This is a genomic window from Pseudomonas sp. ANT_H12B (assembly GCF_008369325.1).
In the GTDB taxonomy this organism is placed as follows: Bacteria; Pseudomonadota; Gammaproteobacteria; order Pseudomonadales; family Pseudomonadaceae; genus Aquipseudomonas.
In genome coordinates this window covers 168,175-275,198 of sequence record NZ_VOBI01000007.1, presented here as the reverse complement: position 1 = coordinate 275,198, position 107,024 = coordinate 168,175, and the positions used below count along the sequence as shown (strand labels likewise).

The 107,024-nt window shown below is 58.4% G+C and carries 95 protein-coding genes, 1 tRNA gene, 7 pseudogenes and 1 riboswitch (1 of these 104 running past the window's edge); of the genes and pseudogenes, 53 read left to right on the top strand and 50 right to left on the bottom strand.

The genetic code is table 11. The annotated features are described in order from the left end of the window. Nucleotides 1–155 precede the first annotated feature (155 nt). Together FQ185_RS13845 and nhaA are read right to left on the bottom strand one after the other, a co-directional pair. Nucleotides 156–513: pseudogene (locus FQ185_RS13845) on the bottom strand (S-type pyocin domain-containing protein); the annotation flags it as partial. Nucleotides 514–679: 166 nt separating this feature from the next. Next, nucleotides 680–1,870 (bottom strand): Na+/H+ antiporter NhaA, encoded by a 1,191-nt coding sequence (gene nhaA, locus FQ185_RS13840; RefSeq protein ID WP_149417888.1) that lies wholly within the window; start codon nucleotides 1,868–1,870, stop codon nucleotides 680–682. Nucleotides 1,871–2,117: 247 nt separating this feature from the next. Here nhaA and FQ185_RS13835 point away from each other — a divergent pair, with 247 nt between their 5' ends. Then, nucleotides 2,118–3,215, top strand: coding sequence for a PLP-dependent cysteine synthase family protein (locus FQ185_RS13835; protein WP_178113537.1), 1,098 nt, complete (start codon nucleotides 2,118–2,120; stop codon nucleotides 3,213–3,215). 48 nt (nucleotides 3,216–3,263) lie between these two features. Here the strand turns inward: FQ185_RS13835 and FQ185_RS13830 are convergent, their stop codons facing one another. The 3 genes from FQ185_RS13830 to FQ185_RS13820 all read right to left on the bottom strand — a co-directional run bounded on the left by FQ185_RS13830 (nucleotide 3,264) and on the right by FQ185_RS13820 (nucleotide 6,297). Continuing rightward, nucleotides 3,264–4,877: an NAD(P)/FAD-dependent oxidoreductase gene (locus tag FQ185_RS13830; protein WP_149417886.1), complete on the bottom strand. Its 1,614-nt coding sequence runs from the start codon at nucleotides 4,875–4,877 to the stop codon at nucleotides 3,264–3,266. A gap of 95 nt (nucleotides 4,878–4,972) precedes the next feature. Beyond that, nucleotides 4,973–5,638, bottom strand: a complete 666-nt coding sequence (locus FQ185_RS13825; RefSeq protein WP_149417885.1) for a COG3650 family protein — start codon at nucleotides 5,636–5,638, stop codon at nucleotides 4,973–4,975. Between the two features lie 59 nt (nucleotides 5,639–5,697). Continuing rightward, complete coding sequence (locus FQ185_RS13820) at nucleotides 5,698–6,297, bottom strand: short chain dehydrogenase (protein WP_149417884.1); 600 nt, start codon at nucleotides 6,295–6,297, stop codon at nucleotides 5,698–5,700. Between the two features lie 105 nt (nucleotides 6,298–6,402). On the opposite strand from FQ185_RS13820, the gene FQ185_RS13815 reads away from it, so the two are divergent. After that, a complete protein-coding gene (locus tag FQ185_RS13815; RefSeq protein ID WP_149417883.1) occupies nucleotides 6,403–7,311 on the top strand; it encodes a LysR family transcriptional regulator in 909 nt (302 codons plus the stop codon). A gap of 92 nt (nucleotides 7,312–7,403) precedes the next feature. Here FQ185_RS13815 and FQ185_RS13810 read toward each other — a convergent pair whose 3' ends face one another. The 10 genes from FQ185_RS13810 to FQ185_RS13765 form a co-directional block, all read right to left on the bottom strand. Next, nucleotides 7,404–9,623: a hypothetical protein gene (locus FQ185_RS13810; protein WP_149417882.1), complete on the bottom strand. Its 2,220-nt coding sequence runs from the start codon at nucleotides 9,621–9,623 to the stop codon at nucleotides 7,404–7,406. A gap of 109 nt (nucleotides 9,624–9,732) precedes the next feature. Beyond that, nucleotides 9,733–10,227, bottom strand: coding sequence for a DoxX family protein (locus FQ185_RS13805; protein WP_149417881.1), 495 nt, complete (start codon nucleotides 10,225–10,227; stop codon nucleotides 9,733–9,735). Further along, nucleotides 10,224–10,985, bottom strand: coding sequence for a DUF2063 domain-containing protein (locus tag FQ185_RS13800; RefSeq protein ID WP_149417880.1), 762 nt, complete (start codon nucleotides 10,983–10,985; stop codon nucleotides 10,224–10,226). Before FQ185_RS13800 ends, FQ185_RS13805 begins: the two co-directional genes overlap by 4 nt. Continuing rightward, on the bottom strand, nucleotides 10,982–11,836 hold the full coding sequence (locus FQ185_RS13795; protein WP_149417879.1) for a DUF692 domain-containing protein: 855 nt from the start codon (nucleotides 11,834–11,836) through the stop codon (nucleotides 10,982–10,984). Before FQ185_RS13795 ends, FQ185_RS13800 begins: the two co-directional genes overlap by 4 nt. Before the next feature lie 30 nt (nucleotides 11,837–11,866). Beyond that, complete coding sequence (locus FQ185_RS13790; protein ID WP_149417878.1) at nucleotides 11,867–12,172, bottom strand: DUF2282 domain-containing protein; 306 nt, start codon at nucleotides 12,170–12,172, stop codon at nucleotides 11,867–11,869. 216 nt (nucleotides 12,173–12,388) lie between these two features. Next, nucleotides 12,389–13,090: an ABC transporter ATP-binding protein gene (locus FQ185_RS13785; RefSeq protein WP_059407957.1), complete on the bottom strand. Its 702-nt coding sequence runs from the start codon at nucleotides 13,088–13,090 to the stop codon at nucleotides 12,389–12,391. Continuing rightward, nucleotides 13,091–13,858 (bottom strand): high-affinity branched-chain amino acid ABC transporter ATP-binding protein LivG, encoded by a 768-nt coding sequence (gene livG, locus FQ185_RS13780; protein WP_149417877.1) that lies wholly within the window; start codon nucleotides 13,856–13,858, stop codon nucleotides 13,091–13,093. Continuing rightward, the gene (locus tag FQ185_RS13775; RefSeq protein ID WP_149417876.1) at nucleotides 13,855–15,111 is read right to left on the bottom strand and encodes a high-affinity branched-chain amino acid ABC transporter permease LivM; all 1,257 of its coding nucleotides are present in this window, start codon (nucleotides 15,109–15,111) and stop codon (nucleotides 13,855–13,857) included. The genes livG and FQ185_RS13775 overlap by 4 nt, the downstream gene beginning before the upstream one ends. Further along, complete coding sequence (gene livH, locus FQ185_RS13770; RefSeq protein WP_149417875.1) at nucleotides 15,108–16,031, bottom strand: high-affinity branched-chain amino acid ABC transporter permease LivH; 924 nt, start codon at nucleotides 16,029–16,031, stop codon at nucleotides 15,108–15,110. The genes FQ185_RS13775 and livH overlap by 4 nt, the downstream gene beginning before the upstream one ends. A 232-nt stretch (nucleotides 16,032–16,263) precedes the next feature. Continuing rightward, on the bottom strand, nucleotides 16,264–17,391 hold the full coding sequence (locus tag FQ185_RS13765; RefSeq protein WP_149417874.1) for a branched-chain amino acid ABC transporter substrate-binding protein: 1,128 nt from the start codon (nucleotides 17,389–17,391) through the stop codon (nucleotides 16,264–16,266). Nucleotides 17,392–17,729: 338 nt separating this feature from the next. Between FQ185_RS13765 and FQ185_RS13760 the strand changes: the two genes are divergently transcribed. Continuing rightward, the gene (locus FQ185_RS13760; RefSeq protein WP_149417873.1) at nucleotides 17,730–18,035 is read left to right on the top strand and encodes a DUF2288 domain-containing protein; all 306 of its coding nucleotides are present in this window, start codon (nucleotides 17,730–17,732) and stop codon (nucleotides 18,033–18,035) included. Nucleotides 18,036–18,344: 309 nt separating this feature from the next. Here FQ185_RS13760 and FQ185_RS13755 read toward each other — a convergent pair whose 3' ends face one another. Continuing rightward, nucleotides 18,345–20,540, bottom strand: a complete 2,196-nt coding sequence (locus FQ185_RS13755; RefSeq protein ID WP_149417872.1) for a hypothetical protein — start codon at nucleotides 20,538–20,540, stop codon at nucleotides 18,345–18,347. A gap of 199 nt (nucleotides 20,541–20,739) precedes the next feature. Between FQ185_RS13755 and FQ185_RS13750 the strand changes: the two genes are divergently transcribed. Beyond that, nucleotides 20,740–21,597, top strand: coding sequence for an NAD(P)-dependent oxidoreductase (locus FQ185_RS13750; RefSeq protein ID WP_178113533.1), 858 nt, complete (start codon nucleotides 20,740–20,742; stop codon nucleotides 21,595–21,597). Here FQ185_RS13750 and FQ185_RS13745 read toward each other — a convergent pair. Beyond that, a complete protein-coding gene (locus tag FQ185_RS13745) occupies nucleotides 21,514–23,778 on the bottom strand; it encodes a bifunctional diguanylate cyclase/phosphodiesterase (RefSeq protein ID WP_149417870.1) in 2,265 nt (754 codons plus the stop codon). The two genes, FQ185_RS13750 and FQ185_RS13745, sit on opposite strands and share 84 nt — an antisense overlap. Before the next feature lie 151 nt (nucleotides 23,779–23,929). After that, nucleotides 23,930–24,206 (bottom strand): annotated as a pseudogene (locus FQ185_RS13740) (YkgJ family cysteine cluster protein). A 374-nt stretch (nucleotides 24,207–24,580) separates the two neighbouring features. On the opposite strand from FQ185_RS13740, the gene FQ185_RS13735 reads away from it, so the two are divergent. Continuing rightward, a complete protein-coding gene (locus tag FQ185_RS13735; RefSeq protein ID WP_149417869.1) occupies nucleotides 24,581–25,930 on the top strand; it encodes an MFS transporter in 1,350 nt (449 codons plus the stop codon). Between the two features lie 191 nt (nucleotides 25,931–26,121). On the opposite strand, the gene rapA is transcribed toward FQ185_RS13735, so the two are convergent. Continuing rightward, a complete protein-coding gene (gene rapA / locus FQ185_RS13730) occupies nucleotides 26,122–28,968 on the bottom strand; it encodes an RNA polymerase-associated protein RapA (RefSeq protein ID WP_149417868.1) in 2,847 nt (948 codons plus the stop codon). A gap of 251 nt (nucleotides 28,969–29,219) precedes the next feature. On the opposite strand from rapA, the gene FQ185_RS13725 reads away from it, so the two are divergent. The 3 genes from FQ185_RS13725 (at nucleotide 29,220) to ccoM (ending at nucleotide 30,053) form a co-directional block, all read left to right on the top strand. Continuing rightward, nucleotides 29,220–29,561: an aspartate-semialdehyde dehydrogenase gene (locus FQ185_RS13725; protein ID WP_149417867.1), complete on the top strand. Its 342-nt coding sequence runs from the start codon at nucleotides 29,220–29,222 to the stop codon at nucleotides 29,559–29,561. Between the two features lie 72 nt (nucleotides 29,562–29,633). Next, nucleotides 29,634–29,795, top strand: coding sequence for a hypothetical protein (locus tag FQ185_RS30190; protein ID WP_007935839.1), 162 nt, complete (start codon nucleotides 29,634–29,636; stop codon nucleotides 29,793–29,795). Between the two features lie 144 nt (nucleotides 29,796–29,939). After that, on the top strand, nucleotides 29,940–30,053 hold the full coding sequence (ccoM, locus tag FQ185_RS30860; protein WP_010462558.1) for a cytochrome c oxidase subunit CcoM: 114 nt from the start codon (nucleotides 29,940–29,942) through the stop codon (nucleotides 30,051–30,053). Between the two features lie 181 nt (nucleotides 30,054–30,234). Here the strand turns inward: ccoM and FQ185_RS13720 are convergent, their stop codons facing one another. Then, nucleotides 30,235–31,710, bottom strand: coding sequence for an inorganic phosphate transporter (locus FQ185_RS13720; RefSeq protein WP_149417866.1), 1,476 nt, complete (start codon nucleotides 31,708–31,710; stop codon nucleotides 30,235–30,237). Between the two features lie 377 nt (nucleotides 31,711–32,087). Further along, the gene (locus tag FQ185_RS13715; RefSeq protein WP_007935837.1) at nucleotides 32,088–32,288 is read right to left on the bottom strand and encodes a hypothetical protein; all 201 of its coding nucleotides are present in this window, start codon (nucleotides 32,286–32,288) and stop codon (nucleotides 32,088–32,090) included. Nucleotides 32,289–32,951: 663 nt separating this feature from the next. Between FQ185_RS13715 and pcaR the strand changes: the two genes are divergently transcribed. The 11 genes from pcaR to pcaC all read left to right on the top strand — a co-directional run bounded on the left by pcaR (nucleotide 32,952) and on the right by pcaC (nucleotide 43,703). Further along, a complete protein-coding gene (gene pcaR, locus FQ185_RS13710; protein ID WP_149417865.1) occupies nucleotides 32,952–33,794 on the top strand; it encodes a pca regulon transcriptional regulator PcaR in 843 nt (280 codons plus the stop codon). Between the two features lie 139 nt (nucleotides 33,795–33,933). After that, the gene (locus tag FQ185_RS13705) at nucleotides 33,934–35,280 is read left to right on the top strand and encodes an MFS transporter (RefSeq protein ID WP_149417864.1); all 1,347 of its coding nucleotides are present in this window, start codon (nucleotides 33,934–33,936) and stop codon (nucleotides 35,278–35,280) included. Nucleotides 35,281–35,495: 215 nt separating this feature from the next. Next, nucleotides 35,496–36,353, top strand: a complete 858-nt coding sequence (locus FQ185_RS13695; RefSeq protein WP_149417863.1) for a CoA transferase subunit A — start codon at nucleotides 35,496–35,498, stop codon at nucleotides 36,351–36,353. Further along, nucleotides 36,353–37,132: a CoA-transferase subunit beta gene (locus tag FQ185_RS13690; RefSeq protein WP_149417862.1), complete on the top strand. Its 780-nt coding sequence runs from the start codon at nucleotides 36,353–36,355 to the stop codon at nucleotides 37,130–37,132. The genes FQ185_RS13695 and FQ185_RS13690 overlap by 1 nt, the downstream gene beginning before the upstream one ends. After that, nucleotides 37,129–38,334, top strand: coding sequence for a 3-oxoadipyl-CoA thiolase (gene pcaF / locus FQ185_RS13685; RefSeq protein ID WP_178113536.1), 1,206 nt, complete (start codon nucleotides 37,129–37,131; stop codon nucleotides 38,332–38,334). The genes FQ185_RS13690 and pcaF overlap by 4 nt, the downstream gene beginning before the upstream one ends. A 53-nt stretch (nucleotides 38,335–38,387) precedes the next feature. Next, nucleotides 38,388–39,092 (top strand): protocatechuate 3,4-dioxygenase subunit beta, encoded by a 705-nt coding sequence (gene pcaH, locus FQ185_RS13680; RefSeq protein WP_149417860.1) that lies wholly within the window; start codon nucleotides 38,388–38,390, stop codon nucleotides 39,090–39,092. Nucleotide 39,093: 1 nt separating this feature from the next. Beyond that, nucleotides 39,094–39,660: a protocatechuate 3,4-dioxygenase subunit alpha gene (gene pcaG / locus FQ185_RS13675; RefSeq protein ID WP_149417859.1), complete on the top strand. Its 567-nt coding sequence runs from the start codon at nucleotides 39,094–39,096 to the stop codon at nucleotides 39,658–39,660. Between the two features lie 119 nt (nucleotides 39,661–39,779). Further along, complete coding sequence (locus tag FQ185_RS13670) at nucleotides 39,780–41,087, top strand: MFS family transporter (protein ID WP_149417858.1); 1,308 nt, start codon at nucleotides 39,780–39,782, stop codon at nucleotides 41,085–41,087. Nucleotides 41,088–41,132: 45 nt separating this feature from the next. Then, complete coding sequence (locus FQ185_RS13665) at nucleotides 41,133–42,497, top strand: 3-carboxy-cis,cis-muconate cycloisomerase (protein ID WP_149417857.1); 1,365 nt, start codon at nucleotides 41,133–41,135, stop codon at nucleotides 42,495–42,497. Nucleotides 42,498–42,508: 11 nt separating this feature from the next. Next, nucleotides 42,509–43,300, top strand: a complete 792-nt coding sequence (gene pcaD / locus FQ185_RS13660; RefSeq protein WP_149417856.1) for a 3-oxoadipate enol-lactonase — start codon at nucleotides 42,509–42,511, stop codon at nucleotides 43,298–43,300. A gap of 10 nt (nucleotides 43,301–43,310) precedes the next feature. After that, the gene (gene pcaC / locus FQ185_RS13655) at nucleotides 43,311–43,703 is read left to right on the top strand and encodes a 4-carboxymuconolactone decarboxylase (protein ID WP_149417855.1); all 393 of its coding nucleotides are present in this window, start codon (nucleotides 43,311–43,313) and stop codon (nucleotides 43,701–43,703) included. Here the strand turns inward: pcaC and FQ185_RS13650 are convergent. Both FQ185_RS13650 and FQ185_RS13645 read right to left on the bottom strand, forming a co-directional pair. Beyond that, on the bottom strand, nucleotides 43,619–44,377 hold the full coding sequence (locus FQ185_RS13650) for a methyltransferase domain-containing protein (RefSeq protein ID WP_149417854.1): 759 nt from the start codon (nucleotides 44,375–44,377) through the stop codon (nucleotides 43,619–43,621). The two genes, pcaC and FQ185_RS13650, sit on opposite strands and share 85 nt — an antisense overlap. Nucleotides 44,378–44,573: 196 nt before the next feature. Beyond that, nucleotides 44,574–45,833, bottom strand: a complete 1,260-nt coding sequence (locus FQ185_RS13645; protein WP_149417853.1) for an OprD family porin — start codon at nucleotides 45,831–45,833, stop codon at nucleotides 44,574–44,576. Nucleotides 45,834–46,219: 386 nt separating this feature from the next. On the opposite strand from FQ185_RS13645, the gene FQ185_RS13640 reads away from it, so the two are divergent. Beyond that, complete coding sequence (locus tag FQ185_RS13640) at nucleotides 46,220–46,714, top strand: hypothetical protein (RefSeq protein WP_149417852.1); 495 nt, start codon at nucleotides 46,220–46,222, stop codon at nucleotides 46,712–46,714. A gap of 125 nt (nucleotides 46,715–46,839) precedes the next feature. Here FQ185_RS13640 and emhC read toward each other — a convergent pair whose 3' ends face one another. Genes emhC through emhA form a run of 3 tightly spaced genes read right to left on the bottom strand, consistent with a single transcriptional unit; the run spans nucleotide 46,840 to nucleotide 52,622 of the window. Continuing rightward, a complete protein-coding gene (emhC, locus tag FQ185_RS13635) occupies nucleotides 46,840–48,300 on the bottom strand; it encodes an efflux RND transporter outer membrane subunit EmhC (RefSeq protein ID WP_149417851.1) in 1,461 nt (486 codons plus the stop codon). Next, nucleotides 48,300–51,461 (bottom strand): efflux RND transporter permease subunit EmhB, encoded by a 3,162-nt coding sequence (emhB, locus tag FQ185_RS13630; protein WP_149417850.1) that lies wholly within the window; start codon nucleotides 51,459–51,461, stop codon nucleotides 48,300–48,302. Before emhB ends, emhC begins: the two co-directional genes overlap by 1 nt. 3 nt (nucleotides 51,462–51,464) lie before the next feature. Continuing rightward, on the bottom strand, nucleotides 51,465–52,622 hold the full coding sequence (gene emhA, locus FQ185_RS13625) for an efflux RND transporter periplasmic adaptor subunit EmhA (RefSeq protein WP_149417849.1): 1,158 nt from the start codon (nucleotides 52,620–52,622) through the stop codon (nucleotides 51,465–51,467). 266 nt (nucleotides 52,623–52,888) lie between these two features. Here emhA and emhR point away from each other — a divergent pair, with 266 nt between their 5' ends. Then, nucleotides 52,889–53,521 (top strand): efflux system transcriptional repressor EmhR, encoded by a 633-nt coding sequence (gene emhR / locus FQ185_RS13620; RefSeq protein ID WP_149417848.1) that lies wholly within the window; start codon nucleotides 52,889–52,891, stop codon nucleotides 53,519–53,521. Nucleotides 53,522–53,756: 235 nt separating this feature from the next. Here emhR and FQ185_RS13615 read toward each other — a convergent pair whose 3' ends face one another. The 3 genes and pseudogenes from FQ185_RS13615 to FQ185_RS13605 all read right to left on the bottom strand — a co-directional run bounded on the left by FQ185_RS13615 (nucleotide 53,757) and on the right by FQ185_RS13605 (nucleotide 56,324). Beyond that, nucleotides 53,757–54,806 (bottom strand): alkene reductase, encoded by a 1,050-nt coding sequence (locus tag FQ185_RS13615; protein ID WP_149417847.1) that lies wholly within the window; start codon nucleotides 54,804–54,806, stop codon nucleotides 53,757–53,759. A gap of 28 nt (nucleotides 54,807–54,834) precedes the next feature. Continuing rightward, nucleotides 54,835–56,000 (bottom strand): annotated as a pseudogene (locus FQ185_RS13610) (MFS transporter). A 3-nt stretch (nucleotides 56,001–56,003) separates the two neighbouring features. Next, entirely contained in the window at nucleotides 56,004–56,324 is a 321-nt protein-coding gene (locus FQ185_RS13605) for a helix-turn-helix transcriptional regulator (protein WP_123507456.1), read from the bottom strand. A 156-nt stretch (nucleotides 56,325–56,480) separates the two neighbouring features. Here FQ185_RS13605 and FQ185_RS13600 point away from each other — a divergent pair, with 156 nt between their 5' ends. Continuing rightward, on the top strand, nucleotides 56,481–57,059 hold the full coding sequence (locus FQ185_RS13600) for an ACP phosphodiesterase (protein ID WP_149417846.1): 579 nt from the start codon (nucleotides 56,481–56,483) through the stop codon (nucleotides 57,057–57,059). 44 nt (nucleotides 57,060–57,103) lie between these two features. Here the strand turns inward: FQ185_RS13600 and FQ185_RS13595 are convergent, their stop codons facing one another. Both FQ185_RS13595 and olsB read right to left on the bottom strand, forming a co-directional pair. Continuing rightward, nucleotides 57,104–57,895: a lysophospholipid acyltransferase family protein gene (locus FQ185_RS13595; protein ID WP_149417845.1), complete on the bottom strand. Its 792-nt coding sequence runs from the start codon at nucleotides 57,893–57,895 to the stop codon at nucleotides 57,104–57,106. Beyond that, nucleotides 57,895–58,650, bottom strand: coding sequence for an L-ornithine N(alpha)-acyltransferase (gene olsB, locus FQ185_RS13590; protein WP_149417844.1), 756 nt, complete (start codon nucleotides 58,648–58,650; stop codon nucleotides 57,895–57,897). Before olsB ends, FQ185_RS13595 begins: the two co-directional genes overlap by 1 nt. 154 nt (nucleotides 58,651–58,804) lie before the next feature. Between olsB and FQ185_RS13585 the strand changes: the two genes are divergently transcribed. From FQ185_RS13585 to FQ185_RS13560, 6 genes are all read left to right on the top strand, one after another. Further along, nucleotides 58,805–59,692, top strand: a complete 888-nt coding sequence (locus tag FQ185_RS13585) for an acyl-CoA dehydrogenase family protein (RefSeq protein WP_149417843.1) — start codon at nucleotides 58,805–58,807, stop codon at nucleotides 59,690–59,692. 158 nt (nucleotides 59,693–59,850) lie between these two features. Next, the gene (locus FQ185_RS13580; RefSeq protein ID WP_149417842.1) at nucleotides 59,851–60,945 is read left to right on the top strand and encodes a serine hydrolase; all 1,095 of its coding nucleotides are present in this window, start codon (nucleotides 59,851–59,853) and stop codon (nucleotides 60,943–60,945) included. Then, the gene (locus tag FQ185_RS13575; protein ID WP_149417841.1) at nucleotides 60,942–61,271 is read left to right on the top strand and encodes an amidase; all 330 of its coding nucleotides are present in this window, start codon (nucleotides 60,942–60,944) and stop codon (nucleotides 61,269–61,271) included. The genes FQ185_RS13580 and FQ185_RS13575 overlap by 4 nt, the downstream gene beginning before the upstream one ends. A 121-nt stretch (nucleotides 61,272–61,392) precedes the next feature. Continuing rightward, on the top strand, nucleotides 61,393–62,841 hold the full coding sequence (locus tag FQ185_RS13570; RefSeq protein WP_371926616.1) for an amidase: 1,449 nt from the start codon (nucleotides 61,393–61,395) through the stop codon (nucleotides 62,839–62,841). Nucleotides 62,842–62,962: 121 nt separating this feature from the next. After that, the gene (locus FQ185_RS13565) at nucleotides 62,963–63,553 is read left to right on the top strand and encodes a YceI family protein (protein WP_149417840.1); all 591 of its coding nucleotides are present in this window, start codon (nucleotides 62,963–62,965) and stop codon (nucleotides 63,551–63,553) included. 1 nt (nucleotide 63,554) lies between these two features. After that, entirely contained in the window at nucleotides 63,555–64,712 is a 1,158-nt protein-coding gene (locus FQ185_RS13560) for a phosphatidylserine/phosphatidylglycerophosphate/cardiolipin synthase family protein (RefSeq protein WP_149417839.1), read from the top strand. Nucleotides 64,713–64,838: 126 nt separating this feature from the next. Here the strand turns inward: FQ185_RS13560 and bglX are convergent, their stop codons facing one another. Continuing rightward, a complete protein-coding gene (gene bglX / locus FQ185_RS13555) occupies nucleotides 64,839–67,130 on the bottom strand; it encodes a beta-glucosidase BglX (RefSeq protein ID WP_149417838.1) in 2,292 nt (763 codons plus the stop codon). Between the two features lie 238 nt (nucleotides 67,131–67,368). Between bglX and FQ185_RS13550 the strand changes: the two genes are divergently transcribed. The 4 genes from FQ185_RS13550 (at nucleotide 67,369) to FQ185_RS13535 (ending at nucleotide 70,815) form a co-directional block, all read left to right on the top strand. Continuing rightward, on the top strand, nucleotides 67,369–67,980 hold the full coding sequence (locus FQ185_RS13550; protein ID WP_149417837.1) for a LemA family protein: 612 nt from the start codon (nucleotides 67,369–67,371) through the stop codon (nucleotides 67,978–67,980). A gap of 43 nt (nucleotides 67,981–68,023) precedes the next feature. Beyond that, a complete protein-coding gene (locus FQ185_RS13545; protein WP_149417836.1) occupies nucleotides 68,024–68,782 on the top strand; it encodes a YgcG family protein in 759 nt (252 codons plus the stop codon). A 43-nt stretch (nucleotides 68,783–68,825) separates the two neighbouring features. After that, on the top strand, nucleotides 68,826–69,443 hold the full coding sequence (locus tag FQ185_RS13540) for a TPM domain-containing protein (RefSeq protein WP_149417835.1): 618 nt from the start codon (nucleotides 68,826–68,828) through the stop codon (nucleotides 69,441–69,443). Between the two features lie 154 nt (nucleotides 69,444–69,597). Next, the gene (locus FQ185_RS13535) at nucleotides 69,598–70,815 is read left to right on the top strand and encodes an SAM-dependent methyltransferase (protein ID WP_149417834.1); all 1,218 of its coding nucleotides are present in this window, start codon (nucleotides 69,598–69,600) and stop codon (nucleotides 70,813–70,815) included. On the opposite strand, the gene FQ185_RS13530 is transcribed toward FQ185_RS13535, so the two are convergent. Further along, a complete protein-coding gene (locus FQ185_RS13530) occupies nucleotides 70,803–71,714 on the bottom strand; it encodes a DMT family transporter (RefSeq protein ID WP_149417833.1) in 912 nt (303 codons plus the stop codon). The genes FQ185_RS13535 and FQ185_RS13530 overlap by 13 nt on opposite strands. A gap of 212 nt (nucleotides 71,715–71,926) precedes the next feature. On the opposite strand from FQ185_RS13530, the gene FQ185_RS13525 reads away from it, so the two are divergent. From FQ185_RS13525 to FQ185_RS13515, 3 genes are read left to right on the top strand one after another with little or no spacing between them, the layout of a single operon-like run. After that, entirely contained in the window at nucleotides 71,927–72,508 is a 582-nt protein-coding gene (locus FQ185_RS13525; protein WP_149417832.1) for a DJ-1/PfpI family protein, read from the top strand. A gap of 14 nt (nucleotides 72,509–72,522) precedes the next feature. Continuing rightward, on the top strand, nucleotides 72,523–72,828 hold the full coding sequence (locus tag FQ185_RS13520; RefSeq protein ID WP_007935755.1) for a ribbon-helix-helix domain-containing protein: 306 nt from the start codon (nucleotides 72,523–72,525) through the stop codon (nucleotides 72,826–72,828). 57 nt (nucleotides 72,829–72,885) lie between these two features. After that, a complete protein-coding gene (locus FQ185_RS13515) occupies nucleotides 72,886–73,230 on the top strand; it encodes a YegP family protein (protein WP_149417831.1) in 345 nt (114 codons plus the stop codon). A gap of 131 nt (nucleotides 73,231–73,361) precedes the next feature. On the opposite strand, the gene FQ185_RS13510 is transcribed toward FQ185_RS13515, so the two are convergent. Both FQ185_RS13510 and FQ185_RS13505 read right to left on the bottom strand, forming a co-directional pair. Further along, on the bottom strand, nucleotides 73,362–74,249 hold the full coding sequence (locus tag FQ185_RS13510) for a dihydrodipicolinate synthase family protein (RefSeq protein WP_149417830.1): 888 nt from the start codon (nucleotides 74,247–74,249) through the stop codon (nucleotides 73,362–73,364). A 29-nt stretch (nucleotides 74,250–74,278) separates the two neighbouring features. After that, entirely contained in the window at nucleotides 74,279–75,061 is a 783-nt protein-coding gene (locus FQ185_RS13505) for an aldolase (protein WP_149417829.1), read from the bottom strand. 159 nt (nucleotides 75,062–75,220) lie between these two features. Here FQ185_RS13505 and FQ185_RS13500 point away from each other — a divergent pair, with 159 nt between their 5' ends. After that, nucleotides 75,221–75,763 carry a helix-turn-helix domain-containing protein gene (locus tag FQ185_RS13500; RefSeq protein WP_149417828.1) on the top strand — a complete coding sequence of 181 codons (543 nt, stop codon included), beginning with the start codon at nucleotides 75,221–75,223 and terminating at the stop codon, nucleotides 75,761–75,763. Nucleotides 75,764–75,814: 51 nt separating this feature from the next. On the opposite strand, the gene FQ185_RS13495 is transcribed toward FQ185_RS13500, so the two are convergent. Beyond that, nucleotides 75,815–76,834 carry a DUF4917 family protein gene (locus FQ185_RS13495; protein WP_149417827.1) on the bottom strand — a complete coding sequence of 340 codons (1,020 nt, stop codon included), beginning with the start codon at nucleotides 76,832–76,834 and terminating at the stop codon, nucleotides 75,815–75,817. A 156-nt stretch (nucleotides 76,835–76,990) separates the two neighbouring features. On the opposite strand from FQ185_RS13495, the gene yiaY reads away from it, so the two are divergent. Next, the gene (yiaY, locus tag FQ185_RS13490; protein ID WP_149417826.1) at nucleotides 76,991–78,139 is read left to right on the top strand and encodes an L-threonine dehydrogenase; all 1,149 of its coding nucleotides are present in this window, start codon (nucleotides 76,991–76,993) and stop codon (nucleotides 78,137–78,139) included. On the opposite strand, the gene FQ185_RS13485 is transcribed toward yiaY, so the two are convergent. Together FQ185_RS13485 and FQ185_RS13480 are read right to left on the bottom strand one after the other, a co-directional pair. Beyond that, entirely contained in the window at nucleotides 78,136–79,302 is a 1,167-nt protein-coding gene (locus tag FQ185_RS13485; protein WP_149417825.1) for a multidrug effflux MFS transporter, read from the bottom strand. The genes yiaY and FQ185_RS13485 overlap by 4 nt on opposite strands. A gap of 15 nt (nucleotides 79,303–79,317) precedes the next feature. Further along, the gene (locus FQ185_RS13480; protein WP_149417824.1) at nucleotides 79,318–80,553 is read right to left on the bottom strand and encodes an aminotransferase class I/II-fold pyridoxal phosphate-dependent enzyme; all 1,236 of its coding nucleotides are present in this window, start codon (nucleotides 80,551–80,553) and stop codon (nucleotides 79,318–79,320) included. A 240-nt stretch (nucleotides 80,554–80,793) separates the two neighbouring features. Between FQ185_RS13480 and FQ185_RS13475 the strand changes: the two genes are divergently transcribed. The 4 genes from FQ185_RS13475 to FQ185_RS13460 all read left to right on the top strand — a co-directional run bounded on the left by FQ185_RS13475 (nucleotide 80,794) and on the right by FQ185_RS13460 (nucleotide 85,572). After that, on the top strand, nucleotides 80,794–81,702 hold the full coding sequence (locus tag FQ185_RS13475) for a LysR family transcriptional regulator (protein WP_149417823.1): 909 nt from the start codon (nucleotides 80,794–80,796) through the stop codon (nucleotides 81,700–81,702). A 237-nt stretch (nucleotides 81,703–81,939) separates the two neighbouring features. Beyond that, complete coding sequence (locus tag FQ185_RS13470; protein WP_149417822.1) at nucleotides 81,940–83,133, top strand: CaiB/BaiF CoA-transferase family protein; 1,194 nt, start codon at nucleotides 81,940–81,942, stop codon at nucleotides 83,131–83,133. Beyond that, the gene (locus FQ185_RS13465; RefSeq protein ID WP_149417821.1) at nucleotides 83,130–84,056 is read left to right on the top strand and encodes a hydroxymethylglutaryl-CoA lyase; all 927 of its coding nucleotides are present in this window, start codon (nucleotides 83,130–83,132) and stop codon (nucleotides 84,054–84,056) included. The genes FQ185_RS13470 and FQ185_RS13465 overlap by 4 nt, the downstream gene beginning before the upstream one ends. 184 nt (nucleotides 84,057–84,240) lie before the next feature. Next, nucleotides 84,241–85,572, top strand: coding sequence for an MFS transporter (locus FQ185_RS13460; RefSeq protein WP_149417820.1), 1,332 nt, complete (start codon nucleotides 84,241–84,243; stop codon nucleotides 85,570–85,572). A gap of 125 nt (nucleotides 85,573–85,697) precedes the next feature. Here FQ185_RS13460 and FQ185_RS13455 read toward each other — a convergent pair whose 3' ends face one another. Continuing rightward, the gene (locus FQ185_RS13455) at nucleotides 85,698–86,186 is read right to left on the bottom strand and encodes a DMT family transporter (RefSeq protein WP_149417819.1); all 489 of its coding nucleotides are present in this window, start codon (nucleotides 86,184–86,186) and stop codon (nucleotides 85,698–85,700) included. A 77-nt stretch (nucleotides 86,187–86,263) separates the two neighbouring features. On the opposite strand from FQ185_RS13455, the gene FQ185_RS13450 reads away from it, so the two are divergent. From FQ185_RS13450 to FQ185_RS13425, 6 genes and pseudogenes are all read left to right on the top strand, one after another. Next, entirely contained in the window at nucleotides 86,264–87,169 is a 906-nt protein-coding gene (locus FQ185_RS13450) for a LysR substrate-binding domain-containing protein (RefSeq protein WP_149417818.1), read from the top strand. Further along, a pseudogene (locus FQ185_RS13445) lies at nucleotides 87,162–87,254 on the top strand (glutathione transferase); the annotation flags it as partial. The gene FQ185_RS13450 and the pseudogene FQ185_RS13445, both read left to right, overlap by 8 nt. Before the next feature lie 65 nt (nucleotides 87,255–87,319). After that, nucleotides 87,320–87,958, top strand: a complete 639-nt coding sequence (locus FQ185_RS13440) for a LysE family translocator (protein ID WP_149417817.1) — start codon at nucleotides 87,320–87,322, stop codon at nucleotides 87,956–87,958. An 85-nt stretch (nucleotides 87,959–88,043) separates the two neighbouring features. Further along, nucleotides 88,044–89,393, top strand: a complete 1,350-nt coding sequence (locus tag FQ185_RS13435) for a bifunctional diguanylate cyclase/phosphodiesterase (protein WP_149417816.1) — start codon at nucleotides 88,044–88,046, stop codon at nucleotides 89,391–89,393. A gap of 116 nt (nucleotides 89,394–89,509) precedes the next feature. Further along, nucleotides 89,510–89,668: a KGG domain-containing protein gene (locus FQ185_RS13430; protein WP_149417815.1), complete on the top strand. Its 159-nt coding sequence runs from the start codon at nucleotides 89,510–89,512 to the stop codon at nucleotides 89,666–89,668. A 75-nt stretch (nucleotides 89,669–89,743) separates the two neighbouring features. Then, nucleotides 89,744–90,247, top strand: coding sequence for a DUF4142 domain-containing protein (locus tag FQ185_RS13425; protein WP_149417814.1), 504 nt, complete (start codon nucleotides 89,744–89,746; stop codon nucleotides 90,245–90,247). 44 nt (nucleotides 90,248–90,291) lie between these two features. On the opposite strand, the gene FQ185_RS13420 is transcribed toward FQ185_RS13425, so the two are convergent. Together FQ185_RS13420 and FQ185_RS13415 are read right to left on the bottom strand one after the other, a co-directional pair. Continuing rightward, nucleotides 90,292–90,702, bottom strand: a complete 411-nt coding sequence (locus tag FQ185_RS13420) for a low affinity iron permease family protein (RefSeq protein ID WP_149417813.1) — start codon at nucleotides 90,700–90,702, stop codon at nucleotides 90,292–90,294. Between the two features lie 243 nt (nucleotides 90,703–90,945). Next, nucleotides 90,946–91,246 (bottom strand): annotated as a pseudogene (locus FQ185_RS13415) (AidA/PixA family protein); the annotation flags it as partial. A 207-nt stretch (nucleotides 91,247–91,453) separates the two neighbouring features. On the opposite strand from FQ185_RS13415, the gene tam reads away from it, so the two are divergent. Both tam and FQ185_RS30185 read left to right on the top strand, forming a co-directional pair. Continuing rightward, nucleotides 91,454–92,224, top strand: coding sequence for a trans-aconitate 2-methyltransferase (gene tam, locus FQ185_RS13410; RefSeq protein ID WP_149417812.1), 771 nt, complete (start codon nucleotides 91,454–91,456; stop codon nucleotides 92,222–92,224). Between the two features lie 16 nt (nucleotides 92,225–92,240). Then, nucleotides 92,241–92,441, top strand: coding sequence for a hypothetical protein (locus FQ185_RS30185; RefSeq protein WP_178113532.1), 201 nt, complete (start codon nucleotides 92,241–92,243; stop codon nucleotides 92,439–92,441). Between the two features lie 166 nt (nucleotides 92,442–92,607). On the opposite strand, the gene FQ185_RS13405 is transcribed toward FQ185_RS30185, so the two are convergent. The 9 genes and pseudogenes from FQ185_RS13405 to FQ185_RS30595 all read right to left on the bottom strand — a co-directional run. Continuing rightward, nucleotides 92,608–92,877, bottom strand: coding sequence for a short-chain dehydrogenase (locus FQ185_RS13405; protein WP_149417811.1), 270 nt, complete (start codon nucleotides 92,875–92,877; stop codon nucleotides 92,608–92,610). Between the two features lie 436 nt (nucleotides 92,878–93,313). Further along, nucleotides 93,314–93,721 carry a type II toxin-antitoxin system HicB family antitoxin gene (locus FQ185_RS13400; RefSeq protein ID WP_149417810.1) on the bottom strand — a complete coding sequence of 136 codons (408 nt, stop codon included), beginning with the start codon at nucleotides 93,719–93,721 and terminating at the stop codon, nucleotides 93,314–93,316. A 37-nt stretch (nucleotides 93,722–93,758) separates the two neighbouring features. Continuing rightward, nucleotides 93,759–93,938, bottom strand: a complete 180-nt coding sequence (locus FQ185_RS13395; RefSeq protein WP_149417809.1) for a type II toxin-antitoxin system HicA family toxin — start codon at nucleotides 93,936–93,938, stop codon at nucleotides 93,759–93,761. A gap of 399 nt (nucleotides 93,939–94,337) precedes the next feature. Continuing rightward, a tRNA-Gly gene (locus tag FQ185_RS13390) sits at nucleotides 94,338–94,411 on the bottom strand. 181 nt (nucleotides 94,412–94,592) lie between these two features. Then, complete coding sequence (locus FQ185_RS13385) at nucleotides 94,593–95,477, bottom strand: alpha/beta fold hydrolase (RefSeq protein ID WP_149417808.1); 885 nt, start codon at nucleotides 95,475–95,477, stop codon at nucleotides 94,593–94,595. A gap of 312 nt (nucleotides 95,478–95,789) precedes the next feature. Beyond that, complete coding sequence (locus FQ185_RS13380; protein ID WP_149417807.1) at nucleotides 95,790–96,482, bottom strand: pseudouridine synthase; 693 nt, start codon at nucleotides 96,480–96,482, stop codon at nucleotides 95,790–95,792. A 57-nt stretch (nucleotides 96,483–96,539) separates the two neighbouring features. Continuing rightward, a complete protein-coding gene (locus tag FQ185_RS13375; protein WP_149417806.1) occupies nucleotides 96,540–96,734 on the bottom strand; it encodes a cysteine-rich CWC family protein in 195 nt (64 codons plus the stop codon). Nucleotides 96,735–96,740: 6 nt separating this feature from the next. Then, a pseudogene (locus FQ185_RS13370) lies at nucleotides 96,741–97,168 on the bottom strand (GGDEF domain-containing protein); the annotation flags it as partial. After that, a pseudogene (locus tag FQ185_RS30595) lies at nucleotides 97,160–98,735 on the bottom strand (amidase family protein); the annotation flags it as partial. The pseudogenes FQ185_RS13370 and FQ185_RS30595, both read right to left, overlap by 9 nt. A gap of 23 nt (nucleotides 98,736–98,758) precedes the next feature. Further along, nucleotides 98,759–98,859: riboswitch (guanidine-I (ykkC/yxkD leader) on the bottom strand. Nucleotides 98,860–99,107: 248 nt separating this feature from the next. Between FQ185_RS30595 and FQ185_RS13360 the strand changes: the two are divergent. The 4 genes from FQ185_RS13360 to FQ185_RS13345 all read left to right on the top strand — a co-directional run. Continuing rightward, the gene (locus FQ185_RS13360; RefSeq protein WP_149417805.1) at nucleotides 99,108–99,563 is read left to right on the top strand and encodes a hypothetical protein; all 456 of its coding nucleotides are present in this window, start codon (nucleotides 99,108–99,110) and stop codon (nucleotides 99,561–99,563) included. A 313-nt stretch (nucleotides 99,564–99,876) separates the two neighbouring features. Further along, nucleotides 99,877–101,097 (top strand): glycosyltransferase family 4 protein, encoded by a 1,221-nt coding sequence (locus FQ185_RS13355; RefSeq protein ID WP_149417804.1) that lies wholly within the window; start codon nucleotides 99,877–99,879, stop codon nucleotides 101,095–101,097. A gap of 31 nt (nucleotides 101,098–101,128) precedes the next feature. Further along, nucleotides 101,129–101,986 (top strand): hypothetical protein, encoded by an 858-nt coding sequence (locus FQ185_RS13350; RefSeq protein WP_149417803.1) that lies wholly within the window; start codon nucleotides 101,129–101,131, stop codon nucleotides 101,984–101,986. A gap of 2 nt (nucleotides 101,987–101,988) precedes the next feature. Then, nucleotides 101,989–107,024: the 5' portion of a calcium-binding protein gene (locus tag FQ185_RS13345; protein ID WP_149417802.1), read on the top strand. Its footprint extends 562 nt past the window's final position; 5,036 of the gene's 5,598 nt are visible here — the first part of the coding sequence; it begins with the start codon at nucleotides 101,989–101,991; the stop codon falls past the right edge of the window.

Below are 107,024 nucleotides of genomic sequence, written 5' to 3'. Positions count from 1 at the left end.
AAAAGGAAGGAAAGTATTAATATCGCGCATAAGAACGCCGGTTTGTTAGATGTGTTTGCTCGCACGAACATCATCAATCAAATCGGCGTTCTTGTTTCTGTGTTTCCCGGGATTCCGTGAAGAACCAAAAAAAACCCCGATCAGGTGACGTCGGGGTTTACCATTTCCCAATCACGGTGCTTTCCGGTGTAGAAACCGTAGCCCTTGAGACTGCCATCAGCCTGTTGCTCTACCTGTAGACGAACACGTTCTGGCCTGTTTCAAACTGCGCAATTGATCTTCGGTGTAGAGGGCGTTGTCGCCCAGGCTTGACGTCCAGAACAGCGCGACCACGCCGGCCAATGCTGCAGCTCCAGAGGCGCCAATTGCTGCGGCGGGAACGGCGAGCTCCGGCGCGCTGAGTGCAAGGCGGCCGATGCCAAGCGAGAGGGTGCTGCCACTGATGGTTTCGAGACTTAGCAGACCTGCATCGTCTACCTTGCGAGCGCTGAGCCAGGCGACTTCGCCGTAATCGCCTGACGGAGGGTTCTGAACCCGGGGGATGTCCTTATTGCCAGCCACTGATCTTCCTTGCGTTCGTACATCGACAGCCCCCAACAAAGGGGCTGTGCGACGTTAACGAACGAGGCTGATCGTGGCTGTAGGACGAGTCTTGAATGACTCTGGGAGCTGTCTCTGTTTAGCAGGATTGCAGCACGGCGCTCTTGCGACTCGCCGCCGCAGTCACCGCATAACCGATCAACGCCGCCAGAATCGAACCGGTCAAAATCCCCATGCGATCCATCCCGGCGTATTCGCTGGCGCCGGGCACGAAGGCCAGGGAGCCGACAAACAGACTCATGGTGAAGCCAATCCCGCAAAGGATTGCCACGCCCAACACCTGGCCCCAACTGGCGCCTTGGGGCAGGGCGGCGATGCCGGTTTTTACTGCCAGCCAGGTCAGGCCGAAGACGCCGAGAGTTTTGCCGAGCAGCAGGCCTACTGCGATGCCCATTGGTACGTGATGGGTGAAGCTTTCCACGGTCACGCCGCTCAAGGACAGGCCGGCGTTGGCAAAGGCGAACAGCGGCAGGATGCCGTAGGCCACCCATGGATGCAGGGCGTGTTCGAGCGTCAGCAGCGGCGAAGTCTCGGCGTTTTTGGTGCGTAGTGGAATGCAGAACGCCAGGGTTACACCGGCCAGTGTCGCGTGGACACCGCTCTTGAGCACGCAAACCCAAAGGATCAGGCCGATGATCATGTACGGCCCGAGCTTGACCACCCCGAGCCGGTTCATCGCGATCAGTGCCACGATGCACGTTGCGGCCAGAGACAGTGAAAGGGTCGAGAGCGTACCCGAGTAGAAGATCGCAATGACGATGATTGCGCCGAGGTCGTCAATAATCGCCAAAGTCATCAGGAAAAGCTTCAGCGATACCGGTACCCGCTTGCCCAACAGGGCGAGGACTCCGAGGGCGAAGGCGATGTCGGTGGCCATCGGGATGGCCCAGCCGCCCAGGGCTGCCGGGTCATCGCGGTTCAAAAACCAGTAGAGCAACGCCGGCACCACCATGCCGCCAATCGCTGCCGCGCCGGGCAGGACAATCTGCGAAGGCTTGGACAGTTGTCCGTCAAGGACTTCGCGCTTCACTTCCAGGCCGATCAGCAGGAAGAATAGGGCCATCAGGCCGTCGTTGATCCACAACAGCGCCGGTTTGGCGATTTGCAGCGCACCGATCTGCGCCACCACCGGAGTGTCCAGAAAACTGCTGTAAAGCCACGACAGCGGGGAATTGTTGATGATCAAAGCCAGGGCCGCAGCGGCGATCAGTAACAGACCGCTGGCAGCTTCCAACTGAAAGAAACGCGTGAAAGTGCTACGCAGAGGCAAGGTCGCTCTCCATCGATGAATTCAAAAGGTGGCACACCCTAACCCGTACCGTTAGTTGTTAAAACAAAAGATATATTCTTTTTTGTTATATGCCGTAACAGCGCTAATTAGCAACACGGACCTGAGCCTAGCAGTTGCCGGACGTATTGGGCCTCAGCTGTATCTGTGCGTTACGTAGGATTTTTCCTAAGCTTGTTGACTGAGCCTTGCAACAAGGCCGCCTCTTGCCCGATTCAACGAGAAAACCATCATGAGCGACAACCGACAGTGGGCCCGCGAAGCCATCCGGATCATCGAAGCCGACTTCCAGCGCAGCGCCGACACCCACCTGATCCCCTTGCCGCTGCCGGGTTTGCCGGGCATCGAGTTGTATTTCAAGGATGAGTCCAGTCACCCCACCGGCAGCTTGAAGCATCGGTTGGCCCGCTCGTTGTTTCTCTATGCACTGTGTAACGGCTGGCTCAAACCCGGAGCTCCGGTCATCGAAGCTTCCAGCGGTTCGACGGCGATTTCCGAGGCGTACTTCGCTCGTTTGCTGGGCTTGCCGTTCATTGCGGTGATGCCGGCAACGACGTCCAAAGAGAAGATTGCGCAGATCGCTTTCTACGGCGGCAAGAGTCATTTGGTTGACGATCCGACGCAGATCTACGCCGAATCCGAACGCTTGGCTCGTGAACATGACGGGCATTTCATCGACCAGTTCACCTACGCCGAACGCGCCACCGACTGGCGCGCGAACAACAACATCGCCGAATCGATCTTCCAGCAAATGCGCTTCGAACAGCACCCCGAGCCGAGCTGGCTGATTTCCAGCCCCGGCACCGGCGGCACCACCGCGACGCTGGGTCGCTACGTGCGTTATCGCCAGCATTGCACCCGCGTGCTGTGTGCCGATGCCGAGCGCTCGGTGTTCTTTGATTACTACCAGACGGGTGATGCCAGCCTGCGACTGGATCATGGTTCGCGGATTGAAGGGATTGGGCGGCCGCGGGTTGAGGCATCGTTCCTGCCCAAGGTGATTGATGCGATGGTCAAGGTGCCGGACGCGTTGTCTCTGGCGGCCATGCATTACCTGGCGCAGCGCTTGGGTCGACGTGTGGGCGGGTCGAGCGGGACCAACCTGATCGGCGCCTTGATGGCGGCCCGGCAGATGGTTGCGGCGGGGGAGTCGGGGTCGATCGTGGCGATTTTGTGCGACGGCGGCGAGCGTTATGAGACCAGCTATTACGATCAGGCCTGGCTCAAGACTCAGGGGTATGAGTTGAGTGGTTTGATCGATGCCGTGGCGGCGAGCGTCGAGCGCGGCGAGCCGTTACCGGCCACCGTACTGCGCGCCAATATCTGACACGACGATCGTTCCCACGCAGAGCGTAGGAACGATCATCATCTCGCGTCAGGCTTCCAGGCCGAGGATGTCTCGCGCTACGGCTTCAGCAATTCGAACCCCGTCCACACCCGCCGACAGAATCCCACCCGCATAGCCCGCACCTTCACCTGCGGGGAACAAGCCTTTCACGTTCAAGCTCTGCATCGACTCGTTACGGGTAATGCGCAACGGCGACGACGTGCGCGTCTCGATCCCGGTCAACACCGCGTCGTGCAGCGAATAGCCACGAATCTGTTTCTCGAACGCCGGCAAGGCTTCGCGAATGGCTTCGATGGCGAACGCCGGCAAGGCCAACGCCAAATCACCCAAGGCAACGCCCGGTTTGTAGGACGGCTCAACGCTGCCCAACTCGGTAGACGGTTTGCCCGCGATGAAGTCGCCAACCAGTTGCGCTGGCGCTTCGTAGTTGCTGCCGCCCAGCACGTAGGCGTGGGACTCCAGACGTTCCTGCAGCTCGATGCCGGCGAGCGGACCGCCCGGATAATCGACTTCCGGGGTGATCCCGACGACGATCCCGGAGTTGGCGTTGCGTTCGTTGCGCGAGTACTGGCTCATGCCGTTGGTGACCACGCGGCCCGGCTCGGACGTCGCCGCCACCACGGTGCCGCCCGGGCACATGCAGAAGCTGTAGACCGAACGGCCGTTGCTGGCGTGGTGCACCAGTTTGTAGTCGGCAGCGCCGAGTTTCGGGTGGCCGGCGTATTTGCCCAGGCGTGCGCGGTCGATCAGCGATTGTGGGTGCTCGATGCGGAAACCCACCGAGAACGGCTTGGCTTCCATGAACACGCCACGGCTGTGAAGCATTCGGAAGGTGTCCCGGGCGCTGTGACCGAGGGCCAGAATCACGTGTTTCGAATGGATCTGTTCGCCGCCATTGAGTTCAACGCCAACCAATTGGCCGTCTTCGATCAACACGTCGGTGACCCGCTGCTGAAAGCGCACTTCGCCACCCAACGCACGGATCTGCTCACGCATGTTTTCCACAACGCCGGTCAGTCGGAACGTACCGATATGCGGTTTGCTGACGTAGAGGATTTCTTCCGGCGCGCCGGCCTTGACGAACTCATGCAGGACTTTGCGCCCGATGAACTTCGGATCCTTGATCTGGCTGTAGAGCTTGCCGTCGGAGAACGTCCCCGCGCCGCCTTCACCAAACTGCACGTTGGACTCGGGGTTGAGCACGCTTTTACGCCACAGGCCCCAGGTGTCCTTGGTGCGCTGACGCACTTCGGTGCCGCGCTCGAGGATGATTGGCTTGAAGCCCATTTGCGCCAGCAGCAGCCCGGCGAAAATCCCGCACGGGCCGAAGCCGACGACGACTGGGCGTTGCTGCAGATCGGCCGGCGCCTGGCCGACCGCTTTGTAGCTGACATCCGGTGCCACGTTGACGTTACGGTCATCGGCGAACGTGTGCAGCACCGCCGCCTCATCGCGAACGTTAAGGTCGATGGTGTAGATGAAGCACAGTTCGGAGGATTTTTTACGCGCATCGTAGCTGCGCTTGAACAAGGTGAAATCGAGCAGGTCATCACTGGCGATGCCCAGACGCTGCACGATGGCAGGGCGCAGGTCCTCTTCGGGATGGTCGATCGGCAACTTGAGTTCGGTGATTCGTAACATGACAGGATCCGGTTCGCGGGGCGCACAACTGCGCCAAGGCGTTTGAAGCCGGCGATTATAAGCCTCAAAGAATGATTCCCGTGAGGCTAAAACGATCAGTCGTCGCGCGATCCGCCGAAATACCCGCAACCGCGCTGAACCTGGCCATCGATGCGCAGTTCGGCGCTCATGTGCTGAACGCTACCGGTGCTGCTGTCGACGCAACGTTGCGGCGCGACCCAGAGTTCGATGTGCTGGTTGTTGGCTTCGGTGCTGAGATTAAAGCGGCCATCGCCCAGTTGCTCTTCGACGTAGGGCAGGGCCAATGGTGGCTGACCGGCGCGGTCGATGACCATGCCTTTGCCGCTGACTTTGACGTTCCACTCAGGCCCATGGCCGGCGGCGCGCAGGATCAGCGCTTTGAAATTGGGATCGTTGCACGCAGTGCCCGAGCGTTCGACGCGGTACAACTGCGCAAGATCAAGGCGGCTATCGGCACCGCTGGCAACGATTCGGCCACGCACGTCGGCGAACAATTTGCCCTGCGCATCGGCCAGCGTCGCGGCCTCTTGCAGGACGCTGGTGCCGCCGGTGTCGTTGACCACATAACTGCGCTGTTCGTTGCACGGCTGGAACAGCAGCTTGCCGTCGGCCGCCGTCAACTGGCCTTGCATGCGGGTCTGGCCCACGTGGGAGGCACTTTCGCGAGGGCCATCGAGCAATTGGCAGGCAGCAAACAGCGGAAGCAGGGCGACAAGGACTAGGGAACGGGCAACACGCATCTTTGGGTCTCCAGACAAGTGCTGCCACGTTACGCAGCCTGACCGTTCATCACAAGGGCTTAGCCCACGTGAAAGGTCTGACCTGTTTGCAAGCCTTCGACACTTTTGGCGTAGGCCAATGCCACATCCGCTGCCGGAACCGGTTTGTAGCCACGGAAGTACGGCGCGTAGCTGCCCATGGCTTCGAGCAGAACGGTAGGGCTCACCGAGTTCACCCGCAGGCCGCGAGGCAGTTCGATGGCGGCGGCGCGGACGAAGCTGTCAAGTGCGCCATTCACCAGCGCTGCCGAGGCACCACTGCGAATCGGGTCGTGGCTGAGCACGCCGGTGGTGAAGGTGAACGAGGCGCCGTCATTGGCGAATTCGCGGCCGATCAGCAACAGGTTGACCTGGCCCATCAGCTTGTCTTTCAGGCCCAGGGCAAAGCTGTCTTCATTCATTTCGTCCAGCGGCGCGAAGGTGACGTTGCCGGCGGCGCAAACCAGCGCATCGAACTTGCCGGTTTGTTCGAACAGTTTGCGAATCGAGGCGCTGTCGCTGATATCCACATGAAAATCGCCACTGTTACGGCCAATGCGGATGATCTCGTGACGCTCGGACAGCTCCTTGTCGACCGCCGAACCGATGGTGCCGCCTGCGCCTATCAAAAGAATTTTCATCGTGCTGTTCCTCGAAATGCTTGAACGAGGTTGCAGTCTAGAGTGGTTTTTTCTATTGATAAGCGCGCTAATAGGCAACCTTTGGTTTTCAAATGGAAACAATCCATGAGCGAGATGGATGATCTGGCGGCGTTCGCGGTGTTGATCGAGGCCGGCAGTTTTACCTTGGCGGCGCAGCAACTGGGTTGCAGCAAGGGCCAGTTGTCCAAGCGCATCAGTCTGTTGGAAGCGCGATTTTCCGTGGTCCTGCTGCAACGCACCACCCGTCGTTTGAGCCTGACCGCTGCTGGCGCGGCGTTGCTGCCTCAGGCCCAGGCACTGGTGATTCAAGTGGAGAGGGCACGTCAGGCATTGGCGCGGTTGAAAGACGATATGGCCGGGCCGGTGCGTATGACGGTTCCGGTTTCCTTGGGCGAAACTTTCTTCGATGGCTTGCTGCTGGAGTTTTCCCACCAGTATCCACAGGTGCAGATCGAGCTGGACCTCAACAACAGCTTTCACGACTTGTCCCGCGACGGTTTTGACCTGGCGATTCGCTCCGAGGTGGCCAATGACCAACGACTGGTTGCGCGCCCGCTGTTGGCCTGGCACGAAATGACCTGTGCCAGCCCGGCCTATCTCGAACAGTACGGCGAGCCGCTGACGCCTCAAGCATTGGCGGTGCATCGCTGCCTGCTTAACAGCCACTACAGCGGTCGCGAAGAATGGCTTTATCACCAACAACACGAATTGTTGCGGGTGCGGGTCTCGGGGCCGTTCGCCAGCAACCATTACAACCTGCTGAAAAAAGCCGCATTGGCCGGCGCCGGTATTGCGCGTTTGCCGTCGTACTTGCTGCAAGCGGAATTGGCTGACGGGCGATTGCGATGGCTCCTGCGCGACTATCAGACTCGCAGCATGCCCATGTACCTGGTGCATCCGTATCAGGGCGGTTTGCCGAAACGTACCCAAGTGCTGGCCGACTACCTGATCGGCTGGTTCAAACGCAGCGGCGAGGCGCTGGATCGGCTGTAGCCGCTGCCAACGCCTTTTTCAGTTGCGCTGCTGTCCCGGTTGATGATCGCCTGCCACTCAACTTCCAGACTGGCAGGCGATGGGCATCAGGTTTACTCCGCCCCGGACTCGGCCACCGTATTGCCTGCCATACCTTGCGATACGGCGGGTGCCAGGTAGGACACCTGTCTGAATAGCTCGTCCCGAACGGCATCGCTGTTTCCGCCGGATCCAGCCAGCCCCCACGTGACGACACGACCGTCGCTGGCCAATGCGACGAAGGCTTCGGCATTGCTGTAGATGGCCACCACGTTGACCAGTTGGTTGGCTACCCGACTGCTGTCCCCGCCCCACACCGGATTGCCCCAGGTCACCACTGTGCCGTCCGCGCACAGGGCTGCAAACGCGCCATTGGTGGTGGCGAGTTGAACGATGTTGCGAAGCGCCGCAATCGATGCCGGAACCACACCGCCCTGAGCAGAATCGCCCCACGCCACAACCCGGTAGTCAGTCAATATCGCTGCAAACGCATAGCCCGCTCCAACGACATCAATGATGTTGTCGAGGGCGAGAATCGAGGCCGGCGCACTACCGCCCCAGTCCGGTCTTCCCCATGCCACCACATGGCCGCTGTCCAGATGGGCGACAAACGCATAGCCGGCGCTGATGATTCTGACGACATTACTGATGCTGACCGGTAGTTTTGCGCCTGCAGCTTCGGAGCCCCAGGCAACGACGGAGCCATCCGTACACAGCGCTGCAAAGGCATCATGGTTATTGACTACCTCAGCGATGTTGGTGAGCCTGGCAATGTCGGCGGGCACCAACCCCCCACGCAGCGCCTCACCCCATGCTCTCACCGATCCATCGGCAAGCTGCACGGCGAAGGCCGCGCCACTGGTAGAAACCTGGCGGATGTTTTTGAGCTGGCTGATGGCGGCGGGGACCAGGCCTCCGCAAGCGGGATTGCCCCAGGCGACCACCGAGCTATCGGCACGTAACGCAGCAATTGCCTGCCCGCCACTGCAAATCCGGCGAATGTCGCTGAGGACGGCAATCGCTTGGGGCACTTCGCCGCCCGTGATGGGATTTCCCCATGCCATTACGGAACCATTCGCGCGCAGTACGGCGAATGCCATGGAGGACCAAACCACTTCAATGACATCGCGAATCGGGATAATGGACGCGGGAAGGCTGCCGCCACTGGCCGACAGCCCCCAGGCCGTCAGCTTCCCATTGTCTTGCAGTGCCACAAACGCGGAATGAGCCAGGCTGAAGTTGTTGAGATCACACAGGCCATTCCCATAGAAGTTGGCTGGTTTGATTGCAACACTGCGCGCGCCATAGCGTACGTGCAGCAGACGTTCGGGCTGGGTGTCATCGAAGTGCGCAGTGGCCACCTCCTCGGTGGCACCCTCGTATCGCCAGCGCGCCCTGAGCGGTCGCCCGGTTCGCACGTCCAGTGCCGTTATGTAGCGCGAGCCACCTTTGTTCGCCCAATACTGCACCGACGCGACCCGTGCCCCCATGACGGACAACTCGCCGTCCACGGGATCAACCTCGGCCGTGATTTTCTTCGACCAGCGTCGCAGGTGTGTGGGGTTCCCCAACTGATCGGTGACGGTGTAGTTAATTGAAAGTGTCGAGGGTTTTTGAAGCGTGTTGTACATCTCCAACGTCAGGGTGATGACGTAAGGTTTGCCTTCTTCACCAGGCTGTACCGTGAAAAAAAACGGCACATTGTTGATCTCCAGTTTGATTCTGTCGTGGGGCCTTTTGAACGGATAGTCGAGTATCAGTTTGACCAAGCCATTAGTAAGCTCCTCGATACCGATCAGAGGCGGGTTGCCCAATTGCGATGCAAAAGCGATGTCCAGTGCCGGGTGGTCGCCGGTACCTGGCACCTCATTACCCCCCGGCAAGTTACGGTGGTATTGCACCCCCAGCTCTTTTGAATCAGTGAAGTTTCCACTGCCCCGCTGGTACCGAAGCTTTACGTCATTCAGTCCCTCGTTGAGCACTGACTGAGGAAGATTGAAATAGAACGGCTCGTTCCGATCAGCCGGTGCAACAAATTGGGTGGAAATCGGTTCGTCGTTCACCATCACGATAATGCTTTCGTAATCCGCATTCAGAGGCGGATCGCCTATGCCTTTTGTCGCGTTTTGTCGAGTGGGGTCTCGCGCAAGAGGGATGTCGAACGCAGCCTGCCGGAGACCGACGTAGTGGATTCCTGGTGACGGGGCAGGGTAGGGGGTGATCGGGTCTGTGGCGTTTGGAAATCGCGGAGGATCAATAGCCAAAACGCCTGGATTGGATTCATCGGTAGTCACGGGCGGCACCCTCGTCAATGAGCGGTTGGATGTCCCAGTCAATACTCAGTGAGCAATTCTGGCTACTGTCAGAATTAACAGGTTTAGGCGGGAATTCGACAAGCGGTTATCAGTCCGCGTAACGCTTGGCGACCAAGTGATCGATCGATAATTTGCCCGGCCCGATCGCCATCAAGTACAGCAGCACCGCCGCCCAGGTTCCGTGGGTGGGATACGCATTCGGATAAACGAAAAACTGAATCGCCAGGGTCATCCCCAGCAATGCCAATGCCGAAAAACGCGTGGCAAAGCCAATCAAAATCAGGGTCGGAAAAAAGTGCTCGGCGAACGCCGCCAGGTGCGCGGCGATCTCTGGCGACAGCAACGGCAGTTGATACTCGCTCTGGAACAACGCAATGGTCGAATCCGCCAGTCGCGGCACACCGAGCTCAAAGGTGCCTTCGAACAGGTCAATGGCCAGGCCTTCGACCTTGGTCTGCCCCGACTTCCAGAACACTGCTGCAATGGAGAAACGCGCAATGAAAGCGATCAGGCTGTGGGGGATTATTTGCAGCAGCACGATGGCACGATTGATGGGGTTCTGCGATCCAGTCCGGGTATTCATGGCGATACCTTGTTGTGACGTAAAAGGGTAATGGCGTTGTGGCTGATCAGCAGCGCCAGGGTTTGGCTGAGGTCGAACATGGGTGCGCACGCCAACGCTTGCGCCAGCGGCTGGCCGTTTCGCAAGTTCTGAATGAAAGCGCTGGCGCCGTGATCGATGGCAAAGACTTCAACCTCCAGACCGTTGCGCAACACCAGCGCGCTTTGCCCGTGGTTCAGATCAATGCCTGCCAGCGTTGCGTCTCGCTGATGGGCCGCCCAGATCGCGACCACGGCGAAGCTTGAATTCAACAGACTCAAGGATGGGTGAAGTTCGATGCTCAGCTGGCTCAGGGCTTGCGGGTCGGCCAGCGCTGCGCCGATCTGTTCATGGCTCAGGGCCTGCGCATCGGCGGCGTGACAGGCGGTTGTGCGCAACCGTTCCAATCGCGCGACATCTGCCAGATACGGCACGCTGGCTGCGGGCGCGAAGCCTTCGATGAACTCCGCCAGATCATTTGCGTAGTCGCTCATCAATGGGCTCTGAGGCGGATTGCTCTGCACGTAAACCGCTGCCATCGCACGGAAAAACTCATCGCCAACCAACTGCAAGATCACCGGGTAGCTGTCTGCCAATGCGTCAATCAAAGAGCTCTGCACATTGTTGCGATACACCGCGAAACGGCTGGCCGGATCCGCCCCGTTTGCACTGAACAAACCCTCGGGGCAAACCCGTTGCGGATCGAGCAGGGCAGCGGCGAAAGTCGCTTGTGTGCTCATGGCCGGGCCTCGGCGCATAGCAGCAACTCATCGGCCTGACGCGCCTCGGCGTGTAGCACGCTGAATGCCGGCAACTGGTTGTCGCGCTCGATCAGCGTCGCGATCGGGCCAATCCGCTCCAGCACGCGCAAGTACAGCGCCCACACAGCGTTGTCGATGGGCGCACCGTGATCGTCAATCAGCAGACGGTCACCGAGGCTGTCGGTGTCTTCTGCGGACCCTGCCAGATGTATCTCGTCTACAGCATGAAGGGGCAGGGCCTCGATGTAGGCCAACGGGTCGCGTCGGTGATTGATGCTCGACACGTAGACGTTGTTCACATCCAGCAATAACCCACAGCCGGTACGGCGAATGACTTCGGTGATGAAGTCTGCCTCGTCCAGCGTCGAGCGCTGGAATTCAAGATAGGTTGCGGGGTTCTCCAGCAGCATCGGGCGTTTGAGGGTGTTCTGCACTTGGTCGATGTGCTCGCAGACGCGGTTTAGCGTCGGCGTGTCATAGGCCAGGGGCAGCAGGTCATTGAGAAACACCGGGCCATGGCTGGACCAGGCCAGGTGTTCGGAAAAGGAGTGGGGCTGATAACGCTCGATCAGCTCGGCGAGCCGTTGCAGATGCCGCACATCCAGCGGACCTTCAGCACCGATCGATAGGCCGACGCCATGCAGCGACAACGGATACTGCTCGCGGATCAACCCCAGGTAATGATGAAACGGACCGCCGGCCACCATGTAGTTTTCGGCGTGGACTTCAAAGAAACCGATGTCCGGTTGTGTGCCGAGCACTTCATGAAAGTGCTCGGTCTTGAGCCCCAGCCCGGCGCGGGGCGGGAGCCCGAACGATAAATTGTTCATGGTCGACACTCAGGCGGGGGGGGGGGGCGATCAGGCTTTGGCTTTGAAGGCTTCCATCTGACCGAAACCGGTCGGCGAGGTCTTGCTTTCGGAGGTGGCGCAGGTGCCTTTAGGGACGAGTTTCCAGGCGTCGGCCTGGAAGTCGGTTTTCGATGTGCCGGCGCAGGTAGTGCCAGCACCCGCAGCGCAATCGTTTTTACCTTTGAGGGACACACCGAAGCATTTTTCCATGTCTGCGGAGGCGGCTTGGGCAGTGGAGACAGCGGCCATGCTCAGTGCAGAACCGAGGGCCAGAACCAGGGCGGTGGCGGACAGGGTGCGGGTGGTAGCAGTCATGATGTTTCTCCGAAAGTGAGCTTGGGTTCGCAAGCGTTTTTGCTTGCTTACGGCTCTAGAGGAACGTCATGGCGATGCGTTACAGCCCCAACAAAAAAACTTCAAAAAAATACCGAGACTGATCGTTCCTACGCTCCGCGTGGGAACGATCGGCTATCAATCGGCAGCCATAAAAAAAACGGCCCGAAGGCCGTTTTTTTTGTTCATCACAAAGACTCAACCACCCAGGTACGCTTCACGCACTTTCGGATCGGTCAGCAGCGCTTCACCGGTACCCTGCATCACTACCCGGCCGTTCTCCAGAACGTACGCACGGTCAGCAATCTTCAGCGCCTGGTTGGCGTTTTGCTCCACCAGGAACACCGTCACACCGTCCTTGCGCAGCTGTTCGATGATGTCGAAGATCTGCTGGATGATGATCGGTGCCAGGCCCAGCGACGGTTCGTCGAGCAGCAGCAGCTTGGGTTTGCTCATCAGTGCACGACCGATGGCGAGCATTTGCTGTTCGCCGCCGGACATCGTGCCACCGCGCTGGGCGAAGCGCTCTTTCAGGCGTGGGAAAAGTCCGAGAACCTTGTCCATCTGTTCCTGATAATCGCCCTTGTCGGTGAAGAACCCGCCCATGGCGAGGTTTTCTTCCACGGTCAGGCGGGCAAACACCCGACGACCTTCCGGGACCACGGCGATGCTCTTGCGCATGATCTGCGCCGAGGTCTGCCCCACGAGCTCTTCACCCATGTACTTGATGCTGCCGCTGTGGGCCTGCGGCGAACCGCAAAGGGTCATCAGCAAGGTCGATTTGCCTGCGCCGTTGGCACCGATCAGGGTGACGATTTCGCCCTGGCGGATTTCCACGTTGACGCTGTGCAGGGCCTGGATCTTGCCGTAGAAGGTGGAAACGTTTTCGAATTGCAGCATTTACGCTTCCCCCAGGTAGGCTTTGATCACTTCGGGATTGTCTCGGATCTGTTCCGGCGTGCCATCGGCCAAGGGCGTGCCCTGGTTGATCACGACGATGTGGTCGGAAATGCTCATGACCAGTTTCATGTCGTGTTCGATCAGCAGCACGGTGACGTTGTGCTCTTCACGCAACATGCTGATCAACGCCTTGAGGTCTTCGGTTTCCTTGGGGTTCAGGCCGGCTGCCGGTTCGTCGAGCATGAGGATCCGCGGGCGGGTCATCATGCAGCGGGCGATTTCCAGGCGACGTTGCTGACCGTAGGCCAGGGTGCCGGCCGGACGGTTGGCGAACGCCGTGAGGTTGACCTTGTCCAGCCAGAACTCGGCGAACTCCATGGCCTCGCGCTCGCTCTTGCGGAACGCCGGGGTCTTGAACAGACCGGCCAGGAAGTTGGTGTTCAGGTGACGGTGCTGGGCGATCAAGAGGTTCTCGACCGCGGTCATGTCCTTGAACAGCCGCACGTTCTGGAAGGTGCGCACCACGCCTTTGAGGGCGATCTTGTGGCCGGGCAGGCCCTGGATCGGCTCGCCGTCCAGCAGGATGCTGCCGCCACTCGGCTGATAGAAACCGGTCAGGCAGTTGAACACGGTGGTCTTGCCGGCGCCGTTGGGGCCGATCAGTGCCACGACCTGTTTTTCCTTCACGCTCAGGGCTACGCCGTTGACTGCCAGCAAGCCGCCGAAGCGCATGCTCAGGTTTTCTACTTTGAGGATCTCGCGGCTCATTTGCGCAACTCCATGTGAGGACGTTGCATGGGCAGCAGGCCTTGAGGACGCCAGATCATCATCAGCACCATCAAGGCGCCGAACATCAACATGCGGTACTCACTGAACTCACGCATCATTTCCGGCAACAGGATCATCACCACGGCAGCCAGGATCACGCCCAGTTGCGAGCCCATGCCACCCAATACCACGATGGCGAGAATGATCGCCGACTCGATAAAGGTGAAGGACTCCGGCGTCACCAGGCCCTGACGCGCAGCGAAGAAGCTGCCGGCGAAACCGGCGAAGCTGGCGCCCAGGGTGAAGGCCGACAGTTTGATGACTGTAGGATTGAGACCCAGTGCACGGCAGGCAATTTCGTCTTCACGCAGCGCTTCCCACGCGCGGCCCAGAGGCATACGCAGCAAACGGTTGATAACGAACAGCGCAGCCAGTGCCAGGAACAATGCAACCAGGTAAAGGAAAATCACCTTGTTGATCGAGTTGTACGCCAGGCCGAAGTACTCGTGGAAGGTTTGCATGCCTTCCGCGGCTTTACGTTCGAAGGTCAGGCCGAAGAATGTCGGTTTCTCGATGTTGCTGATGCCGTTCGGGCCACCGGTCACACTGGTCAGGTTACGCAGGAACAGACGAATGATTTCACCGAAGCCCAGGGTCACGATTGCCAGGTAGTCACCACGCAAACGCAGCACCGGGAAGCCGAGCAGGAAGCCGAAAGTGGCCGCCATCAGGCCGGCGATCGGCAGGCAGATCCAGAAGCTCAAGCCGTAGTAATGCGACAGCAGCGCATAACTGTAGGCGCCGACGGCGTAGAAACCGACATAACCAAGGTCAAGCAGACCGGCCAGGCCGACCACGATGTTCAGGCCGAGGCCGAGCATCACGTAGATCAGCACCAGGGTGGCGATATCCACCGCCCCGCGAGAGCCGAAGAACGGCCACACCAGTGCGCCGGCGATCAACGCGCTGATGATCCAGCGCTGGGTGGTCGGCAGGGTCAGGAAGTTGCTGGCCTTGGCCGGAATCAGCGGCATGCTTGGCGAAGACCGCCAGGCCGAGCTGATCTGCTGGTCGAACAGCACCCGCAGGAACATCAGCACCGAGCACACGGCGATGGTGATCAGGGTTGCATCACTGGTGCCATGGACTTCGAGGTTGATGCCGACGATGGTCAGTTTCAGACCGAGTACCGGGTAGGCCACGGCCCACACCAGCAAGGCGCTGAACAACGCCTGTTTAAGATTCCTAGTCATACTTTCTCAACCTCCGGACGGCCCAACAGGCCGGTTGGCCGGAACAACAACACCAGAACCAATAGACCGAACGCCACAACGTCCTTGTACTGGTCGCCGAAGATATCGGCACCAAAGGCTTCCGCCACCCCGAGCACGATCCCGCCGAGCATGGCGCCGGGGATGCTGCCGATACCGCCCAGTACCGCTGCGGTGAAGGCCTTGAGGCCAACCAGGAAACCGGCGTTCGGGTTGATCACGCCGTATTGCATGCTCAGCAGCACGGCGGCGATGGCCGCCAGTGCGGCACCGATGACGAAGGTCAGGGCGATGATGTTGTTGGTGTTGATACCCAGGAGGTTGGCCATCTTGATGTCTTCGGCACAGGCACGGCAGGCGCGACCCAGGCGAGAGCGGGAGATGAACAGCGTCAGGCCGAGCATGGCGACGAAGGTCACCACGAACACCACGATTTGCATGTAGGAAATCAGCACTTCTTGTGCGCCACCTGGCCCGAAGGAGATGTTACCGGGGATCAGGTTGGGGATGGATTTGTCCTTGGAGTCTTGCGCCAGCAGAACCGTGTTCTGCAGGAAGATCGACATGCCGATGGCGGAAATCAGCGGGATCAGACGGTTGCTGCCGCGCAATGGGCGGTAGGCGATCCGTTCGATGCTGTAGCCGTAGGCACTGGTCACGACGATGGTCGCGAGAAAAGCAGCGGTCATCAACAGCGGAACACTGTCGAGTCCCATCATGGTCAGGCCCGCAATGGCGATGAACGCCACATAGGAGCCAATCATGTACACCTCGCCGTGGGCGAAGTTGATCATTCCAATGATGCCGTAAACCATCGTATAGCCGATGGCGATCAGGGCATACGTGCTGCCAATGGTCAGACCATTAACCAGCTGTTGGAAGAAGTGATAGATGTCAGGCATTACAGCGCTCCTAAAAACCTGATACGCATTTCACTGGTGGAGTCATTTTCCCGCTCGAGCCCCGTGGATCTGCACCCACTTCGAATTCGAGATTTGCCAGCGAACCGCTGATGACGGTTTTGAGATTTTCAGGTGGGGAGACCGGCGGATCACGCCAGCGCGGCCCAATACGTTCGTAAAACAAAGCCCACGGCACGCCGTGGGCTTTATTGGCAGTCAGTCAGGCAACGCCTTACTGAGGCTTGGCTTCAGTTTTAGGTTTGCCGAAGTGCCACTCGTAAACCACAAATTTGAAGTCTTTCAGGTCGCCCTTGTCGTCGAAGCTCAGGTCGCCAGTCGGGGTTTTGAAGGTGCCCGCGTGAATGGCTTCAGCCACTTTGGCCGTGTCCTCGGACTTGGCGGTCTTGATGGCGTCAGCGATGACGGTCACAGCCGAGTAGGACGGGAACACGAACGGACCGCTCGGGTCTTCTTTCTTGGCTTTGAATGCGTCAGCCAGGGCGATGTTGGCCGGATCCTGGTCGAAGGATTTCGGCAGGGTTACCAGCAGACCTTCGGAAGCCTCTTTGGCGATCTGCGAAATGGAGTCGTTACCCACGCCTTCCGGACCCATGAACTTGGCTTTCAGGCCTTTTTCCTGGGCTTGACGCAGGATCAGACCCAGCTCCGGGTGGTAGCCGCCGTAGTAGACGAAGTCGACGTTGGCTTGCTTGAGCTTGGCTATGATCGACGAGAAGTCTTTGTCGCCGGCGTTGATGCCTTCGAACACGGCAACCTTGGTGCCTTTCTTCTCAAGAGTGGTTTTAACGGCGGTGGCGATGCCTTCACCGTATTGCTGTTTGTCGTGCAGAACAGCAACGATCTTCGGTTTTACGAAGTCGGCAATGTAGTTACCGGCGGCAGGGCCCTGGGCGCTGTCCAGACCGATGGTGCGGAACACCATTTTGTAACCACGGGAGGTGATGTCCGGGCTGGTGGCAGCCGGGGTAATCATGATCACGCCTTCGTCTTCGTAAATGTCCGAAGCCGGTTGAGTGGAGCTGGAGCACAGGTGACCGACCACGAACTTGACGCCGTCGTTGACGACTTTGTTCGCGACCGCTACCGCTTGTTTTGGATCACAGGCGTCATCGTATTCAACGGCTTCGAGTTTCTTGCCGTCTACGCCGCCTTTGGCGTTGATCTGTTCGATGGCCATTTTGGCGCCACTGAACTGCATGTCGCCGTATTGGGCTACAGGGCCGGTTTTAGGGCCGGCGATGCCGATCTTGATGGTGTCAGCTGCGAACGAATGGCTGGCAACCCCGGCCAGAACCATAGCGGCAAACAGTTTGGAAATCTGCTTAGTAGCCTTAGTCATAGTGCTCCACTCTTACTGTTGTAGTTTTTATAGTCCTGGCGCCGTAGCAGCAGAACCGGGTCAGATATCTTCGATATCCTCCGGAAAATGCCCCCGGCAACTGTACCGGTACAGTGTAGAGCGCCAATTGTTAGCCTGGGAAGCTGGCGCCAGGGGGCAAAACCAGGGGGTGTCGCTTTATTGAAAGAAAAAGACAGAATCGCGGCGGGGGTTATAGCTGAAATATCAGCAATCCTTGGCTTTGCTGCTCTTTTCGTTCGGTGTCTCAATTGCATCCGGGTTTTTCTGCCAGACCACCGACGTTATGATTACGTCAATTTCTTTTCCGGACAGGACCCATGACTCAAGAACCTAGCACCCTCTATGCCAAGCTGCTTGGTGAAACCGCATCTATTACCTGGAAGGAGCTGGAACCGTTCTTCGCCAAGGGTGCCCTGTTATGGGTCGACCCGGGTCTGGATTTGATCGCCGCGGCCGAGGCAGTGGCGACGGACGAAGGCGAGAAAGTGGCCGCCTGGCTGGCCGACGACAAAGTCGCCAAGCTGTCTGAAACGCGGGCGCTGGATCTTTTTGAACGCGATCCGGAGCTGTGGGCCGTAGTCGTTTCGCCGTGGATTATGATCCAGGAAAGGGCGACGAGCTGAAGGCTTGCACTCTATTGGTGCGCGCCGTTGTCGGGCAAAAGTGTGTAGCCGAGTAGCGTGATGGCATGTTGCCGTAGAGAAAGGCCACAGGCGGGCCAGCATCACGGTGACGTAAACGTAACGGGAACAGTTTATCGAGCAGCCGATTGGCTGCTTAATTGTTTCTGGATGTTGGAATTTATGGTGATTCTGATGCTGCCATCGTCGGAGCGCCGCCCGGAGCAAGCTCGCTCCCACAGGGGACCGCGTTCTTTCAGACGAATGCGATCAAATGTGGGGGCGGGCTTGCTCGCGACGAGCCATCACTGACTAAGCGGTCTTGCCGGTGTGGTTATTCAGCGAAATAACCTTGGTCTTGCCAATCCGGTGACGGTAGATCTCGCGCAGGTACTTGATCGCCTTCTTCACGCAATCGCGCGACAAACGAATGTCATTGATCGAGACAAACTTGTCCTTGTCGTTGATCAGCTCGCGGTACTTCTTCTCGTACATCGGTTTGATCGCGTACCAGTTGGTGTCGAGGATCTTCGCCGGGTTCTCGAACTCATTCAGCAGCTCGTCGATCCGGTCTTCGTCGAAGTCTTCGTTAATGATGAAGTCCAGGATCGAGTTATCCAGTGTCTCGTCAAAGCGGTACGGGTTTTTCGCGAAGCAACGCTTGATGAAGGCCACGATCAGCGTCAGGAAATCGTCCGACAGGCACGGGCTCTTGGCGATCAGGGTGGTCAACGACAAGTTGGCCGAGGCGCCAATCACCAACGCATAACGCTTGAGCGTCGTGTTGGGAAACAAGCTGTTGAGGTGGGTCTTCAACCGGTTCAGGTCCATGTAGGACAGCTTGTAGTCCTTGGGCAGCGAAACGATCGACACCACCGACGAACAGTTCTTGAAGAAGTGCAGGTCGTGCAACGCGGCCGCGTCATACCCCGAATTCTTGTACTGCTCCAGCGAGGCGCGATAACGCTTGGATTCGATCGGCAACAGGCTGATACCTTCGATCGCCTGTGTCACTTTGTTGAAGTGCGGCAAGTCGATGGAGCGGAAGAACAGATCATCGATGTTCAGCCGCTGCGGCTCTTTCTCGAACACCTTGAACTTGTCGCTGCTCGGCGGCGGCGTTTCCGGCACCACGGATTCGGCGTAGGCAATCGCCACCGGGCCGGCCAGACTCATGAACAGGTCGTTGGCATCCAGGCGAATGGTCTCGCCGATGTCGATGCCGGCGCGACGGAAATAGTTCTGGTCGTAGTCGGTAGTAACCGCCTGCGCCGTCAGAATGTTGAAGATCTGCTGTGAGATGTACTGGTTGGCGTGCTTTTCCATCGCGTTGACGTCGATGTTCTGAATATTGCCGTCATCGCTCTCTTCGGCATAACGCATGATGTCGTTGGAGATCAGCATCATCGCGTTCCATGGGCGGATTCGGCCCATGACGCTGGCTTCGCTGCTGTCTTCATTGGCAAAGTTGTAGGAAAAGTCCCACTCTTCCGACAGGTATTTGCACAGCAGCCGACCGGCGTTGATGTGCAGCGCCTCGGACATTTCGCTGCGGTGATCGGAGATGTTCGGCAACACACAAATGCCGCTGGTGAAGATCGGCTCGAAGACGAAGGAATGACCGCTCTTGCCGTCGTGCTCGTCTATCGGCTTGGTGTCGAATGTCTTGTTCATGTACGAGTGTTGCTGGGCCAGGCCGAATTCCGAGGCCATGCCCGAACCGGTACCGCCGCCAGCACTGAAGATCGAGAAATACAGGCGCGACTGGTTGGCCTTGATGCCGCAGCTGTCGATCAGGTACGAGTGAATCATCTTCCAGTCGGGGCTGGAGAAACGCTGGGTGTCCTTGTTCAAGATGATCTTGGCCAGGTATTGGCCGAGGATCGGCGCGTTACCGGCGCCTCCGGCGTGGACTTCCGACAAGTCCATGATTTTCATTTTGCTGTAGTCGCGCAAAAAGCCGCTTTTTTCGCCCTTGCGCGAGAAACGGATGCGACCGGCGATGTCTTTGTCCAGGTCGCCCAGCATCACCAGCGGCTCTACCAGAAACACCGGTTTGGTAGCTTTGTTCGTCCCCAGGCGCAGGTTGTTGCGAATCCACTGTGCCGGGCTATAGCCCTTTTCGGCGAAGCGTTTGTCCGGTGACAGACGGTCTTCGCTATTGAATTCGTTGAGGTAGAACTTGCGGGCGTTGTACACCAGTTCCGCGACGTCCAGCGCGATGTTCGAACCGCAGCGGCCCAGACCGATCAGGCACACCGAGGGGAATTCCTGATCGCTGTGATGTTCGCTGTCGCCTTCCAGATGCGGCGGGCGCGGGAACACCATGTCGCGCAGGCCGTCGAGGTTATCGAGGATACGGTCAGTGTTGGTTTCGGTGAAGTACAGGTATTGCTGAGTCGCCAGCGGGCGCGATGGAGCCAATGGCTTCGAGGGTGCGGGGCTGTTCGCCGCAGGGCTCAATGTCAGATCGGATATCGCAGTGGCCGGATTGTTTTTAGAAGTCATTGTGCGCCATGTACCTGGACTGGTTGGTTGGGCGACAGGCCGTCGTCAAACCATCACGGAATGGGAGCTCGCGGCTTTTTTCAGCGCGTATTTGGCCCAAGCGTCAGGGGGTTGGCCTGAAATATCACTCGGGGGAATCCTTTCCTTAGCCATGATGAATCGGCCAATATTTAATGATCTTTAATCAAAAGGAGGCTAAATGATGGCAACGTTACCTTCACTTGGGTTTGCCGGGATCGGCCTGATGGGTTTGCCTATGTGCCAGCGCCTGCTGGCGGCGGGTTATCCGCTGACCGTGTGGAACCGCAATCCGGCCAAGTGCGCGCCACTGGTCGAGGCCGGCGCACGACAGGTCGCCACGCCTGCCGAGTTGTGTCAGCACGCCGACGTGGTGATGTTGTGTCTGGCCGATACAGCCGTTGTACGTGAGGTGGTATTTGGTCTTGCGGGTATTGTCGAGGGAGCGAAAAACGGTCAGTTGCTGGTGGATTTTTCCAGCCTGGAACCTACCGCGACGCGGGAAATGGCGACAGAGCTGCTCAGCAAAACCGGTACGAGTTGGCTGGATACGCCGGTATCCGGCGGAGTGGTCGGTGCCGAGGCCGGCAGCCTGGCAATTATGGTCGGTGGCAATACGGCTGATCTGGAGCGGGTTCGACCGGTTTTACTAAGTCTCGGCCAGCGGGTGACCCATATGGGCGCGGTCGGGGCAGGGCAGGTGACCAAGGCTTGCAATCAAATGATCGTAGCCTGCAATGCGCTGGTGATCGCCGAAGTGGTGGCATTGGCCGAGCGTTCCGGTGTCGACGCCAGTCTGATCGCCGAGGCCCTGGCCGGCGGTTTCGCCGATTCCAAACCCTTGCAAATCCTCGCCCCGCAAATGGCTGACAGCCGCTTCGAGCCCGTGAAGTGGCGCGTCCGCACGCTGCTCAAGGATCTGGACACCGCAGTGAAGTTTTCCCGCGAACAGGGTTCAGCCACACCGATCAGCGGATTGGCCGCACAACTGATGCGTTTGCATGGGGGGCAGGGATTTTTGGGCGCGAGCCAGACTTAGAGGACTGACGCTGAGCGAGTCTTTGCGCTGGTTGATTTCGTTCAGCACCGGAAGCAGCTCAACCAGTGGCACCGGACGGCTGAGCAGGTGGCCCTGAACAAAGTCGCAGCCCAGGCGTTCGAGAAAGTCATATTGCTCGAAGGTTTCGACGCCTTCGGTGACAACCTGCAAATGCAGGCTGTGGGCCATGACGATAATGGCCTGGACGATTTCCATGTCCTGGGTGGCCTTGGGGATGTCCTGGATGAATGAGCGGTCGATCTTCAGTGTGTTTAGCGGCAAGCGCTTGAGGTAGGCCAGGGATGAATATCCAGTGCCGAAGTCGTCAATCGACAGCGAAACCCCGAGGGCTCGGATCTGCCGCAGCAATACCAGGGTCTTGGCGAGATTGCCCATCAGCGCGTTTTCGGTCACTTCCAGTTCCAGCCGCTGGGGTGCCACCCCGGCAACGCGCAGGGCGTGTTCGATTTCATCGACCAGCTCTTCGCGCGCCAGGTTCAGGGGCGAGCAGTTCACGGCAATTATGAGTTCTTCGCACCCCTGGCGGGACAGTTCAGCCAGGTCCTCGCAGGCCTTGCGCAACACCCAGTCGTCCAGTTCGGCGATCAGGCCGTTCGCCTCGGCAATGGCGATGAATCGATCCGGTGCGAGCAAGCCGTGAACCGGGTGTTGCCAGCGAATCAGTGCTTCGAGTTTGGTGACCTGGCCGGTTTTCAGGTCATAGATCGGTTGGTAATACAGCATCAACCCGTCGTCTTCGCGTAGTGCATGACGCAGTTCTTCTTCGAGTTGCAGCTCCAGCGTGGCGCGGGCTTTCATGTGTGGACTGAAAAAATGCAGCCCGTTTCGCCCGCTGCCCTTGGACTGGTATAGCGCCAGATCGGCGTTTTTCAGCAGCTCCTCACAGGTCTTGCCATCTTCCGGGAACAGGCTGATGCCGATGCTGGTGGTCATGACCATGCTTCGTCCGGCCAGCTCGATGGGGTCTTTCATTTTCAGCATGATGCGCTGTGCCATGTGCCGCGCTTCTTCAGGGTCATGCAGGCCGATGAGAATGCAAAACTCGTCCCCACCGAAGCGCGCCACCACATCGTCGTGGCTGCGTACCGAGCCCCTGATGTGGTCAGCCAAGACTTTGAGCAGTTCGTCGCCCGCGTCATGACCAAGGCTGTCGTTGATCCGCTTGAAGTGGTCGATGTCGAGGAAGAGCACCGCCAGCCTGCCGGCTTCGTTGGTCTTCTCGATCAGCTTTTCGGCGAAGAGCTGGTTAAACCCACGGCGGTTGAGCAAGTTGGTCAACGCGTCGTAGTGCGCCACCTGTTGCAGTGACAGGCGTGCCTGATCAAGTTGACTGACCAACGTGTTGACCCGCTGCAGGTCGCAATCCTTGATTTGTAGTTTTTTGTCGGCCAGTGCCGCGCTGATGCTGCTGCCAATGATCAGCAACGTCATGACCGCCACCGTCAGCCCCAGTTGCAGGTGGTTGTTGTCGCCGGGCAACGGCTGGAGGCTGTTGTCGGGCAGCACCAGGTTGAGTGCCGCCATGCCGGTGAAGTGCATGCTGACGATACCGGCCCCGAGCACCAGGCTGGCGGTGTATTTGAGCAATAGATGAAACGCTCCGCTGCCATCGCGCAAGTGACTGGAAATCAACAGTGCGGCCAGGCTGGCGCCTATCGCGATCACGATAGAAAGGGCGAACAGGGCAGGGTGGTAATAGGCCGTCGCAACCGAACGCATGGCGGCCATGCCCACGTAGTGCATGGTTGCGATGCCCAGGCCGATCCATACGGCAGCACGCAGGTATTGCCAGAAATTCAGATGAGGATGGCTGAGGGTTTGCAATGCCAGCCACGAAGCCGTCAGCGCGAAGATCAGTGAAACCAGGGTGGTAGGCAGGTGGTACTGGATTTCGATCGGCACCTGAAACGCCAGCATGCTGATGAAGTGCATGGCCCAGATACCGCCCGCCAGACACCCGGCACCCACCCAGCGCCAGAGTCGTTGGGACGCGGGTTTTTCTACGTGACCGATCCGTTCGGTCATGCCTAGCGTGGCGAAGCCAGCCGTACAGGCGACCACATAGGCCAGCCACACTAGAAAAGGGTTATGCGCACAATCGAGTATGACCTGACCGTTTTCTGGCAGTTGGGTAGTGAACTGTAAACCAAGCCACTCCATCGCTTGCCCCGTCTCTGAGTCATCCAGGCCAGCGTTATGAAAGCTGGCGAATGCTTTGGAGTATAGAGGTCATGTACAGAGTGCAAGGCGTGATGGCACATTGGCGCCGAATATTTTTCGGCATCATTTTGATAGCGATAAGCGCTAAACCCTAAGCGATCTGCTCATAAGGCATTTCGAACTCGGGTTGCAGGGCTGCCAGCCCGAATGCTGCTCGTGCCGCGTCGCAATCCACGTTCGCCTCACCATTGGCGCAAGAGGCGTCGAACTCCCGGCAAGTACTGGAGCGTTGGTCATAAATCGAGCGTGGGCGCGACAAGCTCGTGGGGCGCCGTTCCCCCGGCCGAGGTGCATTCACCCCAGAAAAAAGACACGCGAAAATGAGAACAGCAGGCACCGCAATTCAGACACGGACTGGCTTCGGACATGGGCGATAAAGGAGGGATGGGGACACGGTGGGGCAGGCAAGGCCGCTATTCTAGGCTTCGCATCGGGCTTGGGAAGGGGGCAAGAAGGTATTTTTCAATGCGACCAATGGCGGTGAATTACCTGCTTGCTGACACCACGAATTCCTTGTGGGAATGGGCATGCTCGCGAAGGCAGTGGACCAGTCAAGCATTCTATTGAAGGTGCCGGCCTCTTCGCGGGCGAGCCCGCTCCCACAGGTTGCGCGCCCTGCCCGAGAATTGCGCCATGTGCTGATATCACACTTACGAATAATTACAGACAGCTACGGCGAGCCTGACTAGATTGCAGGTTCCGGGGACAGTGAGACCCCAATAACAATAAAAGAGACGGACCCATGCAGAACTCGACCCAAGCGGCGAATGCCTGGCGCATTCTGTTCCTGTTGTTCCTGGCCAACCTGTTCAACTTTTTCGACCGCACCATCCCGGCCATCATCATCGAACCGATCCGCATGGAATGGCACCTCAGCGACTTTCAGCTGGGGATCATCGGTACTGCCTTCACGATTGTCTACGCGATTGCCGGCCTGCCTCTGGGGCGGATGGCCGACACCGGCTCGCGCAGTAAATTGATGGGTTGGGGCCTGGCGGCATGGAGCGGGCTGACGGCGGTCAACGGATTGGTGGGCAGTTTCTGGAGTTTCCTGATCGTGCGCATGGGCATCGGCATCGGTGAAGCCAGCTACGCCCCGGCCGCCAACTCGCTGATCGGCGACCTGTTCCCGGCCCACCGTCGTGCGCGGGCGATGGGCATTTTCATGCTCGGTCTGCCATTGGGGCTGCTGCTGGCGTTCTTCACCATTGGCTGGATGGTCAAGACCTTCGACAGCTGGCGAGCGCCGTTCTTCATCGCGGCGGTGCCGGGGCTGATCCTGGCGATCTTCATGTTCTTCATCAAGGAACCCAAACGCGGCGCCGCAGAAAGTGTGCAAGTCTCGCAGGAACGCGTAGACCGGCCGATCCGTCGGGTGCTGGCCGTGCCCACCTTCCTGTGGCTGGTGATGGCGGGCCTGTGTTTCAACTTCGCGACTTATGCCTGCAACTCGTTTCTGGTGCCGATGCTGCAGCGTTACTTCCTGATGCCGTTGCAGGAAGCGGCGGTAGCGACCGGGGTGATCGTCGGCGTGACCGGGTTGTTCGGCCTGACACTGGGCGGTTGGGTTGCCGACAAGATTCACCAGCGGGTGGCCAACGGTCGTCTGCTGTTTGCGGCGTTCAGTCTGATCATCTCAACCTTGTGCACCGCTTGGGCGCTGCATTCCGGGCGGATCGAGATAGGGGTATTTGTGGCGGTGTTCAGTGTGGGCTGGTTTTTTGCCTACAACTTCTACACCTGCGTTTACACAGCGATTCAGGACGTGGTCGAGCCGCGTTTGCGGGCGACGGCCATGGCGCTGTTCTTTGCCGGGTTGTATTTGCTGGGCGGTGGTCTGGGGCCGGTGGTGGTGGGCGCTTTGTCCGATCACTTTGCGCATACGGCGATGCTGTTGGCGGGAGCCGAGCAGATGACCGAGGCATTCAAGGCTGTCGGCCTGCATGACGCGATGTACCTGATACCGGTGGCGCTGTTTTTCACCATGGTGTTTCTGTTCCTGGCTTCGCGGTGTTTTGTTCGCGATGCCAAGCGGATGAAGGATGGGCTGGTGGCGGTGGTTGAACCTGGAATTTCGGCAGCGACTGCCTGATCGCCATCGCGGGCAAGCCCGCTCCCACAGTTGATTAATGGTGTTCATAAATAGTGTGGCCACATCAGATCCCCTGTAGGAGCGAGCCTGCTCGCGATGAGGCCATCAGCAACACCACAACAATCAAGCAGACAAAAAAAGGCCCGCATCACTGCGGGCCTTCTTTGTTTTAACGGGGCAGAGCAGGGGAATTAACCCGCCACCAACACCCGAATCGCTTCCAGTCGCAGCGCAGCCTTGTCGAGCATGGCCAAACCTTGCTCACGCTGTTTACGCAGGGCAACCAGTTCGCTGTCGCGCACCGTCGGGTTAACCGCTTGCAACGCAGTCAGGCGCGCCAGTTCTTCGTCGGTATCGGCCGCCAGACGACGCTGCGCTTCGGCAACGCGCTCGGCGTGACGCGGCGCGATCTTCTCTTCGCCGGCATTGATCCGTGGCGTCAGCTGGTCGCGCTGGGCCTGGATGAACTTGTTGGCGCTGGCACGCGGCACGCTTTCCAGTTGATCGTTCAGCGTTTCGAACGACACCCGGCCCGACAGGTCATTGCCATTGGCATCGAGCAGGCAGCGCAGAGCGGCCGGCGGCAGGTAGCGGCCCAGTTGCAGCGAGCGCGGGGCAACCACTTCGCTGACGTAGAGCAGTTCCAGCAACACGGTTCCGGGTTTGAGTGCTTTGTTCTTGATCAGCGCCACGGCGGTATTGCCCATCGAGCCGGACAGCACCAGGTCCATGCCGCCCTGAACCATCGGGTGCTCCCAGGTGATGAACTGCATGTCTTCGCGAGACAGCGCCTGGTTGCGGTCGTAAGTGATGGTCACGCCTTCGTCGTCGCCCAGCGGGAAACTGGCGTCGAGCATTTTTTCGCTCGGCTTGAGGATCAAGGCGTTTTCCGAGTGGTCTTCGCTGTCGATGCCGAACGCATCGAACAGGGTTTCCATGTAGATCGGCAGGGCAAACTGATCGTCTTGCTCAAGGATGTCCTCGACCAGTTGATCGCCTTCACCCGAACCGCCGGAATTGAGTTCCAGCAAGCGGTCACGGCCGGTGTGCAATTCGGCTTCCAGACGCTCACGCTCGCCGCGTGCTTCGTCGATCAACGCTTGCCACTCGCCATCGTCGGCGTTTTCCAGCAGCGGCAGCAGGCGCGGGCCGAACTGATGCTGCAAGGCGTTACCGGTCGGGCAGGTATTGAGGAAGGCATTGAGCGCTTCGTGGTACCACTGGAACAGGCGCTCTTGCGGGCTGGTTTCCAGATACGGCACGTGCAGTTCGATAATGTGCTTCTGGCCGATCCGGTCCAGACGACCGATACGCTGTTCCAGCAAGTCCGGGTGCGATGGCAGATCGAACAGTACGAGATGGTGCGAGAACTGGAAGTTGCGACCTTCACTGCCGATTTCCGAGCAGATCAGCACTTGCGCGCCAAATTCTTCGTCGGCGAAGTAGGCGGCGGCGCGGTCACGCTCGAGAATGTTCATGCCTTCGTGGAAGACCGTGGCAGGAATACCGGAACGCACGCGCAGGGCGTCTTCCAGGTCCATGGCGGTTTCGGCGTGGGCGCAGATCACCAGAACTTTGGTGCGCTTGAGCATCTTCAGGGTGTCGATCAGCCACTCGACACGCGGGTCGAATTTCCACCAGCGTTCTTCTTCGTTGGCGTCCGGCTGGGCCTGGAAGCTGACTTCCGGGTACAGCTCGGCGTGATCGCCCAGCGGCAGTTCGAGGTATTCGTCGGGGCACGGCAGCGGGTACGGGTGCAGCTTGCGCTCCGGGAAACCCGCCACGGCGGCGCGGGTGTTACGGAACAGCACGCGGCCGGTGCCGTGGCGGTCCAGCAGTTCGCGGACCAGACGGGCGGCAGCTTCGGTGTCGCCATCGTTGACCGCGGCCAGCAGTGCTTCACCTTCGTTGCCAAGGAAACCATGAATGGTCTTGTGCGCTTCCGGCGACAGACGCCCCTTGTCCAGCAGTTCCTGAACGGCTTCGGCCACCGGGCGATAGTTTTCGCTCTCGGCGCGGAAGGCGTGCAGGTCATGGAAACGGTTCGGATCGAGCAGGCGCAAACGCGCGAAGTGGCTGTCCTGGCCCAGTTGTTCCGGGGTCGCGGTCAGCAGCAGGACGCCGGGAATGACTTCGGCCAGTTGTTCGACCAGCGAGTATTCGGGGCTGGCCTTGTCTTCGTGCCACACCAGGTGGTGGGCTTCGTCGACGACCATCATGTCCCAACCGGCTGCAAACAGTGCGTCCTGAGCCTTCTCGTCTTCCACCAGCCACTCAAGCGCAACCAGTGCGAGCTGGGTGTCTTCAAACGGGTTGGCGGCATCGCTTTCGATGAAGCGTTCTTCGTCGAACAGCGCAACTTGCAAATTGAAGCGGCGGCGCATCTCGACCAGCCACTGGTGCTGCAGGTTCTCCGGAACCAGGATCAGCACGCGGTTGGCGCGGCCCGAGAGCAGTTGGCGATGGATGATCAGGCCGGCTTCGATGGTTTTACCCAGGCCCACTTCGTCCGCCAGCAGAACCCGTGGCGCAATACGGTCGGCGACTTCACGGGCGATGTGCAGCTGGTGCGCGATCGGTTGCGCACGCACGCCGCCCAGGCCCCAAAGGGAGGACTGCAATTGGCGGCTGGTGTGTTCCAGAGTGTGATAACGCAGGGAGAACCAGGCCAACGGGTCGATCTGCCCGGCGAACAGGCGGTCGCTGGCCAGCCGGAACTGAATGAAGTTCGACAGTTGGGTTTCCGGCAGGGTGACCACTTCGTTTTGCGCGTTGAGGCCGTGGTAGACCAGCAGACCGTCGACATCGTCGACTTCGCGCACGGTCAGTTTCCAGCCCTCGAAGTGAGTGATCGAGTCACCCGGAGAAAACCGCACACGTGTGAGGGGCGCATTCCGTAGCGCGTACTGGCGGGTGTCGCCAGTGGCCGGATAGAGCACGGTCAACAAGCGGCCGTCCTGTGCCAGAACGGTGCCCAAACCCAGCTCGGCTTCGCTGTCACTAATCCAGCGTTGCCCCGGTTGATACTGCTGCGCCATGCTGCCTGACTCCCACCTTGAAAAAGCGGGCTATCTTAACGGAATCAGGCCTGCAGACCAAAGGTTTACGTGTTCAGGTGCTACCCAAGGCCGCAATATTTTGATCTTTGGGAACGCTTCGGTTCTGTGTTGTCCGATAAACAAAGCAGCCTGCGCCAGCTCCTCTGGTGCCAACCGGGTCACAGTTTGCGACCGATGGCTCAAGTCGCGACCCACGCAGCCGACAGCCTGCTGACAGGAGACTAATAATTATGCTGCCACCGATGCTCCCCTTGAGTGCCGTGCCGATCACCTCACAGCACGACCCGGTCCGCCAGCGCCCGGATATTCCACCCGTGGTGCCAGTGCAGGAAAGCTCCAACGAGAGCACCATCGACCTGCAAAAGCGCGATCCTGAAGAAGCCGCCTTGCAGCTGCGCGAAGAGCAGCGCCGGCAACAGGAGCGGGACAAGCGTCGCCGTGAAGCCAATGAAGATCCTGAAGAGCACCTGGCGATTCCCGGTGACGAACTCAATGCCGACAACACTGTGCCGGTCGCGCCGCTGATGGAAGATCAGCCGCGTCAGGGGTTGTGGGTCGATATCCAGATTTGAGGTCGCGGCTGGTCAGCGCTGCCGTCAGACCGCATTATTGCGATAAACCTGCCATACGATGTGCTGAGCACCATGAGCCAAGACGACAAGCTGATCGACCTCAATTCTGAACGCGCCAAGCGTGTTCATGACCTCAACGAGAAACGCCTGAATGAAGTGCGCCAGGCATTTGAACAGGCAATGCCGTTGGGCAAAGCAAAGAAAAAGCCGAAAAACAAACCGAAAAAGCGTTGAAACACCCTGCATCGGTTGATGCAGGTCAGTTTATTTCCCTTCTTTACGCCCAGTCTCGGGCGACATTGATCCCGGTCAATTTCTTCTCCTGCCCGATTGGTTAACTTAGCCCTATCGCAACAGGGCAAGTGCAGGAGACCAGTCATGTTTTTCGACAACGTGGTGATCGCCGGAGTGCTGACAGTCGGCCTCATGGTTCTGTTTTTTGCAGGGTTTGGATTTTTTATCTGGAAGGATTCGCATAAGCGCAAACCGTAGGTCTTTCCGGAAGCAATGAGCACGCAAGGCATTTTGGGCAACTTCGGTTGCCCTTTTTTTTGTCCGTAAAAAATTGTGCCTGATCGTTCCCACGCAGTTCAGAGCGTGGGAACGATCAACTCTCAGCAGACATAAAAAAGACGCGAACCTTACGGAACGCGCCTTTTTTTGTGACTGCGTATCAGCTACCCAGCGCCTTCGACGCCAGCCAGAACAGGCCGGCCGACAAGGCCACGGTTGCCGGCAAGGTCAGGACCCACGCCAGCAGGATGGTTCTGACGGTGCCGCCTTGCAGGCCGCTTTTGTTGGCGACCATGGTGCCAGCCACGCCCGAGGACAGGACGTGGGTGGTAGACACCGGCAGGCTGAAGATGTTGGCCATGCCGATCAGGCTTGCGGTAGTGATCTGTGCCGACATGCCTTGGGAGTAAGTCATGCCCTGCTTGCCGATCTTCTCGCCGATGGTCAGTACCACGCGTTTCCAGCCGACCATGGTACCCAGACCGAGGGCCAGGGCGACCGCCAGGATCACCCAGAACGGGGCGTATTCGGTGGTGGTGGTCAGGTCTTTGCGCAGTTTGTCCAAGTCAGCTTTTTCCCGGGCCGCGAGGCCAGGCAGCTTGCCGACTTTCTTCGCCGTATCGTCCAGGCACAGCAAGTAGCGACGCACTTCGATGCGGCTTTCCGACGGCAGCGAATGGTAGTCCGCTACACCTTTAAGGGTGCCGAGCAGGGCGGTGATGGTCGGTTCGGTCTGTTGCGGGTTGCAACGGAATTTCTCCGGCAGATCGCCTTCCACGCTTTTGCCCAGGGCCAGGTATTCACCCAGCGTATCGGCATTGCGCTTGTAGAATTGGCTCAGGTGCAAGGTAGCGTCGCGAGTCCGCTCGATCTGGTAAGTCGTGCTGCCCAGGTCGAGTACGAACTGCGCCGGCACGATACCGATCAGCACCAGCATGATCAGGCCGATACCTTTCTGGCCATCGTTGGAACCGTGCACGAAGCTCACCGCCATCGCCGAAATCACCAGCACCAGGCGGTTCCAGAACGGCGGGTGTTTCTTGTCATCGATCTTGCGGCGCTGTTCCGGCGTCTTGTGCATCTTCGACAGCGGACGCCACCATTTAAGGCCGATCAATATCAAGGCTGCGACCAGGAAGCCGGCCATCGGCGAGAATACCAGGGAGGCACCGATATCGATCGCTTTCTGCCAGTTCACACCATCGGCCAACGGAATATCGTTGATCAACGCGTTGGCCAGGCCAACACCCAGGATCGAACCGATCAGCGTGTGGGAGCTGGAAGCCGGGATACCGAAGTACCAGGTGCCCAGGTTCCAGGTGATGGCGGCGGCAAGCAGCGAGAACACCATGGCCAGCCCGTGACCGGTGTTCACATTGATCAGCAGCTCTACCGGCAGCAGGTGGACGATGGCATACGCCACGCCAACACCGCCCAGCAGAACGCCGAGAAAGTTGAACACACCGGAAAAGAACACCGCCAGATGAGGCGGCATGGCTTTGGTGTAGATAACGGTGGCCACCGCGTTAGCAGTGTCATGAAAGCCGTTGATGAACTCGAAGGCGAGGACAAAGGCCAGGGCGAGCAAGAGGCTCACAAGCACCCACGCATCCAGTCCGCTGAATAAATCGATCATGAAGGTTTTCTGACCCGGTCGTAAGGGGGCGCGATTATGCCAGAAAAGACTGGAAATCGATGCACTTGCTGCTCATCGGTAACATTCTTCAACGAATTATTTTGCAGCGATCCCCTGCGCCCCGGCTTTTTACGGGGTTTTGCAAGTTATTGAATTTCTTTGCAAAGACAGCAGGCACAAGGGTTTCTCTCGTGTAGGCGAGAGGCTTGAACGCTTGTGTGAAATATCTGAGAAGAGGGCCAGATATGAGCCATTTACCTCATCTCTGTACATGAGGTAGCCGCTGCCCGCTTGTAGCGGGCGCGAATAACAACATCGAAACATCCCGCTTTTAACGGATGCATTCGCAGGCCGTGGAAGGATTCAGGCCGGGGCGGTCAAGGCTCTTCGGCTTTGAGTTCCTTTTCCATCTTCTGCAATTCTTGAGTGAAGGCCTGATCCTGAACGGTGGCGCGTTTACGCCAGGGTTTACGTTCCGGTTCGGGCTGAGCGGCGTAGGTGGTGACTTCCCCGCCGTAAACTTCCTTGTAACGTTGTTCCTGGCGCTCAAGTTCCGCGCGCAGTTCGTCTTTCGTCACAGTGCTACCTGATTGAGTTGAGATAAATTCTGGTGAAACGCGCTGCATAAATCTATTGACCACGCTCGTCGAAAGGACAAAACCCGCGGGGGCATCGTCTTCAGGCTGAGCGATCAATACTTCCATGTTGCAGGCGGCCACGGCACCAGAGAGAACAGCTGACGCAGCATCAGTTTCCTGTTTTCAGCGAGCGCATTGGCGGAGCATATGAAATGAGCGTCAGGCGCTTGCTGAGGGCAGCAGCGATGGAATATCGCGCTACCGGGTGGCGAAATCGGCAAGTAAAAACCGGGTCACCACTGAATTGCATTATAGCGGTCGATCCGAAGAACACTATCTCCAAAGAGTTAAAAGTAGATCTTCATGTGTGATTGTTTTGTTACTCGCAACTTTTACGGGTAACTACGGAGCTGACTCTGTGGTGATGTCTTTCTGGCGCCATTAAGCCGGACAAGTTATTACATAAGCCTCCTTTAAGTCTGTGACCAAAAATAACAACGTACGGGGGGGCTAATGTCAGAAGGCAGAAGGCTCGCTTGGCGTGTGGCTGATTGCGATTATCGGTTAATGGTTCGATAATCGCCCGATCTTGGTTGCCCGGGCTTGTGTGGAAGACCCGGAGCCGCTTGTATAGCCGCTGATCCGTATGGGAAAGGACCTGATATGAACGATCAAATGCGCAATTCCTTTGCTTCAGTGGCGCCGCCAATCGTCGCATCACCCGCCAAGCGGATCCAGGCGCTGACCGGCGACCCGGATTTCATGACGTCCCTGGCCCGTGGCCTGGCCGTGGTGCAAGCGTTCCAGGAACGCAAGCGGCACCTGACCATTGCCCAGATCAGCCACCGTACGGAAATTCCTCGCGCCGCTGTGCGACGTTGCCTGCACACGTTGATCAAGCTCGGCTACGCCACCACCGACGGCCGCACTTACTCGCTGCTGCCCAAAGTGTTGACCCTCGGCCATGCCTACTTGTCCTCGACGCCGCTGGCGGTTTCCGCCCAGCCGTACCTGGACCGCATGAGCGAGCAACTTCATGAGGCCTGTAACATGGCCACCCTGGAAGGCGATGACATTTTGTACATCGCCCGCTCGGCGACTACCCAGCGACTGATTTCTGTCGATCTTTCGGTGGGCGGACGCCTGCCAGCCTATTGCACTTCAATGGGCAGGATTCTTCTCGCGGCCCTGGACGACACTTCGCTGCGCGAGTACCTCGATCATGCGGAGCTGCAAGCCAAGACCAGTCGCACCCTGCATACCCTCGAGGCATTGCTCGAATGCCTGCAAGAAGTGCGGCAGCAAGGCTGGTGCATTGTCGATCAGGAACTCGAGCAGGGCCTGCGTTCCATTGCTGTTCCGGTGTACGACGCTTCCGGCCAGGTTGTAGCAGCGTTAAACGTCAGTACTCACGCTGGCCGGGTCAGTCGCAACGAGCTGGAACAGCGTTTTCTGCCGGGTCTTCTGAGTGCCAGTCGCGACCTCAGTGCGCAACTCTTTGCGTAAGCCATCGCCTAAGATGTTCGATAAACGCACAGAGTCGCGTTCATCGAATTGACGCTCTTTCCCCAAGATCACTAATGTCGCGGCAGTGCCAGCCTTGGCTGGCACCTGTCCGACTGCGTTCTTGCGTGGAATAAAAATGATGAACCAGCCTCAGTCTGCTGTAGGAAACTGCCTCGATGTGCAGTCCTTCATCAACGCCCAACCCATTTCGCGCTACCAATGGCGAGTGGTCATTCTGTGTTTCCTGATTGTTTTCCTCGATGGCCTCGACACCGCGGCCATGGGTTTCATTGCGCCCGCTCTGTCTCAGGATTGGGGCATCGATCGCGCCAGTCTCGGGCCGGTGATGAGTGCGGCGTTGATCGGTATGGTCTTCGGCGCACTGGGTTCAGGCCCGTTGGCTGACCGCTTTGGAAGAAAAGTCGTTCTGGTCGGTGCGGTGCTGTTGTTCGGCGCCTTCAGCCTGGCGTCGGCTTACAGTACTAATGTCGATCAGTTGCTGGTGCTGCGCTTTCTCACCGGTTTGGGTCTTGGCGCCGGGATGCCGAACGCCACCACGCTGCTGTCCGAATACACCCCGGAGCGCAAGAAATCCCTGCTGGTGACCAGCATGTTCTGTGGTTTCAACCTCGGTATGGCAGGCGGTGGCTTCATTTCCGCCAAGCTGATCCCGGCCTTCGGCTGGCACAGTCTGCTGCTGATCGGTGGGATTCTGCCGTTGATGCTCGCCGTCGTTTTGCTGTTCTGGCTGCCGGAATCGGCGCGTTACCTGATCGTGCGCAATCGCGGCACCGACAAAGTGCGCAAGACGCTGGCGCCGATTGATCCGGTGGTGGTTGCCCAGGCTTCGAGCTTCAGCGTTCCGGAACAGAAGACCGTGAAAGCACGCAATGTGTTTGCGGTGGTCTTTTCTGGCACCTACAGCGCCGGGACATTGCTGCTGTGGCTGACCTATTTCATGGGGCTGGTGATTGTTTATCTGTTGACCAGCTGGCTGCCGACGCTGATGCGCGACAGTGGCGCGAGCATGGAACAGGCAGCGTTCATTGGCGCGCTGTTCCAGTTTGGCGGGGTTTTGAGTGCCGTGGGTGTGGGTTGGGCGATGGACCGGTTCAATCCGCACAAGGTTATTGGCATTTTCTACCTGTTGGCCGGGGTGTTTGCCTACGCGGTAGGGCAGAGCCTGGGCAACATCACGATCTTGGCGACGCTGGTGCTGGTGGCCGGGATGTGTGTCAACGGTGCGCAATCGGCGATGCCTTCATTGGCGGCGCGGTTTTATCCGACGCAGGGGCGTGCGACCGGTGTGTCGTGGATGCTCGGGATCGGTCGCTTGGGTGCGATCCTCGGTGCGTGGATGGGCGCAACGCTGTTAGGCCTGGGCTGGAACTTCGAACAGGTGCTGACGGCGCTGGTGATCCCGGCGGCATTGGCGACTACTGCGGTGGTGATCAAGGGGATGGTCAGTCATGCGGATGCGACCTGACGGCAGGTGATGATCGTTCCCATGCGGAGCGTGGGAACGATCTAGTGCAGAAAGCGGATCGATAGGCAGACAACAATATGTTCGATAAACGAACACTTAGTCGATTATCGGATTGTTTGGCGTTTTTCTGGGGCTTACTCTTCAGTCATTCCGGCGCTGCGCATCGGCGCCTTTTTCCTCCACTGTCGGTTGATAACAAAACGGGAGCCTGCCCCATGGCTGAAATCCTTTCGCTGCACGACGCGGTGAAGCAATTCGTTAACGACGGCGATACCGTCGCGCTCGAAGGCTTCACTCACCTGATCCCTACGGCGGCGGGTCACGAAATCATTCGCCAGGGCAAGAAAGACCTGACGCTGGTGCGGATGACGCCTGACTTGGTCTACGACCAGTTGATCGGTGCAGGATGTGCTCGCAAGCTGATTTTCTCCTGGGGCGGCAACCCGGGTGTCGGCTCGCTGCACCGACTGCGTGACGCCGTCGAAAAGCAGTGGCCGCATGCGCTGGAAATCGAAGAACACAGCCACGCCGACCTGGCCAATGCCTACGTCGCTGGCGCTTCTGGCCTACCGTTCGCGGTGCTACGCGCCTACGCCGGTTCCGACCTGCCGAAGGTCAACCCGTTGATCAAGACCGTCACCTGCCCGTTCACGGGTGAAGTGTTGGCGGCCGTGCCTTCGGTACGTCCGGACATCACCGTGATTCACGCGCAGAAAGCCGACCGTAAAGGCAACGTACTGCTCTGGGGCATTCTCGGCGTGCAGAAAGAAGCCGCGCTGGCCGCCAAACGTTGCATCGTCACCGTCGAAGAAATCGTCGACGACCTCAATGCACCGATGAACTCCTGCGTGTTGCCGACCTGGGCCCTGAGCGCTGTCTGCCACGTCCCCGGTGGCGCGCACCCGTCCTACGCTCACGGCTACAACGAGCGTGACAACCGTTTCTACCAGGCCTGGGACCCGATTGCCCGCGACCGTGAAACCTTCACCGCGTGGATCAACGAATACATCCACGGCTGCGCTGACTTCAGCGAGTTCCAGGCCAAGCTGGCCGCTGCTTCGGAGGCCAAGTAATGACTTACACCACCAATGAAATGATGACCGTCGCCGCTGCCCGCCGCCTGAAGAACGGTGCGGTGTGCTTCGTTGGCATCGGTCTGCCGTCGAAAGCGGCCAACCTGGCACGGCTGACGTCCTCGCCAGACGTAGTCCTGATCTACGAATCGGGTCCGATCGGTGCCAAGCCGAGCGTACTGCCCTTGTCGATCGGTGACGGTGAACTGGCAGAAACCGCTGACACCGTCGTCCCGACCGGTGAGATTTTTCGCTACTGGCTGCAGGGCGGGCGCATTGACGTCGGTTTCCTCGGTGCCGCGCAAGTCGACCGCTTCGGCAACATCAACACCACCGTCGTTGGTGACTATCACCAGCCAAAAGTCCGTCTGCCGGGTGCCGGTGGCGCGCCGGAGATCGCCGGTTCTGCCAAAAGCGTGCTGATCATCCTCAAACAGTCGGCGCGTTCCTTCGTCGACAAACTCGACTTCATTACCTCGGTCGGCCATGGCGAGGGCGGTGATTCGCGCAAACGTCTGGGGCTGCCGGGCGCCGGGCCGGTCGGCATCATTACCGACCTGTGCATCATGGAACCGGAAGCCGACACTCATGAATTCGTGGTCACCGCGCTGCACCCCGGCGTGACCCGCGAGCAAGTGGTCGCTGCCACCGGTTGGGCGATTCGCTTCGCCGAGCACGTTGAAAACACCGCCGAGCCAACCGACGTCGAGTTGACCGCGCTCAGGGATCTGGAAGCCCGTACCGCCGCGGCCCACGGCCAAGCACCCGGAGAAGCCTGATGCGTGACGTTTATATCTGCGACGCCATTCGCACCCCCATTGGCCGTTTCGGCGGTGGTTTGTCGGCAGTTCGCGCCGACGACCTGGCCGCCGTGCCGATCAAGGCACTGATGGAGCGCAATCCTTCGGTGGACTGGACGGCGGTGGACGAGGTGTTCCTCGGTTGCGCCAACCAGGCCGGCGAAGACAACCGCAACGTGGCGCGCATGGCGTTGCTGCTGGCGGGCCTGCCGGAAACCATTCCTGGTGTGACCCTCAATCGCCTCTGCGCTTCGGGCATGGATGCTATCGGGACCGCATTCCGCGCTATCGCCAGTGGTGAGATGGAGCTGGCAATTGCCGGCGGCGTCGAGTCGATGTCCCGCGCACCGTTCGTGATGGGCAAGGCGGATGCGGCGTTCTCGCGCAACATGAAGCTGGAAGACACCACCATTGGCTGGCGTTTCGTCAACCCGTTGATGAAAGCCCAATACGGCGTGGATGCGATGCCGCAGACCGCCGATAACGTGGCTGACGATTACGAAGTTTCCCGCGAGGATCAGGACGCTTTCGCACTGCGCAGTCAGCAGCGGACTGCTGCTGCGCAGGCTGCAGGATTTTTCGCTGAAGAGATCGTCGAAGTGCGTATTGCCCACAAGAAGGGTGAAACAGTCGTCAGTCAGGACGAGCATCCGCGCGGCGATACCACGCTGGAAACCCTGGCCAGATTGAAACCGGTCAACGGCCCGGACAAAACTGTCACCGCAGGCAATGCTTCCGGGGTGAACGACGGTGCAGCGGCACTGATTCTGGCCTCCGCCGAAGCGGTGAAGAAACACGGCCTGACCGCCCGCGCCAAAGTGCTGGGCATGTCGAGCGCCGGTGTCGCCCCCCGGGTGATGGGCATCGGCCCGGTGCCGGCGGTGCGCAAACTGACCGAACGTCTCGGTCTGGCCGTCAGCGATTTCGACGTGATCGAACTCAACGAAGCGTTCGCCAGCCAAGGCTTGGCCGTGCTGCGTGAGTTGGGTCTGGCGGACGACGCGGCTCAGGTCAACCCGAACGGCGGCGCCATTGCCTTGGGCCATCCGTTGGGCATGAGCGGTGCACGCCTGGTGCTGACAGCGTTGCATCAGCTGGAAAAAACCGGTGGCAGGAAAGGTCTGGCGACCATGTGCGTCGGCGTCGGCCAGGGCCTGGCCTTGGCGATCGAACGGGTCTGACGCCTGCTCTGATAAATCAGATGCGCAGACTGATAAGAACTGAGGAATGCACAATGACCGACAAGCCTGGTTACCGTCGCCCGCAAGAGGGCACTCAGCCGGAATACCTGCACCCGACCTATCAATCCACCAACCGTCGCTCGCCGTCCAAGCCGTTGGTGTTTTTGCCTCATTCGTTGTCGGAAATTACCGGTCCGACCATCGGTGCTGAACGCATCAACGAGAAGGACAACGACCTGACGGCCCAGCACACGGGCGAACCGCTGGGCGAGCGCATCATCATTCACGGTCGCGTGCTGGATGAAGATGGCTTGCCGGTGCCGGGGATTCTGGTGGAGATCTGGCAGGCCAACGCTGCCGGCCGCTACAACCATGATCGCGACCTGCACGACGCGCCGCTGGACCCGAATTTCACCGGCACCGGCCGTACCGTGACGGATGCCGATGGCTGGTACCAGTTCCAGACCATCAAGCCCGGCGCCTATCCGTGGGGCAACCACCACAACGCCTGGCGCCCGGCGCACATCCATTTCTCACTGTTCGGGCCGAGCATTCTGACGCGACTGGTCACCCAGATGTACTTCCCGGGCGATCCGTTGCTGGCGTATGACCCGATCTACAACTGCGTACCGGACACGAGCGCCAAAGAACGTCTGATCGCCAGTTTCGACCTGGAAAAAACCATTCCTTCCTACGCCCTCGGTTATCGCTGGGACATCGTCTTGCGCGGCCGCGAAGCCACGCCGATGGAGAAATAAGATGACGCTGAATGCGACCACATCCCACACCGTCGGGCCGTATTACCACATCGGCCTGACCTGGCTGAACCGCGAGGACCTGACCGTCGAGCAAACCCTCGGTGAGCGCGTGGCGATCACCGGGCAAGTCATCGATGGCAACGGCGATGTCGTCAATGACGCGATGCTGGAAGTCTGGCAAGCCAACGCTGCCGGCAAGTATGACCACCCCGAAGACGATCAGGACAAACCCCTGGACCCGAACTTCGAAGGTTTCGGCCGGGTGCCGGTGGATGCGCAAGGGCGCTTCCGCTTCACCACCGTCAAGCCGGGCACGGTGGAAGGCTTGAACGGTACGACCCAGGCGCCGCATCTGGTGGTGCTGGTGTTTGCTCGCGGGTTGGTGAAGCACTTGCTGACGCGAATTTACTTTGATGGGGAACCGGCCAACGTGGCGGATCCGCTGCTGGAATGTGTACCGGCTGAACGCCGCGGCACCTTGCTGGCGAAGCAGGATGCGTCCGGTGTGTACCAGTGGAATGTGATCCTGCAAGGCACCGAGGCCGAGACAGTTTTCTTCGATTACTGATTCCAACCTGATCGTTCCCACGGTCCCCGTGGGAACGATCAGAGTGAATACCACATCTGCGGAACGGGACTGTTGCAAATTGTGTCTAGACTCTCACCGTCCCCAAAGAGTGAAAAACAATGACAACACCATCGACAACCCTTGCAAGCCACTACACCGGTGAAGAGCGCAGCAAAAGGATCTTCGCGATTGTCGGTGCCTCGTCCGGCAACCTCGTCGAATGGTTCGACTTCTACGTCTACGCCTTTTGCGCGATCTATTTCGCCCCTGCGTTTTTCCCGTCCGACAACCCGACGGTGCAGTTGGTAAACACCGCCGGTGTATTCGCCGCCGGGTTCCTGATGCGACCGATTGGCGGCTGGATCTTCGGCCGTGTCGCGGACAAGCACGGGCGCAAGAATTCGATGTTGATCTCGATTCTGATGATGTGCTTCGGCTCGCTGCTCATCGCTTGTCTGCCGACCTACAAGGATATCGGCGCCTGGGCACCGATCATGCTGCTGTTCGCGCGCTTGCTGCAGGGTTTGTCGGTGGGCGGCGAGTACGGCACCACCGCAACCTACATGAGCGAAGTCGCCCTCAAGGGCCAGCGCGGTTTCTTCGCCTCGTTCCAGTACGTCACGCTGATTGGCGGGCAATTGCTGGCGGTGTCGCTGGTGGTGATCCTGCAACAGTTCCTCACCGAAGATGACCTGCGTGCCTATGGCTGGCGGATCCCGTTTGTGGTCGGTGCAGTGGCCGCATTGATCTCGCTGTTCCTGCGTCGCTCGCTCAAGGAAACCACCAGCAAGGAAATGCGCGAAAACAAGGACGCCGGCAGCATCCGCGCGCTGTTCCGCGACCATAAAGCCGCGTTCATCACCGTGCTCGGCTACACCGCCGGTGGCTCGCTGATTTTCTACACCTTCACCACGTACATGCAGAAGTACCTGGTGAACACCGCCGGCATGCACGCCAAGACCGCCAGCTACATCATGACCGGCGCGCTGTTCCTTTATATGTGCATGCAGCCGCTGTTCGGCATGCTTGCGGACAAGATCGGCCGACGTAACTCGATGCTTTGGTTCGGCGCCCTCGGTACGTTGTTCACCGTGCCGATCCTGCTGAGCCTGAAAAGCGTCAGCAGCCCGTTCCTGGCCTTTGTACTGATTACCGTGGCGCTGGCGATCGTCAGTTTTTACACCTCCATCAGTGGCCTGGTAAAAGCCGAAATGTTCCCGCCTGAAGTGCGCGCATTGGGTGTCGGCCTGGCGTATGCGGTGGCGAATGCAATCTTCGGCGGTTCGGCGGAATATGTGGCCTTGAGCCTTAAATCCGTGGGCATGGAGAACTCCTTCTACTGGTACGTGACGGTGATGATGGCGGTGGCATTCCTGTTCAGCCTGCGCCTGCCGAAACAGGCGAAGTATTTGCACCACGATCTTTGATCTTTACCCGTGGGCCTGACCGGCCCACGCCTCCAGGGACTGTTTATGAACGAGCGACCGGGCAATCAATTGTTCGATGCCTATTTCACTGCCCGCGATATGCGTGAGGTGTTCTGCGATCAGGGCCGGGTTCAGGCCATGCTTGATTTCGAAGCAGCCCTGGCCCGGGCCGAGGCGCGGGTCGGGTTGATTCCGCAGACGGCTGTCGCGCCTATCGAAGCGGCGTGTCGGGCCGAGCAATACGACTACGCGGCCCTCGGCGAGGCGATTGCCACGGCGGGGAACTCAGCCATTCCGTTGGTCAAGGCACTGGGCAAGCAGATCGCGGCGAACGATGCCGAAGCCGAGCGCTATGTGCATCTGGGCGCTACCAGCCAGGATGTGATGGACTCAGGTTTGGTGCTGCAACTGCGCCGGGCGCTGGAACTGATCGAAAGCGATCTGGCGCAGTTGGGGGAAACCCTTGCCACCCAGGCCCTGCGTTATGTCGCCACGCCGCTGGCCGGGCGGACCTGGTTGCAACACGCGACGCCGGTCACCCTCGGCATGAAAATCGCCGGTTGGCTGGGCGCTGTCACTCGCAGCCGTCAGCGTCTGCAAGAACTCAAACCGCGATTGCTGGTGCTGCAATTCGGTGGCGCCTGCGGAACACTCGCGGCCCTCGGCGCGCAGGCACTGCCGATTGCCCAAGCGCTGGCCGAGGAACTGCAACTCACATTGCCGGAACAGCCGTGGCACACCCAGCGTGATCGTTTGGTGGAGTTCGGTTCGGTACTTGGATTGATCGCCGGCAGCCTTGGCAAACTCGGGCGCGACATCAGCCTGTTGATGCAGACCGAAGCTGGCGAGGTGTTCGAACCGGCGGCACCGGGCAAGGGCGGTTCCTCGACCATGCCGCACAAGCGCAACCCGGTGGGGGCGGCGGTGCTGATCGGTGCGGCGACGCGGGTGCCGGGTTTGCTTTCGACGCTGTTCAGCGCCATGCCTCAGGAACACGAACGCAGCCTCGGTCTGTGGCATGCCGAGTGGGAAACCCTGCCGGAGATTTGCTGCCTGGTGTCCGGCAGCCTGAAGCAAGCGCTGTTGGTAACAGGTGGACTGGAAGTGGACGCTGATCGCATGGCCCGCAACCTTGATCTGACCCAAGGGCTGGTGCTGGCCGAAGCGGTGAGTATCGTCCTTGCTCAACGCGTGGGCCGCGACACCGCGCACCATCTGCTGGAGCGATGCTGCAAGCGCGCCGTGGCCGAACAACGTCACCTGCGAGCCGTACTTGGCGACGAGCCGCAAGTGACCGCTGAACTGTCGGATGCTGAACTTGATCGTCTGCTGGACCCCGCCCATTACCTCGGTCAGGCCCATCGCTGGGTCAAGCGAGCGGTGGCTGAACATTCTGCGTTAACTGCCTGAAGGAGATTGCTGTGGCTTTCGTACAACTCGCCGAGGGCGAACTGCATTACCAACTCGACGGACCTGCCGACGCGCCGGTGCTGGTGCTGTCCAACTCGCTGGGCACCGACTTGCACATGTGGGACGCACAGATCGCGGCGTTCACGGAGCATTTTCGTGTGCTGCGTTACGACACCCGTGGCCACGGCAAATCCATGGTCACGCCGGGGCCGTACAACATCGAACAACTGGGCCATGACGTGCTGGCGCTGCTGGATGCCTTGCACATCGAACGGGCGCATTTCTGCGGCCTGTCCATGGGCGGGCTGATTGGCCAGTGGCTGGGGGTCAACGCTGGTGATCGTCTGATCAAACTGGTGGTGTGCAACACCGCGGCGAAAATCGGTGATCCGTCGGTATGGAATCCGCGGATCGAAACCGTGTTGCGTGACGGCCCGGCCGCCATGGTCGCACTGCGCGATGCGTCCATTGCACGCTGGTTTACTCCGGACTTTGCTGAAGCGCATCCTGCTGCCGCGAAGAAAATCACTGACATGCTCGCGGCCACTTCACCTGAAGGCTATGCCGCGAACTGTGCCGCCGTGCGTGACGCCGATTTTCGCGATCAGCTGTCCTCGATCAAGGTGCCGCTGCTGGTCATCGCTGGCACCGAAGACGCGGTCACGCCGCCGTCCGGTGGGCATTTCATTCAGGAACATGTACAGGGCGCCGAGTACGTTGAGTTCTACGCCGCGCACCTGTCCAACGTTCAGGCTGGCGCTGATTTCAGTGAGCGAGTGCTGACGTTTTTGTCAGCTCATTAAGGGGATTGTTGTGGACGAGAAACAACGTTACGACGAGGGCCTGAAAGTCCGTCGCGCGGTGCTCGGCGACGCTCATGTCGACCGCAGCCTGAACGCGCTGACCGAGTTCAACTCGGAGTTCCAGGAAATGATCACCCGCCATGCCTGGGGCGATATCTGGACCCGCCCGGGGCTGGCGCGCCATACCCGCAGCCTGATCACCATCGCCATGCTGATCGGCATGAACCGCAACGACGAACTCAAACTGCACCTGCGTGCCGCCGCCAACAACGGCGTGACCCGTGGCGAGATCAAGGAAGTGATCATGCAGAGCGCGATCTACTGCGGCATCCCGGCGGCCAATGCCACGTTCCACCTGGCTGAGTCGGTGTGGGATGAATTGGGCGTTGAATCGCGGGAGTGATCCTGGTGATTTGCGGTGTCTGAGCTGACGCCCATCGTCGGAATGCCGTCGACGACCTGCAACTGCTCGGTCTCCCAGATATCCAGTGTCCGGGTGATCGGTGAAAGCAAACGGTAGTAATTTTCCAGCGACAGTAACGGCCGTGCAGCCATCGTCTCGCGCAGTTGTGGGGAGCCGAGCGGTTTACCGTCGGGACCGCCATCGTCGAGGGTGTCGAGTATCAACTGATACCACTGCGCATCCCGCCAGTCGGGCATGTGCGCGGCCAGACAACCACCCGGGTTGAGATAACCGAGCAAGCACGGGAATAGCTGTTCATGGTCGTTGATGAAGTGCAGTACGGCGGCGGCGAACAGCAGATCGGCGGGTTGTTCAGGCTGCCAGCTCTGTAAGTCGCATTGTTTCCAGTGTGCCTTGATCGGCAAGCATCGGGCTTCCTGAAGCATTTGCATGGAGCTGTCGATGCCCATCAGTTGTGCACGGGGCCAGCGTTTGGACAGGAGTTGGGTGGCAATACCGGTGCCGCAACCCCGATCGTAGATGCGTTTTGGCTGTTTGAGATCGACGTGATCAAGCAGTTCGTTCACCGGTCGTTGCCGAAGTCGTGAGAATTGCAGGTAGGCCTTGGCGTCCCAGTCGCGTTTGACCGGAGCAGATTTGAGCGGGTTGATCATGAGGTGGTCCTCTGGTGATCAGTGGTGTCTTCCGATGACAGCCTGGCTCAAGTCTTGGGGACCAACATCAACAGATAACGGAAGTGGGGAGGGCTGAATATCACCTGAGTCCTGTCAGGTTTTTTCACTGTAATTGAAGCTCGGCAAAGCGCCAGCCAGCCAGCCAGCCTGACGGGCGGCTGGCTGACTGATTGCCTTACAACAAACTGATCGGATAGCTGACGATCAAGCGGTTCTCATCGAACTCGTTGTTGCTGAAGTCGCGGCGGATGGTCGAGTTGCGCCATTTCATGTTCAGGTTCTTGAGCGCGCCGCTCTGCACGGTGTAGCCCAATTCACTTTCGCGGCCCCATTCCTTGCCGTCGGTGATGGTGCCAGTGTGCACGTTGTCGCCGCTGATGTAGCGGTTCATCAGGCTCAGGCCGGGAATGCCGAGAGCGACGAAGTTGTAGTCGTGGCGCAGCTGCCAGGATTTTTCTTTGGCATTGTCATAACTGGCGTTGTAACTGTCGTTGGCCAGGGTGCCGCCGCTGGTGCCGTTGACCCGCATCCACGCACTGTCGCCGGTGAGTTTTTGCAGGCCGACGTAGAAGGTGTGGCCGCCGTACCTGGCGGAGAACAGACCGGACCAGGTCTTGTTGTCCAGCTCGCCGGCCCGGGCGCTGCCATCATCCTTGCCATAAAAGAACCCGAGGTTGGCGCCCAGGGTCCAGTCGCCGATGGGCTGGCTGTGGGTCAGGTTGACGTATTGCTGGCTGTAGATGTCTTTGAGTTCGGCGTTCCACAAACCGATCTGGGTGCGTTTGTCGTTGAAGACGTATTCGCCGCCCTGAAAGTTGAAACGGTCGGAGGTGAACGTTGCTTTTCCGGTGATCGACATGTCGCTCATGCTGCTGTCGTCGCGTGGACTGTTGGCGCGGAACTGGCCGCCGTAGAGCGTCAGGCCGTCGATTTCTTTTGAGGTGATCTGGCCGCCACGGAAGGTTTGCGGCAGAGAGCGGCCGTCGTCCGAGCGCAGGATCGGCAGCACCGGCATCCATTCGCCGACCTTCACTTCAGTCTGCGACAGCTTGGCCTTGAACGCCACGTTGGTGCGCCCGAAGTTGTCCGCCGGGCGACCGTCGCTGTCCAGCGGCAGCAACTGCGTACCACCGGTGCCTTTACCGCCATCGAGTTTTACCGAATACAACCCGAGCACATCCATGCCAAACCCGACGGTGCCTTGGGTAAACCCGGACTTTGCGTCGAGGATGAAGCTTTGCGTCCACTCTTCTGCTTTGCCCTGAGCCTTGGTCGGGTTGGTGAAGTTGCGGTTGATGTAGAAGTTACGCAGGTTCAGGTTGACCTTGGCACCTTCGACAAAGCCCGACTCCTCGGCCAAGACGGGCAGGGCCGCACCGGCCAGTGCAGCGGCGATGAGGCTGGGGAACAAGTAGTGCGGGGCGGAAGGCGTCATGTGCTCGGTCTCTCTAATTCTTGGGGATGTAACGGGGGCGATGCCGCAACCCGGATTGCAGACGAAAAATTGAAATCAGGGCAAAAACGAACGGAATCAGCCGGACAGGGCAGGGCGCGCGGGCATGGTGTCGAACCTGTTGTTATTGGTTTTGTGAGGCGAATGGTGCGGGGAATGTACCGGATGGTTCAATTGGGGGAAGTGGGTTTTGGGCGGTTATCGAACGGTACTCATAATTCATTAATCAAATAGTTCTGAGTCTGATTTATCGGTGAACACTTGTATAGCTGTCATATTTGACAGTAGATGAAGTTTTTTTTTCTCGTTATTTTTTTGGAAGTGAGTTTTTTATATCAAAAATCTAGCGGTCGGAGGAAAGGCAGATCATGGATATTAAATACAACAAAGAAAGGCCTGGGTTTGAAATTGCGGGTAAGGAGAGAGCCAATGCAAAAGGTGTCTCTACCGGGACCATGAGCATTACTGTTACCAAGAATGGTGTTTCGGAAACCTTGAAGACGGAGCGAATTGAGTTTTGGATGATTGGCCGTCTGACTGTTCTTGAAGGTTACTTTGGTGAAGGCCTGCATGTGCCCGCTGTATCTATAACCGGGTCAGAGGCCTTGGCAATCGGCAACTATCCGATTGAGGACCCTTTTTCTGGCGGTTCAATCATCGCAGCCATCTTTGGCACTCTTCAATCGGGAGGGGTTGGGGGGGACGTTTGGGGAGAAAAAGGAAAGCTGATCATCACTGAGATTTCCTCCACCCCCGAAAGGCAATTTATTAAAGGTGAGTTTTACTTTGAGTTTGAGACCGAAGACGGAACCCGCGTGAAGGTGCAGTCGAAACCTTTCTGGGCGGAATACAAACAGAGTTAATTGAAGTTGGATGCTGTTACTCATATATCAAGGTGTTAGCGTTGAGCCGTCTCTTCGCTGGAGCACTGAAATTACGACTATAAAAAAAGCCCACCAATCGGTGGGCTTCTTGTTTTTCAGCGCTATCAGAACAACTTCAGCTTCGGCGCTTCTTCTTTCAACGGCTCGTTCTTCGCGGTTTGCTCGTTCCAGCCACCGCCCAGTGCCTTGTACAGATTGACGGCACTGACCAGCTGCGCCAGACGGTCGGTGATCAGCACCTGCTGGGCACTGAACAGCTGACGCTGGGCATCAAGGAAGGTCAGGTTGCTGTCGACACCGATGCGGTAGCGACGCTCGGCCAGACGGTAGTAATCCTGGTTGGCGGTGACGAAGTCACGCTGCGCCTGCAACTGATCGGTGTAGGTCTGGCGGGCAGCCAGGCCGTCGGCGACTTCCTGGAAGGCCGTCTGAATGGACTTCTCGTAGTTCGCCACGCCGATGTCTTTCTGGATTTTCGAATAATCCAGACTGGCGCGCAGGCTGCCGGCGTTGAAGATCGGCAGGTTGATCTGCGGCTGGAACAACCAGGTACCCGAACCACCCTTGAACAGACCGGACAGGTCCGGGCTCAGGGAGCCGGCATTGGCTGTCAGGCTGATGCTCGGGAAGAACGCCGCCCGTGCCGCGCCGATGTTGGCGTTGGCAGCTTTCAGGTTGTACTCGGCCTGGAGGATGTCCGGACGACGTTGCAGCAAGTCTGATGGCAGACCGGCCGGCACGTCGCTCAGCAGGTCGTCAGCCAGTGGTTTGGCCGTTTGCAGGTTGGCCGGGACACCGGTGCCAAGCAGCAGCACCAGGCTGTTTTCATCCTGAGCGACTTGACGGGTGTACTTGGCCCGTTGCGCCCGGGCGTTTTCCACCGAGGTACGCGACTGGGCCAGGTCGAGGGCCGAGGCGACCCCCACTTCGTTGCTGCGCGAGGTGAGCTTGTAGCTCTCCTCGAATGCACCGAGGGTGTCCTGGGTCAGTTTCAACAGTTCTTTGTCGGCCTGCCAGGTCAGGTAGGCATTGGCCACGCTGGCCACCAGGCTGATCTGAGTGCTGCGACGCCCTTCTTCAGTGGCGAAGTATTGCAGCAGCGCTTCTTCGCTCAGGCTGCGAACCCGACCGAACAGGTCGAGTTCATAGGCGCTGATGCCGACCGTGGCGGAGTAGGAGCTGGTGATACCCGCTTCACCGGTCTGCGAGGCTCGAGCCGGAACCCGCTGACGGCTGCCGGTACCATTGGCGGAAACCGCCGGGAACAGATCGGCACGTTGAATGCGGTATTGAGCCGCGAAGGCATCAATGTTCAGCGCCGCGACCCGCAGGTCGCGGTTGTTTTCCAGCGCGACCTGGATCAGCTGCTGCAGTGCCGGATCATGGAAAAACTGCTTCCAGCCCTGTTCGGCAGCGGCCTGGTCAGGCGCTTGGGCCGACGAATACGCCGGACCTTGCGGGTATTGGGCCGCCACCGGTGCTTCAGGCTGCTGATAATCGGGTATCAGCGAGCAGCCGCTAAGCACGAAGGCAGCGACTGCGATGGAGAGTAGCGACTTGCGCATTAGCCAGCCTCTTTAGAAGGTTCAATAGCGTCATCCTGGTCGACTTTTTTGCGCTGACCAATGGACGACACGGTGACGAAGAATAGCGGGACCCAGAAGATCGCCAGGATCGTGGCCGTGAGCATACCGCCAATTACTCCGGTACCGATCGCATGTTGGCTACCCGAACCTGCACCCGTGGAAATCGCCAGTGGTACCACACCGAGGACGAACGCGAGCGAGGTCATGATGATCGGTCGCAAACGCATCCGGCAGGCTTCAATTGCCGCATCGCGCAAGCTACGCCCCTGCTCGTGAAGTTCCTTGGCGAATTCGACGATCAGAATGGCGTTTTTCGCCGCCAGACCGATGGTTGTCAACAAGCCCACCTGGAAGTACACGTCGTTGGACAGGCCGCGCAGGCTGGTCGCCATCAGCGCACCGATGATCCCCAAAGGCACCACCAACATCACCGCGATCGGGATCGACCAGCTTTCATACAGCGCCGCCAGACACAGGAACACCATCAGCAGCGACAACGCGTACAGCGCTGGCGCTTGCGAGCCGGATAGACGCTCCTCGTATGACAGACCGGTCCAGGAAATACCGACACCGGCCGGTAGTTTCTTGGCCAGGGCTTCGACTTCGGCCATGGCTTCACCGGTGGAATAACCAGGCGCCGGGGCACCGAGGATTTCCATCGCTTCTACGCCGTTGTAACGCGACAACTTCGGTGCACCGTAAATCCACTCACCCTTGGCGAAGGCGGAGAACGGCACCATGGTGCCGGCGCTATTGCGCACATACCACTTCTTGACGTCTTCAGGGCTCATGCGAGCGCCAGGCTGGCCTTGCACGTAAACCTTCTTTACCCGACCGCGGTCGATGAAGTCGTTCACATAGCTACTGCCCAAAGCAATCGACAAGGTGTTGTTGATGTCAGTGAGGGTCACGCCTAGGGCACTGGCCTTCTCGTCGTCGATTTCCAGCTGATACTGCGGTTCGTCGTTCAGCCCGTTCGGACGGACCTGCGACAGGACCTTGCTTTGCGCCGCCATGCCGAGGAACTGGTTACGCGCATCCATCAGCTTGTCGTGACCGATACCGGCGCGGTCCTGCAGGAACACGTCGAAACCTGTGGCGTTACCCAGCTCCAGTACCGCCGGTGGCGCGAAGGCGAACACCATGGCGTCACGGAAGGTGAGGAAGTGCTGCTGGGCACGAGCCGCAAGTTTGAATACGCTGTTATCGGCGTTACGTTCACCCCATGGTTTGAGCATGATGAACGCCATACCCGAACTCTGGCCACGGCCGGCGAAGTTGAAGCCGTTCACGGTAAACACCGAGGCTACTGCGTCGCCCTCACCACCGTCCTTGGTCGGACGCAGGAGGAATTCACGCATCTCGTCCACGACCACTTGTGTGCGCTCGGCACTGGAACCGGCAGGGGTCTGCACCTGGGCAAACAGTACGCCCTGATCTTCTTCGGGCAGGAATGCCGTTGGTATGCGGGTGAACAGCCAGATCATGCCGACCAGGATGATGATGTAGGCCAGCAGGTAGGGGGCCTTGTTCGTGAGCATGTTGCCCACGCCACGCTCGTAGCTTTTGACGCCGCGGTCGAAATTGCGGTTGAACCAGCCGAAGAAACCGCGCTTGGGTGTGCCGTGCTCGCCCTTCGGAATGGGCTTGAGCATGGTGGCGCAGAGTGCCGGGGTGAAGATCAACGCAACCAGTACCGACAGGGCCATGGCCGAGACGATGGTGATCGAGAACTGCTTGTAGATCACACCGGTGGAGCCGCTGAAGAACGCCATCGGCAGCAGTACCGCCGACAGGACCAGCGCGATACCGACCAGTGCACCCTGGATCTGCCCCATGGATTTCTTGGTGGCCTCCTTGGGTGACAGGCCTTCTTCACTCATGACCCGTTCGACGTTTTCCACCACCACGATGGCATCGTCCACCAGCAAGCCGATGGCCAACACCATACCGAACATGGTCAGGGTGTTGATGCTGAAGCCGAACGCCGCGAGGATCCCGAAAGTACCCAGCAATACCACTGGCACGGTCATCGTGGTGATGACGGTGGCGCGGAAGTTTTGCAGGAACAGGAACATCACCAGGAACACCAGCACGATCGCTTCGACCAGGGTTTCAACTACACCTTTGATCGACTCGGTCACCACTGGCGTGGTGTCGTACGGGAACACCACTTCCATCCCTTCCGGGAAGAACGGCTTGAGGGTCTCGATGGTCTTGCGCAGGGCTTTTGCCGTGTCGAGGGCATTGGCGCCGTTGGCCAGTTTCACCGCCAGACCGGAGGCCGGGCTGCCGTTGAACTGGGCGCTGATCGAGTAGTTTTCGCCGCCCAGAGCGACATCCGCTACGTCGCCGACACGCACCTGCGAGCCGTCCTTGTTGACCTTGAGCAGGATCGCCTTGAACTGCTCGGCAGTCTGCAGACGGGTCTTGCCGATGATCGTCGCGTTCAGTTGTTGACCGGCTACGGCAGGCAAGCCACCGAGTTGACCGGACGAGACCTGGACGTTCTGCGCCGCAATGGCGGTTTTCACGTCCACAGGGGTCAGGTTGTAGTTGTTCAACTTGGCCGGGTCGAGCCAGATCCGCATCGCGTACTGGGCACCGAAGACCTGGAAGTCACCAACACCGGCGGTTCGCGAGATCGGGTCCTGCATGTTCGACACGATGTAGTTGGACAGGTCGTCCTTGGTCATGCTGCCGTCGCGCGACACCACGCCGATCACCATCAGGAAGTTCTTCACTGCCTTGGTCACGCGGATACCCTGTTGCTGCACTTCTTGCGGCAGCAGCGGGGTGGCCAGGTTCAGTTTGTTCTGGACCTGAACCTGCGCGGTATCGGAGTTGGTGCCCTGCTCGAAGGTCGCGGTAATGGTCATGCTGCCGTCGGAGTTACTTTCCGAGGAGACATAACGCAGGTTATCGATACCGTTGAGCTGTTGCTCGATCACTTGCACCACGGTGTCCTGCACGGTTTGTGCAGACGCGCCCGGGTAGGTCACAGAGATCGCAATGGCCGGAGGCGCAATGCTCGGGTATTGGTTGATCGGGAGTTTGAGGATCGATAGTGCCCCGACCAGCATGATCACCAGGGCAATTACCCAGGCGAAAATCGGACGGTCGATAAAAAATCTGGACATGGTTTACTCCCCTTTGCCGCTGGAAGCCTTGCTAGCTGCCTGTGCGGGGGCCGGGTTCTTTGCGCCAACGTTAGTCGCTTCACTGGCTTTTACTTCAACGCCAGGTTTAACGAATTGCAGTCCTTCAGTGATCAGGCGATCGCCTGCCTTCAGACCATCTTCGATCAGCCATTGGCTACCGACGGTGCGACTGGCCTTGAGTTGACGCAGCTCGACCTTGTTGTCCGGGCCGACGACCAGCGCGGTCGGGGTGCCTTTGAGGTCGCGGGTGACGCCTTGTTGCGGTGCCAGAATCGCTGCGGCGTTCACACCGGCCTGCAATTGAGCGTGAACGAACATGCCCGGCAGCAGGGTGTGATCAGGGTTAGGGAACACTGCACGCAGGGTCACGGAACCGGTGGTCTGGTCAACCGAGACTTCGGAGAATTCGAGCTTGCCTTCCTGTTTGTACTGGCTGCCGTCTTCCAGGGTCAGCTTGACCGCTGCCGCAGTGTCGCCAGCCTTTTGCAGGCGACCGCTTTCCAGTTCGCGGCGCAGCTCAAGCAGCTCTACCGAAGACTGAGTCACGTCGACGTAGATCGGGTCCAGTTGCTGGATCACCGCCATGGCGTCGGTCTGGCCATTGCTGACAAGTGCGCCTTCGGTCACGCTCGATCGGCCGATACGGCCGGAGATAGGCGCGTAAACCTTGGTGTAACGCACATTGATTTGGGCGCTTTGCAGGGCGGCTTCCGATTGCAACCGGTTGGCCAGGGCCGTGTCGTATTCCTGACGGCTCACGGCCTGTTCGCTGACCAACTGCTTGTATCGATCGGAAATCGATTTGGTCTGCTGCAGGTTTGCTTGGGCGCTTTTCAGGGTGGCCTCATAAACTGCCGGATCAATCTGATACAGCTGCTGGCCGGCCTTGACGTCGCCGCCTTCCTTGAACAGACGCTTGAGAATGATGCCGTTGACCTGAGGGCGAACTTCGGCGATGCGGTACGCGCTGGTACGGCCCGGAAGCTCTGAGGTCAGGGTGAAGGCTTGAGGTTGCAGGGTAACGACGCCGACCTGAGGGGGTGGTGCGGCAGGCGCCGCCTCTTCCTGTTTGCATCCGCTGAGCAGCGATGCCAGGGCGAGGGCAGTGACCAGAGCGGTAACAGCTGGCTTGAATTGCATGAAAATCCTCGGGTCAGGCGCGCAAATTGCGCACTAGAAATGTGGAAAGGTAAAAGATGTGCGCTGAGTGGATAAGTAGCTTGCTAAGTAATATACTTACGTTCATGGTTGTTTGTAAACACCTTGGCCGCGTATCCACACCGTTACAAAGGCCGTTCAAAGATTCGAATTGTAAGCCGGAGACGACGCCCAAGAGCGCTCGCCCCACTATTTGTTCAGCGAATAGTCAGAAATCGTTGAAGCATCCTGATTGAGGTTTTACTGCCATGGTCCGTCGTACCAAAGAGGAAGCTCAAGAAACCCGAAGCCAGATACTCGAAGCGGCGGAAAAAGCCTTTTACGAAAGGGGCGTGGCGCGCACGACACTGGCGGATATCGCTACCCTGGCCGGCGTCACTCGCGGGGCCATCTACTGGCATTTCAGCAATAAGGCGGATCTGGTGCAGGCCATGCTTGATACCTTGCATGAGCCGCTGGATGAAATGGCCAAGGCCAGTGAAAGCGAAGATGAACTCGACCCCTTGGGTTGCATGCGCAAGCTGCTGATTCATTTGTTTCATCAAGTTGCCCTGGACCCGAAAACCCGACGCATCAATGAGATTTTGTTTCATAAGTGCGAATTCACCGATGAAATGTGCGACCTGCGCCAGCAGCGCCGAGCGGTCAGCCTTGATTGCAATGTGCGCATCGCCCTGGCCTTGAGTAATGCAGTCAATCGCGCGCAGTTACCGGAAAGCCTCGATACGGTCCGCGCGGCCATCAGCCTGCATGCGTACATCGATGGCATCCTGTATCAGTGGCTGTTGGCGCCCGACAGCTTTGAACTGCACATCGACGCCGAGCGTCTGGTCGATACAGGGTTGGACATGCTGCGCTTGAGCCCCAGCCTGCGCAAATGAAACAAGTTTCGTAATTTGATCGGTTTATATCAACAGTTGAGGCGGGAGAAGCACTGTCACTTCGCTCGCTCTGGTAATGGGGTACTTTTATATACGTACGCTCGTCAGGTTGACAGGTAGCAAACTCAGTATTTTGTAGGGATTTTGTGTCGAGTGTGTGAATGAGTGTGGCCAACCCGGCGCAAAAAAGCCCCGGCTCTTGCGAGTCGGGGCTTTTGCGTTTCAGTCGTGCGGCTTACAGCGTTGGGTAGTCGATGTAACCGACCGGGCCCTTGGCGTAAAACAGTTCAGGGCGTGCTTCGTTCAGCTGTGCGTCGGCCTTCAAACGTGCTGGCAAGTCCGGGTTGGCAATGAACGGCACACCGAAGGCGACCGCATCGGCCTTGCCGCTGGCGAGCCAGGCGTTGGCGCTGTCTTTGGTGAAACGCTCGTTGACGATGTACGGGCCACCGAACGCTGCTTTCAATTGTGGGCCGAGGCTGTCGCCATCTTCTTTCTCGCGGGAGCAGATGAAGGCGATGCCACGTTTGCCCAGTTCGCGAGCGACGTAGGTGAAAGTCTCGGACAGGTTGTCGTCGCCCATGTCATGGGAGTCGGCACGCGGTGCCAGGTGCACACCGACGCGGCCAGCGCCCCAGACTTCGATGGCAGCGTCGGTCACTTCCAACAGCAGGCGTGCACGGTTTTCCAGGGATCCGCCGTAGTTGTCGGTGCGCTGGTTGGTGCTGCTTTGCAGGAACTGATCGAGCAGGTAACCGTTGGCGCCGTGGATTTCCACGCCGTCGAAACCGGCTGCCTTGGCGTTCTCGGCACCGACGCGGTAGGCGTCGACGATGTCGGCGATTTCAGCGGTTTCCAGAGCGCGTGGGGTTGGGAAGTCGGCCAGTGGGCGAACCAGGCTGACATGGCCTTTTGGCTGAATGGCGCTCGGTGCGACCGGCACTTCACCGTCCAGGTACGAGCCGTGGGAAATACGGCCGACGTGCCACAGTTGCAGGAAAATCTTGCCGCCCGCGCCGTGGATCGCCTTGGTCACATTGGCCCAGCCACGCACTTGATCGTTGGACCAGATACCCGGGGTGTCCGGGTAGCCGACGCCCATCGGCGTGACCGAAGTGGCCTCGCTGAGGATCAGGCCGGCCGAAGCGCGTTGTACGTAGTACTCGGCCATCAGCGCGTTTGGCACGCGTCCTTCGTCGGCGCGGCAGCGGGTCAGCGGCGCCATGATGATGCGGTTGGCCAACTCGAGGTCGCCCAGTTTGATCGGATCGAAAATAGTCGTCATGAAATACAACCCTCGTGAGGTAAGTGAATCAGTTGGTAGCAGGGGCCAGCTCGGGATTACCGCGCTGACGGAAAGTAATCAGGGTCACCAGCAGGGCGAGAACCGCCAGTGCCGCTGCCGCGAGAGGAACGCTGGTCAAGCCGAAACCGTGGGCGATGACGCTGCCACCGACCCAGGCGCCCAGTGCGTTGCCGATATTGAAAGCGCCGATGTTCAGGGTCGACACCAGGTTCGGTGCGGCTTTGCCGTAGGTCACCACGTTCACTTGCAGCGCGGGCACGGCGGCAAAGCACGCGGTGGCCCAGAGGAACAGGGTGATTTCGGTCGGAATCAGTGCGACGCTGGTCCAGGTCAGTACGGTCGAAATCACGGCCATCGAGATAAAGACGCCGATCAGCGTGGCGGCCATGCTTTTGTCCGCCAGTTTGCCGCCGATGATGTTGCCGACCGTCAGGCCCAGGCCGATGAGCATCAGGGTCCAGGTCACGCCTTTGGGCGAGACGCCGGTGACATCGCCGAGCAGCGGGCGACGTAGGTGAACAGGGTGAATACGGAAGCTGCGAACAACGCGGTCATGCTCAACGACAGCCAAATCCCGGCGCCTTTGAGGGCGCACAGTTCGGCGCGCATGTCGAGTTTCTCTTCATCACGCTTGGCCGGGAGGAAGCGGATCAAGCCGATCAAGGCGATCACACCAATCACGGTCACCGCCCAGAAGGTCGAACGCCAGCCGGCTTCCTGACCGAGCGCGGTGCCCAGCGGAACGCCGAGCACGTTGGCCAGGGTCAGGCCGGTGAACATCAATGCCACTGCCGAAGCGCGCTTGTTCGCTGGCACCAGACCTGCTGCCACCACTGAGCCAATGCCGAAGAACGCACCGTGGCAGAGGGCGGTCACCACACGGGCAAACATCAGCACGTTGTAGTCGGTGGCAATTGCACAGAGCAGGTTGCCGATGATGAAAATCCCCATCAACGCTACCAGCGCGGCCTTGCGCGGCAATCGAGAGGTGGCCAGTGCCATGAACGGTGCGCCAATGGCCACGCCCAGGGCGTAACCGGTCACCAGCCAGCCTGCGCCGGGGATCGACACACCGAGGTCCGCCGCCACATCGGGCAGCAAGCCCATGATGACGAACTCGGTGGTGCCGATGGCGAAGGCGCTCAAGGCCAGAATGAGTAGCGAGAGGGGCATTGTTTAATTCCTGGTCGGAGCGCTGAGCTCTTTGACGATGGCGTCGAGGGCCGCTTGAATCACGTCTTCGTTGCGTTTGAAGAAGTGCCATTGACCGGCTTTCTGGCTGCTGATCAGACCTGCACGTTGCAAGGTCGCCAAATGCGCGGATACGGTCGACTGCGACAGACCGCAGCGTTGATCGATCTGCCCGGCGCAAATGCCGTACTCGTGGTTGTGGATCTGTTCCGGGAACTGGACCTTGGGGTCTTTCAGCCAGATGAGGATGTCTCGGCGTACTGGGTGTGCCAGGGCTTTTATTATTTCGTCGAGGTCGATGGTCATGGGTTTGGACTCGTGATGAGTAAAACGCTATATCGCGATGAGGCGAACTTTAAATCGGTACTTCGCGATATACCAATATGATTTTGGTCTGAAGACCGGACAAATTGGTATATCGGGTTATAACGATATGTGTGCCGCAGTGCTAAGCTGCGCGGCATGAACTATCTCGCACATCTGCACCTCGGTGGCCAGCGCCCCGGTCAATTGCTCGGCAGCCTGTATGGCGATTTCGTCAAAGGGCGGCTGCAAGGGCAGTTCGATCCGGAGATCGAAGCGGCCATCCAGCTGCACCGCAGCATCGACGTTTTTACCGATCGCCATCCGTTGGTGGATACCTCGTTGTCACGGTTTTCCCTGACGCGTCGGCGTTACGCCGGGATCGTGCTCGATGTGTTTTTCGACCATTGCCTGGCGCGGGACTGGTCGCTTTATTCGGATCAGCCGCTTGCGCAGTTCACCTCGGATGTATACCGGGTGCTGTCTACGGAGCCGCAATTGCCGGAACGGCTGGCGATGATTGCGCCGCACATGGTAGCGAATGACTGGTTGGGTTCTTATCAGGAGTTCGCGGTGCTGGAGCAGGTGCTGCGGGGTATTTCACGGCGATTGACGCGACCGGAAGAGCTGGCCGCAGCAATGCAGGAGTTGCGGGTGTTGTACGAGCCGTTGAGCGAAGACTTCAGGTTGTTCTATCCGCAACTTCAGGATTTTGCCCAAAACTATCCAGCGACATAAACCACTGTGGGAGCGGGCAAGACCGCTCCCACAGGGATCTGTATTTAAGCTGCAATCGCGGGACGCATCGGGACTTGCTGTGTTTGCGGAATCGCCCCAAACAACGCCTTCTGCACCGCCTGCTGCGCCTCAAAGGCCAGCGCCGCACGCTCGCGACCTTCACAAGCGATCGGCTTGAGCAGATGAATCTGCACCTCACCCCGCTCATTGGCAAACAAGCGCATCAGGTGCGAGAGCAAATCGTCATCGCCAATGAACGGTGCCAGCGAATCGAGTTCACCGTCACGCAGATAACGAATCGCCACCGGCTGCAGCGCCACTTCGGAGTCGATCGCCGCGGACAGCAAGCGTCCATGAAAGGTGCGCAACGAACGGCCATCGGTGGTGGTGCCTTCCGGGAACATCAGCAGCGGATGTTCTTGCTGCAAATGGCGGGTCATCTGTTTGCGGATCAACTGGCTGTCGCCCGAACCACGACGGATGAACAGGCTGCCGGCCTTGGCCGCCAACCAGCCGGCCACCGGCCAGGTGCGCACTTCGGCCTTGGACAGGAATGACAGTGGCGTGAGCATGCCCAGCAGCGGAATGTCGGTCCAGGACACGTGATTGCTGACCCAGAGCATCGGCGATTTCGGCAACTCGCCGTGCACGGTCACCTGAAAGGGCAGGGCATTGCTCAGCCGCGCCATGAAAAACCTGGACCAGCGCTGGCGACGGACCATCGAATGAGCAATCCCCAAACGCTCGAACAGCCCAAACACACCGGCCATGGTCAAGCCCAGAGCAACGACGAAAAGCACTCGCGCAACCCGCGCGTACACCCGCAAGCGACTCATCACACTGCCGCCTTGAAGTGCTTGGCATAACGCGGGCAGAGTTCGTCGCGCTTGAGCAGGATGAACACGTCGGCCACCTGGAAGTCTTCGTCCCAGCACGGCTCGCCGCAGATCTTCGCGCCCAGGCGCATGTAGGCCTTGAGCAGCGGTGGCATTTCGGCGATGACGTTGGACGGGATGTCCAATGTGGGCAACGGTTTTTTCGGTTCGGCCCGCAGGTGTTCGGTGCACAGGTAGCGTTCGCGCAGGCGCTGCATGATCGCGTGGGCCTGGATGCCGCCGTCCTGCATCGGGATGCTCGCGCAACCCATCAAATAGCTGTAGCCGCCCTGGTTCAGCACTTCGGCCAGCTCACCCCAAAGTACGGCGATGGTGCCGCCGTTGCGGTAGGCCGGGTCGACGCAGGTGCGGCCGATTTCGAGGATCGGGCCCTTCAAATGAACCAGGCCGTGCAGGCTGAATTCTTCTTCGCTGTAGAACTTGCCCAGGCTGCTGGCAGCCGTGTGGTCGAGCAAGCGAGTGGTCGCCACCAGGCGCCCGGTATTCAAGTCACGCACGCCGATGTGGGCGCAGTGAACATCATAATCATCCATGTCCAGACCCCGTTCAGCACCCTTGAGTTTGGCGTTGAATTCGCCGCTGAACACGTTGAAGCGCAGGGCCTGGGCTTCCTGCAAGGCCTCGGCGCCCACCAGGCGTTCGGCTTGCAGGCGGCGTTCATTGCCGGTGTCGCTGATGCGGGCGATCTGAGTCATTGCGAATCTCCGTACGGGCCGTTCACCCGTCTAGGGTTGCAGCCGATCGACTTTCTTTATGCAGCCGTGTTGTGCAAAGTCAGGCTATGTAGCCCCGGTGTCATCGCCATGAAGCTTTGGTGATGCTTAGATGACAGCCCACGAGGAGCCCCTTATGCCCTGGCAAACCCTGTTGAATCGCCGCGATCGCCTGCCCGTCAACCCGGACCTGGCAGAGGGGTTCGCGACGTTGTTGCACCTGTTGGGCACGGTCACGCCGTTCGAGCTGGCGGTGGTTGGTGGCCGTTTGATGTCAACGCCGGGGCTGGCGTTTCTGGTGGGCTATCAAGCAGCGTTGCGCATGCTTTGGCCGAGCGCGCCGCTGAGCCTTGGCGCGCTATGCGCAACCGAACAACGCAGCCTGCGGGTGGCGGACATGCAGACGCGTCTGCGCGATTTGCGCCTGAGCGGGCGCAAGGATTTCGTCACTGCCGGTGATGCTGCTGACTGGTTGCTGATTGCCGCTCGCAGTGAAGAGCCCGGCGAAAGACCGCGTTTGAGTCTGGCGGTGGTCTATCCCGATGAACCGGGCGTGCGGGTGGAACAACTGCCGGCGATCCCGTTGATGCCAGACATCAGCCACGGCCGGCTATTTCTCGATAACGCGCAGTGCGAATTGCTGGCGGGGGATGGCTGGGATGCGTACATCAAACCGTTCCGCACCCTCGAAGACATCTATGTACTGAGCGCCATGACCGCCTGGCTGTACGGCGTCGGCCAGGACAGCGACTGGCCACAAACCTTGCAACTGCGCTTGCTGGCGCTACTGGCCGGGTGCGCGGAAGCCAGTCGGCAAGCGCCGAATAATCCGGTCGGGCATGTGTTGCTGGGAGGATTGTTCGCGCAGTTCGACGGGCTCAAGGCTGACCTCAATCAGGCACTGGCCGATGGCCCGCAGCATTGGGCGGCGATGTGGCAGCGCGATCAGGGCGTGATGGATTTGGCGGCGGGGGCCAGGGGTAAGCGGTTGGCCAAGGCACTCGCTGGATCTTCAGTGGGCTGACTGGCCTCTTCGCGAGCAGGCTCGCTCCCACATTTTGAAATGCATTCCCCTGTGGGAGCGAGCCTGCTCGCGAAGGCGGCCGCATTTGATGACACAAATCCCGGAACTGTCATCAACCGCGACTAGGCTCAGCAGGTCCATCCTTCCGAGCACCCACCATGTTCAAAGGCTTGTCCCTGTTTTTCATGCTGTTGCTCAGCCTCACGGCCCACGCCGAAAACTGGCCTGCCGAGCAGTGGTCTACCGGCCCGACAGTCACCGGGCCGGCGCTTCAAGCCCTGGAGAACTACGCCTTCCCTCCCCGCAACGACAGCACCCGCCAAGGCATTCGCACCGACGCCTTGCTGGTGATCCGCGACGGTCAACTGATCTACGAACGCTATGCCGGTCCGACCACCGCCGACACCCCTCACCTGACCTGGTCCATCAGCAAAAGCCTGATGGCCACGGTCCTCGGCGTGGCCTATGGCGAAGGCCTGTTCACACTTCAGGACCCGGTGCTGAAATTCTATCCAGCGCTGAAAAAGCACCCTGCCATGACCATGGCCGATCTGCTGCACTGGGCCTCAGGCCTGGACTGGCAGGAAGACTATGAATACGCACCGTTGAAGTCGTCGGTGGTGGCGATGCTCTACACCCGTGGTCATCACGACATGGCCGCGTTCACCGCTGGCCACGACGCATACGCCGCACCGGGTCAGGCATTGCGTTACTCCAGCGGCGACACCAATCTGCTGTCCGCGGCACTGAAAACCATCGTCGGCCCGACCCGATATCCGGACTATCCCTGGACTGCGCTGTTCGAGCCGTTAGGGATTCGACACGCTGTCTGGGAAACCGATGCCACGGGCACATTTGTCGCCTCGTCCTACGCCTACCTCTCCGCCCGGGACCTTGCCCGAGTCGGCCTGTTGATGGCCCGCGACGGTCGCTGGGGCGAGCGCCAATTGCTGCCCAAGGATTGGGTCGCGTTCAACCGCGAACCTTTCGCCCGCTATCAAGCCAATCAGGACGACGCCGTGCCCGGCGCTCATTGGTGGCTCAACCGAGCGGTGGATGGCGCAGGACAACCCTGGCCCGATGCGCCCGCCGACACCTTCGCGGCACTGGGCCATTGGGGTCAGGCAATGTATGTGATTCCCAGCGAAAAACTGGTGATCGTCCGCTACGGCGATGACCGCGACGACAGCTACCGGCACAACGCATTGCTCAACCTCGCGCTCAAGGCATTTGCCGTGAAGGTACAGCCATGAATCGTCGCAGTTTTGTTCGTCGCCGACCGTTCAGCACACTGGGGTTGATCCTGCTGATCGCCTTGCTCGGCTGGATCTGGCAGGAGCGGGTGGCGCTGTGGGCATTTCCCGACATCATCAGTGCCTACACCGCCAAGGAATATTGCTCGTGCCGATACGTAATGAATAACGACGCCGAGTACTGCCACGGCTATGTGAAGCAGTGGCTGCCCACCAGCGGTTTTATTGACGACCCTGCCAGCAAGCGTGTGACGGTCAGCGGCATGGGCCGCAGCAACAGCGCTGCGTGGGTCGGCGAACGCCAGGGCTGTCGACTGAATCTCTGAGCGCCATTGACCTTTGTAACAGCTGGCGCTGAGTGCTGTTCGTTTGCGTGTTGGCGCTGTTGGGCACTTACTGCATACACGAAACACAGAAATCCGCTGCACTTAACCTTGAGGTAAAACCTTGAGCATTAATCCGATTGTTGAAATGAACGCCGATGCGTTGTCCCGAGCGATTCATGCCCGACAGGTGTCCTGCCGGGAAGTAATGCAGGCCTACCTGGCGCAGATCGAGCGCTTCAATCCGCAAGTCAATGCGTTGGTGTCCCTGCGTCCGGCCGAGGAATTGCTGACAGAAGCCGACACCTGCGACCGGCAGTTGGACCAGGGTCGGTCCCGCGGCTGGATGCACGGCATGCCGCAAGCGATCAAGGACCTGGCGGCCACCGCCGGTTTGCGCACGACCATGGGCTCGCCGCTGTTTGCCGAGCAGGTTCCGCCGCACGACGCCATCAGCGTGGCGCGGGTTCGCGACTGTGGGGCGATCATCATCGGCAAGACCAACGTCCCGGAGTTCGGCCTCGGCTCGCAGACTTACAACAGCGTGTTCGGCACCACCACCAATGCCTACGACCCGACGCTGGTTGCCGGTGGCAGCAGCGGCGGGGCGGCCGTAGCGCTGGCGTTGCGCATGCTGCCGGTGGCCGACGGCAGCGACATGATGGGCTCGTTGCGCAACCCGGCGGCGTTCAACAATGTCTTCGGTTTTCGTCCGTCACAAGGCCGCGTGCCCCACGGCCCTGCACCGGATGTGTTCGTCCAGCAACTCGCCACCGAAGGGCCGATGGGCCGCAGCGTCACTGATGTCGCTCGTTTACTGAGCACACAAGCCGGTTACGACGCGCGGGCGCCATTGTCCCTCACGCAGAGCCCGCAGATTTTCAACGACACGCTGGTGCGAAATTTCAGTGAGGTGAGATTGGGTTGGCTGGGGGACTACAACAGCTATTTGCCGATGGACGACGGCGTGTTGAGCCTGTGCGAATCGGCGCTGGAGGATTTCACGGCGCTGGGTTGCAAGGTCGAAGCCTGTCAGCCGGATTTCTCCATGGATCGCTTGTGGCAGACCTGGCTGGTGCATCGGCACTGGTTGGTGCAGGGCAGTCTTGGCGCATTGTATGCCGACCCACAGAAACGCGACCTGCTCAAACCCGAAGCGCAATGGGAAATCGAAGGTGGGCTGCGGCTCACCGCTGCGGATGTCTACCAGGCGTCGGTCAGTCGCAGCGACTGGTATCGGGCCTTGAGCGAGTTGTTTGAACGTTACGATTTTCTGCTGTTGCCCACCGCGCAAGTATTCCCTTTTGATGCACAAACGCCTTGGCCGCGCGTCGTCGGCGGGCGGACCATGGACACGTATCACCGGTGGATGGAGGTGGTGATCGGGCCGACCCTGGCCGGTTTGCCGAGCATGAATGTGCCGGTGGGATTCAGCCCGGCCGGTTTGCCCATGGGCCTGCAAATCATCGGCCCGGCTCAGGCCGATCAGGCGGTGCTGCAACTGGCGTATGCCCATGAGCAGCTGACGCAATGGGTCCGGCACCGATCGCCGGGTTGTCTGCAAAACGCCTGAGATCATCCCGCATGGACGATATGCGCACGACCTGTAGCCGCAGGCTTCGCCAGCTGCTACGGTTTGCATCTTGCTCGCGGGCAGTTAAGGTTCGTGCAGGTTTATCTGCTCATGAGTCTCTATGTTCAACCGCTCCCTCTGCAAAACCCTTGCTTTTCTACTGCTGGCCGGCGCCTCGCTGTCGGCCCGGGCCAACTGGTACCTCGACGGTGAGTCCTCGCGGCTGTCGTTCATCAGCACCAAAAATGCCAACATTTCTGAAGTGCAGCGCTTTTTGGTGCTGCACGGCAAAGTCAGTCCCAAGGGCTTCGCCGAGGTGGAAGTCGAGCTGGAATCGGTCAACAGTGGCATTCCGTTGCGCGATGAACGCATGCGCAAAGACCTGTTTGACATCCAGACCTTCCCAGAAGCGCTGATCACCACACAAATCGATCTGCGGCCGATCAACGACCTGGCCCCCGGCGCGCAACTGGAATTGCGCTTGCCGCTGACCGTCAACCTCCACGGCAAAACACACGACTACAACGCCGAACTGCTGGCGACCCGACTTGATGACCGACGCTTTCAGGTGGTGACCCTCGAGCCATTGGTGATCAACGCTGCGGATTTCGACCTGGCGCCCGGCCTGGAAAGCTTGCGCAAGGTGGCCGGTTTGTCGGCCATCAGTCTGTCGGTACCGGTGGGTGCGGTACTGATTTTCACGGCGCGCTGACATGGCAGGTGCAATCTTTCCTTGGCGCGAAGGTAACCACTTCGAGCTGCTGATCGACGGGCCGCAGTTCTTTCCGCGCATGTTGGTCGCGATTGCTCGCGCCGAAGAACAGGTCGAACTGGAGCTGTACCTGGTGGAGGCGGGTGCCTGCGCCGAGGCCATGGTTCAGGCGTTGGTCCAGGCTGCCGAACGCGGTGTGCGCGTGCGCTGCCTGTTCGATGACTACGGCAGTCTCGCGTTCACCTTGACCCTGCGTCAGCGTTTGATAGCGGCGGGTGTGGAACTGCGTTTCTACAATCGTCTGAGCTGGCGACGCTGGGTCGGCAACTTCTACCGCGATCATCGCAAGCTGTTGCTGGTCGATCAGAGCATGGCCGTGGTGGGCGGCACCGGGGTCACCGATGAGTTCTGGACGCCGGGTGAAGACACCAGCGAATGGCACGAGGTGATGGTGGAAATCACCGGTCCCTTGGTCATCGACTGGCAGTTGCTGTTCGACCGCCAATGGATCGCCAACCGTCATCGGCGCGCCTGGAAACCCGCTGCGCATTTCGGCTTGCCGCGCCTGCCGCGAGTGCCATCGACGGGCGTCGGCATGGGCCGGGTGGCTTATGCCGACGCCCGCCAGCATCGCGATATTCTGCAATCGCTGATCCGCGCGTTGAACAGCGGCCAGCAGCGGATCTGGCTGGCGACACCGTATTTCCTGCCGACCTGGAAAGTTCGTCGCTCACTGCGCCGGGCCGCTGACCGGGGTGTCGATGTGCGCCTGTTGCTGACCGGACCACGCACCGATCACCCGTCGGTGCGCTACGCCGGGCATCGCTACTACCCGCGATTGCTCAAGGCCGGGGTGAAGATCTTCGAGTACCAGCCGTGTTTCCTGCATTTGAAAATGGTCTTGATCGACGACTGGGTGAGCATCGGCTCGTGCAATTTCGATCATTGGAATTTGCGCTTCAACCTGGAAGCCAACCTTGAGGCGCTGGACCCGGGGCTGACGCGTGCGGTGGCGGCAAGTTTCGAGAAGGACTTTGCGCTGAGTCAGGAAGTCAGCCTGGAGGCATGGCAACGCCGACCGTTGTGGCGGCGGGTGAAGCAAAGGATTTGGGGATGGGTGGATCGGCTGGTGGTGAATCTGCTGGATCGACGGGGCTGAGCACAATCTCCGAAAACACTGAAATCTAATGTGGGAGTGAGCCTGCTCGCGATGGCGGCATAACATTCTACAAAGATGCTGAATGTTATGGCCTCATCGCGAGCAGGCTCGCTCCCACAGTTTTATTTACAGCAACTCGAAGCTCTGTTGCGTCACGTCCTGTGAATCCAGGCCGATCTGCACGTTGAACTTGCCCGGTTCCGCACCGTACTTGAGTTGGGCGTTGAAAAACTTCAGGTCGTCCTCGGTGATGGTGAAACGCACGACTTTCTGTTCGCCGGCCTTGAGCAGCACTTTCTGGAAGTTCTTCAGTTCCTTGATCGGCCGGATCATCGAGCCGGTCACGTCCTGGATGTACAACTGCACCACGGTTTCGCCGTCCCGCTTGCCGGTGTTTTTCAGCATGACGCTGGCGTCGAGCTTGCCGGTTTTGTTCAGGGTGGTCGACGACAGCGCCATGTCGCTCAGGCTGAAATCGGTGTAGCTCAGACCGAAGCCAAACGGGAACAGCGGCCCGGTCGTGTCATCGAAATACTGCGAGGTGTAGTTGCCCGGTTTGCCCGGCGTGAATGGCCGACCAATGCTCAGGTGGTTGTAGTAGGTCGGGATCTGACCCACCGAGCGCGGGACGCTGATCGGCAGTTTGCCCGATGGGTTGTAGTCGCCGAACAGTACGTCGGCGATGGCGTTGCCGCCTTCGGTGCCGCTGAACCAGGTTTCCAGGATCGCGTCAGCCTGTTCCTTCTCTTCGAGAATCGACAGCGGACGGCCGTTCATCAACACCAGTACCAACGGTTTGCCGGTGGCTTTCAGGGCGCGAATCAGCGCTCGCTGGTTTTCCGGGATGTTCAGGTCGGTGCGGCTCGACGACTCGTGCGACATGCCACGGGATTCGCCGACAGCGGCCACAACCACATCGGCATCCTTGGCGGCTTTCACCGCTTCATCGATCAACACGTCCGCCGAGCGTGGATCGTCCACCACTTCCGGGGCGTCGAAGTTGAGGAAGTTCAGGTAATCCAGGACCTTCTTGTCGCTGGTGATGTTGGCGCCACGGGCATAGATCAGCGTCGATTGCGCACCCAGTGCAGTGGTCATGCCGTCGAACAGGGTGACCGATTGCGCCGGACGGCCTGCGGCGGCCCAACTGCCCATCATGTCGATCGGAGCCTTGGCCAGCGGACCGACCAGAGCGATTTTCGCGGTTTTCTTCAGCGGCAGGGTTTCGCCCCGGTTCTTCAGCAAGACCATGCTGCGGCGCGCGACGTCACGGGCCTCGGCGCGGTGCAGACGGCTTTCGGCATAGGTGTCGACCGGGTCATCCTCAGCCTTGCCGATGCGCAGGTACGGGTCCTTGAACAGGCCCATGTCGTACTTGGCGTCGAGCACCGCACGCACCGCGTTATCGATGTCGCTCTGCTGGATCTCACCGGCCTTCAGCAGCCCTGGCAGTTCTTTGCCGTAGAGCGTGTCGTTCATGCTCATGTGGATGCCGGCCTTGATTGCCAGCTTCGCCGCTTCGCGACCGTCACGGGCAACGCCGTGTTTGATCAGCTCGAAAATCGCCCCGTGGTCGCTGACCGCCAGGCCTTTGAAGCCCCATTGCGTGCGCAACAGGTCGTTCATCAGCCAGGTGTCGGCGGTGGCCGGCACGCCGTTGATCGAGTTCAGCGCGACCATCACCCCGCCAGCACCGGCGTCGATAGCCGCACGGTACGGTGGCAGGTAGTCCTGGAACATCTTGACCGGGCTCATGTCGACGACGTTGTAGTCGCGCCCGCCCTCGACCGCGCCGTACAGGGCAAAGTGTTTGACGCTGGCCATGATGCTGTCGGCCGCGTTCGCGCCCGTGCCCTGGAACGCCTTGACCATCACGCCGGCAATGCGCGAAACCAGATACGTGTCTTCGCCGAAGCCTTCGGACGTGCGGCCCCAGCGCGGGTCGCGGGAGATGTCGACCATCGGCGCGAAGGTAATGTCGAGGCTGTCAGCCGCGGCTTCCTTGGCGGCGATGCGCCCGGACAGGCCGATGGCGTCCATGTCCCAACTCGAGGCCAGGGCAATCGGGATCGGGAAAATGGTCCGGTGACCGTGGATCACGTCGTAGGCGAAGAACATCGGGATCTTCAACCGGCTGCGCATGGCCGCGTCCTGCATCGGACGGTTTTCCGGGCGGGTGATCGAGTTGAACGTGCCGCCGATGTTGCCGGCTGCGATTTCCTTGCGGATCATCTCCCGAGGCATTTCCGGGCCGATGCTGATCAGGCGCAACTGGCCGATCTTTTCATCGAGGGTCATTTGCTTCATCAGGTTGCTGATGAAGGCGTCCTTGTTTTCCAGAGGTGCGGGCGTCGTGGCGGCCAGTACGTTATGACTGGCCAGGCTGACGAACAGGCCCAGCAAACACAGCTTCTTCATGAATAGTTTTCTCAAAAGCCTAAACGGCAGTGAATACGCGCCGGTCAGCCAAAATTTAGGGAGCGACTATTGTTGTTCAGGTAAATGCATGCACACTTGCGCAGTGTGTTAGCGCAGGGGCATCTTTTAGCCCATTGGCGCGATGCAATCCAGTGGCGGCGGCAGATTATGCCCGAAGAGCCGGGTTCAAAGTTCGAAGGTTGTTTTTCAACGGAATGTGCAAGGGAGCATCAACCAGATGAATGTACGACACCACTATCGGTCGAGCCTGCAGGTTGCAGCCTTGATGTTGCTGACCACACTGCTGGCCGGCTGCGGCATCAACACCATCCCGACCCTCGACGAACAGGCCAAGGCCGCCTGGGGCCAGGTGCAGAACCAGTACCAGCGCCGCGCCGACCTGATTCCCAACCTGGTGGAAACCGTCAAGGGCTACGCCCAGCATGAGCAAGAAACCCTGACTGCGGTGATCGAAGCCCGGGCCAAGGCCACGTCCATTCAGGTGGATGCCAGCACGCTGGACAATCCAGAAAAGCTCAAGCAGTTCCAGCAGGCCCAGGATCAGTTGACCGGTGCCTTGAGCCGTTTGATGGTGGTGTCCGAGCGTTACCCGGACCTCAAGGCCAATCAGAATTTCCTCGCGTTGCAATCGCAACTTGAAGGCACCGAGAACCGCATCGCCGTGGCGCGTCGTGACTTCATTCTCGCGGTGCAGAAATACAACACAGAACTGCGCACCTTCCCGGGGCGCCTGTGGCATACCGTGATGTACAGCGATCTGCCGATCCGCGAAACCTTCGAGGCCACCAGCCCCGATGCGCAAAAAGCGCCAGAAGTGAAATTCAAGTAAGTACCGGGATGGGTTTGAAGCGTCACCACGGATGAGGTTGCCAATGCGCGTGTTGAAAGTTGGTCTGGTGCTGTTGTTGTGGGTGTTTGCCCTGACGGCCCAGGCTGAGTTGAAGTTTCCGGAACTGACCGGACGGGTGGTCGATAACGCCCAGATGATCGAGCCGTCGGTGCGCGAGCAGCTGACGCAACAGCTCCAGGCCCATGAAAAAGCCACCGGTGAGCAACTGGTTGTGGTGACGTTGCCGGGCTTGCAGGGTGCCGACATTGCAGACTTCGGTTACCAACTGGGGCGCTACTGGGGCATCGGTCAGAAGGATAAAAACACCGGTGCATTGCTGATCGTCGCGCGTGACGAGCGCAAGCTGCGGATCGAGGTCGGTTATGGTCTGGAGGATCGCCTGACCGATGCGCAGAGTTCGGTGATCATCAATCAGGTGATCACCCCGGCATTCAAGAGCGGCAACTTCAGCAAGGGCATCAGCGACGGGGTCGCGGCGATGCTGGTGGTGTTGGGCGGCAACCCGTTGGATGAACCTTCCACTGCGTATGAATCGCGTGGCGATCAGGACAGTGACTTCCTTTCGCGTCATCCTGGTGTATTGGTGTTTATGGTGATGCTGTTCATCCTGACGATTTTCGTCTGCCAGATGCTCGGGATCTTGCCCAGCGGCGGCGGTAGCGGTCGTGGCGGTTCGAGCGGCGGCTTCGGTGGTGGAGGTTTTGGCGGCGGCGGTGGAGGCGGGGGCTTCAGCGGCGGCGGGGGCAGTTTCGGCGGCGGCGGTTCGTCGGGCGGCTGGTGATCACTCTGCGGGTAATAACAATAGCGAGCAGGCATTCATAAACATGGCATTACTGACTGAACATGAACAACGCAAAGTTGCCGAGGCGATTGCCCGGGTCGAACGCGATACGGACGCCGAACTGGTGACCGTGCTCGCAGCCCGCGCCGACGACTATGTGTACATTCCGCTGCTCTGGGCCAGCCTGCTGGCGCTGGTGGTGCCGGGTGTCGTGCATTACCTGACGGGCTGGCTGACCATGCACAGCCTGCTGCTGGCGCAATGGATCACGTTCATCGTGCTGTGCCTGTTGTTCCGGATTCCGAAAGTCACCACGCATCTGATTCCGCGATCGGTCCGCCACTGGCGCGCGTCCAACCTGGCGCGCCGACAGTTTCTGGAGCAAAACCTGCACCACACGGTGGGCAGCACCGGCATGCTGATTTTCGTCTCCGAGGCTGAGCGTTATGTGGAGATTCTGGTGGATGAAGGGATCTCAACGCGCCTGGATAACAAGAACTGGGACGCGATCGTCGCCGCGTTTACGCAACAGGTGAAACAGGGGCAGACGTTGCAGGGGTTTGTGTCCTGCGTAGAGGCATGCGGTGAGTTGCTCAAGGTGCATGTGCCGGTGACGCACGTGCGCAATGAGTTGCCGAATCGGTTGGTGGTGTTGGGCTGATCTCAGCAGCGAAGCATCCCCTGTAGCAGCCGGACGCAGGCTTCGTCAGCTGCTACAGATCGCACCGTTCGGGAAATTACCCGTGCCCTCAATCCCCATCCCCCCTAAAATACCCGCCATTCCCCGATCCGCACCGCCCGAGGCCGTTTTTCCCATGTCTGTCACCGCCACTCCCGCCAGCCTCGCGCCGGATCATCACGCCCAGTTCATTGACCTGCTGCAAACCAGCCTTGACCAGAATGCGTTCATCAAATTGGTGCTGGCCAAGTACGTCGGCACTGAAGCGGACTTGCAGCGGCTGATCATCAAGCAGCTGACAGTCAAGGATCAGCCCTGCCTGTCCTTCGTCTACCGCTACAAGACCCGCGACATCACCAAGAACCTGCCGATTGCCGAAGGCGTGGCGACCATCGCTGCGCTGCTGCCGGCATCGTTCAAGAATGCGCATTTACTGTCGCTCACTGACGAAGCCCAGCTCGAATACAGCAAAAAGGGCAAATCTTCGCTGTTCAAGAGCAAACCTCAGCAATTGCGTGAGGTGCCGTCCGCTGAGCATAACCGCGAGAAGAACCGCTTTCTCGACCTGAGCCGGTCGTTCCTGGCCGACCTTGGTGTGACGAACAGCAAGCACGAGCTGATCCCGGCGATGTCGCGCAAGTGGAAGCAGATCAACAAATTCATCGAAGTCTTCAGCCACGCGTTGACCACCTCGCCGCTGGCGCTGGACAAACCGGTGCAGGTGGCGGACTTCGGTTCGGGCAAGGGTTACCTGACGTTCGCGATCCACGACTACTTGCGCAATACTTTGAAAGCCGAAGGTGTCGTGACAGGCGTCGAGTTGCGCGAAGAAATGGTCAATCTGTGCAACGCCGCGGCTGAAAAACTGGAGCATCCGGGGTTGGTGTTCAAATGCGGTGACGTACGCAGCGTGGCGCCGAGTGAGCTGGACGTGATGATCGCGCTGCATGCCTGCGACATCGCCACCGATTATGCGATTCACACCGGCATTCGTTCCGGCGCTTCGATCATCATGTGCTCGCCGTGCTGCCACAAGCAGATCCGCCTGCAAATCCAGAGCCCGGCACTGCTCAAGCCGATGCTGCAATACGGTTTGCACTTGGGCCAACAGGCGGAAATGGTCACCGACAGTTTGCGTGCGTTGTTCCTGGAAGCCTGCGGTTATGAGACCAAGGTCTTTGAGTTCATTTCGCTGGACCACACCAACAAGAACAAGATGATCCTGGCGGTCAAACGCGCCGAGCCGGTTGACCCGTCTCAGCTGTTGGTGAAGATCCAGGCGCTGAAGGATTTCTATCACATCAGCGAACATTGCCTGGAAACCCTGCTGCGGTCAGACGGTTATTTAGCCTGAATTCCCGGTGGTAACGTGCCCGGTTGCGCCGGGCGCACGCTGGTCTTGCGTCCCAACATCACCGTCACGATCACCCCGGCGGCAAACAGCCAGGTGATCGGCTCGATGTGTTCACCGAAGAACAGCGCCGAAAACGCGATGGTGAAGAAGATCTGCAGCAACTGGATCTGACTGACCCGGGCAATCCCCCCCATGGCCAGCCCGGCGTACCAGGCGAAGAACCCGATGAACTGCGAAAACAGCGAGACGTAACCGAAGGCCCACCAGGTCTTGGCCGAAATCTCGCCCTGATGTTGCAGCGCCAGGTACACCACCGGCCCGATCAGCAACGGTGTCGACAGGACCAGTGCCCAGCAGATTACCTGCCAGCCACCCATCTCTTTGGCCAACCGGCCACCTTCGGCATAACCCAGGCCGCCCGCGGCAATTGCGCCGAGCATCAGCAAATCACCGGCCTGAATGCTGCCGGCACCGCTGATCAGCGCGTAACCGAGCACCAGCGCACTGCCCAGCGCGGCGCAGGCCCAGAAGGCTTTCGACGGCCGTTCATGGGACAACCACGCGGCGTACAGCGCGACGCACAACGGCTGTAAGCCGTTGACCAGCGCACCGTGAGACGCCGGCAAGGTTTGCATGGCCCAGGCTGACAAGACCGGGAAGCCGAGGATCACCCCGGCAATCACCAGGGTCAGGCCTTTGACCTGTTTCCAGGTTGGCCATTTTTCACGGCGCCACAGCAACAGCAACGCTGCCGGAACTGCCGCGAACAGCGCACGGCCCAGGCCGTTGAGCAGCGGATGGAGTTCTTGCACGACGATCCGTGTGAAGGGCAGGGTGAGGCTGAAGATCACAACGCCGAGCAGGCCCAGGGCCATGCCGGTGTTTTCGCGCGAGGACATGATGGCAACCAGAATCGAGGGTGGCAGGAAGACCTTCATCTAGCCATAAACTGTGCAGGCTGCTCTGTTACAGCTAGGCACAGAGTTATCCGTACAGTTTGAGGACGCCATCGCGGTCCTTCAGGTAGTAACTGGTTATTACCCGCCCCTGCGGATAAGGACTACCTTGAATACTCCTACATGCCCATGTATTTCCCAGAGGAGTCCTCCCCATGGCGGCTAAAAAAATTCTGATGCTGGTCGGCGATTACGTCGAAGACTACGAAGTGATGGTGCCTTTCCAGGCATTGCTGATGGTCGGCCACACGGTGCACGCCGTTTGCCCGGACAAAACCGCCGGCCAGACCGTGCGCACGGCAATCCATGATTTCGAAGGCGACCAGACCTACAGTGAAAAACCCGGCCACCTGTTTGCCCTGAACTTCGATTTCGCCAAGGTCGCTGAAGCCGACTACGACGCCCTGTTGATCCCGGGCGGTCGTGCGCCGGAATACCTGCGCCTGAACGAAAAAGTCCTGGATCTGGTGCGAGCGTTCGACAAGGCCGGCAAACCGATCGCCGCCGTGTGTCACGGCGCGCAATTGCTGGCGGCGGCGGGGATTCTCGAAGGTCGTGAGTGCAGCGCTTACCCGGCCTGTGCCCCGGAAGTGCGCCTGGCGGGCGGTACGTTCATCGATATCCCGGTGACGGAAGGTCACGTACAAGGCAATCTGGCCACTGCGCCGGCCTGGCCTGCACACCCGAGCTGGCTGGCCGGTTTCCTCGGGTTGCTGGGCACCAAAATCACGCTGTAACGAGGGACGTTTTCATGTGCGAGCTCTACGTCAAAGCCGATCCGATTCTCTACGAATCGCGCTCCCGCTCGCTGCGCATCTGCGGGGTGGTCACCACCCTGCGGCTGGAGAATCAGTTCTGGGACATCCTCAGCGAAATCGCCGAGGTCGACGGCATGACCACCAACCAATTGATCGCCAAGCTGTATGAAGAGGTGATGGATTACCGCGGCGAGGTGGTGAATTTCGCCTCGTTTTTGCGGGTCAGCTGTATGCGATACCTGAGCCAGCGACGCGTGCAGGCACCGGAGTTATCGGTGGTGCGCGCGGTGGTGAAGTAGGGCAGGTTGGTCTTTACTCTGAAGCGCGAAACCTCTCAATTGCCAAGGAGAAACAGCATGTCTGGATGGTATGAAGTGAGCAAAAGCAGCAATGGTCAGTTCAAATTTGTACTGAAGGCCGCCAACGCGGAAACCATTCTGACCAGCGAGCTGTACACCACCCGCGCTGCCGCTGACAAAGGCATCGCGTCGGTTCAGAGCAACAGCCCGAAGGATGACCGCTACGAGAAGAAAACCACCAAGGATGGCCATCCTTACTTCAACCTCAAGGCCGGTAACCACGAGATCATCGGTAGCAGCGAGGCTTACGCCTCGGCTGCCGCAATGGATAAAGGCATCGCCAGCGTAAAGGCCAACGGACCAACCACGGTGATCAAGGACAAGACCCTGCCGGTGCTTTGAGCCCCGATACAAATCTCCTGTGGGAGCGAGCCTGCTCGCGATAGCTGCTTAACATTCGACGAAGATGTTGAATGTCAGGCCGCCATCGCGAGCAGGCTCGCTCCCACATTGGTTTTGTATGTGGCTTGAGATCAGCGCAATGCTTTTAGCAAGGTTTGTAATTGATCGAGGCCAGCCTCGCCGAGTGGAAATACCGGCAACCGCGGATCGCCCACTTCCAGTCCGGTGGCACGCAAACCGGCCTTGATCGTCGCCGGCAAGCCACCCTTGAGGATGAAGTCCAGCAGCGGCAACTGGCGATAGAACAGTTCACGGGCCTTGCCCAGATCGTTGGCCAATACGGCTTCATACAAATCAAGATTGAGCTGCGGAATCAAGTTCGGCGCCGCCGTGCACCAGCCTTTCGCGCCAGCCGCAAACGCCTCCAGCGCCAGCGGATTGCAGCCGTTGTAGAACGGCACCTGACCTTCGCCCAACCGTTGCAGCTGGTGCATGCGCTGGATGTCGCCGGTGCTTTCCTTGACCATCGTCACGTTGTCCACGGCATTGAAAATCCGCAGGATCAACTCCACCGACATGTCGGTGCCGCTGGTGGCCGGGTTGTTGTAGAGCATGATCGGCACGCCGATGCTCTCACCGATGGCGCGGTAGTGGGCGAGGATTTCTGCTTCGCTGAGTTTCCAGTAGGACGTCGGCAACACCATCACCACGTCGGCGCCATGAGCTTCGGCGAAACGTGCCCGGCGCACTGCTTTGGCGGTGGTCAGGTCAGACACGCTGACGATGGTCGGCACACGCTTGGCCACGTGTTTGATGCTGAATTCGCTGACCTGATCCCACTCCGCGTCGCTCAGGTAAGCACCTTCGCCGGTGCTGCCCAGCGGGGCGATGGAGTGGACGCCGCTGTCGATCAGGCGATCGATGGAGCGCCCGAGCGCTTCGAGATCGACGCCTTCGCCATTGGCGGTGAAAGGGGTGATGGTGTAACCGATGATGCCGTGAATGGTTGGGGTCGACATGGCGACTCTCCTCTTGAAATTGAGTGGGTTCAGTTCAGGCAATCAGCGTGTTGGCGCAGGTTCTGCCGAGCGTAATAGTTGAACGCGGCGGCGTGGCGTTTAGGCTTGCAAATCCAGTCATGGGCTTCACGACCCAACTCCGGCAGGATCGGTTTGATCGTTCCCGCCGCCATGGCCAACAACTGCAACTTGGCCGCGCGTTCAATCAATTGCGCAATGACACAGGCTTCTTCGATGGTCGCGCCTGTGGACAATTGGCCGTGGTGCGAAAGCAGAATCGCTCGTTTGTCGCCCAAGGCACCGGCAATCAGCTCGCCTTCTTCGTTGCCGACCGGCACGCCCGGCCAGCCTTCGAGAAACGCGCAGTCGTCGTAGAGCGGGCAGAGGTCCATGTGGGAAATCTGCAGAGGCACTTCGAGCATCGACAAGGCTGCGATGTGGGTCGGATGCGTGTGAATGATGCAGTTCACGTCGGGCCGCGCGCGGTACACCCAGCTGTGGAAACGGTTGGCCGGGTTGGGCATGCCGTGGCCTTCAAGCACGTCCAGGTCTTCGTTGACCAACAGCAGATTGCCCGCGGTGATCTCGTCGAAACCCAGGCCCAGTCGTTGAGTGTAGTAGGTGCCCGGTTGCGGGCCGCGGGCGGTAATCTGCCCGGCCAGGCCGGAGTCGTGGCCGTTTTCGAACAGAATCCGGCAGGTCAGGGCCAGCTTTTGCCGGTCGGTCCACGTATTATCCGCCAGGGTATTTTGCATCTGGGTCAGCGCTTGCTTGACCAGTTGCTCTTTGGGTAGTGCTAAGGTCTTGGCCATATCGGTGTCCTTTGGTTGTTCAATGGACGTCGGGTTTGCCTTTCACTCGTTGCTCGCAAGGTCATGGGTGAATGCAAATGACACAAAAGATGCTATATGACACAAAGTGTCATTTGCAAGGGCCCTATCATCGTCTCCTTGATGGATTAATCGCTCTACATGTCTATCCGTTTGAAATTACTGAGAAAAAAACTCGGCGTGACACTGGAGGCCTTGGCCGAAAAATCCGGTATGACCAAGAGTTATCTGTCGAAAATCGAACGCGGGCTGAACACGCCGTCGATCGCCGCCGCCCTGAAACTGGCCAAGGCGCTGAACGTGAAGGTCGAGGAGTTGTTCTCTGAAGACAACGTCAGCCTCGACAGCTACAGCCTGGTGCGCAGCGATGAGCGTCAGTCTCTGGGGGCCAACGATGAAAGCCCGGGTTACGCGGTGCTGGCCCATCAGGTCAGTGAACGCGGCCTGCTGCCGTTCATGATTTACCCGCCGACCGAGTTTGCCGACAAGACTTTCAAGGAGCATTTGGGCGAGGAGTTTCTGTTCGTGCATGAGGGACAGGTGGAAGTGGACTTCATGAACGAGCGGGTGCTGCTCAATCGTGGGGACGCGCTGCATTTCAACGCGCAGAAACCGCACCGGATACGGTCAGTGGGAGAGGTTCAGGCGCAGTTGCTGGTGGTGGTGCATAGCGCCGAAGAATGACTTCAACTGTGATCGTTCCCACGCTCAGCGTGGGAACGATCTTTACAGTCTTCAGACCTCGACAGGAACCGTAAGCTTCGGGCTGCCCAACGCATGCGTCTTCGAATCAAAAAATCGCAACTCACTCCCGGTTCCCTCAAACACCTTCGCGTAATGGCGCTTCTGATGCTGGATGAACGCCTTGCTGCGCGGATAAATCGAGATCGCCACCACCGTGGGTTTTGCCTGGCGCAACGCATGAATGATGTGGCTGTCCTGCTCACCCAGGGCATGACCGAAGAGGCACAACCCGCCGCCATGGCCCAGTAACTGGTCGTAGCAGAACGACAGATAATCCGAGCTTCGAATGGTCTTGAGCTTGTCTTGAGCCGGGCCTTCGTTGACGAACAGCGGCACGTCGTCGAGGGTCTTGATCGTATTGTTGATCGCGAAACTGCCGAGCAACGTGCCCTCGGTCGACATCAGTTTGCGCGCCGTGCCGTCCTGATTGCGCACCAGATGCAAGCCACCGTGCAGGTACAGCAAGCAAGTTTTATCGGTCGACTTGGCGCTCAGATCAAAACCCGGCTCGGCACCCTGGAACAGGTCGGTGATCGCGTCCGGCTGATGCTGGATCGCCCAATAGTTGAGCAAGTCGTAGTTGGTGGTAAATACCGTCCGATAGGTGCCCAGCTCCTGACTGATCTTCGCCAGCGTCGAAGGCACCACCAGCCGCCACGGGATGTGCACCGCGTGCACGGTGTTGATCAGCGCTTCCTTGATCGCGTAGTAGCGATTGCGCGGCGCGGCAGAGCTGACGGCCAGGGCCTTGTTGACCCGGCTGGTGGTTTTCAGCGCACTGAGTACCTGTTCGAAACTGCGTGTCTGCATCGCCTCGAACACGCTCAGTTCGGACTGGCCCAGGGGTTTTTCTTCTACGGTACGGGCGTTTTCGAACAGCGAGTCGTAGCCGAAATCATCCCATACCGCGCGACTGGCGCCATTGCCCACCAGCAGGCCGCCGAACGAAGCGGTGGTGCGCAAGACGTTCCAGTCTTCAAGCTGGGCATCAACATCCTGGAAATCGGTCATTGCGATCAAAGTCTCGAAGCAAAAGGTCTGATGGGCGGCGACTTTATCACGACCAGGACTTGAGCCAGATCAAGTTACTGCGTGAGCGATAGGTCGATCCTGTGGGTACCCGCTGGATCGGCGCTGCCGATTCGGTCTAAGCCAGGAGACTCGCTCATGAGCAGTACGTTTTTCATCCCCGCCGTGAACATCATGGGCATCGGTTGTCTCGACGAAGCCATGGACGCCATCGGCAAGTATGGTTTTCGCAAAGCGTTGATCGTCACTGACGCCGGGCTGGCCAAGGCCGGCGTGGCGAAGATGATCGCCGAAAAACTGGCGACGAAGGACATCGACTCGGTGATCTTCGACGGCGTAAAACCGAACCCGAGCATGGCCAACGTCGAGAGCGGTCTGGGCCTGCTCAAGGAAACCCGCTGTGATTTCGTGGTGTCCCTGGGCGGCGGTTCTCCCCACGACTGCGCCAAGGGCATCGCCTTGTGCGCCACCAACGGCGGGCAGATTCGCGACTATGAAGGCGTCGATCAATCCGCCAAGCCGCAATTGCCGCTGATCGCCATTAACACCACTGCGGGCACGGCCAGCGAGATGACCCGTTTCTGCATCATCTCCGACGAATCGCGTCACGTGAAAATGGCCATCGTCGACCGCAACGTCACTCCGTTGCTGTCGGTCAATGACCCGGCGCTGATGGTCGCCATGCCCAAAAGCCTGACCGCAGCCACCGGCATGGATGCGTTGACCCACGCCATCGAAGCCTACGTCTCCACCGCCGCCAACCCGATCACCGATGCCTGTGCACTGAAGGCCATCACGTTGATCAGCAACAACCTGCGCCTGGCCGTACGCGATGGCAGCGACATGGCTGCCCGGGAAAACATGGCCTACGCGCAGTTCCTCGCCGGGATGGCGTTCAACAATGCGTCGCTCGGTTTCGTCCACGCTATGGCGCATCAATTGGGTGGTTTCTACGACCTGCCCCACGGTGTGTGCAATGCCGTACTACTGCCTCACGTGCAAAGTTTCAACGCGCTGGTCTGTGCCGATCGCCTGACCGATGTGGCGCGTGCAATGGGTGCTGATGTTCGCGGGCTCAGCCCGGAAGAAGGTGCCCGGGCGGCGATTGTGGCGATCCGCTCTCTGTCACAGGATGTCGATATTCCAGCCGGTTTGCGAGCGCTCGGCGCCAAACTCAACGACATTCCGGTTCTCGCTGCGAATGCGTTGAAAGATGCCTGCGGCCTGACCAATCCCCGAGTGGCGGATCAACGCCAGATCGAGGAGATTTTCCGCAGCGCGTTCTAGTCATTTTTACCGCCCGGCGCGAGCATCACGCAAAGCATCGCGCCCAAGGCCAACAAGGTGCATAAAAGGGACAAGGGCCAGGCCTGCTCACTTGCTATCAGGCTGGCCACACCACCGATGGCCGCGGCCATCAGTTGATGAATGAAACCGCTCAACGCCATCGCATAAGCACCGCCGACCGGTGAACCGTCGTTGGCCAGGGACAGGCTGACGGGGTAGTTCAACGACTGGCCGAATACCGCAAAGCAATAGGGCAACCAGAACAGCAGCGCCACTGAAGTGCCCGAAATACTCCCCAGCAACATCACGGCGCTGCCGGCCAGCACCAACCCAACACCCATCGTCATCAGCCAGCGCTGACCGGTGCGAATCACCCAGCCATTGACCGCCAAAGCCCCCAGAAAATACGCCGCACTGATCGGCCAGCCCAACAATCCGTATTCCACGGCCGACCAGTTGAACGGTCCTTGCAGAATCAGCGGCGCTGCGGTGTTGAACGCGACAATGACCCCATACCCGAGGCCGCCGGTGAGGGCCGGCAACACAAAGTCACGATGACGCAAAATGCGCCAGTAGCTCGGCCAGGCGGATGAATGAGCCTTCTCCTCGGTCAGTATCGGGAACGTAACCCGTGCCACGACCAGCCCCATCATCAGACTCACTCCCCCCAACAGATAAAAGATCGCCGGCCAGCCCAGCGTCACCTGGATGATCGACCCCAGGTACTGGCCGATGCCCAATGCCACCACAAAAGAAATCGATATCCAGGACAGCGCTTTGGCCAGCAGGTCACCGCGCAAACTGTCGCGGATCAGCACCCGGGCCATCACTGAAATCCCGCTGGCGCCAATGCCCTGAAGCAGGCGAAAAAACACGAACCACTCAAGCGTCTGGCCGTGGGGCAGAGCAAGGTTGCCCACCCCGTAAATGCCGAGTGCGGCGAGCAGCACCGGTTTACGACCGATACGCTGTCCCAGGCTGCCCCAGAACAACATCGGCAGCGCCATGCCGACCAGATACACCGCCAGCCCCCAGGAAACCTGCGAGGCATCGGCGGACAGGTCCCGGGCAATATCCGGTAACGCCGGCAGATAAATGCTCATGCCCAATTGGGCGAGAAAAACCGTGCTGCAAGTGACGAGGAAGGTGGTGCTGCTCTTCATTGTGTCTCCTCGGTTTCAGCAGGCGACGTCCCGGCCGTGAGTGCGTAAAAGCTCGGTGATGAGTTCACAAAAGTGTCGGATCAGCGTCGGCTCCATGTCGGCGCGCAGGGTAATTCTGATGGCAGCCTTGCCTTGTGCGACCACCGGGAAAAAGACTGCCGAGGTGAAGAAACCGTGATTGGCAAGTTCCATGGCGATGCTGTTCGCCAGTGCTGCTTCGCCGCAGCGGACCAATCGAATCGGGATGTTGCTTTTGTGTTGATCGGTTCGTATGAGGCCGTCAAAGAGCTGGATATTGGCCTGAAGTTTTTCCTGCAACGCGGCGAATTCCGGAGTTCGATGAAGCTGGATGGACGCTCTTCCCGCACCAATGGCCGCACTGTTCAGGCTTTGCGACCAATTGCTGGGGCCGCCGTAACGCTGGATGAGCTTCTTCTGCCGTTCATTGCCCAGCATCACCAGACCGCCGCTGGCGCCAAACGACTTGGCCAGTGAGGCGACGATCAGGCAATCATCCTCCAGGGCATGCAACCCGGGACGCACGAGGCCGGCGCCGAATGTTCCTACGGTGGAAAGCGCGTGGGAGTCGTCCAGATAGAGAAACAACCCATAACGGTCCTTCAGATACAAAAGGCTGTCCATGTCCGCGATTCCACCCATGCTGTAAGCGCCATCGGTAACATACGCAACGGTGGTGTGTTGCTGACACTGCTTTTCGAGAAAATCCATGTCGTTATGCGGACAGGTCACGACCGTCGTTTCATCCGCGCAGGCGGCTTTGAGGTGACTCATCGAGTAATGCGCCAACCGGTCGAAAACCATCACTGGAGGGCGGTTTTCCGTGAACACGCCGCCGGCCAGCAACGGCAGAATGCCCGCACTCGCCGCACTGCATGACAAGGTGCTCAGGCAACTGGCACCGAACAATTCGGACAGTTCGGTTTCGTACTGCTCCAGTATCGCCAGTTTGCAGCGGTTCTTTGAATTGGCGACGCGAAGGGTGCCGGCCTCCCACAGTGTGGTCATGGCGCCGTCGAGAATGTCGGGATGGTGATCCAGGCCCAGATAAGAGGTCGTGCAGAAATGATGAAACGCGCGCCCGTGCTGATCGAGCATCCGGTTGGCGCTTTTGATTTCAACGTTGAGCCCCGAGATTTTACCGGCTTCAGCGGTCTCCCAATCGTGATCGGCCAACGCGATGACTTTGCGGTAGTTGGTGTAGGTGTTTGCCGCGAGTGTTGTCTGGTCCATGTGAAGATGGACTTTCCTTGAGTGAAGCGATCCATTGGTGTGTTGCAGCCCGTGTGTGTTTCCAGACTTTACAGAGTGTGGCGGGGGCTTTGAATCGGCTGTTTCCGGGACTGTTGAGTGTTACAAGAGATTAATGCGTAGGGCGATGCCTTGTGGTGTTGTAGGCGAATCGGTTTGCCGAGTCGCTTGAAAACCGGGCTATCCTGCCGTCTCAGCCGAACCGAAGTCATAGAGCCTCCCATGCTGCAAAAAAGCCTGATTCGCCGCCTCGACCTGATCACCCTTCAGCTATTTGTGGCTGTCCACGAAGAGGGCACCCTGACCCGTGCCGCGGCCCGCGAGGCGATTGCGGTGTCGGCCGCCAGCAAACGGCTGATGGAGTTGGAGGAAGCGCTGGGCATCAGCCTGTTCGTGCGTCAGGCCAAGGGCATGACCCTGACGCCGGCCGGCGAAACCCTGCTGCACCACGCCCGGCAGATGCTGTTCAATGTCGAAAAAATGAGTCTCGAACTGGGCGAACACAGCCACGGTATTCGCGGCTATGTGCGGATGCTCGCCAACCTGTCGGCGATCATTCAGTTTCTGCCCGAGGACCTGCGCGATTTTTCCGAGCGTCATCCCCAGGTCAAGACCGACCTCGAAGAACGTCCCAGCAGCGGGGTGATCCAGGGCGTGCTGGATGGCGTGGCCGATCTGGGAATCTGTTCCAGTGACAGTGACGTCAAAGGTCTGCACAGCGTGCTTTACCGTCAGGACAAACTGGTGGTGCTGATGCTGCCCGATCATCCGTTGGCGAGTCGATCCAGCGTGGCCTTCGCCGATACGCTGGGCAGCGACTACGTCGGTTTGCATTCCGCCAGTTCGATCGACATGCGCACCCACGCGGCGGCGCGCAAGGCGGGCAAGGTGCTGCGCTTACGGATTCATGTGCCGGGTTTTGATGCCATGTGCCGGATGGTCCAGGCCAACATGGGCATCGGCATCCTGCCGCAAAAGGCCTATGAGCTGTTTGGCCGGGCGTTGGGTTTGCACGCGGTGCCTTTGACGGATGACTGGTCGGATCGGGCGCTCATTTTGGTGGTGCGCGATGAAACGGCGTTGTCGCCGGTGAGCCGGATATTGTTTGAGCAGTTGCGTGGACAGGTCTGAGAGATGTGTTGGCAGGGCCGGCCTCTTCGCGAGCAGGCTCACTCCCACAGTTGATCTGCGGCGTACACAAAACCCCTGTGGGAGCGAGCCTGCTCGCGAAAGCGGACTCAAGGTCGAGGTGAATTTTCAAGGCGTTCGCGTTTCGCGAACGTCCGTTGCCAACTGAAGGTTGGATTCCTGGCCCCTCGGTCCTCTAGCCTTGCCTCATATTCCAAGAACAACATGAGGTACCTCCCGATGACTGCCCCCCTGAGTGCAATCAAGGTGATAGAGATCGGCACGCTGATTGCCGCGCCGTTCGCCGCGCGCATGCTCGCCGAGTTCGGCGCCGACGTGATCAAGATCGAAGCCATGGGTCAGGGCGACCCGCTGCGCAAATGGCGCAAGCTGCACGAAGGCACGTCGCTGTGGTGGTACCTGCAATCGCGAAACAAGAAGTCCCTGGCGCTCAATCTGAAATCCCCCGAAGGCATCGAACTGGTCAAGCAACTGGCAACCAGCGCCGATGTGCTGATCGAAAACCTGCGCCCTGGTGCCCTGGAGAAACTCGGTCTGGGCTGGGACGTGTTGCATGCGCTCAATCCCAACCTGACCCTGGTGCGCATTTCCGGTTACGGCCAGACCGGCCCGTACCGCGATCGTCCGGGTTTCGGCGCCATCGGCGAGGCCATGGGCGGGATTCGCTACACCACCGGCACCCCCGGTTCGCCACCGGCCCGGGTCGGTGTCAGCCTCGGTGATTCCCTGGCTTCGCTGCACGCGGTGATCGGTGCCTTGATGTCGCTGCTGCGGGTCAAGACCGGGCAGGGCGGTGGGCAAGTGGTCGATGTATCGCTGGCCGAAAGCGTATTCAACGTCATGGAAAGCCTGGTGCCGGAATACGACATGCTCGGCCATGTGCGTGAGCGCAGCGGCGGAGCCTTGCCAGGTATCGCGCCGTCCAACACTTACCTGACGGCTGATGGTGCTTATGTAGTGATCGCCGGCAACAGCGACCCGATCTACAAGCGCTTGATGGAAGTCGTCGGTCGCCGCGATCTGGCCGACGCGCCTGAGTTCGCCCATAACGACGGTCGCGCGGCCAAGAGCAACGTGCTCGACGCGGCAATCACTCACTGGACCAGCAGCCTGCCGATCGACGACGTGCTGTCGGCACTGGAAGCTGCCGAAGTCCCGGCCGGGCGCATCTATTCAGTCGCCGACATCGTCGCTGATCCGCACTATCAGGCGCGGGACATGCTGCTCAACGCCGACCTGCCCGGCGGTGCCACGGTGAAGATGCCCGGCATTGTGCCGAAAATGTCCGAGACGCCCGGTGGCGTGAACTGGTCCGGACCTACGTTGGGTCAGCACACCGACGGCATCCTCGCGGGACTGGGCCTTACGGGGTCAGACATCGAACGGCTGAAAGCTGCAGGGGTGGTGCAATGATCACTGATTTTTCCGAGACCCTGATTGTTCAGGAAGTCTCCCCCCGTGACGGTTTGCAGATCGAGCCGACCTGGGTCGAAACCGTCGACAAGATTGCCGTGATAGATCAGCTGTCGCTGGCCGGTTTCAGCCGCATCGAAGCCGGCTCGTTTGTTTCGCCCAAGGCCATTCCGGCGCTGCGCGATGGCGAGTCGGTGTTCAAGGGCATCGCCCGGCAACCGGGGGTGATCTACGTCGCGTTGATCCCCAACCTGAAAGGCGCGCAGCGAGCGTTGGCAACCCATGCCGACGAGCTGAATCTGGTGATGTCCGCCAGTCAGACCCACAACCTCGCCAACATGCGCATGCGCTGCGAAGCCTCATTGACCGCGTTCGGCGAGATCGTGCAATACGTTCGCGGCACGCCGGTGCGACTCAACGGCAGTATCGCCACCACCTTCGGATGCCCGTTCGAAGGCAAGATCGATGAGGATCGCGTGCTGCAAATCGTCGAGGCTTATCAGGAACTCGGGATCCAGGGCATTACCCTGGCCGACACCACTGGCATGGCCAATCCGCGGCAGGTTGATCGGCTGGTGCGGCGAGTCTTGCAGCGAGTTTCACCCGCTGATTTGACCCTGCATTTCCACAACACTCGCGGCCTCGGTTTGTGCAACGTACTGGCCGCGTATGAGGCCGGAGCCCGACGCTTTGACGCGGCGCTGGGCGGCCTCGGCGGTTGCCCGTTCGCGCCGGGCGCCTCGGGCAATATCTGCACCGAAGACCTGGTCAACCTGTGCGATGAAATCGGCATTCACACCGGCATCGACCTGCCGCTGTTGCTGCAATTGTCGCGAGGATTACCCGCACTGCTGGGCCACGAAGTGCCCGGTCAGCTGGCCAAGGCGGGACGCAACTGTGATCTGCATCCAAGCCCTTCCTAACCAAACCGAAAAACCCCTGTGGGAGCGAGCCTGCTCGCGAAAGCGGTCTGGCATTCAGCATTGTCGGTGACTGACACACCGCCTTCGCGAGCAGGCTCGCTCCCACAGTAAAAGCTTTTCCAGCCTCTCAACCAGACAACAAAAACAATCGGACACCCACGGGCAGTCCGCCTGGAGAACCATCATGAGCCTTAATGTACTGGAGGCGGGTGCGAACCCGTCCGTTAGCCACGACGAAGAAAAAGCCCTGGTCAGCAAAGTGGCCTGGCGCCTGATGCCGCTGATCATGGTCTGCTACCTGTTCGCCTTTTTCGACCGCATCAACATCAGCTTCGCCAAGTTCCAGCTGCAGACCGACCTGAGCCTGAGCGACACCGCTTACGGCCTCGGCGCCGGGCTGTTCGTGGTCGGTTACGTGATCTTCGAAGTGCCGAGCAACATGATGCTCTACAAGGTCGGCGCACGACGCTGGATCGCCCGGATCATGATGTCCTGGGGGTTCGCTACTGCGGCCATGGTCTTCGTCAATAGCGAATGGCAGTTCTACGCGTTGCGCTTTGTGATTGGCGCGATGGAGGCCGGGTTTGCGCCGGGTGTGCTGTATTACCTGACGCTGTGGTTCCCGCAGCACTATCGCGGCCGCATCACGTCGATGTTGTTTCTGGCGTCGGCGTTTGCCGGTCTGGTCGGCGCACCGTTCTCCGGGTTGGTGCTGCAACACCTCGACGGCTTTATGGACATGCGCGGCTGGCATTGGCTGTTCCTGCTCGGCGGCGTGCCTTGCATCGGCCTCGGCTTGCTGGTGCTGACGTTGCTCAAGGACCGTATCGAAGACGCCCATTGGCTGACGCCGTCGGAGAAGACGCTGCTGGCCAGCCGTATCGCTCACCATGAACCGCACAAGAGTGGCGGTTCGTTGCTCGCCGCATTGCGGATCCCGGGTTTCTTGACCCTCGGCCTGATCTACTTCCTGATTCAGGTGGCGTCCTACGGCTTGAATTTCTGGGCCCCACAACTGATCCGCAGCGCGGGTACCGAGAGCCCGGTGATGATCGGTTTGCTGACGGCGATCCCTTATATCTGCGGTGCTATCAGCATGGTGGTGATCGGGCGGCTGTCTGACTCGACCGGTGAGCGACGCAAGTTTGTTGCAGGCCTGGTTGCGGTGGGCGCGGTGGGGTTCTTCTGCGCGGGGATTTTCGCCAATCACACGACCTTCCTGATTGTCGCGCTCGGCTTGCTCGGTGCCGGGATTATCGCCTCCATCCCGAGCTTCTGGACCCTGCCGCCAAAACTGCTGGCGGGTGCCGGTGCCGGGGCAGCAGGCGGGATCGCCGTGATCAACACCCTTGGCCAGTTCGGTGGCATCGTCAGCCCCGTGATGGTCGGACGGATCAAGGACTTGACCGGCAGCACCACGCCGGCGCTGTACGTCATCGGAGTTTGCGCGCTGATCGCCGTTGCGCTGCTGATGTGGGGGCTGCCGCAGAAGTTGCGCACGCTCGACAAGTTCTAAAGGTTTGCAGGCTACGCCAGTCCCTTCATCGACCACGCATCGCTGCAGGGGCTGGCGAAGGCTGCGATCGTCAGCGGCTGAACGCTGCTGATCGTTCCCACGCAGAGCGTGGGAACGATCAACCTTCAAGACGTTGCGATGATCGCTTTGGCAGGCGTATCACTGAACTGAATCAACGCCACACCGCCGATCAACAACACTGCCCCAAACACCCGCGGCAACGTCATCTGCCGCTCCACCAACCCAAACAACCCGAAATGATCCAGCACCAGCGATGCCACGACTTGCCCGGCCAACGCCAGGGCAATGAAACCCGAGGCACCCAGCTTGGGCAGCAGCGTCAGCGCCAACGAAATAAAACACACCCCAAACGCACCTCCCGCCCACATCCACAACGGCGCCTTGGTGATGAATGCCAGTGACGGCAACGGCAAACGCATCGCCAACACGACCGGCAACAACACCGCAATACTCACCAGCAATGACGCGAGGGTCGCCCACAACGGATGCCCCAGACCTCGCCCGAGGTTTGCATTAATCGCGCTCTGAAAAGGCACCACCGCCCCGGCAATCACCGCCAGCAACAACAGGCCGGCCCAATGCAACGTACTCATGATCATTCTCCAACAGGTTTTGATGGACTCTAGAGTATTCGTCGCGCAGATTTAAATTCCAAATTGCTATGCAGAACATGCATCAGATGAATGATCTTCGGCGCATCGACCTTAATTTACTGGTGATTCTTGAGGCCTTGCTCAGCGAGCAACACGTGACACGTGCCGCCGAGCGTCTGCACATGAGTCAGCCGGCGGTCAGTCATGCCTTGGCACGGTTGCGCGATCTGCTCGGCGATCCCTTGCTGGTGCGGGCCGGTGCCAGCCTCGTGCCCACTCCGCGAGCCCTCGAATTGGTGGCGCCATTGGCCGAAGCACTCGCCCAAGTGCAGTCGCTGCTCGCGCCCAACACCTTCGACCCGGCCACCGCCAAACGCACGTTTCGCCTGGCAATGTCCGACTACGGTGCAGCCATTGTCCTGCCGGGGCTGATTCGTACGTTGCGCCGCGAAGCCCCAGGCATCGACCTGCAAATCAGCCACGCCAGCCGCGAAGGCATGCTCGAAGGTGTGCTCAACGGCGATATAGACGTGGCGGCAGGGGTTTTTCCAGAGTTGCCGACCGAGCTGCGCAGCACGCCACTGTTCGAAGAGCACTACGCCTGCCTCGTAGACCGCAACAGCCTACCCGCCGATGGGGTCCTCGATCTGCCGACCTACCTGACCCGCCCACATGTGCTGCTGGAAATGCGCGGCAGCGGCACCCCGGAAATCGAACGCGCCCTGACAGCCCTGCGCGAACGCCGTCGCGTGGCAATCAGCCTGCCGCACTGGAGCGTCGCCCCGGAATTCATCAGCGGCACCGACCTGATCCTCACCGTCGCATCTCGCGGACTGCAAAACATCGACGAGCAGGCATTGATCGTCGTCGCACCGCCGTTTCATATTCCGTCGTTTACGTTTGTGTTGGTCTGGCATAAACGGCGGGGCGGGGATCAGGCGTTGAATTGGTTGAATGGGCGGATTGGGGAGGGGCAAGCTTGAAGCCCACCTCGGGGATCTGGCGTCACGGCTGGCGGCCTGTCGGCAACGACCGTATGCAGGGATGAAGTTCTTCGATGATCAGTAAGTCGATGCCCATGGACCTGATATAGACTTGCGCGCATTCACCCAAGCGCTTCCACAGGAATTCCCATGACTCCATCGCTGCTAATGGCTGTTCTCGCCTCGGGCTTTATCTACGGCATCACGCCGGGGCCGGGGGTATTGGCGGTGTTCGGCATCGGTGCGGCCCGTGGTCGGCGGGCCGGGGCGGGGTTCTTGTGCGGGCATTTGCTCGGGGACGTTGTCTGGTGCAGCACGGCGCTGATTGCCATCGTCGGTGCACGGGAAATCGGCAGCACCGCGTTCGATGTGCTGGGCGTGATCAGCGGGCTGTATCTGTTCTGGCTCGGTTTGCGCGCGATTCGCGCTCGTCGCAGCACCGCCGAGACGCCTCAGGGCCCGGCGCGTCAGCCGTTCTGGCACGGCATCCTGTTTGGTCTGACCAATCCGAAGGCTTACCCGGTGGCGGTGGCAACATTCACCGCGCTGTTATCCAGTCGTGCAGAACTGCTGCAATGGTCGATGTTGCCGTGGCTGATTGTTCTGAGCTTCGTCGGTGGCCTGATGGCCTACGCTATCCTCATTGGCATCGTCGGTGCGCGGCAGGTGCGCACGTTATATCAGCGTCACGAACTGGCGATCACCCGGCTGTGCGGGGTGATGTTCATCGGTTTCGCCATCAATGCCCTTGTGCATGCATTGCCGGGGCTGGTGACGAACAAGGCTTGAGGCTGATTGCAAGGATGCGTCGGTTGTACTGATGGGGCAGGGATGGTTTTTTATTGCTGCATTGTCCGGGCACGCGCATCGCACCATGGCAACCAGAAACTCCGCGCCGTTGGCGAGTTACATCGATCTTTTACTGGACGCCGTTTGTGCGGTCGACAAGCAAGGTCGCTTCGTATTTGTCAGCGCGGCGTGCGAACGCATTTTCGGCTACACCCCGGATGAGTTGATCGGCCAGATGATGATCAACATGGTGCATCCAGCCGATCGTCAGCGCACCCTCGACGCCGCGGGGGAAATCATGGGCGGTGAACCCAAGCTCAACTTCGAAAACCGTTACGTGCACAAGGATGGCCGGGTGGTACACATCCTCTGGTCGGCACGCTGGTCGGAGGCCGATCAGCTGCGCATCGCCGTGGCCCGCGACATCACCGAGCGCAAGCAGGCCGAATCCCGACAAGCGGCGCTGTATGCGATTTCTGAAGCTGCGCACGCCGCGGAAGATTTGCTGGCGCTGTTCAAGCGCATTCACTTGATTATCGGTGAATGGCTGCCGGCATTGAATTTCTCTGTCGCGCTGTATGACGAGCACTGCGCGCAACTGAGTTTTCCTTATCACGTCGATGACCTGGAGCTGCAACCGGAGCAGCCCGGAACGGTGACCGGACGGCTGTGTGCCGAAGTAATTCGCACAGGCCTGCCGATCCTGTTGACGCCGGATCAGGACGACGCACCAGTGGGGTTTGAGACGCTGGTCACGGGCCAGCATTCACCCTGTTGGCTTGGCGTTCCATTGAGCTCGCAAAACGGCACCATTGGCGCGCTGATCGTCAAAAGCGAGGCGGGCGGCGAACGCTACACCGAGCAGGACAAGGAGCTGCTGCAGTACGTGTGCGCCCAGGTAGCGACCGCGATCGAGCGCAAGCAACTGCACGCGCGATTGCAGCGCATGGCCCAGTACGATCAACTGACTCAACTGCCCAACCGCGAATTACTCCGTGACCGACTCAAAGCCTCGCTGGCGGTGGCCCGAGCGGAATGCGGGCATATGGCGCTGCTCTACGTCGACCTCGACCGCTTCAAACAGGTTAACGACACCCACGGCCATGTGGTCGGCGACATGTTGCTTCAAGCGGTCGCCAATCGACTCAAGGGCTGCGTACGTGAAACCGACACGGTGGCGCGTATCGGCGGTGATGAGTTTGTGGTGTTGTTGCACAGCATTCACGCCTCGGAAGACGCCGACAGCGTAGCGGGAAAAATCCGTCAGGTTTTGGTTCAACCCCTGCGTCTGGACGGACACAGCCTGAATATCCACCCGAGTATTGGCGTTGCGCGTTACCCCGAACACGGTACCGAAGAAAACCAGCTGTTCAGGCATGCCGACGAAGCGATGTACACCGCCAAACGCCAGCATCACCTGCGACTCGGGGTCTGAACATTCGCCACCGTTCGTCGTGGCGATTCCAATTTTTCTAAACCTTTGTGGTGATGGAAATTCTGATTCTATGCGGGCTCCTGCTCGCCGCGATCATCACCAAGAGGTAGGGAATCATGCCTAATTCAAGAAACTCGAACTCGGGAAACTTCGCCAACGATCGAACGAAGGCGTCGGAAGCAGGTCGCAAAGGTGGGAAAACTACCACCACGACTGTCGATAAAGACCCTGTGAAACCCGATATGGGCCGCAAAGGTGGTCAGAAATCCAAGTAGTGGATGAAGGTAGTTTTGATCGAGAGGCGGGAGCGAAAGCTCCCGTTTGAATTTTTTTTCGAGGAGGGCGCGACCATGAGCCGGATGGCCACCCGATTACGCAATGCCAGTTTTGCCACGTTACTGGGCCTGTTTGCCAGCAGTGCCTTTGCCCAGTCGCCCGCCGAATTCATCAACGATGCGTCGGCCAAAGGCATGGCCGATATCGAAGCCAGTCGCCTGGCGCACCAGAAATCCGAATCCAAAGAGATCAAGGACTACACAATCGTCGTGATTAACGACCGCACCACGGCCAATCAGCATCTGGCGAAAATAGCCAAGCAACTCGATTTGCCGGTGGCCCCTCGCGAAGAGGTGGTCGACAAGGCGAAAGCCTTGATGCCGGAAGTGGAGGATGGTGCGACCTTTGACCAGGCCTATGCGGCCAGCCAGGTGAAGACCACTCAGGAAGCCATCGATCAGCTTCAGCAAGCTGCGCAGACCTCCGACGTGCCGGAAATCAAAGCCTTCGCGGAAGAAACCCTGCCCAAACTGCAAAACCACCTGCAAATGGCCAAGGCGCTGCAAGCCAGTCGCTAGCCATCAGGTTGCGCGGGTGACCGTAGTCACCCGCAAAACCCCCATCAGCACTGATTCAGATCCTGCTTCTTGTTTTCCTCGACGACGGTGCCGTCCAGGGAAATCGTTTCGCCCTCGCCCAGCTGCCGATACTGCTTTCTCAGCGCTTCCAACTGCTTGAGGTCCAGAGCCTCGAGCCCCAGCATCGCGTTCTGAGCCTCCTTCGTCACCCGCAACAACTCATCGACCTTCAAATGCAAAATGTCCGTGTCGCGGTTCTGGGTGTTCTGGATCAGGAACACCATCAGGAACGTAATGATGGTGGTCGAGGTGTTGATGATCAGCTGCCAGGTGTCGTTGAAGTGAAAAACCGGCCCACTCAGCCCCCACAGGAAAATCAGAATGATCGCTCCCATAAATGTCTTGGGGCTGCCCGCCCATAGGGCAAGTTTCTGTGCGACTTTTGCGAATTTCATAGCCGTATTCCTTGTAGGGGTGCGCCTGATTTTGTGACAGCGCCGGCATGATGAAAATTCTGATTAAAAGTGGGTATTCAATGAAAAACCGGGCTGATGGCGGCCAGATAAATAATTCAGCAACAATGCGACCCATGCTACGGATCGCGTTCAGTCCACCAGCCGGTTTTTGTGGGCATTTGTTCAATCCTCCAGCTTCACCTCACTCAGTTGGCCCCTTGTCGCCAAGGGGCCAGACCATCGTCAATTACGAATGGTAATGAACGGATCCCACGAGCAGCAGCCTGCGATTTTGCAATCGCGATCAACAATCAGGAAGTGGAAGTGGAAGTGATAAGTCACGCTCCCACACGAAAGTGTTTCCGAAGACCAATAGTGGTTATCGACTTTCTGGCAGCTCGGCACCGACGGGTTGCTGGTGTTCGGGGACGGCGACGCAGGCGCTAGCCTTGTGTGGCGTGGGCGTGGAGGTCAGCTCGCTGCCAACGTTGCCGATGAATTTGTAGAAAATCACTGCGGTCTCGAAGCTCTGCGACGTCGCTGTTCATGGCCACTGGGTGGCGGAACGACCGGGCTATCGTTATGTGCATCCGCACTGGGAGCAGCGTAACAACGGCGGGTACTGGCAGCGCGGGGGTTGGGTCAACTGACATCTTTCGCCATAGGTTGGATAGGGCAGAGCGCACCGGTCGGAGTATCGTGGCGAACGCTTGTCTGCCCTTCCATAACAACGCACCGACAGGAGAACGCAATGAGTTGGTCCGCCAAACAATACGTCGCTTTTGAAGATGAACGCACACGCCCCGCCCGAGACTTGCTGGCTGCCATCCCTGGCACGGACGCGCGCTCGGCAATCGACATCGGTTGCGGCCCCGGTAACTCGACCGAGTTGCTGGTGGAACGCTTCGCTACTGCCACGGTGCGTGGTCTGGACAGTTCGACCGATATGATCGAGGCCGCCCGCAAGCGCTTGCCTCACGTGCAATTCGATACCGCTGACATTGATACCTGGAACGACAGCGGTCCGTTCGATGTAATTTTCGCCAACGCGGTGTTGCAGTGGGTTCCCGATCACGCAACGCTGCTGCCCTCGTTGGTGAACAAGCTCGCCCCCGGCGGCAGCCTGGCGATTCAGATGCCCGACAACCTCAACGAGCCGTCGCACCGCTTGATGCGCGAAGTCGCCGCCAACGGCCCGTGGGCCGAAAAACTGGCCGGTGCTGCTGGCCAGCGCACAGAAATGGCGAGCGCCAGCGACTATTACTCGATGCTGCGTCCTCACTGCGCCCGGGTCGATATCTGGCGCACCACCTACCATCACCCGCTCGCGGGCGGTGCTTCGGGTGTGGTCGAGTGGTTCAAGGGCAGCGGTTTACGGCCATTTCTCGAACCGCTGGACGAGGCGGAAAAGGCGCAATACCTCAAGCAATATCAAGCCGCGATCGAGCAGGCTTATCCGGCGCTAAGTGATGGTTCGGTGCTGCTACCGTTCCCGCGATTGTTCATCGTCGCGACCCGCTGATGCGAAGAAGGGACAGATGCCGCTGAGCGTCATCTATCCCTTTTTCTGGCTGCTGCAGAAAAATCACTGCGGTTTACTTTTCTTTGAGCGCCTGGCACTCAAGTATTCAAAAATAAACGAAGCAAAGCCGAACAACCCGATCATTGAAATGATCATGATTCCCAACTCTGAACTGTCCATGCTGATCTCGGGGCGAAGGGGTGAGCCGGGAGAATAAGGTATCTGTTTCCGGGCTTGTCGCTTTGCTACGGCTTCTTTACTGGGGCGCGAGGATCTTTACGCAAAATGTACGGACGGCCTTCAGCGATGCGCTTCAACCAGCATCATCATTGGCCGCTGGCGCTATGAAGCAAAAAGGGCGCCCCGAAAGCGCCCGATAATCGTCAGGACGGTTCTGCATCCATGCGCCGAGCGATGACATCCAGCACGTCGCAACCATCGCGCAAGGGGATGCAGCACAATAAAGCGAAGTCGCTGAGGATGACCGAGTCAGAGCTGATTTCACCTCGCATCGCGAGATTCTCGAGAACCTGCGTCACGGCACCGATTCTGTATCTGGCGCTGCTGAGCAGTGAGTGCAATGGTTGCGTGGTGTTGACGTAAAAGGAGGGTAGGTCGTCGGCGTTGCTGGTTAAAGCCATAAATTCTTTCATGAGTGATCACCATGTAGAGAGGATGGCCTACCACTCAATTGTCGCCAAACAATCGGGTGGTAGCTGTACGCGGGTTGGCGAACCGGGCCATGGTAAAACCGGCAGACCCTAGGGTCTCCCACGCACAGCCACCAAAAAAAGGCAGCCAAGTGCGTTCAAAAGCGTTCCGAGAACTCCTCGGAGGCTTCTGTACCATGACGTCGAGTCGCCAAACCCGACACGCCGTTTGGGCGCCGGTCGACTATAGGCCTCATGGTAAAAACACAGCAATGCGCAAGTGTACGGACAATTCCCAGAGTCGTGTAGGACGTTGCTTTTTCTGAATTTCGTCCTCGTTCGGGATCCCGAAGAGAGGGCAATCGACACGTGTTTCACTATTCACGTTGCAAAAAAACCGGCCACTTGGGGCCGGTTTATACATCTCTGAGTCAGCCCATCAACTCTGCTGCAACACCTTAAGCGCTGCCGAGGCCAGAAAACCCGAACGACTTTTCTCTTCCGGATGATGCAGCACGTACTCATCAATCCGATTGAGCAGGTAACCAGGCAGCGTGATATTCAGCTTTTGGGCCTTGCCCAGGTATTTGGTAACGTCGATATCTACCAGTGCCCACGCACAACCCGCGTATTTTGGATTGGCTGCATGCAAGGTCACTTTATTAGCGGGCGGAATGGGAGAACCGTCTTCGGCCAGAATCTCGAAATGGCCTTCAATGGCTTCCCGAGCCATGGCCATCGCGTCGTCCAGATCTTCCCCGGCGGAGAAGCATCCCGGAATGTCGGGGACTTCCACTCCCCAGGCGTGCTCGTCATCGCCCATTGAAATCGCAATTGGGTAAAGCATGTTCATTATCCTCCGAGGACGCAGCGCATCGGGCTCGTCAGAGCAGCGCCTGTTGCAAAATACTGATGGCCGTTTTCTTAAGCAGATCTTTCTTCGGGTGAGGGACGGTCACTAGCCCCGGCTTGCTCGGATGCTTGAAATGATGATGACTGCCTCTGATACGTACCAGGTACCAGCCATCCGCAACGATTTGGCTTATCAAAAATCGGCTATTCACATCACCTCCCTGTGGTGTGCTTGTGGTTACTATACCTACTGGTAATTTGTAATCAACACTATAACCATCGAAACCTTCCTAGGTGCGATGACATAGGCGATAGGGATGGAGTCTAGGGGGGACGCAGTGGCGATGGCTTTAGGCGGGCTTGAATTGAAGTGTTCCGTGTATTTCTAGGTTTTTCCGACAGAACTCAGCTCGCCAGCTCGCGTGTTCGTAGGTATAAAAACCTTAATGCGGGAAGAAATTTGATAATAAATCCGTGTTTTGCGAGAAAAACGCTTACGGAAGTCACTGCCCCAGAAAGCCAAACCCCAGACACAAAAAAACCGGCCATCAAGGCCGGTTTGTCTTTACCTGCATCCCCCGTCAAAAAACCACGTGGGACCAAAATTCGATTGGAGCGGGTGAAGGGAATCGAACCCTCGTTATCAGCTTGGGAAGCTGGAGTAATGCCATTATACGACACCCGCTCAGAGCGGCTGACTTTGTACCAGATGTGCGCATGGAAATGAAGTTTTTCTTTGCGCGAGGCAGCTTTGGCACAGGTGAAACGACAGCATGCATCACGTAACGGTCTATCGCGGGCAAGCCTCGCGTCTACAGGAATGCGTCCAACACTGTAGGGCGGAGCTTGCTCGCGATGACTCTGTTTCAGATGGCCAATGCATGTTGGTCCTGGACGTAGTGGTAACGCGGACGGCTTTCGTGTTGCGCCGGTTTCAGGAAACCCAACAGTGCGTTGCGGCTGTCTTGGCAAGCAGCTTTATGTTCCATGTCGAGAAAGTGGCCGGTGGCCTGCAGGGTGCTGAAGGTGGCGTGTTGCACGTGGTTGGCAAATAACCGGGCGCCATCGGCGGCGGTGTATTCGTCCCATTCGCCGTTCATGAACAGCACCGGCACGTTGATTTTCTCTGAGGCTTTGAGAAAGCACTGGCGATCGCTGTGCAGCAGGTCGCTGATGTGGAAGTGCATTTGCCCGTATTCATGCTCGGCCAGGCTGCTGACGTGGCGATAATTGAAGCGCTTGAACAGCGTCGGCAGGTGTTTGCCAATGGTGCTGTTCACCAGGTTGCCGACCCGGTCGCCATCCCGGCTGCCGAGGTAATCGATGCCGCGCTCGAGGTAATCGAGCATGTGCGCGTTGATCTCCGGGGAGAACGAGCTGATCACGGCTTTTTCGATCCGTCGTGGCTGTTGGGCCAGGGCGACCAGGGTCGCGGCGCCACCCCAGGAAAACGACAGCACGTGTTCGGCGGCGAAGTGGTCGATCAGCTCCAGGAGGATCTGCCCTTCGACTTCCTTGGTCAGCAATTTCTCATGCGCGTTGTGGGCTTTTGACTTGCCCGCGTAGGGCTGGTCGTAGCAGACCACATTGAACTGCGGGTGAAGGTTTTTCACGGTTTGTGCAAACGACGCAGTCGTGGCCATCGAGCCGTTGACCAGAATAATGGTCTTCTCTGCGGCGTCTGCGCGATAGAACTCCGTGTAAACCCGATACTGACCCTGTATATCCAGCACAGCGATTTCTGGCCTCATGTCATAAGACTCCTGGCAAGCGGGTATGCGCGCAAATGAGATTGCACGAGCTTTGTGACAGGTAGGCATACGCCTGGAATTTGAGAGGCCCATGTCGATCCAAACAGTCAGGTCGACGGGTATTGTTATTGGCGGGCAGTCTGCCGGTGCAAAGCGGAACCTGAGGGTTCTCTACCGACAAAAAGTTTCTTAGAAGTATGTTGTGACTCATCGGTCACATTTCGGCCGACGTCCTGATTCAAGCAGGGGGTACGTCATCGCGCAAGTGGCATTCGTAAATTGTTCGACAACTTCTGCTGAGCGGTCGCCTGCTTAGATCAATTGAATCTCTTCGGTGCGTAAAGCGCGGTAATCGCCCGGTTTTAGCGCATTGTCGAGCACCAGCGGGCCCATGGATTCGCGGTGCAGGCGCAGCACCTTGTTGTCGAAGTGGCCGAACATCCGCTTCACCTGGTGATAACGACCTTCGACGATGCTCAGGCGCGCCGATTTCGGCCCGAGTAGCACCAGCTCGGCGGGCAGGGTGGTGAGATCTTCGAACGCGAAGTACAGCCCTTCGGCGAATTTCAATGCGTATTCCGTGCCGATGTTCTGCTCGGTCTCGACGTAGTAGACCTTGGGCAGTTTTGTTTTTGGCTGGGTCAGGCGCCGCGACCAGCTGCCGTCGTTGGTGATCAACATCAGGCCGGTGGTGTTGAAATCCAGACGGCCGGCGATGTGCAGCTCATCGCTGTCCGGCTCATGGATCAGGTCGAGTACGGTCGGGTGTTCCGGATCGCGGGTGGCGCTGACGCAACCGGGCGGCTTGTGCAGCATGAAGTAGCGTGCGGGTTTGCCGACTTGCAGCACGTCCTCATCGACTGTGACGCGGCTGAATTCCAGCACTTCGGCGTGAGGATCGCTGACGATTTTTCCGTCGATCCTCACGCGCTTTTCCACCAGCAACAGACGTACCTGCTTACGGTTGAAGCGGGGCAGGTTGCTGAGGAAGCGATCAACGCGCATGGCTAGAGGTCGATGAGAAAAGGGCCGCGCATCTTACGCGATCGGCCGGGCGCTTGCTTACAACTGCGCCTCGACCCGGGCACAGCTTGGGCACAAGCAGGACACGTCGCGCAGTTCGGCAGGAAGCGCTTCGAGCACGGCCGGGTCGATGCTGACGCCGTAGCACCAGCAGGCGCGGTCGGCGGTTCGCGGGTCGGCCAGCGCGCAGTCGTTGGGTGCGCCGCAAGCGGGGCAGAGGTCAGGTTTTTTCATGGCGGGTTATTCATAACTGGAGTGAAGCATTTCTAGGCAGGTCCGATTGCGGCCGGTTTGTTTGGCCCGATACATCGCATGATCGGCCCGCGAGAGCAACGTGTGCAAGGTGTCATCGGGTTGCAGGGTGGTGAGGCCAATGCTCACCGTCAGTTGCAAGGCCTGATCGTTGTAGGCATAACGCTGCTGCTCGACATGTTGGCGAATTTTCTCGGCGTTTCGGTCAGGCTATCGAGGGTCGCCTGAGCCTGGATCTTGCCCTGATAACGCTTGATCACCCGGTTGAGCAGGGCCAGCACAATCAGCGTGACGACCAGACAGATCAGCAGGTTGAGGTACAGCGACTGGCGGATTTCACTGAGGACGCTGTCTTCGCGCTTGTCGACGAACAGATACCAGTTCAGCTCCGGGATGAACCGTACATTGAGGAAATTGCTCGGCAATTCCCACACTTCTACTGCAATCGCCACGCCGTTTTCCGTCACCCGGACCATCCCGGGACGAAACGGCGGCCCGCCGGCCAGTGCATACAGTTGATAGTCGGGTGAGCTAAACGTCGTCTCGACCAGCCGGGCTCCGCGCTGCTTCAACTGCCAGTTCAGCGCCAACGCATCCAGGTGCGCGCCGCACACCACCCATCTCGCCCGGTCATTGCGCGCAACGGGCTCGGCGTCCAGTTCCGCCAGAGTAACGGGGCGACCAATGGTCGGCGTGACGACACAATCGAGACCTTCCAGCGCTTTGTCGCAAAGGGCTTTCAAGGCTTGGAGCCGGTACTGGGCGCGGAAGGTTTGCACGCCGTTTACCGCCGGAGCCCTGGCCAATACGGCGCGAATCACCGGCAGTACGGCTTCGGGGTTTTGCTCCATCAACTCGCCGGCCACGGGCCTTCGTAGAGCAAGCGCGCTGCTTCGAGGAACGGCGACATATCCAGTTCCAGCGCTTCACCGCCCAAAGCCTTGAGCTGATCGATCGCATCACCGAACAACAGTGGGCCTTCAGGGCAACCGAAGAACTCAAGATCCTGCGCCCCGGGCACGCCGAAACGAAAGGCGCGTGGTGCACCGAACGCCGAGCCGTCATTCCATAGCGGATTGGCGCGACTGTATTCATCACGTGGATCGAGGCGTGCGGTAAGTGCCAGCAACGGACTGGCTTCCCGGGCAGTCGCGGTAAAGGTCGTCACGCAATCCAGCGTGCGACAGGCTGGAACCACCCTTGCCGTGGAGATCAAGCGTTTGGTGGCTTTCAACCGGACCAGATTGTTCAGCGCCGCCGGCACACGTCCAGAACCCGCGGTGTCTGTGCCCAACGAAAAGCACGCCACGCCCAGCGCCACGGCCAGCGAAGCCCCGGCACTCGAACCGCCAGACGGATACTCCGGCAACACGCTGTCGATTGCCAATTGGCAGGCCGGGTCCTCCCAGGACAGCGGCAGATGGACGATGCGCGAGGGCACTTGCAGGTCCTTGGCGGCGCACACGGTGTCCCATTCGCCGGCGACGGTACCGAGAAGATCAGCCAGCGGCAGTTGCTCGGGTTGGTAGTGCACTTGCAGCGAGCGGATGCCCGGTGTCAGGTCGATCACACCGAGCAGGCTTTTGCTTTCCAGCGCTTGCATGAGGGCGTGGGCGCGGAAGCGCAGAACGAGGTCCAGTTCGGGGGCACCGATCTCAAGGAGCAGATGAGTGTCCCCCGACAATCTTGCCACCCGTCGCGTATCGTCCTGCCCGATATCCAATGCCACCGGTGACACAACCCCCTGTGGGAGCTTGCCTGCAATGAAGTTGATGCGGTGTCTGGTCGGGCCTCATCGCGGGCAAGCCCGCTCCCACAGGTATTCCAGTTCAAGGCGAGGTTGCGGGCGGTCTTGAGATCGACCGGGACGAACTGCACTTTGTCCCCGACCTTGAGCTGCCCAAGCTGCCAAAGATCCGCTTCGATCACCGTCACCGGGCAAACAAACCCACCCAGGCTCGGGCCATCCGGGCCGAGGATCAACGCGGCACCGCGAACGGTGGCTTGTCTCCCGGGCTTTTGTCCCGCCGTGTAACCTCAACTGGAGGTCGCCAACTCTCGGACCAGCCACTCGCCTTAGCGAGCCGGAACCCTAGTCAGCCATTGCAAATTGTGGTGCGGCGAACCTGTGAGGGGCGGGCATTCTCCACGTTATTACGGAGGTGGATATCGTGGAGGTCACCGCTAATCAGCGGATGAATGGATGAAAAACCTTTCATCGGCGACTTGTTTCAGTGTGTTTCAGGAACGCACCAGATTTGGAAAACGATGTCTGATCTTTCGACAGTCACCGAATAATTGACTGTCGCCTGCCAGCGTCGCTGGTGTGGCTCACTCGCGGTCCAGGAGGCCGCTATGTATCTGCGAATTCTTCTGATTGCTGTATTGGGATTGTCTCTTGGTGCATGCGTGCCTTATTCCGATGGAGGAGCCAGCTATTACCGTTCTGAGGTCTATACCTCGCCAGCCTATTATGACGGCGGGTCTTACTATTCAGGCGGCGGCGGTTATTACACGCAACCACGCCGGTACTACGCCCCGCCAGCGCGGTATTACCAGCCAACGTCGCGGTATTACCATCAGCCGCGGGTTTTTCAACCGGCACCACGCTATTACCAGTCGTCGCCACGAGCCGATTACCGGGCTCATCAGAATCGCGGCCGGGACGGCCATAACCGTGGCGGTTGGGACGGTCGTAACCGCGGTGGAAACAACGACTATCGCGCCGGCCATGGCGGACGCGACAATCGTGGCGGAAGGGGCGACCACAACGGTCGCGGCGATCACGGTGGCCGAGGCGGCCACCGGTAGTCCTCACAAAAACCACTAAAAAAAAGCGGCGCACCAAGCGCCGCTTTTTTTTAGACTGAGTCAGGCATCGCTCGTTAGGTCGTGACTGGCGTTGGAGGTGAAACCCTCAACGGAATCGTACGGCCGGTGACGGGAAATAAAGAGGGGCGCTCCTACTCGATTCGAAAAATCACTCGTCTCACCCATCTCCTCGGGTGTTCTCGGAACCCTCCTACAGTTTTATTTCTGCGCATTTGTTAGCGTTTGTGCATTCACATTGATGTTGGAAAACGTCAATTTATGGAGGTATCTAAGGAAAGACGCCACTCGAATTATGAATCTACTTATTATTCATCAAAACTTTCCCGGTCAATTTCGGCATGTTGCCTTGGCGGCGCAGAGTCGCCCGGACATCGCAGTGATCGCGATAGGGCGGGATACCGCTCCAGGAGTTCATGGAATAAAGCTTCTTCGATATCGACCTATAAGAAAAACATCAAATTTTGCTCATCCGTATTTGCATAAATTTGAAGAGGCGATATTTGATGGTCAGCAAGTCCGTAGAGTATTGACGAGGCTCAAGCAAGAAGGTTATTACCCTGATGTGATACTCGCTCATCCGGGATGGGGTGAAACACTGTTCGTTAAGGATGTATATCCCGATATTCCGCTCATTAATTTTTGTGAATATTATTATCATTCAAAGGGTGCAGATATGGGGTTCGATCCGGAATTTCCATGTGCCGTAGATGCATCATCAAGGCTTCGTCTCCTGAATTCGATGCATCTTTTGAGCCTTGAGCAATGTGATGTTGGAATTTCGCCAACACATTGGCAACGCAGTCTGTTTCCGCCCATGTATCACTCTAAGATTCATGTGATTCATGAGGGCGTCCCTTTGCATTCTCCCGAACCTGTGCCGGCTGCGTCTGTAAAGTTACCCAGTGGGCACGTGATAAAAGCCGGCCAGTCAACTGTGACGTACGTTGCCAGAAACCTCGAGCCCTATCGTGGGTTTCATAGTTTCATGAGGTCAATTCCATACATTCAAGCCCAGTGCCCAGACGCCCAAATCGTAATAGTAGGAGGAGATAGCGTAAGTTATGGGCGTATGCCTATAGGGTATGAAAACTGGCGCGGCAAAATGGTGGCTGAATTAAAAGTGGATCTTTCAAAGGTGCATTTTACTGGCAACCTGCCTTATGCAACTTATAAAGCTGTTTTGCGGGTTTCAGATGTTCATGTTTATTTAACTTATCCCTTCGTTCTGTCTTGGTCATTGCTAGAGGCTATGGCATCTGGATGTGTCGTTATAGGTTCCGATACCGCACCAGTCAAAGAGGTGATTGTTGATGGTGTAAATGGATTGCTGGTGGATTTCTTTGATGGTGAAGCTATAGCGGGAAAGGTTTGCAATGTTCTACGGTCTCCGGGTGATTTTAGTTTAATTAAAAAATCTTCGAAATTAACAGCGAGCAGATTCGATGTAGAGCATGGTGTAAAAGGCTATTTTGAGATTTTTGATCGCGTGATGTCCGGTTGTTGTTCTAGATAGGTTGTTTGATCATTTTAAAATGGAGTTTGAAATGCATAAATTTTTTCGCAAAGGTGTAAGTCGGTGGTATAAGGCGATACTGAAGTACGGTTTGGTTTTGGCTCTGTGTTATTGGGTTGTGGATTTTTATATTGAATGGGAGCGCATGGCAGAAGCAAGAGAACATCATTATCAGGAATCAAAAAAATGTAGTCAAAAACTTGCTGGTATGGAACACGTTCCTATATTGGGAGGAGGGCTCCTTGATAGAACTAAAATACCAGGGTTTCATTTTGGTTCTTCAACGAGGGACGGGCTGTGTATTGCAGATGTTCTTGAGGGTTCTTTTTGGTGGACGGGGACTGAGATCCGCACAGAATATCAGGAGAGCGGGAAAGAAAAACCATCTGGCTGGGGTCATTTCAATGTGGCTGCCAGGCTGTATACAAAAAAAACATCCACCGAACCGTACAATATGGGATTTAAGGTTGTTGATTGGCCTGAAGAACTGATTGTGAAACTCAAAAATTATCCAGGCTTGGAGCTTTGGCTAAATGAGCGACCTCCTAGTAATAAGAATGAGTTCTCAGTTACAGATTTTGTAATACGTGACTGGCGCCGACGTGACGGAACACCGCGCACGATATCGTGTGACGGTTTGGGGTCCCCGAGGAAGAAAACTTTAGAAAGTGGAGTGAGTAAGGCGGACCTGTTGAGGTTTAATAAATCGCAACTGGAAAATTTAGATTTTGGTGATTTGAATGCCTATTGTACGGTTGGATTGCATGATTTCGATTTTGCAGGTGGGGATGCTCGTATAGGAACTGGAACTGGTTCGTTACGTGGGGCTCCCATGGCGCTTCGATTGCTTAGTGAATATCTTTCGCGTTCCATAATTACAGGGAAGTAACTATGAGCTATGTTTTTAGTGTTTCAGAACAAAAAATAATTTTCGATGCGATCGGTATATGCAATGGGATGGTGTTTGATTCGGAAAAAGAACGATACAAAGCAGTAGCTATAGAAGGAAGAAATTGCACACCTTTCTATCAAGAGCTGTCCAATATTATTGGTGAGAAACTTTCTGGGAGAGTTGTGTTCGATGGGAACGTCAAGCGTGCTTTAAAAAGTGCCAAGCTCTGGCTTGATGTGGCGATTGATGCCAATGGAGGAAACGGTGCTTACTCTGCTCTAATTCGTGCCTATACGTTACGGCAAGGACAACTGAGGCTGAATGAAACGTTTAGCGCTGATTTGATGCAACAAGCATCTAATGGGGTGGCAGCCAATTTTGTAAATACTCTGGTATACGGATCAGTTAAAGATGATTTGGCGCCGTGGACCGTACCTTTAATTAGCCAAATCGCTTCCATCGATGCAAGAGCTGTCGGTGAAATATTGTTCGAAGACAAGAGTGGCGCAGTAGACACTGCCTCAAGTCGTAATTCAGGATGGTCGGGCACAATCGCGTTTAGCCTGTTGGGTGGGGAGTTTCCATATGAAACGTGGAGACTAATCTCGGCAGGTGATCCCGGGTCGGAAATAAAAGGCAGTCATGAACAAGCAAAGGTTAATAGAATCGATGATTTCAAAAATATCCTGTTTGCCATAGATTCATACAGTGTGGCGCTTGAAGCAGTGATCAAAAATTTCGGCAGAAATATTTTTCAGAGCTTGTTTTCAGTTGTGCCAGAACAGATAAATGTGGCGCTTAGTAGTGGAAGTGTTAATCCGTTAATCCAGTATGTGGTTAAAGGTACGCCTATCTCACCCGTGGTTAATCTGATATTAAGATACGGCGTGAATGCCTTCTTTGACATGTTTAGACAAACCTACGAAGGTGACGCTACTTTTACGGCGACCACGGATGAAACGTTTGTTGCTAACGCCTATGCATTTTTCTCATCGCTCTCACCGAGTCAATCCCAAAGCATTGTTGCCAAGACTATTGGGGAATACGGCAGTGCTTCGGAGTGGGGCGTACTAGCCGCCGCGGATACGTCTACCGGGCAGGCGTTACGTAACGCTCTAAAACACCTGAGTGAAATAGTTATAGGAAGAGGCGAAGATTTTTCAGGTCATGGTCTGGAACTCTATGACTCGAAAACCGGCGAAGGTGTCATTACGGAGCAATGGTTATTTGATCGCGCAGATATGCTAGGCCGCCTGATAGCCAGAACCAACGGATCATTCGGTGAAAACACGGCTCAGAAATTCTCTTACTTAGATCTCGTATCAGGTAAACAGGCGCCAATGACTACAGGGGTTTCAAATCCTCTGGTTATGTTTGGTGATGATGGAGGCCGTTCGTTCAGCGGTGGAACAAATATCGACCATCTCTATGGTGGTGCTGGCAATGACACGATCAATGGCCTGGACGGGAATGATCATATTGAAAGTAGTCATGGTAACGATTCGTTAACGGGCGGAGATGGAAATGATGCGTTGCTCGGGATGTCCGGTGACGATGTCTTAGTGGGTGGTAAAGGTAACGATATTCTGATTGGCGGCGCAGGCAATGATCGATATGAATTTTCGAGTGACGATGGAACCGATCAGATTTTCGATTTGAACGCCGATGGTCAGATACTCATAAATGGCCTTCCGATACCTCCCCCAAAACGTAATGGCCCTCTGAGCAATACCTGGATCACTGAAGATGGCGCCATTACTTTAACCCTCATCGAAGAACTCGCTGAAAAAACACTTAATATCAAATACGGTCAGAATGACCTGATTGTCATAAGACACTACACACCGGGAATGTTCGGTATCCAACTTCCAGGCTACGTAACCCTTCGCTTTGCGAAGCCCCATCTCACCATCACCGGTGACCGAAAAGCTGAAGATGCCGATCCGGATGTTCCCGGTGAACAGCTTTCTTACGATGAACTAGGCAACGTTGTGGTGATGCCGAAGGTAAAACAGGGTAACCGGGCAGACGTGCTGCACGGATCGTTTAGCCACGACATGCTCATTGGACTCGGTGGTTCCGATCGGTTATTCGGTAAAGCCGGCGATGATCGTTTGTTTGGAGATAAGCAGGCCACTATCAAAAAGGCGATGACTGGCGGAGCCGGTCGTGGACGAGCAAGTCGTGGCGATTGGCTTGATGGGGGGCTGGGTGACGATCTCCTGGTCGGTAGTTCATCCACAGACATGCTACTCGGAGGTGCCGGAGGAGATACGCTGGTTGGCGGGGCGGGCGACGACAATCTATCAGGTGATGGTATGACCGGTGGCTTGTTGGACAGTTGGGACTTCAAACGCGTTGAACTCCCTTTTGGCAAGGATAGTAGCAGGTGGCATGTAGGCCTCTCCGATGCCTCCATTAGTACGGCCGTAGAAGGTGGCAACGACATTCTTTATGGCCAGGGCGGTCACGATTTTATAACTGCTGGCGGGGGGGACGATTTACTCGATGGCGGCCCCGGGAATGATGTCATGGGCGGCGATCAAGGAAATGACACCCTCCTCGGTGGCAGTGATGACGACATCTTATTGGGAGACAACCACGATTCCGCTGGCGGGCTCAAAAGCAGGAGCCATGGAAACGATTTGTTGGACGGTGGTGATGGCAATGACGAACTTCACGGTAATGGTGGTAGCGATGTGTTGTACGGCGGCCTCGGTAACGATGAGCTAAAGGGCGATGACTTTGAGTTGCAGGGTATTGAGGGTGATGCAGCCCATTATTTCGGGAGTGACTTTCTGGATGGTGGCGCGGGAAACGACACCCTCCAGGGTGGCGGTGCTGATGATTCACTTTATGGCGGAGCAGGTAACGATAATCTCTCTGGCGACTACCTCACTCATCCAGTTCACTACCACGGTGAAGATTTTCTTGATGGCGGTGTTGGTGATGACACGCTTTTAGGCATGGGTGGCTCCGATACGCTGATAGGGGGACAAGGTAATGACGCCCTGGATGGAGATGAGCACAACCTGAAAGCGGGAGGAACTAATGATGACTACATTCAAGGAAATGCAGGAAACGACACGCTTTGGGGAGGCTTGGGCGCCGATACACTTTATGGAGGTGCTGATGACGACTTCTTGCTGGGTGATTATGAGCTAAGACCCGAAACGGAACATGGCGCAGATTATCTTGATGGAGGTTCAGGTAACGACACTCTGTTAGGTGGTGGTGGAAACGACACGTTATATGGTGGTGCAGGTGTGGATTATCTTCGCGGTGGTCCCGGCAATAACGTTTTTGGAGGAAGCAGCGGCAACGACTATCTGGATGGGCAAGACGGCGATGATACTTATCATTTCGGCGTCGGTGATGGTCTCGACGTCATCGCAGATACAGGCGGAAATAACGTCATAAAATTTGGATCTGGATTTACTGCGGATAGTTTAAAGGCTGACATCATTGTTGTTGATGTTGGGCCGGTATTACGGCTGTCGAACGGTTCAGGTGACGCCATTCTGATCCGTAATTTTGAAAAATGGCAAAACTCATCATTTAGTTTCAGTGACGGGGGGACTTTAAATTTTCAGGATGTTATGAAAATAGTCCAGGGTCCGGTAGACGTTTCGTCTTTGGTAGAAACATCTCTGGGGGGTGGTGAAGATGGAAGTAGCGTCGGGGCTACAGATAACCCTGATGTTTCGGAGCAAGCCGGAGGTAGTGACAGTTCTGATGGGGAGGCGGGCATTAATAATGCTGCGACCGATACTCCGCGCCTTGAAGGTGATAATGAAAAGCTATGGGGCGAAGAGTTTCTGGCGAACATGAAAAAGCGCCGCTCGGCATTCATACTGGCATCGGGGTTCGTGCTAAATGCTCAGGGCGCCTGGGGCAAAACCCATATTACTGATGATGAGTACAGCTACCACGAAAAAACCAATTTAATTGTTGAAAGCTTTCAGGCGGGATCATTGACGGAAACTCCGGATCGAATGAGTCTTGTTTCTGGTAGAGCAGTACTCAGTGAGAGATCCTCAAATACAACGACCCGCACTGAGTCAATACCTTCAGTGGTGGGTGGGCTGAAATATACGCCAATACAAGAGCCGAAATACTATCCCTCTGGCTCAAGCTATAGCGGGTTTGCTTTAAGTGCTGGGGAAGTTGTCATCGAAAATAAAAGCGTCACTGGTGTCATTCAAGGTTGGTATGTTTATCCTGCTGGAAGCTTCGAAGATGGTGCGGTTAGTTACAAACAGTTCAGTTGGGATGTCACGACTGAAATCATTAGGCACCAAGTTGTTCAGGGCGATAATGCAGGCGGTAGGGTAAATCTCGAAGGTGGCAACATTTTTCATGGCGGGACGGGCGATGATTTAGTAGTCACCTGTAAGGATCCCGACGCTTATTATGGTGAACATGAAGGTAAGACACCCGGTGCGTTTCTTTCAGGCGGGGCAGGAGGAAACGATACGCTGCTTGGATCAGACGGTGCGGATTATTTAATCAGTGGCTCAGGGCATGATTGGCTTTACGGTGAGAACGGTCCTGATACTTATATAATAGGCGCGCATGCTGGAGCGACTACCATTATTGCGGATATGTTAAGCCCTGTTTTTCTCAGCCCTGAAGTTGGGGTTGCTGGGTGGAAATCTGAGTCCGGACTAGACGACACTGATACCGTTAGACTTCCGGATGGAGTAGTTCTTGAGCAGTTGCAATTAAGTTGGGGTGCCGTATTGGTTGAAGCGGTCAATGTAGAGTTATCACCAAAACCACAGCGTGGCACCTATCGCAGTCCACCCCGAGGGCTGATGCTGTACTCAACACTTGATATTTCCTGGGGTAAGGAACAACAGGTCCGTATTGTATTGCCAAATGCAAGTGATTCTGCTGGTTCTGGTATTGAAATTATAAAGTTTGCAGATGGTGCGACCATTCGCTTGGAACAGCTTATCGCTAACAGTAAATTAGATCCTGCGCCTGATATTTACCATAGTGGTGTTTTGGTGTCCGATGCTCCTTTGGTCAG

What these genes read in the sequence shown, in the direction of transcription:
- FQ185_RS13385 (WP_149417808.1), bottom strand. Translation starts at nt 95,477, where the DNA reads ATGAGGCCAGAAATCGCTGTGCTGGATATACAGGGTCAGTATCGGGTT.
- FQ185_RS13595 (WP_149417845.1), bottom strand. Translation starts at nt 57,895, where the DNA reads ATGAGTCGCTTGCGGGTGTACGCGCGGGTTGCGCGAGTGCTTTTCGTC.
- FQ185_RS13580 (WP_149417842.1), top strand. Translation starts at nt 59,851, where the DNA reads ATGTTCAAAGGCTTGTCCCTGTTTTTCATGCTGTTGCTCAGCCTCACG.
- FQ185_RS13360 (WP_149417805.1), top strand. Translation starts at nt 99,108, where the DNA reads ATGTATCTGCGAATTCTTCTGATTGCTGTATTGGGATTGTCTCTTGGT.
- emhR (WP_149417848.1), top strand. Translation starts at nt 52,889, where the DNA reads ATGGTCCGTCGTACCAAAGAGGAAGCTCAAGAAACCCGAAGCCAGATA.
- FQ185_RS13815 (WP_149417883.1), top strand. Translation starts at nt 6,403, where the DNA reads ATGAGCGAGATGGATGATCTGGCGGCGTTCGCGGTGTTGATCGAGGCC.
- FQ185_RS13485 (WP_149417825.1), bottom strand. Translation starts at nt 79,302, where the DNA reads ATGAAGAGCAGCACCACCTTCCTCGTCACTTGCAGCACGGTTTTTCTC.
- FQ185_RS13525 (WP_149417832.1), top strand. Translation starts at nt 71,927, where the DNA reads ATGGCGGCTAAAAAAATTCTGATGCTGGTCGGCGATTACGTCGAAGAC.
- FQ185_RS13605 (WP_123507456.1), bottom strand. Translation starts at nt 56,324, where the DNA reads ATGACCATCGACCTCGACGAAATAATAAAAGCCCTGGCACACCCAGTA.
- FQ185_RS13475 (WP_149417823.1), top strand. Translation starts at nt 80,794, where the DNA reads ATGCTGCAAAAAAGCCTGATTCGCCGCCTCGACCTGATCACCCTTCAG.
- FQ185_RS13825 (WP_149417885.1), bottom strand. Translation starts at nt 5,638, where the DNA reads ATGCGTGTTGCCCGTTCCCTAGTCCTTGTCGCCCTGCTTCCGCTGTTT.
- FQ185_RS13550 (WP_149417837.1), top strand. Translation starts at nt 67,369, where the DNA reads ATGAATGTACGACACCACTATCGGTCGAGCCTGCAGGTTGCAGCCTTG.
- FQ185_RS13355 (WP_149417804.1), top strand. Translation starts at nt 99,877, where the DNA reads ATGAATCTACTTATTATTCATCAAAACTTTCCCGGTCAATTTCGGCAT.
- FQ185_RS13425 (WP_149417814.1), top strand. Translation starts at nt 89,744, where the DNA reads ATGAGCCGGATGGCCACCCGATTACGCAATGCCAGTTTTGCCACGTTA.
- FQ185_RS13600 (WP_149417846.1), top strand. Translation starts at nt 56,481, where the DNA reads ATGAACTATCTCGCACATCTGCACCTCGGTGGCCAGCGCCCCGGTCAA.
- FQ185_RS13650 (WP_149417854.1), bottom strand. Translation starts at nt 44,377, where the DNA reads ATGATCAACCCGCTCAAATCTGCTCCGGTCAAACGCGACTGGGACGCC.
- FQ185_RS13695 (WP_149417863.1), top strand. Translation starts at nt 35,496, where the DNA reads ATGGCTGAAATCCTTTCGCTGCACGACGCGGTGAAGCAATTCGTTAAC.
- FQ185_RS13510 (WP_149417830.1), bottom strand. Translation starts at nt 74,249, where the DNA reads ATGTCGACCCCAACCATTCACGGCATCATCGGTTACACCATCACCCCT.
- FQ185_RS13795 (WP_149417879.1), bottom strand. Translation starts at nt 11,836, where the DNA reads ATGAACAATTTATCGTTCGGGCTCCCGCCCCGCGCCGGGCTGGGGCTC.
- FQ185_RS13800 (WP_149417880.1), bottom strand. Translation starts at nt 10,985, where the DNA reads ATGAGCACACAAGCGACTTTCGCCGCTGCCCTGCTCGATCCGCAACGG.
- FQ185_RS13430 (WP_149417815.1), top strand. Translation starts at nt 89,510, where the DNA reads ATGCCTAATTCAAGAAACTCGAACTCGGGAAACTTCGCCAACGATCGA.
- pcaG (WP_149417859.1), top strand. Translation starts at nt 39,094, where the DNA reads ATGACGCTGAATGCGACCACATCCCACACCGTCGGGCCGTATTACCAC.
- FQ185_RS13755 (WP_149417872.1), bottom strand. Translation starts at nt 20,540, where the DNA reads ATGACTTCTAAAAACAATCCGGCCACTGCGATATCCGATCTGACATTG.
- FQ185_RS13440 (WP_149417817.1), top strand. Translation starts at nt 87,320, where the DNA reads ATGACTCCATCGCTGCTAATGGCTGTTCTCGCCTCGGGCTTTATCTAC.
- FQ185_RS13465 (WP_149417821.1), top strand. Translation starts at nt 83,130, where the DNA reads ATGATCACTGATTTTTCCGAGACCCTGATTGTTCAGGAAGTCTCCCCC.
- FQ185_RS13670 (WP_149417858.1), top strand. Translation starts at nt 39,780, where the DNA reads ATGACAACACCATCGACAACCCTTGCAAGCCACTACACCGGTGAAGAG.
- emhB (WP_149417850.1), bottom strand. Translation starts at nt 51,461, where the DNA reads ATGTCCAGATTTTTTATCGACCGTCCGATTTTCGCCTGGGTAATTGCC.
- FQ185_RS13400 (WP_149417810.1), bottom strand. Translation starts at nt 93,721, where the DNA reads ATGCTTTACCCAATTGCGATTTCAATGGGCGATGACGAGCACGCCTGG.
- FQ185_RS13535 (WP_149417834.1), top strand. Translation starts at nt 69,598, where the DNA reads ATGTCTGTCACCGCCACTCCCGCCAGCCTCGCGCCGGATCATCACGCC.
- FQ185_RS13405 (WP_149417811.1), bottom strand. Translation starts at nt 92,877, where the DNA reads ATGAAAGAATTTATGGCTTTAACCAGCAACGCCGACGACCTACCCTCC.
- FQ185_RS13760 (WP_149417873.1), top strand. Translation starts at nt 17,730, where the DNA reads ATGACTCAAGAACCTAGCACCCTCTATGCCAAGCTGCTTGGTGAAACC.
- FQ185_RS30185 (WP_178113532.1), top strand. Translation starts at nt 92,241, where the DNA reads ATGCCGCTGAGCGTCATCTATCCCTTTTTCTGGCTGCTGCAGAAAAAT.
- rapA (WP_149417868.1), bottom strand. Translation starts at nt 28,968, where the DNA reads ATGGCGCAGCAGTATCAACCGGGGCAACGCTGGATTAGTGACAGCGAA.
- FQ185_RS13500 (WP_149417828.1), top strand. Translation starts at nt 75,221, where the DNA reads ATGTCTATCCGTTTGAAATTACTGAGAAAAAAACTCGGCGTGACACTG.
- FQ185_RS13665 (WP_149417857.1), top strand. Translation starts at nt 41,133, where the DNA reads ATGAACGAGCGACCGGGCAATCAATTGTTCGATGCCTATTTCACTGCC.
- FQ185_RS13805 (WP_149417881.1), bottom strand. Translation starts at nt 10,227, where the DNA reads ATGAATACCCGGACTGGATCGCAGAACCCCATCAATCGTGCCATCGTG.
- bglX (WP_149417838.1), bottom strand. Translation starts at nt 67,130, where the DNA reads ATGAAGAAGCTGTGTTTGCTGGGCCTGTTCGTCAGCCTGGCCAGTCAT.
- FQ185_RS13775 (WP_149417876.1), bottom strand. Translation starts at nt 15,111, where the DNA reads ATGACTAGGAATCTTAAACAGGCGTTGTTCAGCGCCTTGCTGGTGTGG.
- ccoM (WP_010462558.1), top strand. Translation starts at nt 29,940, where the DNA reads ATGTTTTTCGACAACGTGGTGATCGCCGGAGTGCTGACAGTCGGCCTC.
- FQ185_RS13545 (WP_149417836.1), top strand. Translation starts at nt 68,024, where the DNA reads ATGCGCGTGTTGAAAGTTGGTCTGGTGCTGTTGTTGTGGGTGTTTGCC.
- FQ185_RS30190 (WP_007935839.1), top strand. Translation starts at nt 29,634, where the DNA reads ATGAGCCAAGACGACAAGCTGATCGACCTCAATTCTGAACGCGCCAAG.
- FQ185_RS13690 (WP_149417862.1), top strand. Translation starts at nt 36,353, where the DNA reads ATGACTTACACCACCAATGAAATGATGACCGTCGCCGCTGCCCGCCGC.
- FQ185_RS13435 (WP_149417816.1), top strand. Translation starts at nt 88,044, where the DNA reads ATGGCAACCAGAAACTCCGCGCCGTTGGCGAGTTACATCGATCTTTTA.
- FQ185_RS13765 (WP_149417874.1), bottom strand. Translation starts at nt 17,391, where the DNA reads ATGACTAAGGCTACTAAGCAGATTTCCAAACTGTTTGCCGCTATGGTT.
- FQ185_RS13460 (WP_149417820.1), top strand. Translation starts at nt 84,241, where the DNA reads ATGAGCCTTAATGTACTGGAGGCGGGTGCGAACCCGTCCGTTAGCCAC.
- FQ185_RS13725 (WP_149417867.1), top strand. Translation starts at nt 29,220, where the DNA reads ATGCTGCCACCGATGCTCCCCTTGAGTGCCGTGCCGATCACCTCACAG.
- FQ185_RS13785 (WP_059407957.1), bottom strand. Translation starts at nt 13,090, where the DNA reads ATGCTGCAATTCGAAAACGTTTCCACCTTCTACGGCAAGATCCAGGCC.
- FQ185_RS13530 (WP_149417833.1), bottom strand. Translation starts at nt 71,714, where the DNA reads ATGTCCTCGCGCGAAAACACCGGCATGGCCCTGGGCCTGCTCGGCGTT.
- FQ185_RS13585 (WP_149417843.1), top strand. Translation starts at nt 58,805, where the DNA reads ATGCCCTGGCAAACCCTGTTGAATCGCCGCGATCGCCTGCCCGTCAAC.
- FQ185_RS13750 (WP_178113533.1), top strand. Translation starts at nt 20,740, where the DNA reads ATGATGGCAACGTTACCTTCACTTGGGTTTGCCGGGATCGGCCTGATG.
- FQ185_RS13645 (WP_149417853.1), bottom strand. Translation starts at nt 45,833, where the DNA reads ATGACGCCTTCCGCCCCGCACTACTTGTTCCCCAGCCTCATCGCCGCT.
- pcaR (WP_149417865.1), top strand. Translation starts at nt 32,952, where the DNA reads ATGAACGATCAAATGCGCAATTCCTTTGCTTCAGTGGCGCCGCCAATC.
- FQ185_RS13735 (WP_149417869.1), top strand. Translation starts at nt 24,581, where the DNA reads ATGCAGAACTCGACCCAAGCGGCGAATGCCTGGCGCATTCTGTTCCTG.
- FQ185_RS13575 (WP_149417841.1), top strand. Translation starts at nt 60,942, where the DNA reads ATGAATCGTCGCAGTTTTGTTCGTCGCCGACCGTTCAGCACACTGGGG.
- FQ185_RS13480 (WP_149417824.1), bottom strand. Translation starts at nt 80,553, where the DNA reads ATGGACCAGACAACACTCGCGGCAAACACCTACACCAACTACCGCAAA.
- FQ185_RS13830 (WP_149417886.1), bottom strand. Translation starts at nt 4,877, where the DNA reads ATGTTACGAATCACCGAACTCAAGTTGCCGATCGACCATCCCGAAGAG.
- FQ185_RS13820 (WP_149417884.1), bottom strand. Translation starts at nt 6,297, where the DNA reads ATGAAAATTCTTTTGATAGGCGCAGGCGGCACCATCGGTTCGGCGGTC.
- olsB (WP_149417844.1), bottom strand. Translation starts at nt 58,650, where the DNA reads ATGACTCAGATCGCCCGCATCAGCGACACCGGCAATGAACGCCGCCTG.
- tam (WP_149417812.1), top strand. Translation starts at nt 91,454, where the DNA reads ATGAGTTGGTCCGCCAAACAATACGTCGCTTTTGAAGATGAACGCACA.
- FQ185_RS13615 (WP_149417847.1), bottom strand. Translation starts at nt 54,806, where the DNA reads ATGACGACTATTTTCGATCCGATCAAACTGGGCGACCTCGAGTTGGCC.
- FQ185_RS13790 (WP_149417878.1), bottom strand. Translation starts at nt 12,172, where the DNA reads ATGACTGCTACCACCCGCACCCTGTCCGCCACCGCCCTGGTTCTGGCC.
- FQ185_RS13350 (WP_149417803.1), top strand. Translation starts at nt 101,129, where the DNA reads ATGCATAAATTTTTTCGCAAAGGTGTAAGTCGGTGGTATAAGGCGATA.
- FQ185_RS13470 (WP_149417822.1), top strand. Translation starts at nt 81,940, where the DNA reads ATGACTGCCCCCCTGAGTGCAATCAAGGTGATAGAGATCGGCACGCTG.
- emhC (WP_149417851.1), bottom strand. Translation starts at nt 48,300, where the DNA reads ATGCGCAAGTCGCTACTCTCCATCGCAGTCGCTGCCTTCGTGCTTAGC.
- FQ185_RS13450 (WP_149417818.1), top strand. Translation starts at nt 86,264, where the DNA reads ATGCATCAGATGAATGATCTTCGGCGCATCGACCTTAATTTACTGGTG.
- FQ185_RS13560 (WP_149417839.1), top strand. Translation starts at nt 63,555, where the DNA reads ATGGCAGGTGCAATCTTTCCTTGGCGCGAAGGTAACCACTTCGAGCTG.
- FQ185_RS13420 (WP_149417813.1), bottom strand. Translation starts at nt 90,702, where the DNA reads ATGAAATTCGCAAAAGTCGCACAGAAACTTGCCCTATGGGCGGGCAGC.
- FQ185_RS13505 (WP_149417829.1), bottom strand. Translation starts at nt 75,061, where the DNA reads ATGGCCAAGACCTTAGCACTACCCAAAGAGCAACTGGTCAAGCAAGCG.
- pcaH (WP_149417860.1), top strand. Translation starts at nt 38,388, where the DNA reads ATGACCGACAAGCCTGGTTACCGTCGCCCGCAAGAGGGCACTCAGCCG.
- FQ185_RS13565 (WP_149417840.1), top strand. Translation starts at nt 62,963, where the DNA reads ATGTTCAACCGCTCCCTCTGCAAAACCCTTGCTTTTCTACTGCTGGCC.
- FQ185_RS13640 (WP_149417852.1), top strand. Translation starts at nt 46,220, where the DNA reads ATGGATATTAAATACAACAAAGAAAGGCCTGGGTTTGAAATTGCGGGT.
- FQ185_RS13540 (WP_149417835.1), top strand. Translation starts at nt 68,826, where the DNA reads ATGGCATTACTGACTGAACATGAACAACGCAAAGTTGCCGAGGCGATT.
- FQ185_RS13745 (WP_149417870.1), bottom strand. Translation starts at nt 23,778, where the DNA reads ATGGAGTGGCTTGGTTTACAGTTCACTACCCAACTGCCAGAAAACGGT.
- FQ185_RS13375 (WP_149417806.1), bottom strand. Translation starts at nt 96,734, where the DNA reads ATGAAAAAACCTGACCTCTGCCCCGCTTGCGGCGCACCCAACGACTGC.
- FQ185_RS13705 (WP_149417864.1), top strand. Translation starts at nt 33,934, where the DNA reads ATGAACCAGCCTCAGTCTGCTGTAGGAAACTGCCTCGATGTGCAGTCC.
- FQ185_RS13455 (WP_149417819.1), bottom strand. Translation starts at nt 86,186, where the DNA reads ATGAGTACGTTGCATTGGGCCGGCCTGTTGTTGCTGGCGGTGATTGCC.
- FQ185_RS13520 (WP_007935755.1), top strand. Translation starts at nt 72,523, where the DNA reads ATGTGCGAGCTCTACGTCAAAGCCGATCCGATTCTCTACGAATCGCGC.
- yiaY (WP_149417826.1), top strand. Translation starts at nt 76,991, where the DNA reads ATGAGCAGTACGTTTTTCATCCCCGCCGTGAACATCATGGGCATCGGT.
- FQ185_RS13515 (WP_149417831.1), top strand. Translation starts at nt 72,886, where the DNA reads ATGTCTGGATGGTATGAAGTGAGCAAAAGCAGCAATGGTCAGTTCAAA.
- livH (WP_149417875.1), bottom strand. Translation starts at nt 16,031, where the DNA reads ATGCCTGACATCTATCACTTCTTCCAACAGCTGGTTAATGGTCTGACC.
- FQ185_RS13720 (WP_149417866.1), bottom strand. Translation starts at nt 31,710, where the DNA reads ATGATCGATTTATTCAGCGGACTGGATGCGTGGGTGCTTGTGAGCCTC.
- livG (WP_149417877.1), bottom strand. Translation starts at nt 13,858, where the DNA reads ATGAGCCGCGAGATCCTCAAAGTAGAAAACCTGAGCATGCGCTTCGGC.
- emhA (WP_149417849.1), bottom strand. Translation starts at nt 52,622, where the DNA reads ATGCAATTCAAGCCAGCTGTTACCGCTCTGGTCACTGCCCTCGCCCTG.
- FQ185_RS13380 (WP_149417807.1), bottom strand. Translation starts at nt 96,482, where the DNA reads ATGCGCGTTGATCGCTTCCTCAGCAACCTGCCCCGCTTCAACCGTAAG.
- FQ185_RS13495 (WP_149417827.1), bottom strand. Translation starts at nt 76,834, where the DNA reads ATGACCGATTTCCAGGATGTTGATGCCCAGCTTGAAGACTGGAACGTC.